Consider the following 105,370-nt stretch of genomic DNA (forward strand, 5'->3'; position numbering starts at 1 on the left):
TGTACAAATCGGAGATCTCACCGAATGAGTTCTGGAATGCGTGTTTGGGATAGCGCGGGACGACTCCAGCTTGATGAAACGTCTTTCACAATGCGAGTTGTGTATTCGGCCGTTATATCGCCATCAACTTGGGGTGCTGCTAAATATCTTGATATAGCGGTTGCTGGTATCACGCCTCAAAATGCAGCGGCTTTCCCTACGCCAATCGGCGCGGTCGGCACATTCAATAACGCTCAAGTTGAGCCCGAGATCTTGAATGGAGTGGTAAGGGTGTGGAGAACTATTCGTGGAGACCCTTATGGAAACTCAGCGCTTACAAGCTTTCAGCAGCGACTGGTAGTCGTGAGGTTCAAGTAAATGGCAGACTCGTACGGCTTACTTTTTACTGCTGGCGACGATAATAGGGTGGTGGTTGATTCGGAGTTCTCTCGGATGTCCACCCTATACAAAGGAACCTACGTCGCCAATGAATCAAGTGGCTCATCATCGCTTACGTTGTTTCCAGCCGCAATAACTACGCAAGAACAGCCACTCGTATTCATCCGCCCGAACAGCGTTAACGGCATCATAGGCATGAGCAACCTAGAAATCTTGGGGTCTCCAGGAAATTGGACTGGCTTTAGGGTTAGGCAATTCAACTTGCACACGATCCAGCCGAACGGGCGCTGGTTTGTCGCCAACTTTGTGACGCAGCCGATTGCCTCGTATGGCGCGCGATTTTGGAATTCCTCAGGGACTCCAATATTTGACTCTGCATCCCCGCCCGCTATTTTTGTTAGGTCAAGCAATAACTGGACGTACACGGGGAATGGTCAGGACGGACAGGGGCAGTCGATTAGCTATTTCAGCGCACCTTTCAATATGGCGGAAGATGAATACTTCATGATCAACAATTTCGTCATGTCTGCCGTTGCCGGATCATCTGGCATAGGAACGAGGCAAATAGCAGCTATGTGGGATTACCCATCAAGGCTGATCAGGATCGGTCTTATAACGAATTCTGGTAACACCGTTTCGACCGGATTAACAGTTATGGTTGGAAAAACCATCCAATAAGGAATGTTTTTATGGCACGGCAAGAAATCAATATCGGTACAGCGCCTACAGGTGCTGGAGGCGATACCACGCGTAGTGGCGCGGTAAAGATCAACGCCATGACGTCAGAACTATATGCACGCACCAATAACATGGGTACTGCGGCCTATTTAAATGCTGGTTCGGCTGTTGGCAATGTAATGCTAACTGGCGATAGGGCTTCACCCCTCACCAGCACCATTAACACATGGGGTAATTCATTTCAGATATGGAACAACACTACAGCAGGTTTCCCTGAAGCGAATCAATCAGGAACGATAATTAACACTGCCTGGCCGGATGGAAATTACGGCGCTCAAATCTTGATGTCGTTTAGTGGGAAAATGTTTTTCCGGTCTGGCAGTTACGCCACCGCGCTTATGCGTGAGGTCTACCACACGGGAAACACGATCAGAGGATCTGGCGGTGCGCTTTCAGCAGCGTCCCCAATCGTGCGCATTGCGAACGTTGCCGCCACCGAACGACGAGACCTCCAAGAGCAAACATTTGAGCCAGCTGGTGATTGGGGCGTTGCTAACGATCAAGCCCAGGGTGTTGTCGTTGAACGACTGAGCGTAGGGGTCTATAGCCTGACAGGCAGTCTCGGGCTTGCTCTAGAGGGGTGGCGTACGCACGACCCAAGCTCGCCTGATGGTGGGCGCACGCTCGGAGTAACCGACAGCGCCCAAGCTGAGGACGGGTCTGTCGTGATTCGTCTCTTCAAGCAACGCTGGACGCTTTCCGAAGATGGCGAGATGGTGCCAGGTCGCGGCGCGCCAATGGATGTTCCCCTGAACAGCTGGATCGACGTCCGTCTTGAAATGCCGAATATTGAAACGCCACCACCAATGGCCGTAACCGAAGAATAGCAGCCCGCCACCGAGCGGGCTTTTTTACGCCTGGAGAAAAGTATGCCGACTACCGAAACCCGCGGGGTACGCAACAACAACCCCGGCAACATCGATTACAACTCGGCAAACCAGTGGCAGGGCCAGCTCAAGCCTGACCCTGCAATCGAAAAACGCTTTGCTAGGTTCGACACCCCGGAGAATGGCATCCGCGCCCTGGGCAAGCTGTTACTGACCTACCAGCGCAAGCACGGCCTGAAGACCGTGAAGGCAATCATCAACCGCTGGGCGCCGTCGGTGGAGAATGACACCGCCGCGTACGTGCGCGCAGTTGAGGCGAACACCGGTACCCGGCCTGGCGCCGAGGTCGATCTGAACCGCCCCGCAGTAATGTCTGGCTTCGTCAAGGCGATCATCCACCACGAGAACGCAGGCTATGCCTACCCTGATGCGGTGCTGGCCGAAGGCGTGCGGCGGGCACTGGCATGACGCCGGTTCAGAGGCTGGCCGGACTGGTCGTGCTGATCCTGGCGCTGATGGCGTCTTCCGCCGGCGCGGCCTGGCAGATTCAGGACTGGCGAATGGGCGAAAAGCTGGCTGAGCAGGCCGGCTTGCACAAGGATGACCTGAACAGGATCAGCATGGCCGCCGCCGCCCAGGCAAGCGCCGAGCAGGACAAGCGCCTGGCCACCGAGCAGCAGCTCGCCATCCTGGACCAACAACACACCAAGGAATTGACCGATGCTCAACGCAACCAGGCTCGCCTGCGTGACCAGCTTGCTACTGCTGATGTCCGGCTGTCAGTCCTCCTTGCCGAGGATCCAGCCAGTGGCTGCAACATGCCTTCCGCCACCGGCGCCGCCGGCGTGGTTCATGCAGCCCGTCGAGCCCAACTTGACCCAGCGCATGCTCAACGAATTATTGCCATCACCGACGACGGGGACAACGCAATAATCGCCTTGCGCGCGTGCCAGGCTTACGTCAGAGCAGTGGCGCGCTGATCGGCCGGATTAGCTCAGGGCCTTTGTTCCGCACGTTGCCCACGGCCGTGTCGACCTTAAACCACTCAAATACTTCTGACGGCTCGCCCTGGTGCAGCACCATCTGCTCGGCGCGCTCCTTTGGCGTTGCCGGATCCAACCATTCTTTGGCCAGGTCCGGCGGCAGCACTACGGGCCGCCGATCGTGAATGTCCACCATGCCGCCGGCACTGTCGGCGGTGATGATCACAAAACCGTCATGCTCGCCTGGGCCTTCATCGACATCCGGTAGTTGGCCGATGGCAGCACAGAATATCGGTGCACCATCCCGCCGGCGGATCAGGTAGGGCTGCTTCTTGGTGCCGCCTTCATCCACCCACTCAAACCAATTGTCGACAGGCGTGATTGCCCGGTGCGGCCAGATTGCCCGGAAGAAGGGGCCGTGGGCGACTTTCTCCACGCGTGCATTGATCGGCGCGGCGCGGTCCTTGGCCCAGTGTGGTCGCCATCCCCAACGCACGGGATCAGCGTGTAGCAGATCTTCCTGTAGGTGGAGCAGGGCGACTTGGGTTGTCGGGGCGACGTTGTAGCGCCCGATCGGCGAATCACCCACGGAGTTCGCCAATGCATTGGGCATGCTCAGCGCCGCTACAAAGTCGTGGATGCCGCTGTATTGAGAAAGTCTGCCGCACATACGCATCTCCGCTTGTCAAATTCTGTGAGCAGCCGAGCCCTGGCCACTGTCTAGCTTCTAGACACCGGAAAGGGAGATCCGTCATGACTATACAAAAAGCGAGGGATGTGGACGCTGGTGCCGGGCTCCGCAAATCGACCTCATTCTTTTCGGCGACGCCCGAAGAAAGATACGAATTCCGTATCCTTATTGCTGAGTACTTAACACAGCGCCGCCTTATCAACGAAGGCGAGCGGCGCGAATTGGTTGAGGAAGCGGCTGCAGCCTACGCCGATGAGCTTGGCTGACCTGAGTACCTCGGTAGAAAGCCGCAGCCTATACAGGCGTGGCAGCCTTCCCGAAGTTTGAAGTTATCCAGACAGGCGCCACACTTGACGAAGTGAGCGGACAATATCAATAGACGGGCTTTTCGATAGGTATCGAAGTCGTGATTCTCCAAGGCTACCTGGGCGCGATCCACCAGCGCCCGGTAGCAATCAGGGTCTCCAATGCTTGGATAAACCGCCCCGTTAATGTTTTGTGCGAACTGCACCAGGTCGTAAGCTTCTCCACGTGCAGAATTCAGGACTAATCCATCCAAGGGCCATGGCTTGCCACCGTGACGAAACTCTAACCTTGCGCCGGCGCCATCGAAAAATACCTTGCCGTCGAACCCGTCCGCTCCTGGGCCCTCCGCGGAATAGTAGGTATTGGCAATAATCTGACCGACACATGATCCATCGCTCCGCATCACCCGGTAGTGCCCGCCATACAGGTAGCCGACATCCCCCGTTACCAGTTCCTCCACGGCGTGCCAATAGGCGGCATTGGCCAGCTCATCCATCTCCATTTTTTCTGCCTGATCAATGACGCCCTCGGCAAGCATGTCGCGTGTTTCCCAGTGGCACAGAACCCTATACGCCTCAGGATGCGCCATGCGGTGATCATGATCATCGAGCATCTTTTGCCACTTGGCGGTCCAGGCTGTTTTGAGTTCTGCAGGAGACATAAGTGTGATTCGCGCGATTACTGTATGTGCGTACAGTAATCGAGGTTCGCTTGAGACGCGATTTAGGGCGACGAGCTGCAGGAGCGCCGACTATTCCGACTCCATCAGAACGGCGAGAGTCATTTTGATGAACTCTTCGTTGTGACCGATTGTGAAGAGCGCGCCGCGCACGTTATCCGCCACTTCAGCGGAGCCTCGCTGCTCCACCCAATTCGACAGTTCCATGATTGAGGCCTCGAGGGCGAGTTGGTTTTCGTAGAGTTTGGCTAGTAGGGAAGGGATCAGGTCAGAATTCGGCATCGTTGTTCCTCCGTGGAGTGGACAGCGTAGCAGGCAAATTATGGAGTTGGGAGATAGGTTGGCAGAACGCCGGCGGAGGGGAATTGCGGAGCGGGGTCTAGAATTGCGGAGCAAAAAAAGTAAGGGCCTGCTCAGGTTTCCCCGGCAAGCCCTTGATATCTATGGTGCCCGAACCCGGAATCGAACCGGGACGCCCTTACGAGCGGGGGATTTTAAGTCCCATGCGTCTACCAGTTTCGCCATTCGGGCGGTAGCGCGGTGCAGCAGGGTTGCGAATATATAGACCCGGGCGCTCGCGCGCAACCTCAATGCACGCTTTCGTGCACAAACAAGCCTATGAAAAAACCTGCAAGATCAGTGATCTACACGGCCTTCCAGATTGATCCAAAGGTATCGACCCGGCCCCGGAACAAGTTCTCCGAATCAGAGTCATAGCGATATGCCATCCCGGCAGTTCGTTAAGGAATCAGTTGATGCTCAAGGTCCGTATGCATTCTTGGATGATGGCTGCAGGCATGGTGGGGTTGTTGAGTGCTGCGGTGGTCGGCCCCGCGCAGGCCGCAAGCGCGGCGCGGTGGGGGGATTTCAATGCGTCGGGCGCAGATGTGTTGGCCGGCGCCTCGATGGATGCGGGCCTTGGGTATGTGTTGAAACCGACGAAGATTTCAATCAGGGATATAGAGGCGCTTCAAGAGCGGCAAAAAAGTAGCGACAGCGAACTGCAGAATCTCAAGAGCAAGGTGGAGGGCCAGGACCGCGCTTTCGACGAGTTCAAGCGCAAGGACGGTTCCAGCACCAGCAGCAGCGACAGCCAGATTACCAGCCTGAAACGTGCGCTGGATGAGCAGAAAAACACGATAGACCGGCAGAAGGGCGAGATCGACGGTTTGAAGCGCAGCCTGGATGATTTGAAGCGCAGTGTGGAGACGTTGAGCAGCAAGGTGAAGTGATGCGTCGTCGCGACACACGGTCGGTCGCTGCGCCGGCGGCGGGTGTAAGGTTGGGGCGCAACGCTTGGAAATCTCAGGAAACGGAGGTGACTATGAGCGCTTCATTACTGAAAAAGCTGCATCTGAACGGGTATGACATCGTGCAGGTCAATTACGGACCGTGGCGGGTGTGTACCCGGAAGAACCGGTTGGCGTCCTTCAATTCCCGCGAGCAGGCGCTGGCCTATGCCGCCACACTGCCGACGCATAGGGCGCGCGCCAGGCCGGTGTCCAACGATGCATGAATGAGGGTGGCGAGAGCCAGTGTGGGAGGGCGTTAGCGCCCTCCCTATTTATTTTGGGCCGCCTGAAAGGTTGATGCTGTATCTAGTCAATCAGCATCACCAGGTCGGTATCGCCCACGTCCACACCGGCTTGACTCAACAGTGTGGTCACTTGTCCGCGATGGTGAGTCTGGTGGTTGAAGAAATGCACCAGCAGGCCGAAGAACGGTTTTTCAGCGGCCGCGCCGCGCATGTTGTGGTAGCGCAAATGCTGGTCCAAATCCGGCTCCTGCAGGCTGTCGGCCCAGTTGAGGATAAGTTGATCCAACCAGGCGCGATGGGCCGAGAGTTCACGGATGTCTGCAAAAGCCAATTGCTTGAGGTCGCCGGGTGTGGTGATGGCGCTTAAGGGGGCCAGCGCGGAAAAACCTGCCGGGTGCTCGGCAAAGCGCTTGAGCCAGACCGTGTCGCCCAGCGCCAAGTGATTCAGGGTGCCGAGGATCGAACCGAAAAACGCTCGCCGGTCGGCAACCAACGCCGCGTCTGTCAGCGTGCCGGCGGCTTCGTAAACTTTGCGATTCATCCACTGGTTGTAGTTGGCCATCAACGCAATCTGCTCAATGCGGTTCACCGATGCATCCTCCCAAATGGCGTGATCACGCCGTCATAAAGCTTGCCCGCCCGGCGGTCGTGGTGTTCCATCACGGGCGGACTAAAGTTGAATTAACGCCACTATGCGCCTTGGAGGGCGACATCATGACTACCAGCGATCTACTGGAACAACTGTTGCGCGGCGCAGGGCAAGGCGGCGCTTCCTCGGGTGGCGGTTTGGGCGGCCTGCTTGGTGGGCTGCTCAAAGGCACCAGCGCCGGCAATGCTTCGGCCGGTGGCGGCCTGGGCGGTCTATTAGGTGGCCTGGGTGGCATGTTGAGCGGTGGCGCGGCAACGCGTCCGGCGCAAGGGCGCGCCGGTGGTATGAACTATGCCGCGTTGGCTTCTCTCGGGATGATGGCTTACAAGGCGTATCAGGCCTGGCAGAGCCAGCAGGCGAGCCAGCCGCAGCAAGCTTTCCAGACGGCGGACCAGCTCTCTGGGGCGCAAATCGAAGCGCACAGCCATGCCGTATTGTGCGCGCTGATCGCTGCCGCCAAGGCCGATGGCCGGATTGATGAGAAAGAGCAGCAGCTGATTTCCAATGAGCTGGGCAAGCATACTGACGACCCGCAATTGCAGCAGTGGCTCGACGCTGAAGTCGCCAAGCCTCTGGATGCTGCGGATTTCGCTGAGTTGGCTTCCGACCCGGCGTTGGCCGCCGAGGTGTATCTGGCCAGCGTCATGGTGGTCGATGACCAGCAGGATGCCGAGCGCAATTACCTGGACGATCTGGCGGGTCAGTTGCAAATCGATCCGCAGTTGCAACTGCACCTTGAGCAGCAGACCAAGGCCTGAAGCCTCAGGCGCGGCCTTCCTGGCTGTAGCGCTCGGCGATCAGCGTGAGTAGCAAAGCGTCCGGCCGGATAAGGGATAGCCGATATGACTTCAAATACCCTGCGCCGCGAGAATGGCCAAATAAATCAATACCACGCCGCAGACGCCATAGCTGATGCGTTGCCACATCGGCGAAGCATTCTTGCGCAGCACGTTGACCAGCGCGGCCGTTAGAAAGCAGGACAGTACCGACGCCAGCATGAAGCCGGCAAAAAACATCAGGGTTTGCCCATGGCTCGGGGTGCTGCCGACGATGCCCGACAACGCGCTGCCCAGGGCGCCCCAATAAACGATGTTCTTCGGGTTGGCCAGGGAGATCGCCGCGCCCACCGCGAGTGCGTTTTTAGCGGAGCTGGCGGGGGCGCTGTCGATTTGCGGTAACTGCCAGGCATCGATCAAGCTGCGGATGCCGAGCCAGGCCAGGTACAGCGCGCAGATCACCGTCAACGGCACGCGCACCGCGTCATGCTGGATCAACAGCGCGATGCCTGTCAGCCCGATCACCGCCCAGACCGCGTCGCCAACCAGCGAGCCAACCTGCACCAGCAGAGCCGGAGTGAAACCGTGGAGCAAGCCTCGGCGCAGGGTCTCGGCGAGCACTGCGCCGGGAGAGAGGCAAAACACAAAACCGAAAACCAGCGCGTAGAAGAAAATTGTCAGCATGCCCGCATCCTTCCGAGAAAGTGCGCGAGCATACGTCAGTGCCCGGATGGGTATCCAGAGGGATATAACGCTGGGACGGGTTCGCCTTGCGGACCCGAGCGGCTAGCAGGCGATGCGGTCAAGTTCAGCCTTTAATTGAGCAGGGCTGAGGCGGACAAAGGACAGGGCGAAGAATGCCTGGCACCGGTGCGTAATGATGTCCAGCGTCGCACTGAACGCGGCGTCCACGCGGGCTTCATCGCCGTGGACATCCGACGGGTCCTCCAGGCCCCAGTGGGATTTTACGCACGGTCCGAAATACACCGGGCAGGCTTCACCCGCAGCGTTGTCGCACACGGTGATCACCACGTCCGGCGGGCTACCTTCAAAAGCATTATTGCCCTTGCTGTACAAGCCTTCGGTGCTGATGCCCGCCGCTTGCAGCGTACTCAGGCTACGCGGCAGCACCTGGCCTTTGGGGAAACTGCCGGAGCTGATCGCCTCAAAGCCTGGCGGGGCGAGGTGATTGAACACCGCTTCGGACAAAATGCTGCGGCAGCTGTTGGCGGTACACATGAACATCACTTTCATGACGGCATTCCTTTAGAGGCTCAGGCGCAAGGCGAGGGCGGCGAGGGTGACCAACAGCACCGGCACGGTCAGCACGATCCCGACCTTGAAGTAGTAACCCCAGGTGATGGTGATGCCTTTGCGTGCAAGGATATGCAGCCACAGCAAGGTGGCCAGGCTGCCGATCGGGGTGATTTTCGGGCCCAGGTCGCTGCCGATCACGTTGGCGTAGATCATCGCGTCCCTGACCACCCCCACGGCATGGCTGGACTCGATGGAGAGCGCGCCGATCAACACCGTCGGCAAGTTATTCATCGCCGAGGACAACAGCGCGGTCAGTACGCCTGTGCCCATGGCCGCGCCCCATACGCCATAGCCGGCGAAGGTGTCGAGCCAGGTGGCCAGGTAGTCGGTCAGGCCGGCATTGCGCAAGCCGTACACCACCAGGTACATGCCCAGGGAAAAGACCACGATCTGCCACGGTGCGTCTTTCAGTACTTTGCGCGTGGAGATCTTGTGGCCCTTCGCGGCAATCACCAGCAACAGCACGGCGCATACCGCGGAAATCGCACTGATGGGAATGCCCAGCGGTTCCAGCGCGAAGCAGCCCACCAGCAAAATACCCAGTACCCACCAGCCGGCGCGAAAAGTCGCACGGTCGTGGATGGCATTGGCGGGTTGTTCCAGGTCGGCGGGGTCGTAGGCCTGCGGAATATCGCGGCGGAAAAACCAGAGCAGCACCGCCAGGGTCGCGGCGACGCTGACCAGGTTCACCGGCACCATCACCGCGGCGTATTCGTTGAAGCCGATCTTGAAATAGTCCGCCGAGACGATGTTCACCAGGTTCGACACCACCAGCGGCAGGCTCGCTGTGTCGGCGATGAAACCTGCGCCCATGACGAAAGCCAGCGTCGCCGCCGGTGAAAAGCGCAGCGCCAGCAGCATCGACATCACGATGGGGGTGAGGATCAAGGCCGCGCCGTCATTGGCGAACAATGCCGACACCAGCGCGCCCAGCAGCACCATATAGGCAAACAATCGACGGCCCCGGCCACGGCCCCAGCGCGCTACATGCAACGCGGTCCAGGCGAAGAACCCGGCTTCATCCAGCAACAGGCTGATGATGATCAACGCGACAAAGGTGCCGGTGGCGTTCCAGATGATGTGCCACACCACCGGAATATCCGCCAGGCTGATCACCCCGCAAGCCAGGGCCAGGATCGCGCCCAGTGTGGCGCTCCAGCCGACGCCCAGGCCCTTGGGCTGCCAGATCACCAGCACGATTGTAACGAGGAAAATCGCAATTGCGACAAGCATGAATTAACGCTCCGATGGCTCAGCCGGTGCTGGCCCGTTGTGGTGTGTCGCCCATTGCATCCCGACGCAGCGCACCGTGTTGCAAGCAGGGCCGGCTTTCATCCAAGGCATGGATCAGTTCGCCTGAGTAAAGTTCGCGCTCGCGCTGGATTAATAGCGTCAGTCGCGCTTGAACGGCATCGGCCAGGCATTTGATCAGCACAGCCACGTAAGTCAAATCCTGATTTGGTTTGACGTGGATCAACTGCCCCACGCTCAACCACAAGTGATTGAAATTAAACTGAAACATGAATGTCCTAAAGTGCCTGCCCATTGCTGATGAAGGAAGATCCCGCGTGACCCGAGCCACTCGTAACCTGCGCAAGACCCTGGATTCCGTCGCGGAAAATAACGAAACCGCGGCGTTCGATCTGATGCGCGCCGTCGAAAAGCTCGGCGATGAGGTGCTGCGCCAGCGCCTGCTCAACACCATTCACCGGTTGAACCAGGACGCCTACGAATTGCGCGAAGCACGCGACTCGGTGGAGTTGGTTTCGGTAAAGCTGGCCTGAGCAAGATCGTTCAAGACACGCGCCCGAGTGCGCCGGCATGCTTGTCGACTGTCTGTCGATGAGCCCAGTCCATGTCTATTGCCCTACCTCATGACGCGTTCACGCGTGGCGCAATCGCTGTCATTCCGTTATCCCTGGCTTGTGCCCCCTGGGGGTTGCTCGCCGGTTCAATGGCCATCGATGCGCAGTTCACCCCGCTGCAAGCCCAGGGGTTGTCCGCCATCGTATTTGCCGGTGCCGCTCAATTGGTGGCGATCGGCATGGTCAAAAGTGGCGCCAGCCTGATCTCCATTGTGCTGACCACCTTGTTGCTGACCTCCCAACATTTGCTTTACGGCATGCACATGCGCCCGACGCTGTCCTCGCTCAACGCCCGCTGGCGCATAAGCCTGGGCTTTCTGTTGACCGACGAGTTCTTCGCCCTGGTCAACCACTATGACCGCCAAACCTTCAACCGCTGGTATGCCCTGGGCGTCGGGCTGACGTTTTATATCATCTGGAACCTGTTCACCCTGGCTGGCATTGTGCTGGGCAAAAGCATTCCCGGGCTGGACCAGTTGGGGCTGGAGTTTTCGATTGCCGCGACCTTTATCGCTCTGATCACGCCGGTGGTGCGCGACGTGCCGACGGTGGTATGCGTCGCCGTCTCGTTGTTGTGCTCGGTGTGGCTGAGTTACCTGCACTGGGAATCGGCGGTGGTGGTTTCCGGCGTGTTGGGGATGAGCGCCGGGTTTGCCTGCAAGCGCCTGGGGGCAGGGCTGCGATGATCTACCTGATGATTGTGGCCATGGCACTGGTGGTATTTTTCAATCGCTACCTGTTTATCGAACCGCGCCTGCCGGTGCGGCTCAGTCGTGGTGTGCGTGAGTTCCTCGGGTTCGCGGTGCCGGGCATGCTCACCGCTATTTGCGGGCCGATTATTTTCCTCGCCGACCACCAGCTCAACCTGAGCCCGAGCAACCCCTATTTGCTGGCCGGGATCTGCGCCGTGGCGCTGATGGCTTACACGCGCAGCGTGCTGGTCACTGTGCTGTCGAGCATGGCGTTGTTCTATCTGCTGCGCTGGTGGTTCTGAGCCGCAGGCGAAAAAAAGCCCGCGGGAGGGCGGGCAGAAGGGAGACTTCTAAAAATGAGCCCGGCCACTATAGGCGGCCGGTTTTGCCTTCACAGTGAAACAAAGTTCATGGGCACGTCAGTTGGCGGCGGCGCAATGGTAGAGTCACGTTTTTCCAAGGAAGTACAGGCATGCACAAAGTGTTTATAGGCGCATTGATACTGGCAACACTGGCCGGTTGCGCGGGTTCGAAGATGAAAGAGGCGCGCGCGGGCAGCCCCTACAAGACCATGGCGTCGGACAAGGCTACTCTGGTGGTTGCCCAATGCATCCAGTACGGCTGGCAGGATGAAAGCGTGTTTGGCGTTGATGCCGGCGGGTTCAAGGAGGCCACCGAGGCAGGTGGCTTCACGGTGTACACCACGGGTGGGGACTACTTTGTGGATGTGCTGAGTACGGGCGCCGGTTCTACCGTCAAGTATTACGCCGCACAAGACACGATGCCCGCCAAGCGCCGTTTGGCTGCACTTGCCACTTGTCTGTAATACCTTGCCTTAGTTCTATTCGCAGTTGCCCGGTGGGACAGCCGTCGGGCATTGGCTTATTATTCACCCGCTCGCCCGACGTGATGGCTCTTTACCGGTACACGGATGTCGAGGCCGAAACGTCGGGCGGGCACCTTTTTAAAGCCACGGTGTTCAACGTGGCATGAAGCCTAACTGCCAGCGCCGGGGAATCGCCAGGGTCGCCAGCCCCAACAACCCCGCCAGCGCACCGCTGACCCACAGGGCGCGCAGGCCGATCTGCTGCTCCAGCAGCGCCCCAATCACCGCACCCACAAACATCCCTGCCCACGGTATCAGCTGCATGCGCCAGCCATTGCGGCGCTCGCCCAACAACCAGCGGCCCAGCCCGCGACCAAAACGCGAGAGCGCCCCAGTCACATAGGTGAGGCCCACCGGTACCCCGTTCACTTGCTCGACGGCTGCGTTGAGCATGCCCATCGCGACAATCGCCGCCAACAGGGCGGGCAATGTATCGGCCCATGGCAGCAAGGCTGCGCCGCAGAGCAGGGCGCCGATGCTCAGTAACAAGGGCAGCGCATGCCGCCTGCTCACGCGGCTGACAATCACGCCCAACGCGTTGCCGACAATGAAGGTGGCGACAAGCAATACCAAGCGCCCGGTCAGGCCGAGGTCGCCCGCACTGATCGCGACCGCCAGGCGCGTGGTGTTGCCGCTCATGAACGAGACAAAGTCGCCGCTGGCCATGAAACCGATTGCATCGGTCATGCCCGCCAGCACCGACAACCCGGCCACCAGCATCAAGCCCACGCGTCCACGCCAGCGCTGACGATGGGCGAGCGCCGCATTGGCGTAAGGTTTGGCGGGCGAAGGCAGCATGGGGCCGGTTTCCAGTGAGGTTATCCGGCCACTACCCTAGGGCGCTTTGCGAGTGCGCGCAATCACCTCACACAGATGTCAGGCGCCAACCCGTGCTGTGCCAGCTCAGATAATGGCTTGGCTCGATTGCCTGCAAGAACGCCTCATCGTGGGACACCGTCACCATCGCTCCGGTAAATCCCTTCAAGGCCTGCTCAAAGGCAATCACCGTTTCCAGGTCCAGGTGGTTGGTCGGCTCATCCAACAGCAACAGTTGTGCCGGTGCCCCGCGCCACAAAGCGAGCGCCATCGCCGCTTTCAGACGCTCGCCACCGCTGAGCTGCCCCACTGGTTGGGTCACCCGCATGGCGTCCAGTTGCAGCAAGGCCAGGCGCGTGCGCAGTTCGGCTTCGGCCAGCGGTGTGTCGAGCAGGTTGAGCTGTTCCACAATGCTGCGCCGGTCGTCGAGTAGCGTCAGATGCTGGTCGATATACGCGCAGGACACCGGTACCGCGCACGTGCCACTCACGGCTTGCGATTGCCCGGCCAGCAGCTTGAGCAAAGTGGATTTGCCGCAGCCGTTCGGCCCGCGCACCGCCACCCGCAGAGGGCCGGTCAGGTCAAGGGTCAGGTAGGTTGAAGGTGCAAGGGGGTCCAGCCAGGGCAACTGCGCCTGTTGCAGGCTCACGACCTGGCGCCCGTTGGACACCGCCGAACCCGGTAAGGCCAAAAAGGTTGGCGTGTCGTCCACCACACGCTCGTAGGCCTGGCGCACCTGCGCCTCGAGTTTGTCTTTGTGATCGCGATGGGCGCTGCCCAGCGTACTGACGATTTGCGTGGCCGCACCTTTCCATCGCGCTCGGGTGAACCGATCGACGTTGGCGGTCTCGGCATATTTGCGTGAGCGCGCCGCGTTGTGCTGCAGGCTGTCATGCGCCTTTTGCAAGCGTCGACGTTCGCGGCGGCGTTGCTCACGGGCGAACTCCCACGCTGCGATGGCCGCTTGCTGGTGCGTGTCGCGTTGCTGAAGATAGGCATCGTAGTTGCCGCCATAAACCTGCGCACCCAACGGCGAAAGTTCGATAATCCGGCCCATGGCATTAAGCAACTGCCGATCATGGCTGACCACCACCAGGCCACCGCGCCAATTGCCCAATTGCTCCAGCAGCCAAGCGCGCCCGAGGCTGTCGAGGTGGTTGCTGGGCTCGTCGAGGATCAGTAGTTGCGGCGCCGCCAGCAATGCGCCGATCAGCGCGACCCTGGCCAATTGACCACCGCTGAGCTGATCAGCCCGAGAAGCCGCGCCGAGTGCTGCCAGCCCCGCCGCATCCAGGGCCGCGCGCAGGCGTTCGGCAAGATCCCAGCGATCATCGATCAGTTCCAGGTCACCGGCCAAGCCTGCGCCCTGAGCCATGCGTTCAAGGGCGTCCAGGCACTGGGCGGTGCCGGTGAGGTCGGCGACGGTTGCACTCGGCCGAACCACCACGGCCTGGGGAACGTAGGCCACATGGGCGGGTGCCTTCAGCGCACCGGAGGAGGGAAGCAGGATACCGGCCATCAATTGCGCCAGGACACTTTTGCCGCGCCCGTTGCGGCCGACGATGCCGGTAGGCGTCTGGTCGATGGAGAAATTGAGGTCTTCCAGCAAGGTTTCGCCATTGGCGAACTGGAAACACAGGTGTTGCAGGGAAACAAGCGCGGGCAGCCGGTTGACGTGAGTCATCAGCACCTCCAGGAAAATGTCGAACAGGCCAACAAGCGCGCCAGGCGGCTCGTTGCAGATACATTTTGGAAGGCTTAGTTGTTCACGTCGGCAATCGTCCCGTGAGTCAGAAGGGAGGCAGAGGCTAACCCACCTTGGCCTGCTCGGGCAAGCGTGCGACCAGTTGCTCAAGGAACATGGCCAGGGCGACTTCTTCGGCTTTCAGGCCCTTGCGCACCCGTGGCTTGGGCAGCTTCGACAACTCGCCCAGGCTGAAATGCTCAAGCACGGCCGGGTGGATGTAGCACTTGCGGCACACCGCCGGCGTATTGCCCAGTTGCCGGGCGACGTCCTTGACCATCGCCACGACATGCCGTTTGGCGTCGGACTCCGGTTGCCATTCCAATTCGCGCAACACCGCCAACGCCATCGCCGTGCCGGCCCAGGTGCGGTAGTCCTTGGCGGTGAAATCCTCGCCGGTCAGGCTATGCAGGTAAGCGTTGACGTCCTGGGAGCTGATGGTATGGCGCTCACCGTTTTCGTCCAGGTACTGGAACAGGTTCTGTCCGGGCAGCTCCATGCAGCGCTTGACCACATTGGCCAGGCGCCGATCCTTGACGCTGATTTGATGCTCCACGCCGCTCTTGCCACGAAACTGGAATTTTATTTCGCTGCCCTTGATGTCCACGTGTCGGGTGCGCAGGGTGGTCAGGCCGTAGGATTTATTATCGCGAGCGTACTGAGTATTGCCGACGCGGATCAGCGTGGCATCGAGCAACATCACTACCGTGGCCAGCACCTTTTCGCGGGTGAACCCGGGCTCGGCGATCTGCGCTTCCAGTTGTCTGCGCAACTTGGGCAAGGCATTGCCGAACGCTTGCAGCCGTGCGTACTTGTCGCTGTCGCGCACTTCGCGCCAGCGCGTGTGGTAGCGGTACTGCTTGCGGCCACGGGCATCGCGGCCGGTGGCTTGCAAGTGGCCGCGCGGGTCGGCGCAAATCCACACATCGGTGTAGGCGGGCGGTACCGCCAGGGCATTCAGGCGCTTGATTTCATCGGCATCGGTGATGCGCTCGCCGTCGGGGCCGAAATACTGAAACTTGCCGCGTAGCTTTTTGCGGCGGATTCCGGGTTGGGTGTCGTCAACATAATGCAGGTCGCGGGGCAAATCGGCGGGCAGCGAAGAGTCGGGCATTTGCAGGTTCCTTGGCAACGGATCAGGCCGGTATCTCTGATTGACCGCGTCGCCATGCGGTGGTGCCAAATGGTTTAGGCCAGCACCGCCACCGCCTTGATTTGCGCCCACACTACCTGCCCAGGCTGCACGTTCAGTTGGTCCCGCGAGAACCGTGTGATGCGTGCCAGCAACGGCGTGCCACCGGCATCCAGGCGCACCAGCGCGTGGGCGCTGTTATCCGCCGCGACGTCCTGGATGACCGTCACCGGCAAGCGATTAAGGATGCTGCTGTGCTCTTGCGCCTGGCGGCTGAGGCTTACGTCCCGTGCCTGAATCTTCACCCGCAGCTGTTTGCCCAAGGCCATCGGCGTGTGGGCAACGCGTATTTGCAGCGGGCAACCCGGCAGTTGCAGGGTGAGCAACTGGTAGTGATCATCGTAGGCAACCACGCTGCCAGTGACGACCACACCGGCATCGTCGCCCCGCGCCAGGGGCAAATCGAGCCGCGCCAGGGTTTCACCGATTGGCCCGCTCGCCAGGGCCTGGCCCTCGCTGAGCAAGACGAGGTGGTCGGCCAGCCGCGCCACTTCGTCCTGGGCGTGGCTGACGTACAGCACCGGGATATCCAGCTCGTCGTGCAGGCGTTCAAGGTAAGGCAGGATCTCGTTCTTGCGCTGGCTGTCGAGGGCCGCCAGAGGCTCATCCATCAGCAGTAATTGAGGGCTGGTGAGCAATGCGCGGGCGATGCCGACGCGCTGGCGCTCCCCACCGGACAGGTGTTGCGGATAGCGCTCCAGCAGGTGAGCGATACCCAGCAACTCAGTGGCGTGGGCCATCTCCACGCGCCGCTGCATGCGCGGAATGCGCTTGAGGCCGAACGCCAGATTGGCGCGCACCGACAGATGCGCAAACAGGCTCGCCTCCTGGAATACGTAGCCCAAGGCGCGTTTATGCGGCGGCACGAACAGCCTGTTACGGCTGTCTTGCCAGACTTCATCGTTGATCTGCACAAAGCCGTCATCGGCGCGCTCCAAACCGGCGATACAGCGCAGGCAGGTGGTCTTGCCGGAGCCGGATGGGCCGTAAAGCGCGGTGACGCCGCGGCCGGGCAATTGCAGCTCAACGTCCAATGCAAAGCCTGGGTACTTCAGGTGCAGGCGTACTTCCATCATCGCGATCAGCTCCAGCCCATTTTGGTTTTACGGCTGGAATAGAGCGCCAGCAACACGAGGAACGCGAACACCACCATCGCGCCGGCAAGCCAGTGGGCCTGAGCATATTCCATGGCTTCGACGTGGTCGTAGATTTGCACCGAAACCACCCGGGTCTTGTCCGGGATATTGCCGCCGATCATCAGCACCACGCCGAACTCGCCGACGGTGTGGGCGAAACCCAGGATCGACGCGGTAACAAAGCCTGGGCGAGCGAGGGGCAGGATCACCGTGAAAAACGTGTCCCAGGGACTGGCGCGCAAGGTCGCGGCCACTTCCAGCGGGCGCGTGCCGATGGCGGAGAACGCATTCTGCAAGGGCTGTACGACGAAGGGCATGGAGTAGATCACCGAGCCGATCACCAGCCCGGCGAAGCTGAAGGTGAGGGTGCCCAGGCCCAACCACTGGGTGAACTGGCCGAAATAGCCATTGGGGCCCATGGCCAACAGCAGGTAAAAACCGATGACCGTCGGCGGCAACACCAAGGGCAACGCGACGATTGCGCCTAGGGGGCCGCGCCACCACGAACGGGTGCGCGACAGCCACAGGGCGATTGGCGTACCGATCACCAACAGGATCACCGTGGTCAGCGACGCCAGCTTGACCGTCAACCAGATTGCGGCGAGATCGTCGCTCGTCAGAGGCATTTACAACTCATAACCGTAGGATTTGATAACCGCAGCAGCCTTCGGCCCTTTCAGGTAGTCCATGAGGGCCTTGGCGGCGGCGCTGTCTTTGCCTTTATTGAGGATCACGGCGTCTTGTTTGATCGGGTCGTGCATGGAAGACGGCACGATCCACGCCGAACCGCTGGACACTTTGCCGTCCTTGTAGATCTGTGACAACGCCACAAAGCCCAACTCGGCGTTACCGGTGGACACGAACTGATACGCCTGGGTGATGTTCTGGCCCTCGACGATCTTGGCCTTGACCTTGTCGGTCAGGCCTTCCCTGGCCAGCACTTGAGTGGCGGCCAGGCCGTAGGGCGCGGCTTTCGGGTTGGCGATGGACAGGTGCCGGAATGCATTGCGCTTGAGCACATCACCATTGGCATCCACGTAGCCTTCTTTTGCCGACCACAGGGCCAGGGTGCCAACCGCGTAGGTGAAGCGCGAACCTTTGACGGTCTCGCCTTCGGCCTCAAGTTTTTGCACGGTGCTGTCATCGGCACTGAGGAACACCTGGAACGGCGCGCCATTCCTGATCTGGGTATAGAACTGACCGGTGGCGCCGTAGGCCGCCACCAGCGTGTGACCGGTGTCTTTCTCGAAATCGGCGGCAATCGCCTGGATCGGCGCGGTAAAGTTGGCGGCGACGGCCACTTGCACCTCATCGGCATGCACTGAGCCCAAGGCAAAGACGGCAAACAGGGGGGCCAGACGCGAGGCGCGGATCATCATGAAGCAACTCCTGAAGGGTGTACGGCTTATTACCGCTATGTACGGGAATATATAGCGGTTGCCTGCTGCCGGTACAGTGCGAAGTTGCTCAAGGTGCTGATTCGCTTAGCGCAATTTGGCCAACGTCTGCTCAGCCAGATCACGGGTCAGGTCATACGTTGAACGTTCGCACCCCAAACGCAAGGCCTGGCCTGCCCACAGGTTGCTGAAACCCGCTTCGTCCTTGGCCTTGAGCGGCATCAGCGCACCACCGGCCCTTGGAAACGCCGGTGCAGCGGGGTTGATCGCGCCCAGCTCACGCATCACGCGATTAACAATGCCCCGCGCCGGGCGACCGGTGAACAGGTTGGTGAGGGCCGTTTCGCTGGCCTGGGCATGTCGCAAGGCCTGGTGATGGGAGGCGCTGACGCTGGCTTCGGGGGTGAACAGATACGCCGTGCCGATCTGCACCGCCGAGGCGCCCAAGGCAAACGCCGCGACCATCCCGCGCGAATCTGCGATACCGCCGGCCGCGATCACCGGCACGCTGACGGCGTCAACGATTTGCGGCAGCAGCGCCAGCAGTCCGATCTGGCTGTTGAGGTCGTCGCTGAGAAACATACCGCGATGCCCACCCGCTTCAATGCCCATTGCAATAATGGCGTCGCAGCCATTTTCTTCCAGCCAGACCGCTTCCTCGACCGTCGTGGCCGATGACAGCACTTTGGCGCCGGTGGCTTTTACCCGGTCCAGCAAGGTTTTTTCCGGCAGCCCAAAGTGAAAACTCACCACTTCAGGGCGGTAGGTTTCAATCACTTCACACGCCGCTTCATTGAAGGGAGCACGGTTCGATACCGGGGTCGGCGCCTCAAAATTGGCACCCAATTCACGGTAGTAGGGTTCCAGCAACGCTTTCCAATGGCGGTCGCGGCCCTCATCGTCTTCAGGCGCCTGATGACAGAAAAAGTTGACATTGAGGGGGCGGGCATCGGCTTGGCGAATGACGGTGAGCGCCTCGCGCAGTTGCTCGATGCTCAGCGCCGCTGCGGGCATGGAGCCTAGCGCGCCGGCCCGGCAGGCGGCAATCACCATGGCGGTGGTGGTCGCGCCCGCCATAGGGGCCTGGATGATGGGCAGGCCGATGCCCAGCAGGTCAAGAATGCGTGTGTCTGGCCAGGTGCTCATGGGAGGCGTCTCCAGCGTCAGTGAGGCTTTTCGCTGTTTTAGCAGGGGCCTTGGCGCCCGGCCAGTCTGTTTTATTCACTGGACGAGGGGAGTGCTTTGTGCGACGCGTTCAGCCCGGCGTTTCCCGCTCCAGCAATGTGCGCTTGCGTTCCACGCCCCAGCGGTAGCCGGACATGGCGCCATCGCTGCGCACAACGCGATGGCAGGGGATCGCCACCGCCAGGTGGTTGGCGCCACAGGCCTGGGCCACGGCGCGAAAGGCGGTAGGCGCGCCAATGCGTTGGGCAATCTGCGCGTAGCTGGCCGTGCTGCCCACCGGAATGTCCCGCAGCGCCTGCCATACCCGCTCCTGGAAGGCCGTGCCGCGTAAATCCAGCGGCAGATCCAGGCCCAGGGCAGGGGCTTCGATAAAGCCCACGACTTGGGCGACCAACTGTTCGAAATCCCGATCCGCGCCAACCAGTTCAGCGTTGGGAAATTGGTCCTGCAGGTCCCGCACCAATGTGTCCGGATCGTCGCCCAGCAAAATCGCGCACACACCGCGCTGGCTCTGCGCCACCAGAATCGCCCCCAGCGAGCATTGGCCCACGGCGAAACGAATCAGGTTATTGGCACCGCCGGCCTTGTAATCCTGCGGCTTCATGCCAAGCAATTGATCCGCAGCCTCATAAAAACGGCTGTTGGAATTGAAGCCGGCGTCGTACAGCGCATCGGTCACCGACTGCTGCGCCTTAAGGCCGTCACGTACCTTGCGCGAGCGCAGGGCGCTGGCGTAACCCTTGGGCGTGAGGCCGGTGATGGTTTTGAACACGCGGTGGAAATGGAACGAACTCAAGCCGGCCCGGCGGGCGAGGGCCTCCAGGCTTGGTGGCGTTTCGGCCTGTTCTATCTGGCGACACGCGTCCGCGACCAATTGGCCATGGTGGGCGGCCAACTGGGTCTGGTCTCCGGCGGCGCGTCGGCTGGGGCGATAACCCGCAGCTTCGGCTTGCGCCGGGGTGTCGAAGAATTCGATATTTTCAGGGCGCGGCAAACGTGAGGCGCTGCTGGGGCGGCAGTACACACCGGTGGTTTTCACGCCGTACACAAACAGTCCATCGGCCGTGGCGTCACGGGCGATGATAGCGGCCCAGCGTGGGTCTAGCGGGTTGTTCATGGCCAACACTCTTGGACGGTCATCGGCAGATTAACCCTGCGAGCCACGCCCGGCACTCCGAAGCTTGCGGTCAAATCAGCCGGCGGTGCGAAAGGTCAGGTTGATGCGCTGCGGTCCCATGATTGGGTGCACGCCTTCCTTGATGGGCATCACCCCGTGGTAGCGCAAACGATCCACGCCTCCCCAAACCACCACATCACCGTGGAACAGCGAAACCTTTTGCGCTTTGTCGTTGCGCTGATGGCCGCCGAACAGAAAAATCGCCGGCAGGCCGAAGGACACAGAAACTACCGGCGCGTCATAGCGCCGCTCGTTTTTGTCCTGATGCAGAGACATTTTCGCGCCGGGCACATAACGGTTGATCAGACAGGCATCTGGCGAGAAGTCGCTGAACCCTGCGGCGTTTGCCGCCGACACGGCCAGTTCGCGCAAGGCGTCAGGCATCGCCGGCCAAGGTTGCTGGCTACGCGGGTCGACAGGGCTGTAGCGATAGCCGGTCGTGTCGGTAGTCCAGCCCAGCTCGCCGCAACTGCTCAGCGCGGCCGACATGGTAAAGCCACCGGGCGTGACCATCTGCCGAAACGGCGATTGGGCCAGGACACGCCGCAACTCAGGCAATAAACGTTCAACCCAGGGGAGGGCGTAGCTCCTTAGAACGTAGGAATCTTCGCCAATCTGTTCGCGCCTTGCAGGTTGCTGCAGGGCGTCATCGGCGAACAGGTCAACGGTAGGCCCTGGCATGGCTTACAACGCCTTGCTCACGTTGATGATGGTAATTTCGTCGCCTGATTCGTGGGTTTTCGCCAGGGATTGCTTGGCTTCCTCGACGCTATTGCTGGTCAGTTGGGCAAATTCGAAGCGAAGTTCGCCGTTGAGCTTGTATTTGATGACGTATTTGGTCGTGGTGTTCACAGCTTTTTTCCTTGCGATGTTCGAGTCAGCTCAGCTTGGTGCTGGTGCGACGAACGATACGAATTTTGTGGGACAACGCTGGTTTGCGGGTAACGCTGATGGCGCGGCGCGTAACCACATCGAGGGTAATGTTCCAGAAACCGGTGCTGGGCGCGGTGATTTTCGCCGGGAATTTGTCGAATGCGCCGCCGTGGTAGGTATGGCGACCACCGTTCTTGAAGCTGCGGAAATTCGCATCGCTCATCAGACGAATATTACAGGTCTGCGAGCATTCGATGACGACAATGTCCCCCTCGTTAAGGTGCTCACGCTGATGGATAAATTTCATGGGGTGTCTCCAGAAGGGCTTTTTCTGAAAAATCAGAACGATACGTAGGTTAAGATGGAGTTTATCAGCCCCAGCGCGTTTATTATCGCGTCGTCGTCGACGACTTCGACAATTTAAAACAGTTATTTACCCAGTTTTCAGAGATAAATCCTACATTGGAGGGAGAAATTTCCTGTGCCCGCTGTCGTAGGGTCTTTATCGGAGGTTTTAGTATGAAGTGGAGTGTGTTGGTGCTGGCCTTGGCGATAGGTGGGTGTGCTTCGGTTGCAGATATCAAGCAGACCCCACCCACATTGGTGGTCATTTCCGGGAAGAAGCCGCAGGAATATGCGGCGTGTGTAGTGCGCAAGTTGGAGGCGACACGTCGTCCACCACAAATCGAACGTCATAAAGAGGGTTTTCAAGTGATCGTGCCGCAGAAGTTCTCGGCCGATCCGTCGGCGATCTTCGAAATCGAAGACCGCTCCAGCGGTAGCAGCATCAAACTCTATGAGAGCATGTCCAACGTGCCAATTCGGCCGGGCGATGTGAAGAAAGCCGGGGAAGATTGCATTTCGGGTTAAGCCAACGCGAAAGCCCACGCACTGAATCCGATAAAAGCCCCACCCAGTAGAAACGAGCGCGCTCGCTTCTACTGGGTGGGGCTTTTTTGCGCGTTGTCGAAAGTTGTAGCGAGTGCCCAATTCCCATACCATCTGCATGGTTATATATTTATTGCCTAAGCTTATAACTATAAAGATGGAGCTGTGATGATGTCTCTGGAACGAGCACGAGCACGAGCACTGGTGGGAGGCGCGTTGTTGCTGCTGGTGGGTGACGCCTACGCGCTTGACGGCAACAAGATTTTTACCCAAGGCGGTTCGCAGCCGGGTGCGATGGCCTGTGTCGCGTGCCATGGCGCCGACGGGCTGGGAGTTGCCGCGGCTGGCTTCCCCAGGCTGGCCGGTTTGCCAGCGCAATACGTGCGCAGGCAATTGGCGGACTTCGCCAGCGGAGCGCGAAGTAATCCGGTGATGCAGCCATTGGCAAGCGCGCTCACCGATGCGGAAATCGTGGCGCTAAGCGATGCCGTGGCAGCGATGCCGGCTCCGGTAACCGCTGTGGTGCCCCGTAGTGAAATGCCTGCCAATCCGATACAGAAGCTGGCCCTGCAAGGCGCGTGGGAGCGGCAGATCCCCGCTTGCGTCAGTTGTCACGGCCCTGCTGGTATCGGCGTAGGGGACGCGTTCCCACCGTTGGCCGGCCAGCCCGCTGCTTATCTGGCAGCGCAATTGAGCGCCTGGCAGAGCGGCACGCGGCGCAATGATCCAAACGACCTGATGGGGCACATCGCCAAAGCGCTGACCCCGGATGAGGTGCAGGGCGTGGCTCACTACTTCGCCTCATTGCCCTTGGAGGCCAAGCCATGAAAACGATCATGTTTATGGGAATGCTGATTGCGTTGCCCGTCCATGCCGCAACGATCGCCATGGAAGACCAATCGCAATTGCAGGCCGCAAAGCATTCCGATGCCGTTGCCTTCCAACCCCCTCAGGAAAGCGAATTGCCCGACAATGCCTACGGCAAGCTGGTCAGGCAGGGTTACGGCTTGTTCGTGGACACCAAGCGCCTGGCGCCGCAATTTGTCGGTAACGGGCTCAACTGCAGCAACTGCCACCTCGATCAAGGCCGCATGGCTAACTCGGCGCCATTGTGGGGCGCGTACCCCATGTACCCGGCCTATCGAAAGAAGAACGACAAGGTCAATACCTTTGCCGAGCGCTTGCAGGGCTGTTTTCAGTTCAGCATGAACGGCGGTACCCCTCCGGCGGCGGACAGCCCAGAAATCACCGCGTTGTCGGTTTATGCCTACTGGCTCTCCAGCAAAGCACCCTTGGGGGTTGAATTACCGGGGCGCGGCTATCCCGATGTGGCGCAGCCGGCCAACGGCTACGACCTGGCCCAAGGTGCACAGGTATACAAAGGGCAGTGCGCCGTCTGCCATGGCGCCGAAGGGCAAGGGCAGAAAGCTGGCGAGGGGTATGTCATGCCGCCCTTGTGGGGTAAGGATTCCTACAATTGGGGGGCAGGCATGCATCGGATCAACACGGCAGCGTCCTTCATTAAACACAACATGCCGTTGGGCAAGGTCGGCAGCTTGAGCGATCAGCAGGCATGGGATGTCGCGGCGTACATCAACAGCCACGAGCGCCCCCAGGATCCGAGGCTGATTGAAGGGTCGGTAGAGAAGACCCGCATCAAGTTTCACGCCAATGATGGGGTCAATCTCTATGGTCAAACGGTGGACGGCGTGTTGATCGGGCAAGGCATCCGTTAAACTGGCGGCCACTGTATACGACAATGCCGCTCAAACACTGGGTCTGAGCGGCATTGTCCTGCCTGGAATGCCCCCATTATGAAGCAAGAACACGTCAGAGCCCGCCACGCCGAAGGTCAGATCACGGCAACCCACGTCATTCAGAACCCCGCCGACCTGGGTGAGTGGATCGTCTTTTTCAAGAAGAGTGACGGCCGCAGCTACTTCCTCGTGGACGATCAGGACGAGGTCGAATCATTCCCGCGTCTGGATGACTTGATCGAGATCCTGCGCAGCCTGGGAATCAAGTTCGCCGAAGTTCATCTATAGAGCAAAGGCTTACTTGCACACCACCAAGACGCTGCGGCTTTTGAAGTTGCCCACGTCCTTGCCCAGCGTCTGTTCGCTTTCCTTGAGTGCCGGCGTTCCGTCAGTGCCGACGATGCGGTAGCCGGTGCCCGCGCAGGAGGCGTCGGCTTTCTCGTAGCAACTGGCCCATGAGTTGGCTTCGCCCGAGCAGTCGATGGTCAAACCTTGCTCACCATTTTTCAGGTAAGTGTCCGACGTGGTGGTGCAGCCGGCCAGCGCCAATACCGCAGTGAGTGCCAGGATCTTGTTCATAAAAGTCATCTTCGAAGGTGTTGAGGGGAGCGCTGACACTGTCGTGGGGCGTTGGAGGAAGATTATAGCGAACTGCCATCAAGGTACAGCCAAACACAAAAAAGCCCCGCTTGACGGGGCTTTTTGATGCAATGCAGGGCGGTTTACTTGCCTTTCGGCCGCTTGCTCGACGCGTGGCCTGCTTCGTCCACAAACACTTCGGCTACCGCAGTCGCCATGCTTTCGCTCTGGAAAACGCCCGCGACGCTGTCGCCATGGAAGTTGATCAGGTGCCAGCCGTCCGCACGTTTGGTGATCAGGTAGCCGTTTACGCCTTTTGGTTCTGACATCTAATTAGCAATCTCGTAAGCTGATTCAAGGGTGCAATGATAGCGCCAAATACCAGGGGCTTGCCCAAGTAATTCAGGCCCGGTGCCAGGCGTCGAAAAGCATGCTACAAGGATCAGGCGCTTTGAAACATCAACACTCAAGTGCCGTTCAGCCTGCCTGTTGAAAGATCAGCGGAACTTACGCCGACATTTTTTCTCTATGATGACATCGCGGCGCCAGCAGCACCCATTGTAAGGTGACTGCGGCCTGATTAGACTGCGCCGAATTCCGTACGCATAGCCCTCTGTAAGGACTCATATGATCAAGAAATGCTTGTTCCCAGCAGCCGGTTACGGCACTCGCTTCCTCCCAGCGACCAAAGCCATGCCCAAAGAGATGCTGCCGGTGGTGAACAAGCCACTGATTCAGTACGGCGTCGAAGAGGCACTGGATGCCGGTTTGAATGAAATCTCCATCGTGACCGGCCGTGGCAAGCGCGCGCTGGAAGACCACTTCGATATCAGCTATGAGTTGGAAAACCAGATCAAGGGCACCGACAAGGAAAAATACCTGGTCGGTATTCGTAAACTGCTCGACGAATGCTCGTTCTCCTACACCCGTCAGACCCAGATGAAAGGCCTCGGCCACGCCATCCTCACCGGTCGCCCGCTGATCGGTGACGAACCGTTCGCCGTGGTACTGGCCGATGACCTGTGCGTAAACCTGGAAGGCGACGGTGTGCTGACCCAGATGGTCAAGCTCTACCAGAAATACCGTTGCACCATCGTCGCGGTGATGGAAGTCAACCCGACAGAAACCAACAAGTACGGCGTGATCGCCGGCGACGACATTGGTGATGGCCTGATCCGCGTACGTGACATGGTCGAGAAACCAGCGCCGGAAGATGCGCCATCGAACCTGGCGATCATCGGCCGCTACATCCTGACTCCGGACATCTTCAAGCTGATCGAAGAAACCGAGCCAGGCAAAGGCGGCGAGATCCAGATCACCGACGCCCTGCTCAAGCAAGCCAAAGATGGTTGCGTGATTGCCTACAAGTTCAAGGGCCAGCGTTTCGACTGCGGTGGCGCTGAAGGCTATATCGAGGCCACCAACTTCTGCTACGAGCACTTCTACAAGACTGGCAAGGCTTACTGATTTATATAAGCTATTGCAACGGCGGGCCGTTTCAGCGGCCCGATAAAATGCCCCGACATGTTCGGGGCATTTTGCTTTTGTCTAAGAATAACGCCTCGCTTCTAAACAAGGTTTGTTGAAGGAGCGGATCCGTTAAGAATCAATTTATCGCTGTTTTGATTGTCAGTTCCTTGCTGACGATCAAGGATCTATTGCCTGCCTCGTCTGTGCCATAAGCGCAATAATGCCAATCCCGTTCTTTGGGAAGTGTCAGCGGTTCCTCGACCAGGGAGTAGCCGCTTTCACTCGCGCAGTCGATGGATTTAAGCGCTCCGTATTTGTGATGCACCTCCACAATTTCGTTAATGTGGGATGCGGTGATAATTTGCCAATTGTCATCACCATGATCAAAAATTTGGACGTTCGGTTCGATCTGCGGGCCTGTATTGTCCAGTTGGCGTAATTTCGCGGTCGCAAATTTCATAGATTGCCATGACGTTTGCCCAAAGCGTTTACCAATGACGCAGATCGCCAGAATTCCCTCTCGTTGACCGACGCCCAGTTTCAACAGAGGCTGCTCATCCGCTTTGACCGGCGCTCCATACCCCTTTGGCAGTGCGCATCGAATTGAACTGGCCAAGCCGGTCTTATAGCGAATCCACTCAACGTTGTTACTGATCTTCAGACCCCACGACGCAGGTTGCAACTGGCCTTTTTCATTGGGGATCTCGGAGCGCGTCGACCAGGCGCCCATTCGTTCGATAACTACCCCGGTACCGGGATCAAGTTTGCTCAGATCCAACGTGTTGTCTGCACGAAATGCTGCAAGAATATGATCAACCGCGTTGGTGTAAACCGCTTCAGGCCGGCTTACAGGCCCGTTAGCAGTCAATTCGCAGGGGCGAGCGAAGCCGCAACCATTCAGATGGGAATCGGTCCCTGTCGATAGCACGCCGATTACCTGTTTGCCCTCTTTTGCAAAGACCGGGGCGCCCGAAGACCCGCCGTATACACCGACGCAGTCATTGGCGCGTGAGTCTGACCAATACCAGGGAAGGTCTCGCCGAATCGGCCAAGCGCTTTCAAAAACAGGCATGGGCGGCTGCGATTGGCACATCGAATGGCGTAAAAAGAACCCGCCGGGGAAAGCCCCCTGAGGTATATGTGCCAACTCAATATTTTGATCGGTCGCCTCAAAATTCTTTAACCGCACTGGCTTCACGCCTCTTGAGCGCAGTTCGCCGTAGGTTGCGGCCAGCTCCAGCAATCCGATTTCCGACCCCTTCATGCTTGAATAAACAATGCGCTTAATAGCGTATTCGTGGTGCTCATCGATATTGTCAAAAAAATAGGCAGGTATAAAAACAAAGCCAACTGCCATGGGCTTATCAATAATGACGTCATTATCAGCATTATCAATGGCGACAAGAGGATCAACGCTGCAGTGTCCTGCCGTGAGAATAAGCGCGGCCTGATCGTCATTCGGCGTCTCACTGTTGGCAACTAATGTCGCAGTACACTCCCAGGCCAGGCCCCGAGTCTTCCTCATTAACCCGACAGCAAAGAACCGCTCGGACCCCGGTGCTGTGGCCGATAACAGCGGCGCTACTCCGGCTGTCGCTGCGGCATAAGGGTTTGGAGTGGAGGCAACCATGCTGTTGGCATGACTCACATTGCTCCATGCACCCAGCGCGACGATAAGTGTTAATAGGCGGGTAAAACTTGAACTGAAAGGTAAGCGACAGTTGTAAATCATAACGATGTTCCGTGATCACGGTAGGGTAGGCAAATGCCTGTGTCATCCAAGTTGCATTACGAGGCGCGTCACTCAGCCTTGTCTACTGTCAACGATTACAGTTGACGTCTGCAGTTTTTGAGCTTGTCGCGAACGCACGCACAGACAAGACGCTATCTGGCGCCTGGCAGGTGGACCGATACACCGCGCCGCTTGGCTTTTTCGTTTCTCGCCCTCACCTAAGTCGGTATGCTGGTGTCCTGCCGAGGAGAATGAAATGGCCTACGATTTTGACCTGTATGTAATTGGCGCCGGTTCCGGCGGTGTTCGCGCGGCGCGCTTTGCCGCGGGCTTTGGCGCCAAGGTGGCCGTGGCGGAAAGCCGTTACCTGGGCGGTACCTGTGTGAATGTCGGCTGCGTGCCGAAGAAACTGTTGGTATATGGCGCGCACTTTGCCGAAGACTTCGAACAGGCCAGCGGTTTTGGCTGGTCGTTGGGCGAGGCGAACTTTGATTGGGCAACCCTGATCGCCAACAAAGACCGTGAGATCAACCGTCTCAACGGTATCTATCGCAACCTGCTGGTCAACAGCGGCGTAACTTTGCACGAAGGGCATGCGCGCCTGGTTGATCCGCATCAGGTGGAAATCAATGGCGAGCGCTTCACCGCCAAACATATCCTGATCGCCACGGGCGGCTGGCCGCAAATCCCGGAAATACCCGGTCGTGAGCACGCCATTGGCTCCAACGAAGCGTTCTTTCTCAAAGCGCTGCCAAAGCGCGTACTGGTGGTGGGCGGTGGCTATATCGCCGTTGAGTTTGCGGGCATTTTCCATGGTTTGGGCGCGCAGACTTCGTTGCTGTATCGCGGCGATCTGTTCCTGCGCGGCTTCGATGGCGCAGTGCGCAAGCATTTGCAGGAAGAGCTGACCAAGCGCGGCCTGGACCTGCAATTCAATGCCGATATCGAGCGGATCGACAAGCAAGCCGATGGCAGCCTCAAGGCCACGCTGAAAGACGGCCGTGTGCTGGAAGCCGATTGCGTGTTCTATGCTACGGGCCGGCGTCCGATGCTGGACAACCTGGGCCTGGAAAATACCGGCGTCACCCTCGATGAGCGTGGCTTCGTCAGTGTGGATGAGCTGTATCAAACCGCCGAGCCGTCGATCCTGGCCATCGGTGACGTGATCGGCCGAGTGCAATTGACCCCGGTCGCCCTGGCCGAAGGCATGGCTGTGGCGCGTCGCCTGTTCAAGCCTGAGCAATACCGTCCGGTGGATTACGCGATGATCCCGACGGCCGTGTTCAGCCTGCCGAATATCGGTACGGTGGGCCTTACGGAAGAAGAGGCGAAGAAGAACGGACACAAGGTGCAGATCTTCGAAAGCCGTTTCCGGCCTATGAAGCTGACCCTGACGGACTGCCAGGAAAAGACCCTGATGAAACTGGTGGTCGACGCCGACACCGACAAGGTGCTGGGCTGCCACATGGTCGGGCCCGACGCCGGCGAAATCGTGCAGGGCCTGGCGATCGCGCTCAAGGCGGGCGCGACCAAGCAGCATTTCGACGAAACCATTGGCGTGCATCCGACGGCGGCTGAAGAGTTCGTCACCATGCGCACGCCCGTGACGGGCTGATCAGGACTGAGGTGTTACCTCTGGCGTCGTTGCAACGACGGCGGCCAGACGCAACGCTTCGATGCTGGCCTGGGCCTTGATCAGGTCCAGTTCCAGCGCCTTGTTGACCTGCCGATGTTCAGTCAGCGCTTCCTGGCGTGACTGGTTTTCCAGCAGCGCAACCCGCAGGCGCTCCTGAAGTAGTGTGCGTTCGCTGTCGACCTGGCTGATCTTCTCGTTCAACTCGAGCTGGGAGGCCTGGTCTCTGCGCACTTGCTCCTGCAGTGCATTCAGCTCCTTCGCGGTCACCCGATGCTCAATCAACAGGCGTTCGTTGTCTCGATGCAGCTGGGTGATTTCATCCTGACGGACCAGCGCACTCTGCTGGGCCTGGCGCAGTTCGGCCTGCACCTGCTGCAACTGGCCTTCATGGCGACGCTGCTCCTGCTCACGCTGCTCCTTGATGGCATTGCGGTAGTGCTCAAGTGCATCGCGGGCGTGCAGGTGCTTGTCTTCCAGGGAGCGAATCTGCTCGTCCTTGTCGTTGATCCTCAATTCGTAATCGCTGCACGCCTGGCTTAGCCCGGCATTGCGCGTTTGTTCGGTCTGCAGGCTGGTGCTGGCGGTTTGCAGGGCGGCGCTTTCCTCGGCGAGGGCGGCGGCCTGGATATCGAACGCCTGTTGCAGCTGATCATGAGCTTCTTGCAGCGTCTCAAGCTGCGAGAGCAGGGCGCTTTTCTGCTGCTCAAACTTGGCCTGAGCGAGGTCGATGGGCTCTTGGGCCTTGTCTTTCAGGCGCTGGGCGAGCCGTGCCACCAATTCACCTAGCTCATCGTCGATGGGGGCTTCGGTGATGGTCTGCCGGGTTTCGCTTTCGTCCAGCTCCTTTAAATAGCGATGAATCGTGGTTTTCGAACCGGTATTACCCATCTCGATGCGTACCGCATCGATGCTGGGGTTTTCGCCACGGGCAAGGATTGCCAAGCGTGCCGTCTGAACTACTGCTTTGTTTATGCCGCCGCGAGCCATGGAGTCTCCGTCGATTTTGTACTGTGGTACGTAGTATGTAGATACGTACTATACCACGATCAAAATATCCTTTAAATTCATTATTTAACGGACGGGATATTGGCGTATTATCCCGTGTTATAAGCATTTTTAACCGCGACATAGGCGTTCGCAGTACGAATAGGCCCCGCCATGAGTGATCTTGATCGTTATCTCAACGCCGCAACCCGTGACAACACGCGCCGCAGCTACCGCGCGGCTATCGAGCATTTCGAAGTCAGTTGGGGTGGGTTCCTGCCTGCCACCAGCGATAGCGTGGCGCGCTATCTGGTCGCGCATGCGGGCGTGCTGGCGGTGAATACCTTGAAGTTGCGCCTCTCAGCATTGGCGCAATGGCACACCAGCCAGGGGTTTGCCGACCCGACCAAGGCTCCGGTGGTACGCAAGGTGCTCAAAGGCATACGTGCCGTGCATCCGGCGCGGGAGCGGCAGGCCGAGCCGCTACAGCTCACGCACCTGGAGCAGGTGGTGGCGTCGCTTGAGGTTGAGGCCCGGCAAGCCAGCGACAGTCAGGATCAGCCCCGATTGCTACGCGCCAAGCGCGACACTGCGCTGATCCTGCTGGGGTTCTGGCGCGGCTTTCGCAGCGATGAGCTGTGCCGCTTGAGCATCGAGCATGTCCAGGCAGTGCCTGGGGCCGGCATCAGCTTGTACCTGCCACGCAGCAAAAGTGACCGCGATAACCTCGGCAAAACCTACCAGACCCCCGCACTGCTGCGCTTATGCCCGGTGCAGGCCTATAGCGAGTGGCTCAGTGCCTCGGCATTGGTGCGCGGCCCGGTATTTCGCGGGATCGATCGCTGGGGCAACCTGGGGGAGGAGGGGCTGCACCCCAACAGCGTGATTCCACTGTTGCGCCAGGCACTGGAGCGCGCGGGCATCCCGGCCGAGCAGTACACCAGCCATTCCCTGCGGCGCGGCTTCGCTACCTGGGCCCATCGCAGTGGCTGGGATTTGAAATCGTTGATGAGTTACGTCGGGTGGAGCGACATGAAATCGGCCATGCGCTATGTTGAAGCGACGCCCTTTCTCGGCATGACCTTGGCTTCCCAAGCGCTGCTATGAGTTTTCTTCTATTAATACAGTCTCCTGATAGTGAAAACCAATCGTCAGCATCAGGTTTGCCAATGAGCCATCGCCGCAAAGAGTGGGTAGGATTCACCCCATCAACTTCTTAACCCCTGACGGAGAGTCAACGATGCCTATCATCAACAGCCAAGTAAAACCGTTTAAAGCTACCGCTTTCAAAAACGGCAGCTTCGTCGATGTGACCGACGCTGACCTGAAAGGCAAGTGGTCGGTCGTGTTCTTCTACCCAGCCGACTTCACCTTCGTTTGCCCGACCGAACTGGAAGACCTGGCTGACAACTACGCCGAATTCCAGAAGCTGGGCGTAGAAATCTACAGCGTGTCCACCGACACCCACTTTGCCCACGCTGCCTGGCACAACACGTCGCCAGCCATCGGCAAGATCCAGTACACCATGATCGGCGACCCAACCCTGACCATTTCCCGCAACTTCGACGTACTGATCGAAGAAGCCGGCCTGGCAGACCGCGGTACTTTCGTAATCAACCCGGAAGGCCAGATCAAGATCGTTGAACTGAACGACGGCGGTGTTGGCCGTGACGCTTCCGAGCTGCTGCGCAAAATCAAGGCCGCTCAGTACGTTGCTGCCCACCCAGGCGAAGTGTGCCCAGCCAAGTGGAAAGAAGGCGAGGCTACCCTGGCTCCGTCCCTGGACCTGGTCGGCAAGATCTAAGTCTGTGAAGTCTCAAGGGCGGGTATCCGCACCTACTCAGTAAGCCGCAACCGCCCTCAAAAACGCCCGGGCGAGATTCGCTCGGGCGTTTTTTTATACCCAGAATTAAAGGAAATCGCCCGTATGTTGGACGCCAATCTTAAAGCCCAGTTGAAGTCATACCTGGAACGGGTCACCCAGCCGATCGAGATCGTAGCCTCCCTCGACGACGGTGCGAAATCCCAGGAAATGCTCGCTCTTTTGCAGGACGTAGTCAGCCTCACGAGCCTGATTACCCTGAACACCGATGGCAATGATGCGCGTAAGCCGTCGTTCTCCATCAACCGCCCGGGTGCCGATATCAGCCTGCGTTTCGCCGGTATCCCCATGGGCCATGAGTTCACTTCGCTGGTGTTGGCCCTGCTGCAAGTCGGTGGCCACCCGTCGAAGGCCAGTGTCGAAGTGATTGAACAGATCCGAGCCTTGAAGGGCGAGTTCAGCTTCGAGACCTACTTTTCGCTGTCGTGCCAGAACTGCCCGGATGTAGTCCAGGCGCTGAACCTGATGGCCGTGCTTAACCCCAACATCCGCCACGTGGCAATCGATGGCGCGCTGTTCCAGGCCGAAGTCGATGAGCGTCAGATCATGGCGGTGCCAAGTGTCTACCTTAACGGTGTGAACTTCGGCCAGGGCCGCATGGGCCTGGAAGAAATCCTCGCCAAGCTCGACACCAGCGGCATTGAAAAAGCGGCTGAGAAAATCAGTGCCAAAGAGGCCTTTGATGTACTGGTTGTCGGCGGTGGCCCGGCAGGTTCGTCGGCTGCGATTTACGCAGCACGCAAAGGCATTCGTACCGGCGTGGCTGCCGAGCGTTTCGGTGGCCAGGTCCTGGACACCATGTCCATCGAGAACTTTATCTCGGTACAGGAAACCGAAGGCCCGAAGCTGGCCAGCGCCCTGGAAGCCCATGTACGTCAGTACGATGTAGACATCATGAACCTGCAGCGCGCCAGTAGCCTGGTGCCGGCGAAAAATGCCGGCGAGTTGCACGAAATTCGCTTCGAAAGCGGTGCGACGCTCAAGTCCAAGACCGTGATCCTGGCCACCGGCGCGCGCTGGCGTGAAATGGGTGTGCCGGGCGAGCAGGAATACAAGGCCAAGGGCGTGTGCTTCTGCCCGCATTGCGATGGTCCGTTGTTCAAGGGCAAACGCGTGGCGGTGATCGGTGGTGGTAACTCCGGCGTCGAGGCCGCCATCGACCTGGCCGGGATTGTCAGCCACGTCACGTTGCTGGAGTTCGACAGCAAACTGCGCGCCGACGCTGTGTTGCAGCGCAAGCTGTACAGCCTGCCGAACGTTGATGTGATCACCAGCGCGTTGACCAGTGAAGTCAAAGGCGATGGTCAGAAAGTTACCGGCCTGGCGTACAAGGATCGCGACAGCGGCGAGTTCAAGACCATCGACCTGGAAGGTATCTTTGTGCAGATCGGTTTGCTGCCTAACACCGACTGGCTCAAAGGCACCGTGGAGCTGACGCCTCGCGGGGAGATCATCGTCGATGCACGTGGCGAGACCTCATTGCCGGGTGTATTCGCCGCCGGTGACGTGACGACTGTGCCGTACAAGCAGATCGTGATTGCAGTGGGCGAGGGCGCCAAAGCTTCATTGAGCGCATTCGACCACCTGATCCGCAGTTCCGCGCCCGCGTAAACCTGCCGCGCAAATGAAAAACCCCATGAGTGATCATGGGGTTTTTTGTTTTACAGCGGTGCTGGCTGAATGATCTCAACCCAGTACGCGTCCGGGTCCTTGATGAAGGCCAGGCTTTTCATGCGGCCATCGCTCAGGCGCTTCTGGAAATCGCAGCCCAGAGCCTCGAAGCGTTCGCATGCCGTGACGATATCCGGCACCGAGATGCAGATATGGCCAAAGCCACGCGGGTCGGTGTTGCCGTTGTGGTAGGCGAAGTCGGCATCGTTTTCGGTGCCGTGGTTGTGAGTCAGCTCCAGAATGCCTGGGATCGACTTCATCCACTGAGTGCGCTCAGCAGCGTCCGCCGGAATCTGTGCCTTGTCCACCAGGGCCAGGAAATACAGGCTGAATTCGGCTTCCGGGAAATCGCGTTTTTCAACCAGGGAAAAACCCAGTACGCGGGTGTAGAAATCCAGCGACTTGGTGATGTCCTTGACGCGCAGCATGGTGTGGTTGAACACGAAGTTCGTGGTGGCGGTATCAGGTTGGGCTGTGACGCCGGGGAAGGTGTTCAGTTCGTGCAGGCTCATGGGCCCTCCAGAAAAAATGGGGCAAGGCGGTTAATGCCAGTCAGTCAAGAAGGAACGCTCGCTGTCCGCTCTGGCTCTTGACTGATCAGCATTAGGCAAAGCGGTCCCTTGGCTTGCGGCAAGCATCCATGCAATCGAGCCATGATACGCAAGGCCTGCTGATCACGCCAAATGAAAAAGCTGACGCGGCCCTTGCGGGCTGTGGGTCTCGGGCCGCAAACTTTGGCGCTGGAACCTTGGATGCTTTTTGCAATGATCGAGTTTCGTAAACCGCTGTTGGGTACGTTGTGCTTACTGTTGGTCAGCCCGTTCGCACTGGCGGCCGACCCGGAGATTCATTGGCCCAGTGGCTGGCAGGTCGAAGAAGTGGAGCCCGATGGCGACGCACCGGTAAAGACCCAAACCGTGTCTCGGCAGCGCGCGATCAAGAATGATGAAAACGGCAAGACCTTGATGGTGATGGAGTTGACCGGTACGCCTATCGAGGCCGGGCACAAGGTTAATCTTCAAGGCGTGTTGCTGGAAATGCGTAAATCCATTCAGAAGGATTTCGCCCAGGGCGGTTATCAAAGCGTGTGCACCAAGATGCACGCCGCTACATTGAGCCGTCTTGAAGCGCTGGAAACTACATGTGTGATTACCGAGAACGGCCGACATGTGCTATCGCAGACACTAGTGGGGGCGGTGGATACGGATAAAGCCTACGTGTTTTCATATGCTGGCCAGGCACAAGCGTACGAGGCTAGCAAGGATGAAGTCACTTCAGTGCGCGACAGCCTCAAACTCTGAAGGGATATATGTGAACGAATGTGAATTTCAAATTAAGTTCGTTTGCGAACCTATAAACGAAAAAAAGCCCCGCCTAAGCGGGGCTTTCTGTTAGTGCATGTTAATCAGCCGCGAAGCCAGGAATCTACAGTGGCTGCGCCATGCTCTTCTTTCCAGGCTTTCAGGCCGCGGTGGTTGCCGCCTTTGGTCTCGATCAGCTCGCCGGTATGCGGGTTGTGGTAGACCTTGACCACGCGTGCGCGGCGCTGTTTCGGAGCGGCGACGGTTGCTGCGCCCGCTTTGCCTGGGTTTGGATCGAGGATGGAGATCACATCGCGCAGGCTTTTGTCATAGCTGCCCATCAGCTTTTTAAGTTTTTCTTCGAATTCAATTTCTTTCTTAAGCCCGGCGTCGTTTTTCAGTGATTCCAGCTGGGCCAGCTGCTCTTGAAGGGCTTTTTCTGCTGCGCGAAATTCGGCGAGTCTGGACAAAATCTGTACTCCAATAGTGTAGTTGGCTGATATCTACTGCGGAGAAAGCCTTAAGCCAAGAGGATTAAGCTAACTCAACGAAAACGCCGGTCTGTGAATGTATCGCCAGCACGAAAAATTGTAGTAGTTAATCCACTTCGAGTAAATCATGGGTTTTGTCCAAATAACATTCTTCATCTGAAGCAGTCGATAGCGGTTCAATCGCGGGTCAACGACTTAATGAATTCATCGCAGGGTAAAGGACGGCCGAACAGGTAGCCTTGCAGAAAATCCACGCCTTTTGCGACGAGGTAATCACACTGTTGCGCTGTTTCCACGCCCTCTGCCACGATGCCCAGGTCCAGCTTGGCGGACAGTTCTATGATGCTGTCGAGAATATGCCGTGAGAGCGCATCGGCACCGATCATGGCGACGAAGCTTTGATCGATCTTCAAGTAGTCCACATTGAAGTTGCGCAAGTAACCCAGGCTGGAATGCCCCGTGCCGAAGTCATCTATTGCGATCATCACGCCCAACTGGTGCAGAGCATCGAACAAACGCCGAGTGATGTCGGTGGGTTCGATCAACTCACGCTCGGTCAATTCCAGTACGAGGGTGACCTGGCCGGGCGGGAAGGCCGCAAGGAACTCCCGGCAGTCGTCCACCAGGTCCAGATCCTGGCAATGGCGCGCGGTGATGTTCACGCCGATATGAAAACCCGCGCAGAAGCGCTCGGCATGCGGCGCCAACTGCGCGGCGGTCTGGCGGAGCAGGGCGCGCGTCATGGGCACGATCAGGCCGGAGTGTTCGGCCAGGGGAATAAACAGATCCGGTCGCACCAAGCCCTCTTTTGGGTGTTTCCAGCGCATAAGCACTTCGCAACCGGCCCATTGGCGCGTGTCGCCGCGCACCACCGGCTGAAAATACGGAATGAATTCGTCGGCGCCCAGGGCTCGTTGCAACTCGTGGGTAGGGGCTGAGGAGCGTTTCTGCAACCAATGGGCAAGAATCCCGGCCAGCACACCAAAAAACACAACCAAACTGAACACTGCCGGATAACGCGCCTGCATGTAACGCCAGACCTCACCTTCGGGCATGCCCACGTCGACGCTGTACTGATAGCGGCTGGATGCCAAGAAGTGAGGGGCTACGGCAAACGTCGGCAGCGCATCGGTGTGGACCTTGCCATCGGCATCCAGCCAATTGGGACCTACCTTCAATACCAGGAATGCGTAGCGGCTGATCAGGCGCAAGGCATTGGCGAGGTGGTAGCCGTCAATGGAGGCAAACGCACCTCTATCGCCGTCGACCAACCGGTAAACCAGCAGTGCGGTGTCCGGCGTTACCGGGTTGCCGTCCATCAACCACAGACTGCCGTCGACGTAGTCGCTCGGGTTGACCGGCGACGCAGCGCTGACGCCAAACAACGAACTGCAATAAATGTTTTTCTGCCAGGACAAGGTAGTCGCGCGCACGAACGGCCGGCGGGTGACCTGCTCACGCAATGCCAGCGTCGCGGCCTTATCACATGGCAGGCCGGCCAGCGGTAACAGGGCTTGGGCGGCGGCGGCGGTGTTGTCGAGCATCAGGTCGAACTGCCGCACCGCTTCCTGGGCCGTTTGAGCGGTGCTCTGCTCAAGCGTGCGCTCGGCTTGCCAATAAAGAATGACAACCCCGAGCAAAACGGGCAGCACGCCGCAGACTGCACTGACGAAATAGCGCGCGGCTCGGCTTCGTGGAACTTTGGAAGTCAGAGGCATAGAGGGACAGGCCATGCAAAAGAGGGGCTTTGCCGAATGCCGATCAGTCAAGCGCTAGAGCGGAGCTGTGGCGAGGGAGCTTGCTCCCGCCGGGTCGCGAAGCGGCCTGGGAAAATGGGACTGCTATGCAGTCCAGCGGGAGCAAGCTCCCGCGCCACGGTAAAGCGTTCCTTCTTAACTGATCCGCATTAGGGACTATGCCGATGATAGATGGCATTGCCACACGACGCTCAGCAAAACGTAACAGCGCTTGCCTTATGGACGTTTGAGTTCAAACCGGAGCGGGATAGAGCGTTTGCGCCAGTGCAATGAACGCCAGTGTCGCGGGTGACGACTGTCGGCGGTCGAGCACCGCCAGGCCGATCTGGCGCGGCACGTGGGGGGCCAGCGGCCGCACCACATAGCGCGGGTCTGCGGCTGCCGGCAGCGAAGCCTGCGCGACAATGCTCAGACCGTCGCCACGGCTGACCGCCTCCAGCGTGCTGAGCAACTGCGCGCAGCGGTAACGCACCTTCGGCTGTAATCGGGCCTGGCTGAACAGGCCCATGACCAGCTCCGAAGACCCGGCCTCAGTCAGGATAAACGCGTCATCACACAATGCGTGCAAGGGCAGCGCTGCGTGGCCGGCCAACCCATGGCCGGCCGGTAACAGCGCTACCCATTGGTCCTGCAGCAGCGCCACCGTGTCGAAACGGTCCTGTTCCAGAACGACGAATCCGACATCCACCCGTCGCTCATCCAGCCACTGCATGACCTGCCGGTCTGGGCCTTCGTCGATATGTACTTCAATGCCGGGGTAAGCCTGGCGAAAGTGGCTGAGAATGTTGGGCAGCAAGCGGATTGATGCGGTGGGTCCGAACGACCCGATACGCAGCGTGCCACGCTTCATGCCGCGGGCGTCGGCGGCTTCCTGCTGCAGCGTACTGGCCAGGCCGAGCATGGCGCGGGCGCGACCCAGCAATTGCGTGCCGATTTCGCTCGGTTCCACCAGGGTCTGGTGGCGGCGGAACAATTCCACACCCAGCTCCTGTTCCAGCGCCTTGATCGCATGGGAAACCGCCGACTGGCTGATGCCCAGGCGGTGAGCGGCGCTGGTAAAGCCTCGCAGTTCAGCGACCAAGGAAAAGATTTCCAGCTGCGTCAGGGTCATGAGGAAACGCTCATTTTACGATGATGGAACATTACTTGAAGAATAGGCCCTCCTTTATTCTGCGAGCAACTTTATGCGCCGCATCACCGATGGCCTCACTTACCTCAAACTTGCCGCTGTCAGTGCGATCTGGGGCGGCACCTTCGTTGCCGGGCGTTACCTGGCCGATCAGGTCGACCCGCTGCTGGCCGCGAGCTTGCGCTTTGTGCTGGCCAGCTTGGCATTGTCGTTGTACATGGTGTTCGCTCGGGTCCGCTTGAAATGCCCGAACCCACGAGAGTTGGCGCAACTGACGGCGCTCGGATTCTTCGGAATTTTTTTCTATAACCTGTGTTTCTTTTATGGATTGCACTACATCAATGCATCGCGGGCTTCACTGATTGTGGCGTTGAACCCGGCCATGATTGGCCTGGCGGGCTGGTGGTTGTTCAACGAGCGCCTGGAGCGCATCAGATGCCTGGGTATCGCGTTGTGCCTGGGCGGTGCGGCGGCGGTCATTGTCAGTCGCAACCCGCATGTGTTGCAGGGTAGCCTGGGTGCCTGGCGCGGCGATCTGTTGATACTCGGTTGCGTGCTGGGGTGGGGCGTCTATTCCCTGGGTTCGCGGCAGTTGAATCAAAGCCTCGGGCCGTTGCAAACCGTCACGTGGTCAATTCTGCTGGGCACATTGATGCTTCTGACCACAACCCTTGTCACCGGGCGCATGACCCTGGCGAGCCTGAGCGTGCTGCAGGTGTCGCAATGGGCCAGCCTGGGCTATCTGGGCGTAATGGGGTCGGCCCTGGCCTATATCGGCTATTACGACGGCATTCGACGCATAGGCGCGACGCGTTCCGGGGTATTTATTGCCCTCAACCCGCTGACGGCAGTCATGTGCGCGGCGTTGTTGCTCGACGAACACCTGACGCCAGCCATGCTGCTTGGCGGCGGTGTGATTCTGGCCGGCATCTACTTGTGCAATAAACCCCTTGCGCGCGGCAAGGCAATGGGGATTTGATAAGCGCACGGAAAAACAGAGTACGGAAAAACAGAGTACGGAAAAACAGAGTACGGACAAACCCTGTTACGCTGTGTAGAATCGATTTACGCATACAAGAATATGGACTTGCGCTCACGCAAGCCTCGGCCGTCAGAGACTGATGACACCATGAAGCAACTCGGTTCCCCCCTTATCTTTGGTGACTTCCTCGCCCGCAGCGTGCGAGGCCTTTCCTGCGCGCCACCCGCTGACCTCATCCTTGCTCGCAAATAACTATTTGTTACTCCAAAGCATGATGAGGCACCGAACATGACCGACCAATACGAAAACCCGATGGGCCTGATGGGCTTTGAATTCATTGAGTTCGCATCGCCGACCCCAGGCACGCTGGAGCCGATCTTCGAAATCATGGGCTTCACCAAGGTGGCTAGCCATCGTTCCAAGAATGTGCACTTGTATCGCCAGGGCGAGATCAACCTGATCCTCAATAATGAGCCCAACAGCCTGGCCTCGTACTTCGCCGCCGAACACGGGCCATCGGTCTGCGGCATGGCGTTTCGTGTGAAAAACTCCCAGGAAGCCTACAAGCGCGCCCTGGAACTGGGGGCCCAGCCGATTCATATCGAAACCGGCCCGATGGAGCTGAACCTGCCGGCGATCAAAGGTATCGGCGGAGCGCCGCTGTACCTGATCGACCGTTTTGGCGAAGGCAGCTCGATCTATGACATCGACTTCGTCTACCTCGAAGGCGTAGACCGTAACCCGCAAGGCGCAGGTCTGAAGGTCATCGACCACCTGACCCACAACGTCTATCGCGGCCGCATGGCCTACTGGGCCAACTTCTACGAGAAGTTGTTCAACTTCCGTGAAGCGCGCTACTTCGATATCAAGGGCGAGTACACCGGCCTCACGTCCAAGGCCATGAGCGCCCCGGATGGCATGATCCGCATCCCGTTGAATGAAGAGTCATCCAAGGGCGCAGGCCAGATCGAAGAGTTCCTGATGCAGTTCAACGGCGAGGGCATCCAGCACGTGGCGTTCCTCACCGACGATTTGGTCAGCACCTGGGACGCGTTGAAGAAGATCGGAATGCGCTTCATGACCGCGCCGCCGGACACCTACTACGAGATGCTCGAAGGCCGCCTGCCGAACCACGGCGAACCGGTGGACCAATTGCAGGCACGCGGCATTTTGCTGGATGGCTCGTCGATCGAGGGCGACAAGCGCCTGTTGCTGCAGATCTTCTCGGAAACCCTGATGGGCCCGGTGTTTTTCGAATTCATTCAGCGCAAAGGCGACGATGGGTTCGGCGAAGGCAACTTCAAGGCCTTGTTCGAGTCGATCGAGCGCGATCAGGTCCGTCGCGGTGTGTTGACCGCCGACTAAGCAAAAGAAAGCCCGGCTTCGGCCGGGCTTCTTTTTGCCTGCGATTCAGGCTTTGCGCTGACGCACCAAGTGCTTGAACCCTTCATATACCAGCACCATCACTGCCAGCCAGATCGGGATGTAGGTCAACCATTGCCCGCCCTTGATGCCTTCGCCCAGCAATAGCGCCACTGCGAGCAACAATACCGGCTCAACATAACTGAGCAGGCCGAACAGGCTGAAGGCCAGCAAACGGCTGGCGATGATATAGCTCACCAGCGCCGACGCACTGATCAAGCCCAGCATTGGAATCAACGCGTACAGCTTCGGCTGCGCATCCAGTACCGCGAAGCCCTGTTCGCCGCTTTGCACAAACCACCAGGCCACCGGCAACATCAACGCCATGTCCAGCCACAGGCCACCCAAATGGTCGGTGGTCAGGTATTTACGGACCACGAAATACACCGGGTAACCGATGATCACTACCAGCGTCGCCCATGAGAAACCGCCGGCCTGGTACAACTCGTTAAGCACACCCAGCGTGGCAAACGCCACGGCGATCTGCTGCAAGCGCGACAGCTGCTCGCCATAGACCAGGCGCCCGGTCAGCACCATGGTCAGCGGCAACAGGAAATACCCCACCGACACGTCCAGGCTGCGCCCATTCAGCGGTGCCCACATGAACAGCCATAACTGCACGCCGAGCAGCGCAGACGATACCAGCACGCCGCCTATCAAGCGCGGCCTGGCCACCAGCATGCGCAGCAACTCCCACACCCGGCGCCATTCGCCGCTAACCAACATGAATACGGTCATGCAGGGTACGGTCAGCAACATACGCCAGCCGAAAATTTCAAGGCCACTCAGCGGCGTGAGCAGAGACGTGAAGTAATACATCACGGCAAACAACACCGAGGCCGAGACCGATAACACAACACCTTTAGACACGCTGTCCTCGCGAAAGCCGATTTGAGATAAACAAGAAGAGGATTATGGTGCTTTTGGCCGCGCAGGTGCGCTGTTTTGGGGCAAGAGACGGGAAATGGATCAAAATGGTCGGTTTACACTTATTACTCTGGACGCTGTCCAGCTTCAGCGAGGCCGCGATGGCGGTGGGTCAGCCGCCACAAATGCCAGCAGGACAGCCACCCGCGCAGCCTCGCCAATGAGTACAAGAAAAAATGTCCCGGTGCTCCAGGTTCACCCGAGACGCTTACGCACGCACCGTCCGGCCCGAGACGAAGTGACTCACATCATTGAACCCCGGTGTGGACGAATGCCCCGGCGTCACCAGTGAATTTATGAACGCCTCATCCTGCACAGTGAGTTCTACGGCCAATGCCCCGGTATACGCATCCCATTGCGCCTCGGTGCGCGGGCCGACAATGGCCGAACTCACCGCTGCGTTGTTCAGCACCCAGGCAATCGCGAACTCAACCATTCCCACGCCACGGCCCTGGGTGTATTGCTGGATCTGCTGGGCGATGCGCAGCGATTCCACGCGCCACTCGGTTTCCAGGATGCGTTTGTCCTGGCGTGCCGCGCGGCTGCCAGGCTCAGGTGTGAGGTCGGGGGCGTACTTGCCGCTGAGCACGCCACGCGCCAGTGGGCTGTACGGCACCACGCCGAGCCCATAGGCGGCAGCGGCGGTGATCTGCTCGACTTCGGCCTGGCGATTGACGATGTTGTACAACGGCTGACTGATGATGGGCTTATCAACACCCAGGCGCTCGGCCACGCGGATGACTTCGGCGATACGCCAGCCGCGATAGTTGGATAACCCCCAGTAGCGGACTTTGCCCTGGCGAATCAGGTCGCCGATCGCCGATACCGTGACCTCCAGCGGCGTGTCGTGGTCCTCGCGGTGCAGGTAGTAAATGTCCAGGTAGTCGGTGTCCAGGCGGGCCAGGCTGGCATCCAGTGCGTTGAACAGACGCTTGCGGCTCAGCCCATTGCGGTTGGGCACGCCATCCGCCGGGCCGAACCCCACCTTCGAAGCCACCACCCAGTCCTGGCGGTTGCGCGCGATGGCCTCGCCGACGATCTCCTCGGAGCGCCCGCCGGTGTAGACGTCGGCGGTGTCGATAAAATTGATGCCTTGGCCCCAGGCCTTGTCGATGATGCGCAGCGAGTCTTCGGTGCTGGTCTGTTCGCCGAACATCATGGTGCCCAGCGTGAGTGCGCTGACCTTCAATCCGGACTGGCCCAACGTGCGGTAAATCATGCAAAGCTCCTTAATGGCAGGCAAACGTGTGTCATGCAATACCAGACACGAGTGCTCTGGAACAAGCCCTGTGCGCGTTTGTTCATGCACCCAGCAATGTCTGGCAGCGATCCTGTAGAAAACGCTGCAGCACTTTCACCCGTTCCGATACTTGCAGGCGGTGGGGGCACATCAGGTTGAACGGCGCCGGTTCGCCTTGCCACTGATCAAACAAGGCCACCAGCCGGCCGGCGGCAAGGTCGCCCACCACATCGAGTCGGGCTTTATAGGCGATGCCGTGCCCGGCCAATGCCCAACGGCGCACAACTTCGCCGTCGTCGCTAAGAAAGTCACCGCTGACCTCGACCGCTTCAATCTGCGCACCCTGATGAAAGCGCCAGGTCTTGCTGACTTGGCCTTGGCGCATGTAACGCAACGCACTGTGCCCTGACAACTGCGCTGGATGCTCCGGTGTGCCGTGGCGCGCCAGGTAGGCGGGGCTCGCGCAGGCAACGCGATGGTGGTCGGGTGCGATGGGCAGGGCGACCAGGCTGGAGTCCTGGGGCACACCAAAACGCAGGGCGATGTCGACGGTTTCCCGAAACAAATCGGCGTTGCTGTCGTTGAGCATCAATTGCAGGCGGATGTTCGGGTGCTCGGCCTTGAATTCGTCCAGCCAGCCCAGCACCACATTGCGCCCGAAATCCGAGGGTGCCGCCACTTGCAGCAAACCGCTCAAGCCCTGGCTTTGCTGCTTGAGCGCCTGTTCACCCTCGTTCAATGCGGCCAGCGCAACGCGCACGCTGTCCAGATAACGCCGGCCTTCCTCCGTCAGGCGCATGCTGCGGGTGGACCGGGCGAACAAGCGCAGGCCGAGGCGGGTTTCCAAGCGCTTGAGGGCGATACTCGCCGCTGCCGGGGTCAAGCCAAGCCCACGCGCGGCGGCAGACAGGCTGCCCGTGTCGGCGGTGCGCACGAACACTTCCAGATCCAGGATCGAGCTCATTTGTAAAATTCCTTTAAAGATCTTGTCGTTTTACCCGGATTTTTCTTCGATTACCAAGCGTGGAAGATGAACGCTCACTTTCTCTACCAGGGCAATTCCATGACGACGTCTCTGAGCGGCAAAACCATTATCGTGATCGGTGGCAGCAGCGGCATCGGCGCAGCCGTCGCCCAGGCGGTGGCCGAGCGCGGTGCAAACGTGGTGGTGGCGGGGCGCCGCTTGACCTCGGCGCAGCACAACGGCATTCGCAGCGAGCCGGTGGATGTCAGCGACAGCGCATCGTTGCAGCGCCTGTTCGAAACAGTGGGGCGTTTCGATCATCTGGTATTCACCTCGGGCCCTTCAGTCAACGCCAAACCCTTGGTCGACACCGACCTTGACGACGCCCAGGACAACTTCAACGTGAAACTCTGGGGGGCGTTGCGCGCTATTCAACAGGCATTGCCGTTTTTGCATGAGCGCGGCAGCATCAGCCTGACCTCCGGCCAGTTGGGGCGCAAACTGGCGCCGGGGCAGTTCATCAAGACCGGCATCAACGCAGCCACCGAAGCGTTGGCCAAGCAGTTGGCCAAGGAACTGGCGCCGCGTCGCGTCAACGTGGTCAGCCCCGGCGTGATCGACACACCGGCGTACGCCGGGCTTGGCGAAGAGCAGCGTGTGGCAATGTTTGCCAAGGCGGGCGGGGCTCTGCCGGTCGGGCGCATCGGGCAGGCGCAGGAAGTGGCGGCGGGGTATGTGTTGGCGATGGAAAACGGCTTCATGACCGGCGCCGTGATTGATATCGACGGCGGCGGCTTGTTGTAACAATGTAGGAGAGAGCTTGCTCGCGAAAAACTCACAGGCACCGCGTGCATCCAGGGGAACACGCGATATCGTTGACGTTTTTCGCGAGCTCGCTCGCTCCTACATGGGATGTTTTACACCTTCAAGGTGCGCGTCATCCGCAACGCCAGCACACTGCCGCCGATAATCACCGCCGCCAGCAGGTACAGCGCCACATCCGTGGACCCCGTCGCGTCTTTCACGAACCCGACGATGTACGGGCTGAGAAACCCGGCCATCTGGCCCATGGAGTTGATCAACGCCAGCCCGCCGGCTGCGGCGCCCGCGCTGAGCATGGCGGTGGGCACCGGCCAGAACATCGGCAGGCCGGTGAGGGCGCCCATGGTGGCGATGGTCAGGCCGAGGATGGCGATAGCCGGGGTGGTGGCGAAATTCACGGCGATGACCAGGCCAATCGCGCCCATCAGCATCGGCACCACCAGGTGCCAACGACGCTCCTTGCGCAAATCGGCGGAGCGGCCCACCAGCAACATGAACACCGCGGCCAGCAGGTACGGGATCGCACTCAGCCAGCCAATCACCAGGTTATCGCTGAAACCCAGGTTTTTGATGATCGACGGCAGCCAGAAGTTGATCGCGTAGACGCCGCTCTGGATACAGAAGTAGATCAGCCCGAACGCCCAGATCGCCGGGTTCTTGAAGACCTCGGCCAGGGAGTCGGTGGTGGTCTTCGGTTTGTTCGCAAGGTCGGCGGCCTGGTCAGCTTCCAGCAGCGTGCGTTCGTGGGGCTTGAGCCACTTGGCGTTGGCGAAGCTGTCGCTGAGCAGGAAGTAGGCGAGGGCGCCGAGGATCACGGTGGGGATGCCTTGCAACAGGAACATCCACTGCCACCCGGCGAGGCCGCCCTGGCCGGCCGCGAAGTGGTTGAGAATCCAGCCGGAGAACGGGCTGCCGAGCAAGCCGGATACCGGAATCGCCGACATGAACAGCGCCATGATCCGGCCACGACGAAACGTCGGAAACCACTGCGAGAGGTACAGCACCACGCCGGGAAAGAAGCCCGCCTCGGCGGCGCCGGTAAACAGGCGCAAGGTGTAGAAATGCGTCGGCGTGGTCACAAACAGCAGGCACGTGGAAAGGGTACCCCACACGATCATCATCAGCGCAATCCAGCGCCTTGGCCCGAACCGGGTCAGCGCCAGGTTGCTCGGCACGCCACACAGCACGTAGCCGATAAAGAAGATTCCGGCACCCAGGCCGTACACGGTTTCACTGAACTTCAACGCATCGAGCATCTGCAACTTGGCAAAGCCAACGTTCACCCGGTCAAGGTAGTTGAACAGATAGCAGATAAAAATGAAGGGGATCAGGCGCAGGGTAACGCGCTTGTAGATGGCGTTTTTATCGTCATCGGTGGCCAGTGCTGCAGCGGCGCTCTGTGACATGGGGAGTCTCTCTTTATTATGATTTTTCGCGGTGCAAGGGTAACGTTGACCGCCCAAACAGTCTCTGCGACGCGATGGGCGACTGTCTTTGTGCTCGCGCACAGCCAAGCCTGCTTTGCGCTGTGCCGGTGACCAACCCGCTTTCGAAGGAAATTAGCCCCATGTTCGAGCTGGATCATGAGCTGGCGCAGGATATTGTCGATCGCACCATGGCGATCCTGCCCTACAACGTCAACGTCATGGACAGTCAGGGCCTGATCCTCGGCAGCGGCGAGCCGGAACGCATCAACACCCGCCACGAAGGCGCGCAGTTAGTGCTGGCGAACGGGCGCGTGGTGGAAATCGATGGGCAGACCGCCAAGCACCTCAAGGGCGTGTTGCCTGGCATCAACTTGCCGCTGATGCATGACCAACGCCTGATCGGCGTATTGGGTATCACCGGTGAACCGGAAGGGCTGCGCACCTATGCCGAACTGGTGCGCATGACCGCCGAGATGCTGGTCAGCCACCGCCACCAGCAGGTCGAGCAGCAATGGCGGCGCCAGCGCTGTGACGACCTGTTGGCATTGCTGCTGGCCGACAGCGGCGACTCGCCGCGCCTGGTCGACGAGGCGCAACAACTGGGCCTCAAGCCGCAACTGGCGCGCACGCCGTACCTGTTCGAACTGGGCGCGGGGCAGTCGGCCGAAACCTTGAGCGCCTGGCTGATGTCGCGTTACCCGGACAGCTGGTGCGTGAGTTCAGCGCAGTTTTCCCTGCTGTGGTGTCGCCCCGCCGCCGTGCAGGTCGACAATCCGCGCCTGCTGGAAAAGCTCGATGGCCTGGGCTGGAATATCCTGCGGGTCGCTGTCGGCGGGCAGGCGCAGGGGTTGGCCGGCTTGCGCCGTTGCTATCGCCGCGTCGGTGACTTGCTGGCCTACGGTCGCGATATCCTGCCGCACTCGCGCCTGTTGGTCCTCAACCGCTATCGTCTGCCGGTCATGCTCTGGCGCCATCGCAACGACGATGCCTTGGACGAGCTGCTCAACCCCTTGCGTAAAGTGCTGGCCAAGGACAGCAACGGCCAATTACTGGCCACGCTGCGCGGTTGGTGCGAGCACGACGGCCAAAGCCAGGCCTGTGCCGATGCACTGGGCATTCACCGCAACAGCCTGCGCTACCGCATGGACAGGATTGCCGAATTGAGCGGCGTCGACCCGCTGACCCTGGACGGCATGCTTGCGCTGTACCTGGGCGTACAGCTGTTGCCCCAGGTGTTGTAAAAATGAACAACAAACCTCACCCGCACTTGTGCATCGGACCGGCGTCATCAGCGGTGCCAACTGGCAGCATGGGCGTTATAAAAACCGGAGAACGCCCATGAAAATCATCATCGCCCCCGACTCGTTCAAGGACAGCCTGAGTGCCGAAGGGGTCGCTCGGGCCATCGCGCAAGGGCTGGCTCAGGTCTGGCCGGACGCACAGCTGGTGCAGTGCCCGATGGCGGACGGCGGTGAAGGTACGGTCGAGGCAGTGCTCGCCGCGTGTAATGGCCAATTGCGCAGCCAAACCGTGCAGGGGCCGCTGGGCGGTGCGGTGCAGGCCCATTGGGGGTGGTTGGCCGACAGCCACACCGCGATCATTGAAATGGCCGAGGCCAGTGGCCTGCAACTGATCGCACCGGGCCAGCGCGATGCCTGCTCCAGCAGCACTTTCGGCACCGGGGAGCTGATCCGCGCCGCCCTGGATCTAGGCGCCCGGCGGATTATCCTGGCGATTGGCGGCAGCGCCACCAACGATGGCGGCGCGGGCGCGATGCAAGCGCTCGGTGTGCAGCTGTTCGATGCCCAGGACCAGCTGTTGGTACCCGGAGGTCTGGCCCTGAGCGGCCTGGCGCGTATCAGCCTGGAACACCTCGACCCTCGACTGGCGCGGGTCTGCTTTGAAATCGCGGCGGATGTGAATAACCCGCTGTGCGGTCCCCATGGCGCCTCGGCGATTTTCGGCCCGCAAAAAGGCGCCAGCCCCGAACAGGTTCAACAGCTGGACGCCGCCCTCGGCCACTTTGCCGACCACTGCGCCAAGGTACTGCCCAGGGACGTGCGTGACGAACCCGGCAGCGGCGCCGCCGGCGGCTTGGGGTTCGCCGCCAAGGCATTCCTCGGCGCACAGTTTCGCGCCGGTGTTGACGTGGTGGCCGAACTGGTCGGCCTTGACGCCGCCGTGCGCGGCGCCGACCTGGTCATCACCGGCGAAGGCCGCTTCGACGCCCAGACGTTGCGCGGTAAAACCCCATTTGGCGTGGCACGTATCGCCCGCCACCACAACGTCCCGGTGGTCGTGATCGCCGGCACCCTGGGCGACGGCTATGAGCAGATGTACGCCCACGGCGTGGATGCAGCGTTCGCGTTGCCATCGGGGCCGATGAGCCTGGAACAGGCGTGCAGCGAGGCGCCGCGATTGTTGCGTGAGCGGGCGGCGGATATCGCCCGCCTGTGGCAGGCAGCGCTCAGCGGCTGACCACGTGATCAGGGCGATTCATAACAGATCGTGAAGCGCTCTGGTGTGCGGCCAAACGCCAGGTAGTTCCCCACATTTTGGTTCACGCAGGCATTGAATCCGGCAAAGGAAACGCCATGTTGATAGGCGCCCTTGAGCAGTGTCATATGCGCGGTCGGCAAACTTTTCAGCGCCTTGAGCGCGCCTGCCGCCGGCGTTTGGTCGTCATACTCGGCCTGAACCATCACGAGACTGTTCACCAGCGCCAGCTTGCGCTGCGGTACGCCGTCAAGCTGTTTGCCGCTCCAACCCGCGCAATGCCTCGCCGGGAAGAAACTGCCGCCCACCGGAAACTCAATGGCGTACTGGTTTTCCATTTCGGTCCAGAATGCTTCGTCCGCAGCCGCTGTGTCGTTGCATAACACGGTGCTGCGCACCGACTCCCGAGGCGTTAGCTTCAAGGGGCCGAGTGCCAATCCATTCCACGGGGCCGGGTGACGCATGGCGCTGAGGAGGTGCGTAAAAGCGTTTTTCGTCGAGGCGTCTACGCCCGCGTTGGGGCTGAATTGGTAGGCTTGGGCCTTGGCCAGCAACGCGGCGTCATGCAGGTCGGGCGATTCACTCAGCCACGCGCTGAGCGCGCGTGCCGCCATCAAGTAGTGAACATTGCTGTAAAACTCGTTATCCGAGCGCAAAGCCACCCGGACCTGAGGCAGCAGGCCGAGAAAAATCGCGCCTATGGCCTTCGGGTCGCTGCCCATTTGATAAGCCTGCGGATCGCTGGCGGCGTGCCGGGCAACGAAGCGCGCGAAGACGCGTTCCTTTTCAGGCGCTTGAACCAGGGAGGCGTCCTGGAATGTAGCGGTCCAGTCTGTGCTCGAGTCCAGCACCATGCGCCCGACCTGCTTTGGAAACAACCCGGCGTACCAGGCACCCAGCCATGTGCCGTACGAGTTGCCGAAATAATTGAGCGTGCTTTCATTGAGCTGTACACGCACCCACTCCATGTCCCGCGCCGTTTGCTCGGTATTGATATAAGGCGCCAGGCGCTGGCTGGCACAGGCTCGGGCCAGTACGCCGGCGTTATTCCGGATAGCCTGAAGGTTGGCCGGGCTGCGATCTTCCGTAATATCGTTTTGCGCAATAATCGTTTCTTCGGATTGGCAAACCAGTTGCGATTCCGGCGAGCTGCCCATCCCTCGCGGTGTAATACCGATCACATCATAGCGGTTGACCAGGTGCCGGTAGGCCTCGCCTTGCGGCTGCTCAGCGTAGCCCTTCCAAATGGACGCCAGGAGTACGGTGAACCCGTCGGCCTCGGCGCCGGGCCCGCCCGGATTGGTAAAGAGCGCACCCTCACGCTCATCGGGAAGCCGCGCGGAAACCCGGGTGATATCCAGCTTGAGACTACCGAGCCTGGGGTTCATGTGGTCCATCGGCACGGTGACGATGCCGCATTGAGTTCTGGCGACGACCTCCGGATCCAGGCCGTCGAAGGGCCGACTCTCGCAATTGGGCAGCCAGCGGATACCCCACTGCGGCGCTTGCTGCGTAGCGCAAGCGCTCCCCACCAATAACACCGCGACATAAAAGCAGACTGATAGCGTTCGTTGTTTTATCAATTGACAGACACCCGGTGCATGGTTGGACGCACCAGAGTTTTGCAAGTAAACCGCGCCTTGGATGTAGGACCGTATAGGTTATTCGGTCGGCAACTTCTGACAGAGCTGATGGAGCCTGCGATTCGATCAATAAAGCCTCGCGCCCGGCTCAACCCAGCCGCTTGGCATGCGGGAAAGTTACGGGCTCGTCAGAACGACGCCTTTGCTCCTACACTGGGCGGTCACTTGTCTTTCAAAGGATGAAGCACAATGCACACACCCGAACCCCATATCGTGATCCAGCGCTTCACCGAGGCCCACCTTGAGGGCGTCACGGCGCTCTATAACGAGCCAGCGGTGTGCCGACAGGTGCTGCAGATGCCTTTCCAGTCGGTGGAAGCGTGGCGCAAGCGCCTGGTGATGGATAACGAACGCCGACTGCAACTGGTGGCGCTGCACGGCGGCGAAGTGGTGGGCCAATTGGGGCTGGAGCAGTACATGCGTGTGCGCCAGGCGCATGTGGGATCGTTCGGCATGGGGGTGGCGACGGCGTGGCAAGGCAAGGGCATCGGTTCGAAGCTGCTGACGGCCGCGCTGGACGTGGCCGACAACTGGATGAACCTGCGCCGGGTGGAACTCACGGTGTTCGCCGACAACGAGGCGGCGCACAACCTGTATCGTAAATTCGGCTTCGAAGTCGAAGGCCGCTTGCGCGATTACGCCCTGCGTGACGGTGTGTTCGTCGACACCCTGAGCATGGCGCGCCTGCGCAAGCCGGTTTAATCCTCCAGCGCAAACGCCACCGCAGCCCGCGCATGCAGCTCGGTGGTGTCCAGCAGCGGCAGGCCGCTGTGCTCGGGTTTTATCAGCAGGCTGATTTCCGTACAACCAAGGATCACCGCCTGGGCGCCGCGCGCGGCCAGGGACTCGATCACCCGTTGGTAAATGGCGCGTGATTCGGCGCTGATCACCCCCACACACAACTCCTCATAAATGATCCGGTGCACCTCCTTGCGTTCATCCGCGTTCGGTACCAGCACGGTAAGGCCCTGAGCAACCAGACGGGACGTGAGGAAATCCTGTTCCATGGTGAATGCAGTGCCCAGTAAACCCACGGTGAGCGTGCCAGCCTGCAGGGCGGCAGCCGCAGCCGCATCGGCGATATGCAGGAAGGGAATCGCCACCGCCGCCTCAATCTGCGGCGCCACCCGATGCATGGTGTTGGTACACAACACCACACACTCGGCGCCGCCGGCCTGCAAACGGCGCGCGGCGTCTTCCAGGATCAGCGCGGCATCGTCCCAACGCCCGGCGTGCTGGGCTTGTTCCACCGGGCCGAAGTCCACGCTGTACATCAACAGCGGCGCCGAACGCAGCGGGCCGAGCTGGTCGCGTACGCACTGGTTGATGATGCGGTAATACTCGCTACTGGACTCCCAGCTCATGCCGCCGATAAGGCCGATGGTGCGCATGCGATGCTCCGGACAAAGGAATATGGCTTCACCTTAACCACCCAAAGCACGTTAGTCACAAGCAGTTGCCGGCCAATTCACCGGAGCAGTTCAGCCCGGGGGGCTTGGGTTGATCCGCCGACAGGTGCCGCGCTGATTCGCAATCACCTTTAACCCGTACGCCAAACCGCCGCATCTGCCATGATCGGGGTTCGCAACCTGGCTCACTCAAGGAATTCCGCATGGACGATGTACAGCAACTGGGCGAGATGCTTCGTCATTACGCCGAGAGCGAAGCGCATAAAAAACAGCAATTCGATGTGCAGTCCACGCGTTGGGCACGCAAGCTTGGCGAGTTGTTCGATCAGATCGAGCAGTGGCTGGAGCCGGTCAAGAGCGCCGGTTTGCTGGAGGTGCGCCGGCAAGCCTATGTCGCCAGTGGCCCAAGCGTGCCGGTGGAAACCTCGACCTTCAAGACCGAAAAGTTGACGGTGCTGATCACCGGTAAAAACGTGGAGTTCGTACCGGACGTGATGGGGGCGGACGGTTATATTTGCGTGGCGGTAATGGGCTTGACCGCGGCCCGGCACGGCAGCGTATCGCTGGTACTGCCCGCGGACAATAACGATTGGCGCTGGAAGAAGACCAATGGCCTGAAGGACCCTGACACCTTCGGCTTCGACGCCAATTTCCTGGCTGCGCAGTTGCAGAGCCTGATCCCCCGCGAACGCGGCTGAGAACTCGACACAGCGCATTACTGATCATCTATCCACCCGTGAATCCTGACAGTATTCGCCGATTCCATTCTGATATTTACTCCTCGGACTTATTTCGCCGAGGAGACCGCCATGAAACCGTTCAAATTCCCCGCACCAAAGTCGCCGCGAGACGATGCATCCTTGATGCCGAGTATCGAGGGCAAGAGGATTTTAATGGGTTTCTGGCACAACTGGCCGTCTGAGCCCGGCAACGGATATCAATTCGGCCAGTCGACCAATATGCCATTGGAGGCGGTGCCGAAGGAGTACAACGTAGTGGCCGTGGCATTTATGAAGGGCCATGGAATTCCTACCTTCTCGCCTGCAGGCTACAGCGATGCGGAGTTCCGGCGGCAGGTGGGTGTGCTCAACAAAGAGGGGCGGGCGGTCCTGATCTCCTTAGGTGGAGCGGACGCCGAAATTGTGTTGTATGCGGGCCAGGAACACGCGCTGGCGAACGAAATCATTCGCCTGGTCGAGTCATATGGGTTCGATGGATTGGACATCGACCTTGAGCAGGCGGCCATTACTGCGGGGGACAATCGGACAGTGATCCCCTTGGCGCTCAAGCTGGTGCGCGAGCATTATGAAAAATCAGGCCTGCATTTCATCATCAGCATGGCGCCGGAGTTTCCCTACTTGAACCTGGGCCGCGAATACGCGCCCTATATCGTCGGGCTGGAGGGCGTCTATGACTTTATCGCGCCCCAATACTATAACCAGGGCGGCGATGGAGTCTCTGTACCGGAACTGGACCCCTCCTGGCTGGGGCAGAATGATGACGCGCGCAAGGAAGACTTCCTCTACTACCTGACGCACTCGATCGTAACGGGGTCGCGTGGATTCATTCATATCCCGCCGCAAAAGTTCGTGATTGGCCTTCCTGCCAACACCAATGCGGCCGCCACCGGATTTGTCATTTCCCCCCAGGACACCTATAACGCCTTCAAACGTCTGGACGACGAGGGCCTATCCATCAAGGGGCTGATGACCTGGTCCGTAGACTGGGACGCCGGGAAAGACAAGCACGGGGTTGACTACAACTGGGGGTTCCTGACCTCCTACAAGAGCTTGATCCATGGCGGTGGCGGTGTACCTGGACCTTCGGCACCCCGGCAACTACATGCGCTGGAGGTGACCAAAACCTCCATCGCGCTGAGTTGGTTGCAGCCTGGAACGGGAGGCGCTGACCTCAACTATGAGTTATTTCGCGCAACAGAGAGGATCACACGCACGACAGCGTTGAGTTTTGTCGATGAGGGTCTTCAGGAGGGCACACTCTATAGCTACACCGTGGTGGCTGTGGATGCCGAAGGCCGCAGGTCATCTGCCAGTAATCGGCTGGATCAACGTACTGAAGGGGAGATCATCGTACCGCCCGAGCCCGAGTACCCGGCCTGGAGCCCCAACAGCCACTCTTATGAAGTGGGTGATGGGGTGGAATACGAGAATAAGCAGTACATCTGTCTTCAAAAACACACCTCGAACGCCGGATGGAGCCCCGTTGTCGCCATCACGCTATGGCGCCTGCGCTCGCTGTAGAACACGCTAAGTCATCGCCGGGTCGACGTCGCAGGTAAAGTCTGTTTCAACGCAGCACGACAACCTGAGGCTTCGGCTCCCGATGGCTCAAGGCTAAATAGGCGCCCTGGTTTCCCAGGATTGGCTATACCTACAGCTCAATCTATCGATGGGGAGCTGCAATGATGAAAATCAGGCTTATGGTCAGCACGCTGTGCATTGCCTCGATCGGCATGGCGGCGGGTTGCGCCAGCAAGGTCACGCAACCGGATGAATATTCGGGCTTTCTGTCGGACTACAGCCGCCTTAAGGAAGCCAGGTCACCTTCCGGGGCCGAAGTGATGCGCTGGATCGATCCCAAACTGAACCTTGACCGCTACCGCGCGGTGTACATCGAACCCACGCAGTTCTACCCCAAGCCTCAAGCCACCTCCCGGATTCCAGACAACACCCTGCGCGGCATCAACGACTATTACCACCAGGCGCTCAAGCGCGAAATGGGCAAATCACTGCCGCTGGCCAATGGTCCGGGCCCTGGGGTGATGGTGGTGCGCGCGGCGATTACGGCCGTCGGCAGCAGAACCCAAGGTCTCAAGCCTTACGAATTCATTCCTGTTGCGTTGGTCGCGGCGGCGGTGAGTACCGGCACCGGAATTCGTGACCAGGACACCACCTTGGCCACGGAGGCGCAGTTCCTCGATGGCGCCAACGGACAAGTGATTGCCCAAGTGGTGCGCAAAGGCACCGGAAAGTCGTTGGCAAACGACACCCAGGTCATGAAGGCTGATGATGTAAAAAGCGTCATCGATGGGTGGGCGTCCGACCTGCATCAGTCGTACCTGAAGCTCAAATAGCACAGGCGCCTGCAAGGCGCGGCGGGAGGCCGATGTCAGCCTTCACCCGCCGCGCATTCATTCCCGGCGGTATTACTTGAGCGGCGTCAGGGGTGGCAACGTCCATTGGCCGTTAGTGACTTCAGGCTTGGGCAAGTAAATACGCAACACTGCGAAGAACGGCCCGGTCGGAGCGGGCAGCCAGTTGCTCTGTTCGGCCTTGGGCGGCTCATGGTGCTGCAGCGCCAGGGTCAGGCCACCGTCGGCGTCCCGCTTGAGGCCAGGCAACATGCGCGAGCTGATCAGGTAGCGTTTCTTGTGGTTGGGCACCAGCAGTTTGGTCTTGGCGTCGTACATCGTCAGCGACCAGAACGCATCGGCCGGCGGCAGCTGGTCCTTGGCAAAGTGTACGGTGTAGCTGCGGCGTGCGCCGTTGGCCGGTTTGCCTTCGCTGTCATCGAAGTAGGTGAAGTAGGCGGCTTCGTCGGTAGAGTTGCCGAAAATACCCACGTTGGCGCCGGCATACCGATACAGGTAATTGTTTTTCAGGCGGTCACGGCTACCGTACAGCTCCCCGCTGGAGACTTGATGGGTGTCGATCTTGTCTTTCTTGAAGGTGGCGAATTCAGCCTTGCCGTCGGCAATCCCATCTTCCAACGCTTTGCGCTGTTCGGCGCTCAGCTGGTTCAGCTTGAAGGGCGCGCCGGGGGCGATGCCGATTTTGGCGAAGCGTGCCAGAAGGTCTTTTTCACTGTCCTGCGGCGCAGCAAAGGCCAGCATGAAGTTCAAGTAGCGGAACACTTGCGGGCTGTCGCTCATGTTCGCCGTCGGCTTGGGCCATTCGATCTTCGGCACGTTGGCCGGTGCCGCTTGTTTCACGTAGCTGCTCAGCGGCTGCACCTTGTAGCCGCTCTGGATTTGCTTGACCTTGCCCAGGTCTTTTTCATCGAACAGCTGTGTGCGGTACAGCGCATAGGCGATATTGCTTTCGCTGTAGACCACGCGGTCGATGTCGACCGGCTGCTGACCCTTCCAGTCGGGACCTGCAATCATGTAGTGACCGCCGTTATTGCCGGTGCTGCGCGTGCCCAGGTAGGCGATGTTCTGGGTATAGAGGTCGATCAACTGCACCGAGTAGTAGCGGTTGTCTTCGATCCTGGGCAGGGTCAGTACCAGGGGTTCCTTGCGCAGGTCCATCCAGACAAAGGAGTAGGGCGTGTCCGAGTTCGGTGTGGCGAACGCAGTGTCCTTGGGGGTGAAGACCTGCGCGGTGTTGCCCAGGTGATTGAACGCGGCCTTGTAGTTGGCACCGCCTTTATCAACGGCCTGGGTGTAGAGCGTCTTGTACATCTGCACCACGGGGTAGCCGTATAGATAGGCTTCCTTGGCGATAGCGCGGGCTTCAGTCGGGGTTGCCGTGAAGTCGGCCCAGGCGCCGGTGCTCAGGAGTATCGAGAGGCTCGCCAACACCAGGCGCGCAGGTTGTCCAATCATGTTGTTGCGTCCTTCCAGAGTTCTTTGACTGACGGGGGGAGATTAAGGCGATGAGTTTCCTGTTTTATTTCCCGAACGTCACGTTAAAACCCGCGAAAGGACAATGGATTACTTGGGCAACATCGATTTGACTTTATCGCGCAGCTGATCGATCGAGAATGGCTTGCCAATCACCTGCATACCGGCGGGCACGTCCATGTTCTCGGCATAGCCGCTGGCGAACAGGATGGGCAAGGCAGGGCGCAACTCGCGCACTTTGGCGGCCAGTTGCTTACCGTCCATATCAGGCAGGCCGACGTCGGTCATCAACAGGTCGATCACCGTGTCTTCGGTTTTGACGAATCTCAGCGCCTCTTCGGCATCTGCGGCCTCGAGTACATTGAACTCCAACTCCTCAAGCACATCGACGATCAGCATGCGCACGATAGCGTCGTCTTCGACAACAAGGATGGTGGAGGTAACTGCGGGCATAGAAGGCTTTCCTGAAAAAGACGAGGTTTTAGCGCTGGCGATTCTGACAGGCATCTACTTGAGTAAGCAGCGGCCGTCCACAAGTTCCCATTGCCTTAAAACAATGCGATGCAAACATCCAGGCAGAATAGCCTGTTCTGTTGTAGGAATCTGTACAAAACGATTGCAGAAAAATGGTTTTGGTCGTCACTTTGGGGCAAACTCCCGGTTTTTCCGCACTTGGCCAAGGCATGCCCATGACTCCCGCGTCGTCAGTTGATGAAAAGAGCTTCCGTAAACTCCTGAGCCGTAACGTGGCCCTGCCATTGGGCGTGGGTGTGCTCAGCGCGGTATTTTTCGTTGTGCTGATCACCTACCTGCTGTCGGTGATCCGGTGGGTGGAGCACACCGACCGGGTGCTCAACAACCTCAATGAGTCGTCCAAACTGACGGTCGACCTGGAAACCGGCATGCGCGGCTTCCTGATTACCGGCGACGAACATTTCCTCGACCCTTATGAAGTGGCCAAGCCGCGCATCATTGCCGACCTGCGCAACTTGCAGGAACTGGTGGCCGACAACCCACAGCAGGTCGACCGCCTCAAGCGCCTCGAAGCGCTGCAGGTGGAATGGAACAAGTACTCGCAGTCGATGATTGAGCTGCAGCGCAGCAGCGGCGATTACCGTGGCGCCGTCAAAGCGGGCCGAGGCAAGCGCCTGACCGACGAGATCCGCAAGGAATACGACGACGCGGTCGCGATGGAGCAGCAGTTCCGCATTGCCCGCAATGACGAAGTGACCCGCACCACGGTGATCAGCGTTTCGCTGTACCTGGCGTTCGTACTCGGGCTCAGTGGCTTTCTGGCCTATGTGGGAAGAAAAAATTTACTCGCACTTTCAAGCAGCTACAGCGCAAACCTCGCGTCACAACAGAAGATCGCGCAACGCCTGGAGCGCCAGGCCTGGCTGCGCAACGGCCAAACTGAACTGGCCGAACAAGTGCTGGGCCAACTGACCTTGAACCTGTTGGGCCGCAACATCCTGCAATTCTTTGCTCAATACATGGGGTCCGCTGTTGCGGCGTTGTATGTGCGCGAAGAACACGGCGGCCTGCGCCGGGTGGCCACGTATGGCTTCTCCCGCGAACAGGCGCAGCTGGAACAAGCGATCTACAGCGACGAAGGCATTGTGGGGCAGGCCGCCCAACTCGACCGCCTGATCCGTCTGGACGACGTGCCGGTGGATTACTTCAAGGTCAGCTCGGGGCTCGGCGAGGGCGCCCCCCGCAGCGTACTGGTGGTGCCGACCAGCGACGACGACCGTGTCAATGGCGTGATCGAACTGGGTTTCCTGCGCCCGCTGGAAGAGCGCGATGTCGAGCTGCTGGAGTTGATCGCCGGCAACATCGGCACCTCCATAGAGGCCGCGCGTTATCGTCAGCGTCTGCAGGAAGTACTGGCCGAGACCCAGCAGCTCAACGAAGAGCTGCAAGTGCAGCAGGAAGAACTCAAGACCGCCAACGAAGAGCTGGAGGAACAGTCACGTATCCTCAAGGAGTCCCAGGCGCACCTGGAAACCCAGCAGGCCGAGCTTGAGCAGACCAACGAGCAACTGGCCGAACAGACCCAGACCCTGGCCGAACAGCGCGACGCCATGGACCGCAAGAATGTCGAACTCAACAAGGTTCAGCTGGAACTGGAAGACCGCGCCGATGAGCTGCAGCGCTCCAGCAAGTACAAATCCGAATTCCTCGCCAACATGTCCCACGAGCTGCGCACGCCGCTGAACAGTTCGCTGATTCTGGCCAAATTGTTGGCCGAGAACCCCCAGGAAAACCTCAGTGCCGAACAAGTCAAATTTGCCGAGTCGATCTATTCGGCCGGCAATGACCTGCTCAACCTGATCAACGACATCCTGGATATTTCCAAGGTAGAAGCCGGCAAGTTGGAAGTACGCCCGGAAAATTCCAGCGTCGAGCGCCTGGTGGATGGCCTGCGCGGCATGTTCGAGCCGCTGGCCAAGGATCGCAATCTGGGCTTCCAGATCGAGATGCTGGAAGGCTCACCGTCACTGCTGTTCACCGATCGCCAGCGTCTGGAGCAGATCCTCAAGAACCTGCTGTCCAACGCCATCAAGTTCACCGAACAGGGCCAAGTCAGCCTGTCGGTGTCCCGCGCGCCGGGGGAGGGCATTGCCTTTACCGTGCGCGACTCGGGCATCGGTATCGCACAGGATCAACAGGAAAGCATCTTCGAAGCCTTCCGCCAGGCGGATGGCACCACCAATCGCCGTTACGGCGGTACCGGTCTGGGCCTGTCGATTTCCCGTGACCTGGCGACCTTGCTGGGTGGCTACATCAGCGTGACCAGTGAACCGGGCAAGGGCAGCGTTTTCACCCTGGTATTGCCGGAACAGTACGTCGAACGTGCCGAAGATGCCGCGCCGATCGAGCCGCCACGCCAAGCCGTGGCGGTACCGGCGCCCGAGCCAGTCAAGGCTTTGCCGCTGCCGGTGGCCGACGCCGAGCAGATCCCACGCTTTGCCGATGACCGTGACAAAGCGCCATTCGCCACGCGCTGCATCCTGGTGGTGGAAGATGAACCGAATTTTGCCCGCATCCTCTTCGACCTGGCCCATGAGCTGGGCTACAACTGCCTGGTCGCCCACGGTGCCGACGAAGGCTACAGCCTCGCCGAAGCGTTCATCCCTGATGCGATCCTGCTGGACATGCGCCTGCCGGATCATTCCGGGCTGACGGTGCTGCAGCGTCTCAAAGCGCACGCCAGTACCCGGCACATCCCGGTGCATGTGATTTCCGTGGAAGACCGCGTCGAAGCCGCCATGCACATGGGCGCCATCGGTTACGCGGTAAAACCCACCACCCGTGAAGAGCTCAAGGACGTGTTCGCGCGCCTGGAAGCCAAGCTGACGCAAAAGGTCAAACGCGTGCTGCTGGTGGAAGATGACGACCTGCAGCGCGACAGCATTGCCCGCCTGATCGGTGACGATGACATCGAAATCACAGACGTCGGCTACGCCCAGGCTGCGCTGGACCTGCTGCGCACCAACGTCTACGACTGCATGATCATCGACCTCAAGCTGCCGGACATGCTCGGCAACGAGCTGCTCAAGCGCATGGCCACCGAGGATATCTGCTCGTTCCCGCCGGTGATCGTCTACACCGGGCGCAACCTCACACGGGACGAAGAGGCCGAACTGCGCAAGTATTCGCGCTCGATCATCATCAAGGGCGCCCGCTCTCCGGAGCGCCTGCTCGATGAAGTCACACTCTTTCTGCACAAAGTCGAATCCCAGCTGTCCCATGACCGCCAGAAGATGCTCAAGACCGCGCGCAGCCGTGACAAGGTGTTCGAAGGGCGCAAGATCCTGTTGGTGGATGACGATGTACGCAACATTTTTGCCCTGACCAGTGCCCTGGAACATAAAGGCGCCGTGGTGGTGATCGGGCGCAACGGCCGTGAAGCCATCGACAAGCTCAATGAGGTCGACGATATCGATCTGGTGCTGATGGACGTGATGATGCCGGAGATGGACGGCTACGAAGCGACCGCCCTGATCCGTCAGGACCCGCGCTGGAAAAAGCTGCCGATCATCGCCGTCACGGCCAAGGCCATGAAAGATGACCAGGAGCGTTGCCTGGCGGCAGGCTCCAACGATTACCTGGCCAAACCCATTGATCTGGACCGTCTGTTCTCGTTGATTCGCGTATGGTTACCCAAGATGGAACGCATTTAAGTGGAGCGAAGTTTCTTGGATAAAAGCAGCGACATTGAGCTGCGCCTGTTGATCGAGGCGATTTACCTCAAGTACAGCTACGACTTTCGCGACTACTCCGGTGCGTCGGTCAAACGGCGCGTGGCCCATGCCTTGCGCCAGTTCGACTGCGCGACCATTTCCGCGTTGCAGGAGCGGGTGCTGCACGACCCGGCCGCGTTCATGCAATTGCTGCAGTTCCTGACCATCCCGGTGAGCGAGATGTTTCGCGACCCGTCGCACTTTCTCGCGATTCGCCGGGAAGTGGTGCCGCTGCTCAAGACCTACCCGTCGATCAAGATCTGGATCGCCGGATGCAGCACCGGCGAGGAGGTGTACTCCATGGCGATCCTGCTGCGCGAAGAAGGCTTGCTCGAACGCACCATCATCTACGCCACCGACATCAACCCAGCCTCGCTGGACAAAGCCAAGCAGGGCATCTTCTCTCTGGAAAACGTGCGCGCCTACACGGCCAACTATCAGCAGGCCGGTGGCCAGCGTTCATTTGCCGACTACTACACGGCGGCTTACGATAATGCGATCTTCGACAAGACGCTGCGCGAGAACGTGACGTTCGCCGACCATAGCCTGGCGACCGATAGCGTATTCTCGGAAACTCAATTAATTTCATGTCGTAACGTATTGATTTACTTCAATAAAAACTTGCAGGACAGGGCGTTCGGGTTGTTTCATGAGTCGCTGTGTCATCGCGGCTTCCTCGTGCTGGGCAGCAAGGAAACCCTGGATTTTTCGGCTTACAGCAAGCAGTTCGAACCCTTGGTCAAACAGGAACGGATCTACCGCAAATTATGAGCGACGCTGCAATCACCCCGATTGTCGGGATTGAAGCCATCGTCGTCGGCGCCTCCGCCGGCGGCGTAGAGGCGTTGCTGAGCATTTTTGGCGGTTTGCCGGAGACGTTCGCGCTGCCGATCATTGCCGTGCTGCACCTGCCGGATGAACGTCGCAGCCAGTTGGCCGAGGTCTTCGCGCGGCGCTTGCGCATTCCGGTGAAGGAAGCGCGGGACAAGGAGTCGATCGAGGCGGGTACCTTGTATTTCGCAGGCCCCGGCTATCATCTCTCGGTGGAACACGACCGCAGCCTGTCCCTGAGCCAGGAGGACCGCGTGCACCATTCCCGGCCGGCCATCGATTTTCTTTTCGCTTCGGCTGCCGATGCCTACGGGCGAGGCCTGCTGGCGATCCTGCTGACCGGCGCCAACCAGGACGGCGCGCGCGGGCTGGCCCACGTCAAGCAATCAGGCGGCACCACCCTGGTACAAGACCCCGCCGAGGCCCGAATTGCGGTAATGCCCCTGGCAGCCCTGGCGCTGCACACACCCGACCATATTCTTTCCTTGAGCCAGATTGGCTCATTGCTGGCTTCCCTGGAACCCTCCCCATGTTAAGTACTGTCCAGGCCAAACTGCTGATCGTCGACGATCTGCCGGAAAACCTGCTGGCCCTCGAGGCGCTGATCAAGCGCGAAGACCGCCAGGTATACAAAGCATTGAGTGCCGACGAGGCGTTGTCCCTGTTGCTGGAACATGAATTCGCGATGGCGATCCTCGACGTGCAGATGCCTGGCATGAACGGTTTCGAACTGGCCGAACTGATGCGCGGCACCGAAAAGACCAAGAACATCCCGATCGTGTTCGTCAGCGCCGCCGGCCGCGAACTCAATTACGCCTTCAAGGGTTATGAAAGCGGCGCGGTGGACTTCCTGCACAAGCCGCTGGATATCCACGCGGTGAAGAGCAAGGTCAATGTATTCGTAGACCTGTATCGCCAGAGCAAGGCGATGAAGCAGCAGGTCGAAGCCCTGGAGCGCAGCCGCCGCGAGCAAGAACTGCTGCTGACGCGTCTGCAGGCTACCCAGGCCGAGCTGGAGCAGGCTGTGCGCATGCGCGATGACTTCATGTCGATCGTCGCCCACGAAGTGCGCACCCCGCTCAACGGGCTGATCCTGGAAACCCAGCTGCGCAAGATGCACCTGGCCCGAGACAACGCTGCGGCGTTTACCCTGGACAAGATGCACGCGATGGTCGACCGCGACGAGCGCCAGATCAAGAGCCTGATCCGTCTGATCGAGGACATGCTCGACGTGTCGCGTATCCGCACCGGCAAGCTGTCGATACGCCCGGCGCGCTTCGATCTGACCCAACTGGTGCGCAACCTGGTGCATAACTTCGAGCCGCAGGTGGCCGCCGCCGAATCATCGATGCACCTGGTAGCCGACGAATCGGTGGAAGGCCATTGGGATGAGTTTCGTATCGAGCAGGTGGTCACCAACCTGCTGACCAACGCTTTGCGCTACGGCGCCAAGAGCCCGGTTGAAGTGCGGGTGTATGCAAAACATGGCGAGGCCTGCGTGGAAGTGCGCGACCACGGCATTGGCATCAGCGAGGAGAACCAGAAGCGCATTTTCCAGCAGTTCGAGCGGGTTTCCGTCAACCATGCGGCAGCCGGCCTGGGCCTGGGGCTGTTCATCTCCGAACAGATCGTCGCAGCCCATGGCGGTACCATTGAAGTTGAAAGCCGGATAGGCGAGGGCGCGCTGTTTCGGGTCTGTCTGCCGCTTCAGGCGACGGCATGAAATCAATCGTCACCTGGACGCAACCTCTACGTGACCCGATGGTCGTAACACCAGCTACTGACTGGACGAAGGCTTCCCATGAGTGAAGATGCACAAGATGTCGTACTGATCGTCGAGGACGACGAATCCATTATGTTTGTGCTGGGTGAATACCTGGCTGGCCTGGGTTATCGGGTGTTAAAGGCGGTCAATGGAAAAGAGGCCTTTGAAATCCTCGCGACCAAGCCGCATCTGGACTTGATGGTCACGGATTACCGCCTGCCCGGCGGCATTTCCGGCGTGCAAATCGCCGAGCCGGCGCTCAAAGTGAGGCCGGAATTGAAAGTGATCTTTATCAGTGGATACCCGCAGGAAATCCTCGACTGCAACAGCCCTATCACGCGCAATGCACCGATTCTGGCCAAGCCGTTCGATCTGGATACGCTGCAGGAGCATATCCAGCGGTTGTTGGCCTGAGGTAGCGCCGCCCGGAGTGGGGGCGCCACGTATCTCATCCGATCAGGTCGTAAGTTTCTTTATATTAGCGTTGAGTGTGCTGGCGGGGGTGAAGGCAAATTCCCAAGGCGTATCACCGCCAAAGCCATTCAGGAAATCTTGAAGGCCTTTATGTTTATCACCGGTGATATTGTAGACGGTCAGTCCGCCGTGGATTTGAAAAGGGTTGTTGTTACTCAGCATCGCTGCATCCAGCGAGTAACTATTGGTATTGAACAGGTATAACTCATTGTTGTTGGTTTTTTGAATATAAACCGTATGGCCAAACTCGCCGTCCTTGTGCGCATGCTTGAAATTGAGAAATCCGGATTCAGTAATATCTTCAGGGTTGAAAAGGGCTTTCTGGCTACCGGGCTTGATGTCCATGAGTTCCAGGTAACGGGATGAATAATTGCTGGTCCCTTTCAAGTCTATGGCAGCCATGACAACGTCGAATGCCTTGGGTGAGATAGTTTTCTCTGCTTGCGCCACACGCAGGGATGCGTCGTAGCAGAGGAACGCTTGGTTATCAGGGTTCAGGTGCAGCTTTTCCCACGTCTGCGCCAGCTCTCGGTGGGAAATGCTGATGGGTTGTCCTGAAGGCGTTAGCGGGGTTTTGTATAGATCATTGAATTCTGAGTCGAACACGCTGTTTACTTTCCTCCATTCATTGTCGTGATCGAAGACTTTGAACTCCAACTTGGTGCGGTCCGTGCCGTGAGTCTTATACTGAACATCCAACTTTTTATCGCGGAAGTGCTTGTCGAGGCCGCGCGTCATTAAGTCCGCATCGTCAAATGTCGCCAGACCGTAATTGGGCTCGTTAAACCAGAATGTTTTTTTGCCGTCTTCTATTTTCACGCCAGCCGCAATCGCATGGCCTGGCGAGTCGATCATGATTGAGCGCGTGGACGTGAAACCGTCCAGTTTTTTTACTATGTCTTGATAAGAGAGCAGCTCAGCTTTTTTTGTAGCGTAGAACGCGGTAGGCGTTTGAATCTTGAGTTGGAGTTTATTCAGCTTTTCGATGAATCGCCTACAGGCAGGATCTGCCGGAAAGGCCGCTGCGGTGTACATGTTCCGGATGAGCGTGAGGTCCTTTCCTTCTTCCATCGCCGTGGCCATGAGTCGAGAAATGGCGGCACACTGTCCATCAGAGAGTTGCGATGTCATGCCAATGTAAGAGACTTGCGGCATCGGCACCACGCTGCCGAAGCGAGGTTCTATGTTATCAACGAACCTGAACGCACTGCGCTTACCAAACGTGTAGGCATACTCATCAAATTTTCTGACAATGACACCCAGTTGCTCACTGCTGAGGCCGGGCTTGGCAGCCAACTTCATAAAGTCTGCGCGCTTTTTGGCACTCGATAATCTAGGAACGGTGTCGACGTCGCCAATACGATAACCGTTGTCAAATTCGATTTTGCTTCGATGATGGGTGATGATTTTGTTCCACTTGTTAATAACGTCGTCGCTGATTTTGCTCACAGGATCACTGGCGGTGTTCCATTTTCCGAGGGCCTCTGCCTCTAATCGAGGCGAAGGCAGGAAGTCGTTCAGAGGCAAACCGTGGGGCTTCATGGTGAATGGGTCCAAGGCGTACCATTTTGCATTCCATGTGACGGCGGCAACTTCCGCGATTTCTCCGTTGATTTTGGCGGTGCCTATTGCTCCGGCATCAAAGTTACCGAAGACCTTTTTCAGCAAATCATACTTATAGGCTCCCGCCATGGCCCATTCGGTGAACTGTCTGGCGCCGTGGGAAGCGAGTTGTTTACCGCCGGCTCCCACGGCACCCAACAGCGCACCGACGCCGTCCAAGGGATTGACTGCGCTGAGGGTTGCACGCCCCAGGATCTTCACGCCACGTGCCGCATGCCTGAACGTGGATGCGCCTGCCTTAAGGGCTTTGGCGCCTTTGGCTGCAGCGCCAAAGCCAACGAAAAAGCCCAGCCCATCCAGCGCCAAGTCAACGATACCGGCGCCGATATTGCCCTTCGTAAAGTGAGTGACGGCGGAGTAAAGGGGGACCAGATTTAGAAAGAACTCACCGACTTTTTTATTGATAGAGACTTCCGTATCGAATGTCGTCAGGCCCTCAGCCATTTTTTTGTACGATCCCATATCGGCTATTTTCAATTTGGCGTCAGCGATATAGCGTGTTCTTTCGCTGAAATAGCTTTCAGGGATTCGCTTTTTCCCGTGTTCATTGAGCAGATTTTCTGTATAGGTACCTGCGGGCGTGACCGGTAAAAGCTGAAGGGCCTGTTTACCGAACTTCACTTTTTGGGAACCCGGTGTGAGGCCACTTAAATCTTCACGCTTTCGGACCGTGTTGTTGTAATAATCCACCTCATAAACGTGCACTTTGTCGTTATGCACGCTATGCAAAATCAACTTTGATTCACTCCTTGGGTAATTCGTTATTACCCCTGTAAAGGAGTGGCTGACAACCAGGACTTCCTTGGCAACGGCCAACGCTCCGTATTCAATGATTTCTCGATCAGCGAGCGGCAGGGATGAAATTAAGTTTTTGGTTTGCGTGGCGATGGCCGTCTCATAGTTATCGACAAACGTATGAAACGCGCGCTCGAAATCAGCTTTCAGTTCGGACAGTGACGATTGCTGTGTGCTCAATGTCGCGCGAATAGCGGGCAAACTTATTTTGTGATGGCTGGCTCTCCATTCCAGGTCGGTCGGGCGAAGCCTGTTGGTCAGGTATAGATCCAATACCGAATAAGGACCGGGCGAGTCGTGGTGGGCCGTATCACGGGTTATATATTTTTCTTGAAGGTCTTCCAGCGATAAGTGCGGCATCATCTGCTGTAATTTTTTCAGCCCCATTTTTTGAAACTCGGGCATTTGCGTCGCGAAGGCAGTGGAGGCCGCATTCAACTCAGTCACTTGCTCGTTGAATGCACCGCGCACCTTCGTCATCTGCGCATCGGTATACGTGTCTTCGCGGTTCCACTCGATGATGCCGTTAGCGACACCCCAATCTTTCAGGGCCTCATCGTGCGCGTGCCGGGCAGCGTGCCGTTCTTCAGGAAACACCGGCATCTGATCGGCGCGCTGCATGACCTGCGCAAACGTCATCTTGCTGGTTGAACCGGGCGCCTGCGCCTCAATGCGCGCCACCGCCGTGCTGAAGCTCACCCATGTGTGGGAGCCAAATTTAACTTGTTCCGGTATGTCCCTGACCAACAGGTGGGGGGCCTTGCGCGACAACAGGATCGCCACGGCAAGAGGCGCGGTGCGCGGCGTGGCCTTTTTGACAAGCACTAAATGGTCCGCCATCAGACTTTTTATGCTTGATGCGCTCTGCCCCGATAGCTGCGCGTGGGCGAAGTCGAAGCCCGCGGACTCTGTTCTTTTCGAGTTTGGCGAAAACAGGGATGGGCTCTGCTCCAGTGAAAGTTGAAGTGCCGCCAGCATCCAGTCCTGTAGAGATTCACGCGAAGGTAGCTTGCCCAAATGTTCCTCGGCGATATGCCCCATCCATCGCGCCTGGCTGGTACCGAGAATTTCGGCGAGCAAACGGTGAGGGTCGCCATCGACGGTGCTCAGATTGCGGGTCCAGCACTTAAACAAGTTATCGTCTAACGAGTCTTTGAGGTAATGACGAATCGCCGAGTGCAGCTTGCGCTGGTCCTCGGTGCTCAGCGGTGCAGACGATGACAGCGCGCCGCCGAGATCGCCGAGGGGAGGCTTCACCGGCGGTGCGCCACGCAAGGCTTCGGCCACACTCATCAATTCATCATGATTGCTGGGAACCGGTATTCCCTTATCAAGCAGGTAGCGGTGCAGGCTGACGTTCGCGCCATCGCTCAGGCCGTGCTCTCGAACATAGGATGAACCGCGTTCAACAGAGAACGGAGTCTCTTTAAATACTTCCAATTGGGCAGAGGTAAACAAGGCGGCGCGTTGCTCGGCAGTGCTGAACGCGTTGGGCCCCGATAAAGCTGCCAACTGCCTCGCCACACTTCCTTCTAATTGCATACCCAAGGCGAACCGTTCTTCCATATCGGCCAACTGCAGCTTTTGAAAACTCAAGTCTTGCTTGGACGGATTGTGCGAATCCACGTAACTAAGTGCCGGCCCCTCCAGGATTTTATCGGCATACGCTCGAATGGTTGCTTCCTGGCTGGACGTGCTCTTGGAAGCATCGAAGGGAACAGGCGTGCCGTAGAACATGCTGATGTCCAGCAGCTGCGCAGCGTTTTTTTCACCACTTGTGACGACGCCGCCATTGGGCGTAAGCATTCGGGCAGCGTTGATGAGCAAGGGCCAACCTGGAAAGTCATCAATGCCTGACGTCCTGAGTTGGTTCTCCGACCTGGAAGTGAGGGTGCCCATAGAGGCGTTAATCATGAGGTTTGCGGGGAGGGCAATGTTTTTCTCGGCTGCCCAATGCCTCATCGCTCGCCCGCCCAGAATGTTGTGAAGGTGCGTTCGCCACTGGCCGAAGTGGGAGTCGGGCGGGATCGAATTGAGGGTCAGCTTGTTGGGATTCAAGTTGTGTTTGTACAACACTGGCGTTTGTAAGGCGCTGGCGTACTGCCGGGTCAACTGTGCGTCCCCTGCAGACTGGGTGCTGTCATCTGCAACAGGCTCCAGCGAGGGGTCAGCCGTTGGGGAAGGAGAAGGAGAGAGCGCTTGCGCGACCTGCTCCAGGAACGTTGCTGTCATGGGAGCAGAGAATGGCAACGTCGTGCGGGGCACATTAATCATTGATGGAGTTTTCCTAGCCGATGCTCTTGAATTTTTTCCGTTGAGCGCAAGCTTTTCGTGGAAAAAAAAAGACACCGATTCCATCTTTTTTGTCGGGGGCTGGTAACAGTTGGTTGCAGCGTGGGGCGTATCGCCCGCACAGGAAGGCGTCTTTTTCAGAGCGCATCCCCACGGTCGATTACGCCAGAATCATTTCCCGTACCTTTTCCGTCAATAAATCAAACGTAAACGGCTTGGTGATCAACTGCATCCCGGGGTCCAGGAAGCCACCGCGCACTGCCGCGTGTTCGGCATAACCGGTGATAAACAGCACCTTGAGGCCGGGGCGGATCTGCCGCCCGATTTCCGCCAGTTGCCGGCCGTTCATGCCGGGCAGGCCGACGTCGCTGATCATCAGGTCGATGCGTTGTTCGGACTCGATGATGGGCACTGCTGTGTTGGCGTCGCCGGCCACGACAAAGGCATAGCCCAACTCTTTGAGCACCGCGCTCACCAGTACGCGTACAGCCGGGTCGTCTTCAACGATCAGCACCGTTTCGCCCTCATTGGCGAACGGCAACATGGCGGGGTTAACCACGGCGTCAGCGATGACTTCTCCCACAAAGCGCGGCAGGAACAAACTGACGGTCGTGCCCTTGCCGACTTCGCTGTGCAGGGTTACATGCCCACGGGATTGGCGGGCAAACCCGTAGATCATCGACAAGCCCAGGCCGGTGCCCTGGCCGATCGGCTTGGTGGTGAAGAACGGGTCGAACACCCGTCCCATGACGCTTTCCGGAATGCCGCAGCCGGTGTCGCTGACGCTCAGCTCGACGTAATCGCCGGGGCTCAAGGTGCCATAAGCGGCGGTGAATACGCTGTCGAGGTGGCGGTTGGTGGTCTCCACGGTGAGGCTGCCGCCGCTGGGCATCGCATCACGCGCGTTGATCACCAGGTTGAGCAGGGCGCTTTCCAGTTGATTCGGGTCGGCTTCGGCCGTCCACAGGGAGTCGCTGAGGCGCATTTGCAGGCAGATGCTTTCGTTGATGCTGCGCTGCAGCAATTCGCCCATGGAGGTGACCAGTTGATTGATCTCCACGGGTTTGGGGTCCAGCGACTGTCTGCGCGAGAACGCCAGCAGACGGTGGGTGAGGCCGGCGGCACGGTTGGCCGAGGTCACACCCAGGTCAATCAGGCTGTCGAGATCGTCCAGCTTGCCCCGCGCCACTCGCCGGCGCAGCAATTCGAGGCTACCGATGATCCCGGTCAGCATATTGTTGAAGTCATGGGCAATGCCGCCGGTCAGTTGGCCGACGGCTTCCATTTTTTGCGACTGGCGCAGGGCGTCTTCGTTGCTGCGCAATTGCGCGGTACGTTCCTCCACCTGCTGCTCGAGGGTTTCCAGGGTGCGTTGCAGCCGCAGTTCACTGGCACTCAGATCAATCAGGCGGTCCCGCGCCTCATATTGCCGTCGTCGCCCGCGCAGGGCGGTACTCACCAGGCTGATCAGGGTCACGGGGTGGAACGGGCGCTCAAGGAAAGTAACGTTGCCCAATAGCCCGCTCAGGTGCGATGAGACGTTTTGCTCGCTGCCGCCGTGATGGGTCATCAGTACGATGGGCAGGTCAGACCAGGCCGGTTGCTGGTGCAGATACTCCAGCAACGGCTCCATGTCTACGCCGCGCAAAGCTTCAGCCGCGATGATAAGCAGGCCAGCGCCCTCGTCCAGCGCTTCGCACAAGCCGGGCAGGCTGGCGGCAACCATGCCATGGTAGCCGGCCTCATTAAGCATCATCAGCGCCAACGAGCTGTCGCGCCCCAACGGCGCGAGGATGATGGCGCGTTCAAAGACTAAAGAAACGGGGGTCACACTTCCTCTTCCTTGAGCAAAGGCGAACCGGCGCCCATGTAAATCGGAATGCCGCGCAGCACGCCCTGGAAATTATCCAGAGGTTCGCCGACGGTCATGCCGCGACTGCTGATGCGGTACTCACGAATCGTCGATTCATGGGTGCCGGTGCGTTTTTTGATCACCGAAATGGCCCGGCGCACCTTGCCCAGTGCTTCGAAGTAACGCAGCAGGATCACGGTATCGGCCAGGTAGGTAATATCCACCGGGGTCTGCATGTCGCCAACCAGGCCATGCTGGGCGACGGTCATGAATGTCGCAGCGCCACGCCGGTTGAGATACAGCAGCAGTTCGTGCATATGCAGGATCAGCGCGTTCTCTTCCGGCATGGACGCCTGATAGCCGTTGATACTGTCGATCACCACGGTTTTGATGCCGCCTTCGTCAACGCAGCGGCGTACCCGGTGTGAGAATTCGCCAGGGGACAGTTCGGCCGCGTCGACCTGTTCGATCAACAGGTTGCCGGTGGCTTGCAGCGCAGCCAAGTCGATGCCCATGTTTTTCATGCGCTCGAACAGCAGGCCCATCTCTTCGTCAAAAATAAACAGCGCGGCTTTTTCGCCACGTTCTACGGCAGCGGCGGCGAAGACCATTGAGATCAGCGATTTGCCGGTGCCGGCGGGGCCAAGGATCAAGCTGCTGGAGCCGGTCTCGACGCCGCCGCCCATCAGGGCATCAAGTTCGTTGATGCCGCTGCTCATGGTCTGGCGCGTGTAACGGCCCCGATGTTCGGCCGCCACCAGGCGCGGGAACACATGCACACCGTCGGCCATGATAGTGAAGTCATGAAAACCACCACGGTACTTCTGGCCCCGGTACTTCACCACCCGCACCCGGCGACGTTCGGCACCATAGTTGGGCGTCAGCTCTTCAAGGCGAATCACACCATGGGCCACGCTGTGAACGGTTTTATCGAGGGATTCGGTGGTCAGGTCGTCGAGCAGCAGCACAGTGGCGTCATACCGCACAAAGTAGTGCTTGATCGCCAGGATCTGGCGGCGATAGCGCAAGGAGCTTTGCGCCAGCAGGCGGATTTCCGACAAACTGTCGACCACCACGCGCGTGGGCTTGACCCGTTCCACCACTTCAAAAATCTGCCGCGTGGCTTCGCCCAGTTCCAAGTCGGAGGAGTACAGCAGGCTCTGCTGATGCTCGGCGTTGAGCAGGCTTTCCGGCGGCGTCAGTTCGAAAATATGAATATTGTCGTCCAGGTCCCAGCCATGAGACTTCGCGCCTTGGCGCAGTTCATGCTCGGTTTCGGACAAGGTGATATACAACGATTTCTCACCGTTTTTCGCTCCCGCCTGCAAGAAGTGCAGGGCGACGGTGGTTTTACCCGTGCCAGGCTCGCCTTCCAGAAGAAACAAGTGGCTGCGTGATAGCCCCCCGGAAAGAATGTCATCAAGACCTTCGATGCCGGTGGCTGCCTTTTCACTCAAAAGCGAATTTGATGTAGACAAGAAGTGCCCTCAGGTCACGTACAAGTTCAGGGCACGCCGTTGGGCGCGCCATATTCACTTGACCCTATCGCTTTGTAGCGGTTCAACGTTTTGAATGATTTGTAGAAAACCTGGCGACTTTTACAAGTTTTTGGAGCGTGGTCACAACCCCTGCTGCAACGCCGGGTCGTCCGGATTCTGTTGCTCCAGCTGCGCCAGCAGCACCTGGACGTTTTGCAATTGACCGCTCTCTTTCCAGTAATTGACCAGCAGCACGCGCGCTTTGCGGTTGGCCGGGTGGCGCTGGACGATGTCTTCCAACTGCCGCTGAGCGGCCTCCAGTTCCTCCTGGTCGTGCAGCGTGGTGGCCAGGTCGAAACGGTAATCCTGGTTGTCCGGCTCAAGCTCCACCGCTTTGGACAGGCCAAGCAGGGCATAGGCGCGCTCGCCATGGTGCAGCAGCCACATGCCCAGGGCGTGTTGCAGGTAGGCCGATTCCGGGTGCGCCGCCAATTGCTGCGCCAGCAGTTGGCGCGACTCGTCGGTCTTGCCCTGTTTATCCAGCAGCTCGATCTGCGCCACCACCGCCTGCAGGTTGTCCGGTTGCAGCCGCATGGCCTGCTGCAGCGCATTTTGCGCATCCGGCAGCAGGGCGCTGTGGATATACAGGCGCGCCAGTTGAATCCAGCCTTCGGCGGTTTCGGGCTGGGCCTTGAGGGTTTTCGCGAATTCGTCGAGCACTTGCTGCAGCGGGCCGAAATACAGGCCCAGGGTATCCGGCGACAGGCCGAGCAGGGCGTTGGCGGCGGTAAAGCGCACTTCCTGCTCGGGGTCATCGAGTACCGGGCCGAGCAGCAAGGTGCGCTGGCCGGTCGGCACCAGGCCGACAATGCTGTGGATCGCCGCTTCACGCACGAGGGGCGATTCATTGGCCAAGTCTTTATCCGCCAGTTTCAGCGCTTGGGGGCTGGGATAGTTAGGCAACTCGGCATGCAGCGTAGCGCGCCGCTCAGGTGAAAGGTCCGGCCGCCCCAGCTGTTGATACAACACCCGCGCCGCGCCCGGCTCACCATTGCGTGCCTGCTTCAAGGCCTTGGAATAACCATGGGCAATCGCCGGGGGCGCCGCCACCGGCGTGGAGCGGGAGAACAACCAGGTGATCAACACGATCGACAGCAGGGCGCACAGGCCGATGATGGAGTAACGGCGTGACTTTGACATGCGGGTGTCCGAAGGCAGGGTACGGGTACAAAGCCTCAAGCTTCGGCCAGTGCAGGGCGAGTGTCAAACCTGATTGGCCAAACCAGTCAGCCATGTTGGCGGCTTTGACCATTGCTGGTGGCAATGCTCCAGAGCGACTATTTGAGGGCGATTGACCTCCTGGAAAGTGTCCTTAAAACAAAAACACACAAGGAACTGAAGCGATGCGTGATTATCTGGCCGCCACCACCGAGTTCGATTACCAGCACACCGTCGACGCCACCCTGGCCGGCAACCTGCAGGCGCTCAACGCCTGCGTGGAGTGCTGTGACCGGCACGCGCTGCCCGGGCGTATCGCGCTGTTCTGGGAAAGCAAGGACGGGCGCAGCGCCACGGCAACCTTTACCGAGTTGCAAGACCAGGCCTCACGCTTTGCCAATTTCCTGCTGGCTCAGGGCGTCAAGCGCGGTGACAAAGTCGCCGGCCTGTTGCCGCGTACGGCCGAGTTGCTGGTGGTGGTGTTCGCCACCTGGCGTATCGGCGCAGTCTATCAACCATTGTTTACGGCATTCGGGCCCAAGGCCATTGAGCATCGCCTGAACAGTTCCGGCGCCGCCCTGGTCGTCACCGATGCAGTGAACCGGCCCAAGCTCGCCGAGGTGGATGGCTGCCCAACCATCGTGACGGTTACCGGGGCCAAAGGCGAAGGCCTGGTGCGCGGCGATTTCAGCTTCTGGGCCGAACTGCCCCATTATTCCAACGTCTGCGAGCCCGTGCTGCTGGGCGCTGATGAACCCTTCCTGTTGATGTTCACCTCCGGCACCACCGGGCCGTCCAAAGCCTTGTCGGTGCCGCTCAAGGCGATTGTCGCGTTCCAGCGCTACACCCGCGACGCGGTGGACCTGCGCCCGGAAGACGCGTTCTGGAACGTGGCTGATCCGGGCTGGGCCTATGGCATCTATTTCGGCGTGACCGGGCCTTTGTCCATGGGCCATCCGATCACCTTCTACGATGGCCCGTTCACCCTGGAAAGCACGTGCCGGGTGATCAACAAATATGGCATCACCAACCTGACCGGTTCGCCCACCGCGTACCGACTGTTGATTGCCGGTGGCGAGCAGTTCGCCCGCTCGATCAAGGGCAAGTTGCGCATCGTCAGCAGCGCCGGCGAACCGTTGAACCCCGAGGTGATTCGCTGGTTCGCCGAAAATCTCGGCGTGACTATCCACGACCACTACGGGCAGACCGAACTGGGCATGGTGCTGTGCAATCACCATGGCCTGGAACATCCAGTGCATGTCGGCTCGGCGGGGTTCGCCTCGCCCGGGCATCGCATCGTGGTACTGGATGACAACCACCAGGAATTGCCCGCCGGCCAGCCCGGCATTCTCGCCATCGACCGCGAGCAATCACCGATGTGCTGGTTCGCCGGGTATGACGGCGTGAAAACCAAAGCCTTTGTCGGCAAGTACTACCTCAGTGGCGACACCGTGGAGCTCAACGTGGACGGCAGCATCAGTTTTGTCGGGCGCAGTGATGACGTGATTACCACTTCCGGCTACCGCGTGGGGCCGTTCGACGTGGAAAGCGCGTTGGTCGAACACCCGGCCGTGATCGAAGCCGCCGTGGTCGGCAAGCCCTGCCCGGAGCGCACCGAACTGGTGAAAGCCTTTGTGGTGATCAACGAGCAATACCGCGCCACCCCGGAACTGGCCGAAGAGTTGCGTCTGCATGTGCGCCAGCGCCTGGCGGCCCATGCGTATCCGCGAGAAATCGAATTCGTCAGCGACTTGCCCAAGACCCCCAGCGGCAAGCTGCAACGCTTTATTTTGCGTAATCAGGAAATCGCCAAGGCCCAAGCGGCGGTGGCGTGATCCGTATAAAAGGAAACAGTGATGCAGATTGAAAACAAGGTATTCCTGGTCAGCGGCGGCGCTTCGGGCCTCGGTGCGGCGACTGCCGAGATGCTGGTCGCGGCGGGTGCCAAGGTCATGCTGGTGGACCTCAACGCCGAGGCCGTCGCCGCCAAAGCCAGCCAGCTTGGCGACAACGCCCGCAGCGCCGTGGCGGATATCAGCCAGGAAGCGGCGGCCGAAGCCGCTGTGCAAGCCGCCGTTGCCGCTTTTGGCGGTTTGCATGGGTTGGTCAACTGCGCCGGTGTGGTGCGTGGCGAAAAAATCCTCGGCAAGAATGGCCCGCATGCCCTGGCCAGCTTCGCTCAGGTGATCAACGTCAACCTGATCGGCAGCTTCAACCTGTTGCGCCTGGCCGCTGCGGCCATCGCTGAAACACAAGCGAATGCCGATGGCGAACGCGGTGTCATCATCAATACCGCCTCGGTGGCGGCGTTCGACGGGCAGATCGGCCAAGCCGCGTATGCCGCGTCCAAGGGCGCGATTGCCAGCCTCACCTTGCCGGCCGCACGTGAATTGGCACGTTTCGGTATTCGGGTGATGACCATCGCCCCCGGCATTTTCGAAACCCCGATGATGGCCGGCATGACCCCGGAAGTACGCGACTCCCTCGCCGCCGGCGTGCCATTCCCGCCGCGCCTGGGCAAACCCGCCGAATATGCGGCCCTGGTGCGGCATATCATTGAAAACAGCATGCTCAATGGCGAGGTGATCCGTCTAGACGGCGCCTTGCGCATGGCTGCCAAGTAAGGAGGCATCTTCATGAACGATCCTATCGTTATCGTCAGCGCTGTGCGCACGCCCATGGGCGGGTTCCAGGGCGACCTCAAAGGCCTGACCGCACCGCAACTGGGCGCCGCCGCGATTCGTGCGGCCGTCGAGCGAGCGGGTATCGCCAACGACGCCGTCGATGAAGTGTTGTTTGGCTGCGTACTGCCCGCAGGCCTTGGCCAGGCACCGGCTCGGCAAGCGGCGTTGGGCGCCGGGCTGGACAAATCCACCCGCTGCACCACGCTCAACAAGATGTGCGGCTCCGGCATGCAAGCGACGATTCTGGCCCACGATGCGTTGCGCGCCGGCAGCGTCGATGTGGTGATTGCCGGCGGCATGGAGAGCATGTCCAACGCGCCGTACCTGCTCGACCGCGCCCGCAGCGGCTATCGCATGGGCCATGGCCGGGTACTCGATCACATGTTCCTTGACGGTCTGGAAGACGCCTACGACAAAGGCCGCCTGATGGGCACCTTTGCCGAAGACTGCGCCGAGCACAACGGCTTTACCCGCCAAGCCCAGGACGCCTTTGCGATTGCCTCCCTGACACGTGCGCAGGAAGCCATCACCCACGGCAGTTTTGCCGCCGAAATCGTCCCGGTACAGGTCACCGTCGGCAAAGAGCTGAAAACCGTGTTGCATGACGAACAGCCGCCCAAGGCCAAGCTGGACAAGATCGCCAGCCTGAAACCGGCCTTCCGCGAAGGCGGCACGGTGACCGCCGCCAACTCCAGCTCGATCTCCGATGGCGCGGCGGCGTTGCTCTTGATGCGTGAGTCCGATGCGCGGCAGCGCGGCCTCAAACCCCTGGCAGTGATCCATGGGCATGCGGCGTATGCCGACGAGCCGGGGCTGTTTCCGGTGGCGCCGGTAGGGGCGATCCGTCAGTTGATGAGCAAAACCGGCTGGAGCGTCGATGACGTCGACCTGTTCGAAATCAACGAAGCGTTTGCGGTGGTCAGCCTGGTCACCATGAGCAAACTGGAGATTCCCCACAGCAAGGTCAACGTGCACGGCGGTGCCTGTGCCCTGGGCCATCCGATCGGCGCTTCGGGTGCGCGCATTCTGGTGACCCTGCTCTCGGCCCTGCGCCAGAAAGGCCTCAAGCGCGGCGTCGCCGCAATCTGCATCGGCGGTGGTGAAGCCACGGCCATGGCCGTTGAATGCCTGTATTAAGGACTGACCATGCTGCCCAATGACGAACACCTGCAAATCAGCGACGCGGCCCGGCAGTTTGCCCAGGAACGTTTGAAACCGTTCGCCGCCGAATGGGACCGCGACCATCGCTTTCCCAAGGAGGCCATCGGTGAGATGGCCGAGCTGGGCTTTTTCGGCATGTTGGTGCCGGAACAATGGGATGGCTGCGACACCGGTTACCTGGCCTACGCCATGGCCCTGGAAGAAATCGCCGCCGGCGATGGGGCCTGCTCCACCATCATGAGCGTGCACAACTCGGTGGGCTGCGTGCCGATCCTCACATTCGGCAATGATCAGCAGAAAGAACAGTTCCTCAAGCCCCTGGCCCGGGGCGCGATGCTCGGCGCTTTTGCGCTGACCGAACCCCAGGCCGGTTCCGACGCCAGCAGCCTTAAAACCCGCGCACGCCTTGAAGGTGATCATTACGTGCTGAACGGCTGTAAACAGTTCATCACCTCCGGGCGAAACGCCGGCGTCGTGATTGTGTTTGCGGTCACTGACCCGGCGGCGGGCAAGCGCGGCATCAGTGCGTTTATCGTCCCCACCGACTCGCCGGGCTACACCGTCGCGCGCGTCGAAGACAAGCTGGGGCAACACGCGTCGGATACCTGCCAAATCCTGTTTGAAGACCTGAAAGTACCGGTTGCCAACCGTTTGGGCGAGGAGGGCGAGGGCTACAGGATCGCCCTGGCCAACCTTGAAGGCGGGCGCGTGGGCATTGCCGCGCAATCGGTGGGCATGGCGCGCGCGGCCTTCGAAGCGGCCCGCGACTACGCCCGCGAACGTGAAAGCTTCGGCAAGGCCCTGATCGAACACCAGGCCGTCGCCTTTCGCCTGGCGGACATGGCCACGCAAATTGCCGTCGCCCGGCAAATGGTGCATTACGCGGCAGCCCTGCGCGACAGCGGCAAACCGGCCTTGGTCGAAGCGTCCATGGCCAAGCTGTTCGCCTCGGAGATGGCCGAGAAAGTCTGCTCGGCCGCCTTGCAAACCCTGGGCGGTTACGGTTACCTGAGCGACTTCCCGTTGGAGCGGATCTACCGCGATGTGCGGGTCTGCCAGATTTACGAAGGCACCAGCGATATCCAGCGCATGGTCATCTCACGCAATCTTTAAGGAGCCGATACATGAGTTACGAAACCCTTTTGCTCGAAGTCCAGGGCCGCGTCGGGCTGATTACCCTCAACCGCCCGCAGGCGCTGAACGCCTTGAACGCCCAACTGGTCAGCGAGTTGAACCAGGCGCTGGATGGTCTGGAAGCCGACCCACAGATCGGCTGCATCGTGCTGACCGGCTCGAAGAAAGCATTCGCCGCCGGCGCTGACATCAAGGAAATGGCCGAGCTGAGCTACCCGCAGATCTACCTGGACGACCTGTTCAGCGACAGCGACCGCGTGGCCAACCGCCGCAAGCCGATCATTGCCGCAGTGAACGGTTTTGCCCTCGGTGGCGGCTGTGAACTGGCCTTGATGTGCGACTTTATCCTGGCCGGTGACAGCGCCAAGTTCGGCCAGCCGGAGATCAACCTCGGCGTCCTGCCTGGCATGGGCGGCACTCAGCGCCTGACGCGTGCGGTGGGCAAGGCCAAGGCCATGGAAATGTGCCTGACCGGGCGTTTTATCGACGCGGTAGAAGCCGAACGCTGCGGGATCGTTGCGCGTATCGTGCCTGCCGACGAACTGCTGGACGAGGCGTTGAAAGTTGCCACCCTGATCGCCGGCAAATCGGTGCCGATCAGCATGATGGTCAAGGAAAGCGTCAACCGCGCGTTTGAAGTGAGCCTGTCCGAAGGCGTACGTTTCGAGCGCCGTGTGTTCCATGCCGCGTTCGCGACCCAGGATCAGAAGGAAGGGATGGCAGCGTTCGTGGCCAAGCGAGCGCCGGCGTTTAAGGATAAGTAAAAGCTGCACGCTGCAAGTTTCAAGTAACAGACGGTGCGCCTTTACTTGAAGCTTGCAGCTGACTGCTTGCAGCGGTTACAGCTGATAGTTTTTCAGTTCCCTGGCAATCACCAGCCGCTGGATCTCGCTGGTGCCCTCGTAGATCTGCGTGATCCGCGCATCCCGGTAGTAACGCTCCACCGGATAGTCTTCCAGGTACCCATACCCGCCATGAATCTGCATTGCCTTTGAGCAAACCTTTTCGGCCATCTCCGACGCGAACAACTTGGCCTGGGAGGCTTCCGACAGGCACGGCTTGCCAGCGCTGCGCAGGCGCGCCGCGTGCAGGATCAGCAGGCGTGCGGCGTTCAGTTGGGTTTGCATATCGGCCAGCAGATTGGCCACGCTCTGGTGTTCGATGATTGCTTTGTCGAACTGCACCCGATCACGGGCATAGGCCAGCGCCGCTTCAAAGGCGGCACGCGCGATGCCCAGGGCCTGAGCGGCAATACCGATGCGCCCACCCTCCAGGTTGGACAGGGCGATGGCCAGGCCTTTGCCGCGCTCGCCGAGCAGGTTGGCTTCAGGTACCGCGCATTGGTTGAAGGTGACGGCGCAGGTGTCCGACGCCCGAATGCCCATCTTGTGTTCGGTGCGATCGACCACAAAGCCTGGGGTGTCAGTGGGTACCAGGAACGCCGAAATGCCTTTTTTGCCCAGCTCCGGGTCGGTCACGGCAAACACAATGGCCAACTGGGCGCGCTTGCCATTGCTGACAAACTGCTTGGCACCGTTGATGACCCACTGACCGTTGCGCAACTCGGCACGGGTGCGCAGGTTGTGGGCTTCGGAGCCGGCCTGGGGCTCGGTGAGGCAGAAACAGCCGATGGCCTGGCCGCTGGCGAGGGCGGCCAGCCAGGTTTGCTTCTGCGCTTGTGTGCCGTAGTTGAGGACCGGGCCGCAACCCACTGAATTATGGATACTCATCAATGCGCCTGTGGCACCGTCGCCTGCGGAAATTTCCTCCACGGCCAGGGCGTAGGCCACGTAATCCACGTACGTACCGCCCCATTCTTCCGGTACAACCATGCCAAGCAGGCCCAGTTCGCCCATCTTGGCCACCAGCGCGTCGTCGATCCAGCCGCCCTTTTCCCAAGCCTGGGCATGAGGCGCGATTTCACCACGGGCAAAGTCACGCGCCATGTCGCGGATCATTACTTGTTCTTCTGTGTATTCAAGATCTTGCATGGCTTATTTCTCAATCTGCACGAAGTCGCGGAAGAAGCTTTCGATGTGGTCGGCGTCCAGCCCTTGCAGGGTGGGCGGATTCCACTGCGGGTTTTTATCCTTATCAATGATCAGCGCGCGAACGCCTTCGATCAGGTCGCCGCGAGCGAACCATTGCCGATCCAAGTGCAGCTCCAGGGCAAAGCACTGCTCCAGCGGCAGGTGGCGCCCACGGCGCAGCATGTGCAGCGTGACGGCCATGGCCAGGGGCGAGCGGGTTTGCATCAGGTTGGCGGTGGTCAGGGCCCATTCGTGGCTGTCGGCAACGGTGACTTGCTGCATCTGCTCGACGATGCTCGGCACGTCCGGCAAGGCGAAGAAATGGTCGATGGCCGGGCGCAAGGCTGCCAGCGGGGCATCGGGCAATTGCTGTACGGCCAGCTTGGCGAGCACGCCTTGCAGGTCCTTGAGCGGAGAGTCGCGCCACTGCAGGTTATCGAGAGTGTGCGCAAGCTCCGTCAGTTTGCCGCTGTCCAGGTACCAATCCGCCAAGCCGCAGTACAGGGCATCCGCTGCACGGATCTGCACCCCGGTAACGCCAAGGTAAATCCCCAGCTCCCCAGGGATGCGCGGCAGAAAGTAGCTGCCACCCACGTCCGGAAAATACCCGATGGCCACTTCCGGCATCGCCAGGCGGCTGCGCTCGGTCACCACGCGCAGGTCGGCGCCTTGCACCAGGCCCATGCCGCCGCCGAGGACGAAGCCGTCCATCAATGCCAATACGGGTTTGGGGTAATGATGAATTGCCAGATCAAGTGCATATTCCTCGACGAAGAAGTCTTCATGCAAGGTGTCGCCACGCTTGAAACTGTCATACAACGAACGGATATCGCCGCCGGCGCAAAAGGCCTTGTCGCCGGCACCGCGCAGCGCAATGGCGTATACCTGCGGGTCATCGGCCCAGGCCTGCAACTGCGTCTTCATCAGACGCACCATGTCCAGGGTGATGGCATTCAAACCGGCGGGGCGGTTAAGGGTCAGGTAACCGATATGGTTACGCACCTCACTCAGTACTTCCTGTTGCTGAATATCGGTGTGGCTTGCTTCGGAGGATACCTGAGCAGTCATCACTAACTCCCTGCTTTTATTATTCTTTGTCAAAATGTTCAGAGGCGAACGATCGCGTGATCGTACCAGTGCAAATTTGCCGCGTACAACCCGGAATCATGCAGGTCGTTGTTGCATTTATGCAGAGCCCGTCAAACCACGCGGCTGGCCAGGACCTCGCCGATGCTGCGGCGTCGCGCATGGCCTTCGGCTGCATGAATCAGCTGCTCCAACGCCGTGGGCTCGACGTCGAAGAACTGCTCCATATCGGCCAGTGCCAGCTTGAGGTCGGCCGCGGTGATGGCGGGGTCGGTCACCGGTGCGCTGCCGATCACCACCGGCACCGGCGCCGGTTCGCCAAGCCCCTTGGGATAACGGGTGCGGGTGGCGTTGTTATAGGCCAACGCGCAGGTCAGCAGGGCACCGGCGCCGAGCATGACCGGTGCCAGCTCGTGCCAGCCGAGGGCGATGGAGGCCGGGTCGGCCAATACCAGGGTCATGGCCAGGCCTCCGGCCGGCGGGTGCAGGCAGCGTAGCCAGCAGATCAGCACCACCGTCATGCCCGCCGCCAGGCAAGCGCTGCCCAGGGTGCGTCCCAATACCCGCGCCACCAGCAATGCAACTATGCCCGCGCACAGGTAACTGCCCATGATCGACCACGGTTGCGCCAGTGCGCCCGATGACACGGCGAATAACAACACCGCCGACGCCCCCAGTGGCCCGAGCAGATGCAGGGCGACTTCCATGCCAAACACTTGGGCACACACCCAGACACTGAGCATTGTGCCTAGAGCCATGCCGATGGCGGCGCGGCTCCATTCAGAGGGGCGGGTATTGATGGCAGCAGGTAACCAGCGAGCGAGCATTGAAAAGAGGTCCTGAAACGGAGGGCGAAAAAAAGGCCTGCCTGGTTTCCCGGGAAAGCCCTTTGAAAGTTCCAACATTGGGGGAAGGAACGCGTGCAGTGTGCCAACTGAGTTGCAGCGACGCCAATGCATATTAATGAAGGTTAAATGCAGAAATTATGTATTTAATGGGACTTCGCCAAAAAATATCTGACCGGCGCTCTGGCATTCCGGCGTGCTGATCTTGCCCAGTACACGACTGTCGACTTCCTCGTTGAACAAGCGTTTTTGCAAATTCTCCTGCATGCCCGGCTCGTTGGCCAATGGCCCCTTCAACGCCACCAATGCGTCGCGTAACCCCCTCAACCGATCCAGCCTCGGCGCAGCTACAGGTAATCCATTTTCTCGCACGGCATTGCCCTCCTTGTTGTTATGCAGGGTCGCTAACCAGAGCTGTTTAAACAGACCCTGATACGGGTGGTAAATAAATAATGCACTTGGCAAGCGAGTCTACATTTGGGTTAAAGGCGCCGGAAGGCACAGAGGACCGGCCCTTACGTAAAGGGCTGTAGGTATTTTCTGGGTAATTCAAATGAAAAACGCCCACTGTTTACAAGTGGGCGTTTTTTCTTACGTGTTTGCTGGAAACACCATCAAGGAGGCGGGGTTTTCTCCAGATGCAGCAACACATAAGGGGTCTTGTCGAACGCCCCGGTGAGCGTTGGCGTGAGCGAACGCAAGCGCGGGTCAGGCAGGCTTTCGAAGTCGGCCTGGCTCATCACCAGCCAGGCCGGGGCCTGAACAGGCTTGAGCTCGGCGGGCAGTTGGGTAAACAGCGGGACCTTGTCGCAATCGAAGTTGACCATGAACTTGATGGCCTTGGCGTCTTTGCCTAACGCATGCAGTACCAACGGCGCCGGTTGTTGCAGGATCTGCGCTTTGGCCGCCAGGGTGAACGTGCGGGTGTCGTATAGGCTGCGCTCCAGGGGTTCGACCACCATGATGTAAGTCATCCAGATCGCTACCACCGCGACGAAGGCCGGGCCCACCGAGTTTAGTCGAGCCTTGAACAGGGCCAGCAGCGCCAGCCCTTGAAGCAGCGCCAGCGCGCCGAAGATCGGCCCCAGATCGGCCAGCAGGTCCGGGTAACGCCGTCGCGCAGCAATCAGGCCCACCGCCAACAGCGCCGGTAGCAGCGTCCACAAACCCCGTATCAAGCCGCGCAACCCGCTGAATAGACGGCCTTGGGCGACCTGAAACGGATACGCGGCGATGATTGCGGCCATCGGCAGCATCGGCAGGATATAACGCGCCTTTTTTGCCTGAGGCACCGACAAGCCCAGCATCACCAGCGCACCCGCCGCCGCGCAGTACAGCACCAGCTTCAATGCCGGGTCCGGCGCTCGGCGGCCGCCGACCAGCACGGCCAGCAACACCAGCAGCGCCACCGGGTAGGCCAGCGCGTAGTTACCGATGGAGCTGGTGAAGTAATACAGCACGCCGCCGGAGCCTTCACTGCCATCCATGCGCCCCAGAAACTGCATGCGAACCACGTCATGCATAAAATCTTCGCCACCGCTGAGCTTGGCCAGCAGCAACAACAGGCCGATACACGCCGCCAGCAATGCCAACGCCAGCAGCCCGAAGCTGAACAACGAACGCCATTGACGGCTGACCAGGTAGTAGCTGCACAGCACCCCGGCAGGAATGACCAGACCGATCGGCCCGCGAATCGCAAAGCCGAGTATCAGCAGCGCAAATACCCAATGCAGGCGCTTGGCCGCGGAGAAATGATCATAGGCATAACCCAGGTAGAACACCGCCAGGGTCACCGCTGCCAGCATCTGGTCCAGGGAGACGGCGCGGGTTTCGCTGATAAAGGTACTGCTGAGCAGCAACATTGCGATGCTCAGCAGGCCCCAGCGCACGGAGTAGGGCGCGGTGAGCCGATAGACCAACACCACGATTGACGCCGCCGCGACAGCGCTGGGCAACCAGGCCGTGAGGCTGGTGACCTGGCCCAATGGCAAGGACAACAGCCAGGTCAGCAGGGTCGATGTGGCCAGGTAGTCAGCATAGGGCTGGCCGTATGTGGTGGGAAAGAAGCTCGGCCCATGGCGCAGCATCTCCTGGGCGAACACCACGAAGCGCGAGTCGAAGCCGATAATCGCCTGGTGCCAGTTGCCGGCGATGAACAGCAGCAGTGCCAAGAGCCCCAAACCCAGTGACTGTAAACGGATCGTTGGACTGAGCAGGGGCGGAAGCGCTTTGTTCACCTATCAGCCTGCCTTGGCCTGTTGCACCCAGTTTTGCTGGGGGATCGGCAGCTCGCAGGAGTCACCGCGACCGATCGGGAAGTATTTAAAGCCTTTGCGCGTCAGGCGTTCGCCGTCGTACAGGTTGCGGCCGTCAAAGATCACCGGGGTTTTCAGACGCTGGTGGATCAGGTCGAAGTCCGGCGCCTTGAATTGCTGCCACTCGGTGCAGACGATCAGCGCATCGGCGCCGCCCAGGGTGGATTCCGGAGTGCCCATCAGCATCAACCTAGGGTCGTCGCCATAGATGCGCTGGGTTTCCTGCATGGCTTCGGGGTCGAACGCGCGTACGTTGGCGCCGGCGGCCCAGAGTGCTTCCATCAGTACGCGGCTCGGCGCGTCACGCATGTCGTCGGTATTGGGTTTGAAGGCCAGGCCCCACAAGGCGAACGTCTTGCCGCGCAGGTCGCCTTTGAAAAACGCATTGATGCGCTCGAACAGTTTGCTTTTTTGACGCTGGTTGATCGCTTCCACCGCTTCCAGCAGGTCGCTGGAGCAGTTGGCTTGCTTGGCGCTGTGGATCAGCGCGCGCATGTCTTTGGGGAAGCATGAGCCGCCATAGCCACAACCCGGATAAATGAAGTGGTAGCCGATACGCGAGTCGGCGCCAATCCCCAGGCGTACGGCTTCGATGTCGGCGCCCAGGTGTTCGGCCAGCTCGGCGATCTGATTGATAAAGCTGATCTTAGTGGCGAGCATGCAGTTGGCGGCGTACTTGGTCAGTTCGGCGCTGCGCACGTCCATGAAGATGATGCGGTCATGGTTGCGGTTGAACGGCGCGTACAGGTCGCGCATCACTTCGCGCACTTCTTCGCGTTCGCAGCCGATGATGATGCGGTCCGGACGGCGGCAGTCGGCCACGGCCGAGCCTTCCTTGAGAAATTCCGGGTTGGAGACGATATCGAACTGCAGCTCACGGCCGGCGGCGCGCAGGTTCTTGTGCATGTGGTCGCGCAGGGTGTCGCCGGTGCCCACGGGCACGGTGGACTTCTCCACCAGGATCACCGGCGCCACGCGATGGCGGGCGACCGCATCGCCTACCGACAGCACATATTTGAGATCGGCCGAACCGTCCTCGTCCGACGGCGTGCCCACCGCGATGAACAACACTTCACCATGCTCGACGGCCAGTTTTTCGTCGTGGGTGAAATGCAGGCGTCCGCTTTCCAGGTTTTCCTTGACCATGGTCGCCAGGCCCGGCTCGAAGATGGTCACATGCCCCTTCTGCAGCGACTCGACTTTGCGTTGGTCAACGTCCATGCAAATAACATCGTGACCGACTTCGGCTAATACGGTGGCCTGTACCAGACCGACGTAACCACTACCAAATACACTGATTTTCATGGGGTATTCCTGGGACTTGAGGTGCTAGCACGACGAGAGTTGATAACCAGTACTCCGAGGACGACCAAGGCCACCCCCAGGGTTTTTGAAAACGAAAAGTGTTCGTTGAACACCGGCAGGCAGGCGGCCAGCAGGTACACCAGCGCATAGCTGATGCTGAGCAGCGAGTAAGCGCGCCCGAGGGGCAAATGCTTCAGCGCGCCGAGCCAGCAAAGCATGGACAGCGCATAGGCAATGATCGCCACGGCCACCACGCCCAGGGCGCTCAGGTCGATGCTGCCGGCGTTCAAGGCGCTCAGCCACTCATCGGGCAGCGGCAGACGCGTCATGCTCCAGCGCATGCCCAGTTGGGCCGCGCTGACCAGGCCGACACTGCCCAGGGCCAGGGCGAAACCGCGCATCCGGCTCATACCTGGCGCCCCAGCAGAACAACACCTGCAATGACCAGCAGCACGCCCAACCAGTGACGCCCATCAATCGGTTCAGCAAAGACAAAGCGCGCCACCAGCGTGACCAATACAAAGTTGAGGCTGAGCATGGGGTAGGCAATGCCCACTTCCAGGCGCTGCAACACCAGCAGCCACACCAGCAAGCCCAGGCCCAGGCACATCAGCGCCGACCACAACCACGGCGAGCGCAGCTTCAGCGCCCAGCCGGCGGGCAATTCGCGCCAGCTTTCCACGGCAAATTTCTGCGAAACCTGGCCCATGCAGGTGAGCAGGCAGGCCGTGAGTAATAGGAGCAGGGTGATCATTGCGCGACCTGCGGGAAAATCAGGATCACGATGTTGCCCTGCGCATACCGCTTGCCGTCCGGGGGCAGCAGTGCGAGTTCTTCCTTTTCGCCTTGGCTATTGACCCGCATCACAACGCCCACGGCACCGCTGAGGCGGGTTTGCGCCATCCAGGCCTGGATTTGGTTGCGGTCGACCAGACGATGGGCGGTATCTGCGTAAGCCAGGCCGTATTTCACCTCGCCGGACGTGTTGTACAGGGTGATGTCGGGCCGTTTCAGTCGCCATGACAGCGCCGCCGATGCGCCCAGGTCGTTGCTCAACAGAGCAATGGAGGGCTTGAGTTCTTCGGCATGATCGATGATGAACTGGTCCGGAGTTTTGTTATAAACCACCGAATGGGGCAGGGCGGCGGGCAGCAGGGTGACCAGCAAACCGCTGCCGATCAGCGGAGCGGCCCACGCTTTCAACGGGCGTGCCGCTTGCAGCAGATTGGCCAGTATCCAGCCGAACAAGCAGGTAAATACCAGCACCAGACTGAGAGTTTCCTCGCCGGGTTCGTACACAGGCTTTTTCAACTGGAACCCGATGAGTGCCAACAGGACGAGCGCGCCGATCGCCACGTTCAGCCAACCGTTGATGCGCATTACACGGCCACGGCCCTGAGCGAGCTTGTCACTCAGGGTCGAGCCCATCAACAATGCCAGAGGCAACAGGCACGGCATGATGTACGAGGGCAGTTTGCCTTTGGCCAGGCTGAAAAATGCCAGCGGCATCAGCAGCCACAGCAGCAGGAACGCGGTTTTCGGCAGGCGCTTGTCCAGCCACGCCTGCTTGAGGCTGGACGGCAACAGGGCCACCCAGGGCAGCGCGAACGCCACCAGCAGCGGCAGGTAATACCAGAACGGCTCGGCGTGCTGGGCGTCTTCACCGGCGAAGCGCTGGATATGCTCATGCCAGAAGAAGAAGTGCCAGTAATCCGGTTCCTGCAGGTGCACGGACAATGCCCAGGGCAGGCTGACCAGGACCGCCGCAGCCACTGCCACAGGGCCGAACTTGAACACTTCGACCGAACGTTTCTGCCAGAGGGCATAGGGCAGGGCGATCAACACCGGCAGCAACCACGCCAGGAACCCTTTGGTCATGAACCCCATGCCGCAGGCCAGGCCCAGCAAGGCCCAGGACCACAACCGAGCACGCTGCGTGCGGCTGTCGAAGCAGAACCACAACGCGACGCCTGTCAGGTTGACCCAGAAGGTGAACTGGGGGTCCAGGTTGGCATAGCCGCCGAGCATCGCCACGCTGACGAAACTCATGTACAGCACGCTGCTGACCAGGCTCTTGCGTGGGTCGTTCCACAACCGGCGGGACATCAGGTAAACCAGCAGAATGCTCAAGCCGGTGCTCAAGGCCGAAGCAAAGCGCACGCCGAACAGGTTCTGGCCGAAAATCGCCTGGCCCAGCGCGATCATCCAGTAGCCCGCTGCGGGTTTTTCGAAGTAGCGAATGCCCATGAAGTGCGGCGAGGCCCACTTGCCGGTCAGCAGCATTTCCTGGCTGATTTGCGCGTAACGGGTTTCATCGGGAATCCACAGGCCGTGAGTTGCCAGCGGTAACAGATAAAACACGCCAAACGCCAACAGGAGCAGGGGCAATGCCCAGCGGCGGATCATGCTTGCTGCACTCCGAGCCAACCTTCGCGGCCGTCCAATGCGCCGCGCACCAGCTGTTGCTGGGGCAGGGTGGCCACGTCGGCGGGCAACAGGTCGCCCAGGGGGTTGAAATCAATGCCGCGCTTGCCTGCCTGGGCGAGCAATTGGCGAAAATCATTGGCCATCAGAATCCCTTCGACTTCTGCGTGGATCGTGTAGACGTTGAGCTTCGACGCGCTAAACCGATCAAGGATGAAAGCGTTGTAGTCTTTGGCAGCCACTACCGGGCCGACGACTTCGTCGAAGGTCGGCAGGTCTACCGGAATTTGTGGGGTGCCCGCGCTGCCATCGGCCAGGGTCGGTCGAAACAGGCTGGTGCCCCGGCAATCACTGTTGTAGCGAAAGTTAAAGGCTTGTTTGGCTTGCACCACGCGTTCGTCGGCACGCCAACCGGCAGCCGCTGAACAGTCGATACGTTCACCGAGGATGTCGCTGAGGGTGTCTACGCCGCGTCGGATCTGCTCCACCAGCTGCACGTCGCTCCAGCGCCCGGTATTCGCCTGCCAGCCGTGGTGATCCCACGCGTGCAGGCCGACTTCATGCCCTGCGGCCTTGGCCTGGCGCATCAAGTGCCCCAGGTCGCGGCCAATCGGCTTGCCCGGCCAGGCGGTGCCGGCCAACAAGATGTCCCAGCCATACAGGCCGGCAGCATTGGAACGCAGCATTTTCCACAGAAACTGCGGGCGGATCAGGCGCCACAAGTGGCGCCCCATGTTGTCCGGCCCGACGCTGAAGAAAAACGTCGCCTTGACCCCGGCTTCGTCCAGGGACTCGAGCAGCCGCGGCACACCATCACGGGTGCCACGGTAGGTGTCGACGTCGATGCGAAGGCCTGCCTTCATTACTTTTTGTCCGCGATTTCAAGCATTGCTTCACGCAGGAAGAAATCCAGCGTGTTACCGATGGTCTCGCTCATCTCAACGGTCGGCTCCCAGTTCAGCAGGCGCTTGGCGTTTTCGATGCTCGGCTTGCGGTGCGCCACGTCCTGGTAACCGGTGCCGTAGAACGCCTTGCTCTCTACGTCGCGGAAACCCGCGAACGGCGGGAAGTTGTGGCGCAACGGGTGAGCTTCGAACTGACGCAGCAGCTCTTCGCCCAACTGGCGGATGCTGGCTTCGTTTTCAGGGTTGCCGATGTTGATGATCTGGCCGTCGCAGACGCCCTTGTCGTTATCGATGATGCGCGCCAGGGCTTCGATGCCGTCGGCGATGTCGGTGAAGCAACGCTTTTGCTCGCCGCCGTCGAACAAGCGGATCGGCGTGCCTTCCACCAGGTTGAGGATCAACTGGGTGATTGCACGGGAGCTGCCGATACGCGCCGAGTCCAGGCGGTCCAGGCGCGGGCCCATCCAGTTGAACGGACGGAACAGGGTGAATTTCAGGCCCTTGTCGCCGTAGGCCCAGATCACGCGGTCGAGCAGTTGCTTGGACACCGAGTAGATCCAGCGTTGCTTGTTGACCGGGCCCACCACCAGGTTGGAGGTGTCTTCGTCGAAGTACTGGTCCTGGCACATGCCATAGACTTCGGAGGTCGACGGGAAGATCACGCGCTTGTTGTACTTGACGCAGTAGCGCACCAGCTTGAGGTTTTCTTCGAAATCCAGCTCGAACACGCGCAGCGGGTTGCGGGTGTATTCGATCGGCGTGGCGATGGCCACCAGCGGCAGCACCACGTCGCACTTCTTGATGTGGTACTCGATCCACTCGGTGTGAATGCTGATATCGCCTTCCACATAATGGAAGTTGGGGTGGCTGCGCAGGCGCTCGATGGCGTCGGAGCCGATGTCCAGGCCGTAGACCTCGTAGCGGTCGTCGCGCAGCAGGCGTTCGGACAGGTGGTTACCGATAAAGCCGTTCACCCCCAGGATGAGTACGCGGGTACGGCGTGGCGTGCGGCCCGACTCGGCGCCGCGCAGCACGGAGCCATCCACCAGGCCCAGTTCATCGGCCAGGGAAGGGCCCGCCAGGTACAGGCCGTTGTCGTTGCGCTGGCCGAACTTGACCACCAGAGAGCCTTCGCCACAGGCGATGCGCAGCGGGTTGACGCTGATCACGCGGCCGGGCGCCAGGCCTTCGTTGCCCTTGACCACGTCCGCCTGCCAAACGATGAGCTTGTGCTCGCCCACGGCGCAAAAGGCGCCAGGGTAAGGCTGAGTCACGGCACGGACCAGGTTGAACAGTTCCTCGGCGGGCTTTTTCCAGTCGATCTTGCCATCGGCGGCGGTACGGCGGCCGAAGCAGGTAGCCTGGCTTTCATCCTGGGCGGTTTCAGCCAGCTTGCCCTGGGCCAGTTGCGGCAGGGCGTCGCGCAGCAGGGTGCTGGCGGCATCACGAAGTTTGGCGTGCAGGCTCAGGCCGGTGTCGCTGCGCTCGATATTGACTTTTTGTTGAGCCAGGATCGCGCCGGCGTCGGCACGCTTGACCATGCGGTGCAGGGTCACGCCGGTCTCGGTTTCACCGTTGACCAGCACCCAGTTGGCTGGCGCGCGGCCACGGTATTTGGGCAGCAGCGAACCATGCAGGTTGAATGCGCCTTGGCGGGCGATGGCCAGCAGGGGTTCGCTCAGCAGGTTGCGGTAGTAGAACGAAAAGATGAAATCCGGGTTCAGCTTGGCGATGCGCTCGACCCACAGCGGGTGATTGGCGTCTTCCGGGGCGTGCACCGGAATACCGTTGCGGGCGCACAACTGAGCGACGGAGCCGTAGAAGTTGTTCTCCTTGGGGTCATCGGCATGAGTGAACACTGCAGCGATTTCGTAACCCGCGCCGAGCAGGGCTTCAATGCCTGCACAGCCAATATCGTGGTAGGCGAATACAACGGCTTTTGAACTCATGACTGGACCTGATCGGAAGAAGAAGTAGAAGTATGGGAAGACACCAGGCCATCAACGACGACCACGGGAGCCGGTGCTGCCGGTTGGTTGCGCAGCACTTTTTCAATAAAGAAACGCGGGCGGGCGCGTACATCGCTGTACATGCGGCCCAGGTACTCGCCCAGCAGGCCCATGCCGATGAACTGGCCACCGGTGAACACGAACAGCACGGCAAACAGCACGAACAGGCCGTCGCCCGCCCAATCGGCACCGAAGACCAGGCGCATGACGATCAGCGCAAAGGCAAACAGCACACCCAGCGCCGCCAGGCTGAAACCGACGATGGACAGCAGGCGCAACGGCGTGGTGGTCATGCAGGTGAGCAGGTCGAACATCAAGCTGATCAGGCGCATGGCGCTGTATTTGGATTCGCCGTGTTCACGCTCGGCGTGGTGCACCAGAATTTCCGTGGTGTGACGGGCGAAGCCGTTGGCCAGGATCGGGATAAAAGTGCTGCGCTCGCGGCAGGCAAGCATGGCGTCGACGATGGTGCGGCGGTAGGCGCGCAGCATGCAGCCGTAATCGGTCATGGCCACGCCGGTGGAACGCTGCACGGCCAGGTTGATCAGACGCGAAGGCCAGCGGCGGAATGCGGAATCCTGGCGATTGTTACGCACCGTGGCGACCACGTCGTAGCCCAACGCAGCTTGCTCCACCAGGCGCGGGATTTCTTCCGGAGGGTTTTGCAGGTCGGCGTCGAGGGTAATTACCACCTCGCCCCGGCACTGTTCGAAACCGGCCATGATTGCGGCATGCTGGCCATAGTTACGGTTGAGAATCACCGCCACCACGTTACTGCCATCTTCAGCGGCGGCGTCTTCCAGCAATTGCGCCGAATTGTCGCGGCTACCGTCATCCACCAGGATAATTTCGTATTCGTAGGCCAACTGGTTGCAGGCTTCGGTGGTGCGACGCAGCAATTCGGGCAGGCTCTCTTGTTCGTTGTAGACCGGGATAACGATCGATACGCAATGAATAGGATAGGGTTTCAAAGATTCATGACCTCAGGCTGGAGCAACTTGGAGCGCGAAAACTGCAGCGATTATTGGGCAAAATTACAGCCCGCAGATGACAAAGCGGCGCTAAAGATAAAGCGTAATCAATAGCTTAGTCGACAAACCCCGGATTGCTCTGAAGTGTTGCATACAAGGTTAAGCGTAAAAATGTTCAACGAATATGAAAGGCGGATGAAAAACTCGTTTATTTGACAGGTAGACAGCTAGGGTTCAGCTATGTCGCCAAGGTGTTAAAACCTGTGATTTTCCACCGAAATAGGGCCCGGCCGCCGGACGTTTGGTTCACTTGATCAGCACGCGCGCCGGCCCCCATGCAGGTATTCAACAAACTTCTCTGCATTGCCCTTCAAGTGCCGGTAAAGTAAGCCATCTCTTGCCAGGGTACTCGGATGAATAGCGTGCAGCTTTTACGCGGCCAGTTGCGGCCGGTGTTGATGGGGTTGTTGGTGTGTGTTGCCTGTGTCACAGCGGCGCAAGCCGATGAGGGCGTGGCCCTGGCCAGCATCGACCAGGTACCCGATGGCATCGAAGTACGCGGCAAGCAGATCGCCGCTTATACCTGGGACGACCGCCAAGGCAAGAACCTGCTGGTGCTGGCCGAACAGGTCAGCGAGCGGGACGACGATGGCACCCAGTCGGCCTTTGTCTATGCGGCCCAGTATCTGCTGGCAGGCGAACATCCCAAACGCGTGTGGATGCTGTACGACGACGTGCGCCAGTGCGAATTCGACGCCGGGCTGCACTTTGACACGGCGGCCACTCAGGTCACCGACCTGCTGGGGGATGGCAATACCCAGGCGACTGTCGGCTACTCGCGCACCTGTACCAGCGATGTCAGCCCAAATGAATTCAAGTTGATCATGCATGTGGGCAAGTCAGAGAAGTATCGCCTGCGCGGCGTCGACCGTTACGGCGCCGCCTGGTGGGACGAGGACGCGGGCGCCCTGCGGGGCATGCCGTTGCCGACCGATTGCAGCGTTGCCGCGCAACAGGCGTTGGTCAGCCAGTACAAGGAGCAGGGCACGGAGCTGCCGCTGCCAGGCTGCTACCGTGACGAAAAGGATTTTGCCGGCGCGCCGGACAGCTACCTGACGTTTATGCGCCGACATTGGTTTACGCTGATGCAAAAACAGGACGCCGATTGGAGCCAGTCCCAGAGCCAACCTCAACAGCCCACGGAGGAAGAAGGCGCGGCGCCGTGATTTGATGGCAGGGCCGCTACTGCGATAGACTCGGCCCTCGCCAATTCAATAAATATCGCGATTAATCAACGGATTACTTAAGATATTTAATCCAAAGGCTGATCTACCTTGAATGAGTCCATCCGCAACCCGCTGACCCTCTACCTCACCCGCCTTGCGCCCTCCAGCCAACTGACCATGCGTTATGTGCTGCAGGACGCTGCCGACCGCCTGGGCTTCGAAGACGTCAACCTCGAAGACATCGACTGGCACCTGCTGCAACCCGAACAAGTGATTGCCCTGGTCGCCGCGCTGCGCGAGGACGGCTATGCGCCGAACACCTCATCGCTGTATGTGAATGCCGTGCGCGGCGTAATGAATGAAGCGTGGCGACTGAGCCTGATCAGCCAGGAGCATCTGTTGAAGATGCGTTCGGTCAAGGCTGCGTCCGGTACGCGTCTGGGGCAGGGACGTAACCTGCGCCGTACGTTGATCCGCGAAATGATGGACGTCTGCGCCGCCGACCCTCGCCCTCAAGGCCTGCGCGATGCCGCTGTCATCGGCATCCTGTACGGCTCGGGCATGCGCAAGTCGGAGTCGGTCAACCTTGACCTGGCGCAGATCGATTTTGAGCAACGCAGCTTGCGCGTGATCGGCAAAGGCAACAAGGAACTGATCAAGTACGCACCGGAATGGGCATTCGCCAAGCTGCAGGCATGGCTGGACTATCGTCGCGAACACCTTAAGGAAGGCGAGCAGGACGACACATTCCTGTTCAACCGCATTCGCCGCGGTAGCCATATCACTCGGGAACGCATCACCAAGCACGCGATTTACTACATCGCTCGCCAGCGCGGCGACCAGGTGGGGGTGAAGATCATGCCCCATGACTTCCGCCGCTCGTTCATCACGCGGGTGATCGAGGAGCATGACCTGTCGATTGCGCAAAAGCTGGCCCACCACACCAATATCCAGACCACCGCCAGCTATGACGTGCGTGACGACAACGAGCGGCGGCGGGCGGTGGATCGGTTTGACTTGTAGGCGTTACGCGATGATCAGGCGTTCGCCAGGTGCGGTGGCAAGCGGCGCAGCGTCCACAGCACCGTGAGCATGGCAGCGGCCGCGCACAGCGCGATGCCTACCAGCATCGGCGCGGGCGTATGGTCGGCGAACAGCCCCACGAGCGTCATGGCCACAGCGGCGGTGACCATCTGAATTGCGCCAAGCAGGGCAGACGCAGAACCTGCCACCGCACCGTGATCTTCCAGCGACAACACGCCGGCGGCCGGTAACAACAGGCCGAGAAAGCCGAAGCCGATAAACAGCAGGGTCATCATCAAGGCCAGGTGATTGCCCCACAGCGTAGTGGCCGCCAGCAACGCCATCACGGCTGCCACGGCAATCACCGACCAGCGAATCAGCGCCGGCAGGCCAAAGCGGGCGCTCAGGCGCGCCGTCAGCTGGCTCATGGCAAAAAACGAGGCCGCATTCAGTGCGAAGCACAGGCTGAATTGCGTCGGCGTCAGGCCGAAGTATTCGATGTACACGAAGGGCGCGCTGCCGATAAACACGAAGAACGTGGCGATGCCGAAACCGCACACCACCGACAACCCGGTGAACACCGGGTCGCGGAGGAGGGCGCCGTAGCTGCCGATTGCGTTGCCCAGGGTCTTGCCCAGTCGACGCTCTGCCGGGTGGGTTTCCGGCAATTGCACGATCGTCATCACCAGGCACAGCAGCGCCACCACCGCCAATGCCGCAAACACTTCACGCCAGCTCCAGATCGAAATCACCAGGCTGCCGGCCAATGGCGCAAGGATCGGGGAGACGCTCATCACCAGCATCAACAACGCCATCAAACGCGCGGCTTCATGGCCGGTGTACAGGTCGCGGACAATCGCCCGTGGAATTACCATTCCGGCGCAGGCCCCAAATGCCTGCACCGCGCGAAAGCCAATCAGCACCTCGATCGTCGGCGCTAATGCACAACCAATGCTACCGACGGTAAAGATCACCAACCCCACATAAATCGGCAATTTACGTCCGAATACATCGCTGATCGGGCCGTAGAACAGCTGGCACACGCCGATGATCATGAAAAACACCGTCAGGCTCATCTGCACGGCGGCCGGCGAAGCGTGAAGACTGGCGCCAAGGGTTGGCAACGCTGGCAAATAGCTGTCGATGGCAAACGGGCCGACGGCGGTGATCAAGCCCAGCAGCAGGGCGAGGTGGGCGATGCTTCGAGGCATTGGCAGGTCCGGGCAGAGCAAAAGACGCTCAGCTTAAGGGATTCGCGCAGATCCGCAAACTTAGGCTTCACTAACGGGTACCGGTGCCGATAACGGTACTAATGACGCGCTCGAACGGTTGGTTTCCCAACCGGCGGTCCAGGTACGGGGATACTAGATGACGATCAAACTACGCTTGATGCTGTTGATTGCGACCGGGCTGCTCACCGCGTTGATCATGAGCCTGGCCGGCTACCTGGGAAACACCCGTATGGGCGCCGCGGTGCAGGACAATGAAGTAAGCATGACGGTGCTGCGCAATCATATGGAAGCCGACATGATGCACGACGCCCTGCGTGCCGATGTGTTGTCCGCCATGCTGGTTGGGCTGGGCAAAAGCACGAGCACCCAGGCTGAGGTCAATACTTCACTCAAAGAACATGCCGAACATTTTCGTCAGGTAGTGGCCGATAACTTCAATCTGCCAGTGGACGATGAAATCAAGGCCAGCCTGGAAAAAATCAAACCCAGCCTGGACACTTATATCAGCGCCGGGGAGCGCATCGTCGCGCTGGCCTTGACCAACCCCGACGCGGCGCGCGGGGAGCTGGAGACTTTCAATGCGGCGTTCCGTCAGTTGGAGAACCAAATGGCCGCGCTGAGTGAACGGATCGAAAGCCATACCCTGCACACCAGCACCGGCACTCGGCATGCCATCAGCAATGCCAACTGGATCCTGGGTGTGGTACTGGGCGCCAGCCTTTTGCTGCTGTTGGCACAAGGACGCTGGGTGATCCTGAGCATCATGGGGCCATTGCGCAGCGCCAGCCGCATCGCCGACAGCATCGCCCGTGGCAACTTGAGCGAGCCGATTGTCGAGCCCCGCAACCAGGACGAAGCCAGCACGCTGATTCGCAGCCTGGCCACCATGCAGCGGGATTTACGCAGCATGATCGACGTAGTGCGCAGCAATGCCCAGGGCGTCAATACCGTGAGCGAACGACTGAGCCGGGGCTGCCATGAAGTGGCGGGCAGCAGTCAACAGCAAAGCGCGGCCGCGAGTACCATGGCCGCCGCCGCAAGTGAAATGACCTCCAGTATCGAAGAAATCACACGCCATGCCGGACATGCGCTGGACATGGCCAACCAGGCTGAAACCCTGGCCAAGGACGGCGGCCGCATCATTCATCAAGTGGTCAGCGACATGGACGGCATCGCACGCTCGGCCCAACAATCGGCCCAGGTGATTCGCGCGCTGGACAAAGAGTCCGAGGCCATTTACAGCATTATCCAAGTGATCAAAGGCATCGCCGACCAGACCAACTTACTGGCTCTGAACGCCGCCATCGAAGCCGCCCGCGCCGGTGAGCAGGGCCGTGGTTTCGCGGTAGTTGCCGATGAAGTGCGCAGCCTGGCCGGACGCACCAGCGCCTCGACCCAGGAAATCGCCAGCATGGTCGGGCGTATCCAGCAGAACACTCGGGAAGCGGTGACCAGCATGGAGGAGGGCGTCGCTCAAGTGGATAAGGGCATGGCCGTCACGGCAGAAGTGGAGCGCGCGATCCGCGAGATCCTCCAGGCCACGCTCAACACCACGGAGCTGGTCAATGATATTTCCCGCACCATCAGCGAACAAAGCCTGGCCAGCAACGAGATTGCCCATCAAGTGGAGATGATCGCCGGTATGTCGCAAAGCAATAGCCGCGTCATCGGTGAAACAGCCGCGACCACCGATGAGCTGGCCGGCCTGGCCGGGAAGTTGTCGCAGTCGGTGGATCGGTTCAGCGTGTAACCCTGTTGATCAACAGCCGGCCCCTGAGGCCGGTTTTTTTTGTCCGCTGCATGGAGAACCGGTAAACCCATCCGGCAACGGCTCAAGGTCACGGCTCGACCCATGTTGCCTGGACGCCCTCTGTGTGAGCGCGTCCTTATGCGCCTGCCCATTCGCGGGTCTCATTGATCCGATCCCACAAAAAAAGATTGAATATTCACACCTAATGTTATTTAAATAACAAAACAAGAGCGGCACGCTTTGCCTCGTGCCGTAACAAGGTGGAATAGCAATGAGCAAGATCGCAGTCATCGGCAGCAATATGGTTGATCTGATTACCTACATCGACCGCATGCCGGCCCAGGGCGAGACCCTCGAAGCGCCGGGTTTTGCGCTCGGTTGCGGCGGCAAGGGGGCCAACCAGGCCGTCGCGGCCGCCAAGTTAGGGGCTGATGTCCTGATGCTGAGCAAGGTCGGCGACGACATGTTTGCCGACAACACGGTGGCCAACTTCCAACGCTTTGGCATCGACACCCGTTACGTGCAGCGCGTGCCGGGTGTTTCCAGTGGCGTCGCGCCGATCTTCGTGCGAACTGACTCGCACAACAGCATATTGATCGTCAAAGGCGCCAATGCGCATCTGTCGCCGGCGGACATCGATGCCGCTGCAGCCGACCTGCGTGAGTGCACGCTGATCGTGCTGCAGTTGGAGATCAACGTGGAGACGGTCTACCACGCCATCGAATTCGCTCACCGACACGCTATCGCGGTGCTGCTCAACCCGGCACCGGCGCTGACCGGGTTGAGCGCCGAGCATTTGGCGCGCCTGGACTTTCTGATCCCCAACGAATCGGAACTGGCGCTGATCACCGGTCACGTCGTGAACTCGCCGGCCTCGGCCCGGGCCGCCGCGCGCAGCCTGGTCACCAGCGGTATTCGCCACGTGATCGTCACCCTTGGCGAACACGGTGCGTTGTACGTGGGCGAAGAGGGCGAATTCCATGTGCCCGGCGTACAGGTGGTGGCCCGTGATACCACGGGGGCCGGCGATGCCTTTATCGGATGCTTCATTCACCACTGGAACCGCGACGGCCATATCCGCCAGGCCGTTGAACAGGCGGTGGCGTATTCCGCGTGCTCGGTCATGGCACTGGGTACGCAAACGTCTTATCCCGACCACGAAACGCTCACGCGCTTCCAGCAACAGCAGTAACACCCCACCCAGCCCGGAGAACAATAATGAACAAACCTGCGCTGCAACCGACTCCCGATGGCTTCTACCTGAACCGCACGCCCTGGTTCGCCTTTATCCTGCTGTGCAGCATCTTTGCGCTGTGGGCGGCGGCGGCGAGCATGAACGATGTGCTGATCGCCCACTTCAAGAAAGCGTTTCTGCTCAGTGATTTCCAGACCGCCTTTGTGCAGTCGGCGTTTTACCTGGGCTACTTTTTCGTGGCGATCCCGGCCGCGATGGTGGTGCGTCGCTTCAGCTACAAGAGCACGATCCTGATCGGCCTTCTGCTGTATATGTTCGGCTGCCTGTTGTTTTTTCCGGCGGCGTCCACGGCCAAGTACGGCATGTTCCTGTTGGCGCTGTTTGTGATAGCCGCCGGGCTGTCGTTCCTTGAAACCGCGTGCAACACCTATTCGACACTGATGGGGCCACGGGAAACCGGGACCCGACGCTTGAACATTTCGCAAACCTTCCACCCATTCGGCGCAATGGCCGGGGTGTACGTAGGCAGCTTTGTGATGTTCAAGGACACGGACGCCACCACGGAACAACTGACTCAGATGAGCGCTTCCGAGGCGGCGGTTGCGCAGTTGCAAATGATCCAGTCCACGCTCTTGCCCTACAAGGGGATGATTGCCGTGCTGGTGCTGATCTTTATCCTGATCGCCATTACGCGATTTCCCGCCTGCAAGGGCAATAAGCCCGCTGGCAGCAAGCCCGGCGGTCTGCGTCAGAGCCTGGGCCGGCTGTGGCGCAACCCACGCTTTACCTTTGGCGTATTGGCGCAGTTTCTTTACGTGGGCGCCCAGGTCGGCGTGTGGAGTTTCACCATTCGCCTGGCCATGCAAATGGGCGGTATGAACGAGCGCAGCGCCTCCTGGTTTTTGCTGACCACCTTTGCCGCGTATTTTGTCGGCAAGCTGATCGCCAACCTGTTGATGCGGCGGCTGCACCCCGCCAAGGTCCTGGCGATCTACGGCGTGCTGTGTATCGTGCTGCTGGCCTATACCATTCTGGTGCCGAACATTTCGGCGGTGTATGCAGCGGTCGGCGTGAGCATTTTCCTCGGCCCCTGCTGGCCGACCATCTACGGCCTGACCATCGATGGCCTGGGTGAAGACACCGGTGTCGGTGGCTCTTTGCTGGTGATGAGCATTGTAGGCGGCGGGGTGATCCCGATCTTCCAGGGCCTGCTGTCCGACGCCAGCGGCGGCAACATGCAGCTGGCTTACAGCGTGCCGTTACTGTGCTTTATCGTGATCGTGATGTATGCGCTCAAGTGCATGCGCCAACCCGGCACTGTACCGGCGGGCGCCACCGGGGCGGTGGCCTCATGAATACACGTATCCCACTGTACCGAGCGATGTTTGGCGAGCAGGAAAAGATCCTCCTGCAATCCCCTGCATTCAAGGTCAGCGCCTGGACCTATGCGTCCGGTGTGTTGGCCCTGGGATTGGAGAACAGCCGTGGCAAGCTGGTGGTACTGCCTTATCAGGGACAGATGATCTGGTCAGCCGAGTTCGACGGTTGCAACCTGACCATGAGCAACCTGTTCGAGCAACCTCGGCCCAGCCCGACGGTCATCGACACCTATGGCTGCTTCATGTTTCACAGTGGCCTGCTGCGCAATGGTTGCCCGACGCCGGACGACACGCACGCCTTGCACGGCGAAATGCCCTGCGCGCCCCTGGACACGGCCTGGCTGGAAGTGGGCGAGGGCTTTTTGCGACTGGGCGGCTCGTATGAGTATGCCAAAGGGTTCGGCGATCGGTACCTGGCTTGCCCCAGCGTCACATTGCGCGCTGATTCGGCCTTGTTCGATATCGACATGGACGTGACGAACCTGGCCGGAAAGCCCATGGACCTGATGTACATGGCCCACATGAACTACGCGTTTGTGACCGGTGCGCGGTTTGTCGAACCGTTGGGCGTGCAGCGCCTGCGCCTGCGTACCAGCGTGCCGGACCACGTCAAACCGACGCCAGCCTGGAGCGCCTACATGGCCCGACTGGCCGAGCACCCGACTCAGTTGGCCTGCCTTGAACAGCCGTCACTGTACGACCCCGAGATCGTGTTTTTCTTTGATGGTGTTGGCACTGACGCCGCGGGCCAGGCGCACTTTCTACTCGATCATCCCGATGGCGCGGCGTTTTACACCCGTTACCGTCCCGAACAGTTCGAGCACGCCGCGCGTTGGATTCTGTACACGCCGGATCAGCAAGTCGCGGCGTTCGTACTGCCGTCCACCTGTGAACCCGAGGGCTATAACGCCGAGAAAGCCAAAGGTCACGTGCGTGTGCTGGCGGCTGGAGCCAGCGCTTCGTTCAGTGTCACCACCGGTTACTTGAGTGCGCAGGAGCGGCAGAAGCTGTTGGGTTAGACCAGCAATTGCGCGCCGTTGGCCTGGATGACTTCTTTGTAGGCACGGGGGATTTTCTTGTCGCTGACCACGTACTGAAAGTCTTCCAGGGCGGCGAAGTGAGCGGTGCGCACCGTGTCGAACTTGCTGAAATCAGCGAGCAGCACGCGCTGCTGGGCCTGGCGTATGACTTTTTGCTTGACCTCGACTTCGTTGAAGTTGAAGCACGTCACGCCAAATTCCTGGCTGACGCCGGCAGCGGTCACAAAGGCCCATGTCAGGCGCACGCTGTCGAGGATGCTGCTTTCGGCGCGGCTTTCAAAAACCTGATTCTTGCGGTGAAAGGTGCCACCGCACAACACGATGTGGCAATTGGGCTTGTTCTGCAGTTTGAGCAGCACGTTCAGCGAGCTGCACACCGCCGTGAACTCCAGCGCATCGGGAATGAAATCAACCACAAAAGGCGAGGTGGTGCCGCAGTCAAAAAATACCGTGTCACCGGCCTGGATCAACTGGGCAGCGAGCTTTCCGATGCGGCGTTTTTCCTCAACGTGACGCGTGTCCTGCTCCGCCACGCGATAATCGCCGGCCTCGTTGCCGACTCGCGTGATATAGCCGCCCAGCAGGCGCAGATGATCGCTGAAATGGTTGAGATCGCGGCGCAGGGTCATTTCGGAGACCTCCAGCAGCGCGGCCATTTCCTTCAAGTGAATGGCATGCTGGTCCTGCAAGGCTTGTTGAATGAGCTTCAGTCGCTCGGCTTTTCTACTGTCCACGAGTATTCCAGAGGTTGATTGTTGTTAACTAAGTAACATCAAATGTTATTACTGTAACTATCTTATGTGCGCACTGTGACAAGCGCGCCACAATCATTGGCAACATACAGGCAAGGACTCGTTAAATGAACAATCTTCCATCCGCAGCATTGGCCAAGTACATCGATCACACCCTGCTGGCTCCTGACGCCTCCCGTGAGCAGATCCGAACCTTGTGCGAAGAAGCCCGCGAACACGGCTTTTATTCCGTGTGCCTGAACTCGGGCCAAGTACCTTACGCGGCGTCGTGCCTGACCGACAAAGCCGTAGTGATTTGTGCTGTTGTGGGCTTTCCATTAGGGGCCGGTCTGAGTGATACCAAGGCTTTCGAAGCCCAACGGGCAATTGCCGCCGGGGCAGGGGAGATCGATATGGTGCTCAATATCGGATGGTTGAAAGACGGGCTGCTGGACGCCGTGCGCGAAGACATCGCCCTGGTCCACGAGGCCTGCGGCGCCGTGCCGTTGAAGGTCATACTGGAAACCTGCCTGCTCGACGACAAGCAGAAGGTCCAGGCCTGCGAAATCTGCCGCGACTTGGGTGTGGCGTTCGTCAAGACCTCCACCGGCTTCAGCCGAAGCGGTGCTACGGTCGAAGATGTGGCACTGATGCGCCAGACCGTGGGCGCCGGGGTTGGTGTAAAGGCGTCCGGCGGTGTACGCGATTATCCGACGGCTTTAAAGATGATTGAAGCCGGGGCGACACGTTTGGGCAGTAGCTCAGGAATTGCGATCGTGGGCGGAGCGATGACGGCGGCGGGTGGGTATTAAGGATTTTCTTGCTGATAAGGGTGGATATAACTCAACTAAATGACTATTTAGTGTAGTTATTCATAAATTGCATAAGACTGGGGTAGGGTAGCTCATCTAATGAACTAGGGGCAGCTCATCTCTGATCGCTATCTTTCAAGTTTGCACGGTATCGTTCAAGAATGAGCTAGGGATAGCTCACCAAGTGAGCCAGGGTTAGCTCACGCATGACTGCAATCTTTCAATTTGAGGCAATGTCGGCCTTGCAGGATTTCTCGCATGCGAGAATTTTTACGAATGGCTACCCCGGAAGAATTTTATGACAGAGCCGATTTACGATTACGACCCAGCGGACTCGCTGGTTATGGAATATGTAGAGTATGAATATGCAGGGAACTGAAAAGCAGAAAGCGTTGGCCACCTTGATTAAGGCTGAAGCTGTTCAGTCAATCGCTGCTGCGGGGCTTTTGACTCCCCATTTCCGCGAGAAATGTACTGCCTTGTCGGAAGCGGTCGAGGCTATTACAGATTCATCCTGGATCATTTCAAACCGCTACAACCTTGGCCTTAAAACGGCTTCATTTATGGCACGATCGGCCCACGATCACCGCTCAGGAAGTCTCATATCATCAGTTGTTACGCAACGAGTATTGGCGAAATCCCTACCTGCGCAAAGGAACCTCCAGCTTCACCAAGGAGCATCAGATTGCGTTAAAAGCCATGTTTCAGGAAGCATGGCGACTTGAGCGGATTTCTCCCGAGGTGATCCAATGACAGAGCCAATTTATGATTATGACCCAGCTGACTCGCTGGTTGATGCCGAAGCCATGGCTTTCTTTTTGGCTGACGCTTACGACACCGGTGACGCTGCGTTTATTGCCGAAGCGATGGCCGTTGTTGCACGCGCTAAAATCCGTATTGATGCCGCGGCAGAAGCACAGCGGCCATCGTAATCTTCGTAGCGGTGTTTTTCTCGCATGCGAGAAATTCGGCCTGGCCAGCCGATCACCTGGTGAAAAGCAGCCTCCAGAGCCCCCTAGCTCCGTATAGGGTGGTTCGCATAATGTATATTATGTTAAATGTGATACCACAGACGTTATGACGCACCAGCACGATCGCCACAACCAACCGCTTCTCCATCGCAGCTTCGGTTCTTCCACACAGGCGATATCCGCCTCACTACTTCTGATAGGTTGAACCTCTGTTGCTTGGCGGGACTCCCAAACCTACATTCAGGAGAAACGTATGACCCAGACAGCTTTGGTCGTGGGCGCAAGCGGCATCGTCGGTAGCGCCATCACTCAGTTATTAGTCGACAACAACTGGCAGGTCGCCGCGCTGTCGAGGCACCCGTCGCAGGCGCAAGGCGTAATTCCTGTCGCGGCAGACCTTCAGGATCCTGCTTCGCTGGAACAGGCGCTGGCGAATTTGAAGCCTACTCACGTGTTCATTACCACATGGTCCCGGCAAGCCACGGAAGCCGAGAACATTCGCGTTAATGCCGCCATGGTGCGCAACGTGCTAAGCACCATTCGGCCGGCCAAAAGCGTCCAGCACGTAGCGTTGGTGACTGGCCTGAAACACTACCTCGGCCCATTCGAAGCCTATGGTAAAGGCAGTCTCCCGCACACACCATTTCGCGAAGAACAGGGTCGTTTGGATATCGAAAATTTCTACTACGCCCAAGAGGACGAACTCTTCGCCGCTGCTGAAAAGGACGGCTTCACTTGGAGCGTGCATCGCCCGCATACCGTTACCGGCGTTGCCGTCGGCAACGCGATGAACATGGCAACCACCCTCGCCGTCTATGCCTCGATTTGCAAACAAACTAACCGTCCCTTTGTGTTTCCAGGATCAAGAGTGCAGTGGGAAAGCCTCACCGATATGACGGATGCACGGCAGTTGGCGAAACAACAATTGTGGGCGGCCACCACGCCGGCTGCGGCCAATCAGGCATTCAATGTCACTAATGGCGATATATTCCGTTGGAAGTGGATGTGGAGCCGAATTGCCGAATACTTCGACTTGTCCGCTGCCGATTATCCCGCCTCACCCTCCCCACTTGAGAAACAGATGGCTGACGACCAGGCCATATGGACGCAAATAGTCACGGAACACGGCCTGAAAGAATCCGATATGGGTCGCTTGATATCGCCATGGCATACCGATGCAGACCTTGGTCGACCCATCGAAGTTGTCACGGACATGTCGAAAAGTCGTGCCATGGGCTTCACCGCCTACCAGGCGAGCGATCAAGCGTTTTTCGACGTGTTCGACAAACTACGCGAGATGCGCTTGATACCCTAGGTCGCTCCAGGGCAGATATTCTCATCAGCGAGTAATCGTCCCGGCAGGTAGCGAACCATTGAGTGGGCGCCGGACTGAACTGGTCAAGTAATTTTGGACACTGATTACGGTTCACGCCGCCAACCTTTCCTTCATGACCGGCGACCGGTAGTCGTTATAGCTGTGAGGCCTGCTGATGTTGTAGCGAGAGACATAGCGCTGTACGTCTGCTCGG

The 105,370-nt window shown here is 59.5% G+C and carries 104 protein-coding genes and 1 tRNA gene; 51 read left to right on the top strand and 54 right to left on the bottom strand.

The annotated features are described in order from the left end of the window. The first annotated feature begins 432 nt into the window (after positions 1–432). Genes Q1V60_RS14865 through Q1V60_RS14880 form a run of 4 tightly spaced genes read left to right on the top strand, consistent with a single transcriptional unit; the run spans position 433 to position 2,923 of the window. Positions 433–1,056: a hypothetical protein gene (locus Q1V60_RS14865; RefSeq protein ID WP_300631609.1), complete on the top strand. Its 624-nt coding sequence runs from the start codon at positions 433–435 to the stop codon at positions 1,054–1,056. A gap of 11 nt (positions 1,057–1,067) precedes the next feature. Then, positions 1,068–1,943, top strand: coding sequence for a hypothetical protein (locus tag Q1V60_RS14870; protein ID WP_300631611.1), 876 nt, complete (start codon positions 1,068–1,070; stop codon positions 1,941–1,943). Positions 1,944–1,985: 42 nt separating this feature from the next. Beyond that, on the top strand, positions 1,986–2,411 hold the full coding sequence (locus Q1V60_RS14875; protein WP_300631613.1) for a structural protein: 426 nt from the start codon (positions 1,986–1,988) through the stop codon (positions 2,409–2,411). Further along, on the top strand, positions 2,408–2,923 hold the full coding sequence (locus Q1V60_RS14880; RefSeq protein ID WP_300631615.1) for a lysis system i-spanin subunit Rz: 516 nt from the start codon (positions 2,408–2,410) through the stop codon (positions 2,921–2,923). Before Q1V60_RS14875 ends, Q1V60_RS14880 begins: the two co-directional genes overlap by 4 nt. Here the strand turns inward: Q1V60_RS14880 and Q1V60_RS14885 are convergent. Continuing rightward, positions 2,904–3,596, bottom strand: coding sequence for an SOS response-associated peptidase family protein (locus Q1V60_RS14885; protein WP_300631617.1), 693 nt, complete (start codon positions 3,594–3,596; stop codon positions 2,904–2,906). The two genes, Q1V60_RS14880 and Q1V60_RS14885, sit on opposite strands and share 20 nt — an antisense overlap. Positions 3,597–3,679: 83 nt before the next feature. Here Q1V60_RS14885 and Q1V60_RS14890 point away from each other — a divergent pair, with 83 nt between their 5' ends. Continuing rightward, the gene (locus tag Q1V60_RS14890; protein WP_300631619.1) at positions 3,680–3,883 is read left to right on the top strand and encodes a hypothetical protein; all 204 of its coding nucleotides are present in this window, start codon (positions 3,680–3,682) and stop codon (positions 3,881–3,883) included. On the opposite strand, the gene Q1V60_RS14895 is transcribed toward Q1V60_RS14890, so the two are convergent. From Q1V60_RS14895 to Q1V60_RS14905, 3 genes are all read right to left on the bottom strand, one after another. Continuing rightward, a complete protein-coding gene (locus Q1V60_RS14895) occupies positions 3,862–4,584 on the bottom strand; it encodes a hypothetical protein (protein WP_300631621.1) in 723 nt (240 codons plus the stop codon). The genes Q1V60_RS14890 and Q1V60_RS14895 overlap by 22 nt on opposite strands. A 90-nt stretch (positions 4,585–4,674) precedes the next feature. Continuing rightward, a complete protein-coding gene (locus Q1V60_RS14900) occupies positions 4,675–4,884 on the bottom strand; it encodes a hypothetical protein (protein WP_300631623.1) in 210 nt (69 codons plus the stop codon). A 162-nt stretch (positions 4,885–5,046) separates the two neighbouring features. Next, positions 5,047–5,133: transfer RNA gene (locus Q1V60_RS14905), tRNA-Leu, on the bottom strand. A 224-nt stretch (positions 5,134–5,357) separates the two neighbouring features. Here Q1V60_RS14905 and Q1V60_RS14910 point away from each other — a divergent pair. Next, positions 5,358–5,834: a hypothetical protein gene (locus Q1V60_RS14910; RefSeq protein ID WP_300631816.1), complete on the top strand. Its 477-nt coding sequence runs from the start codon at positions 5,358–5,360 to the stop codon at positions 5,832–5,834. A gap of 92 nt (positions 5,835–5,926) precedes the next feature. Beyond that, positions 5,927–6,118 carry a DUF2188 domain-containing protein gene (locus Q1V60_RS14915; RefSeq protein ID WP_300631625.1) on the top strand — a complete coding sequence of 64 codons (192 nt, stop codon included), beginning with the start codon at positions 5,927–5,929 and terminating at the stop codon, positions 6,116–6,118. A gap of 82 nt (positions 6,119–6,200) precedes the next feature. Here the strand turns inward: Q1V60_RS14915 and Q1V60_RS14920 are convergent, their stop codons facing one another. Continuing rightward, positions 6,201–6,728 (bottom strand): DinB family protein, encoded by a 528-nt coding sequence (locus tag Q1V60_RS14920; protein ID WP_300631627.1) that lies wholly within the window; start codon positions 6,726–6,728, stop codon positions 6,201–6,203. Positions 6,729–6,853: 125 nt separating this feature from the next. On the opposite strand from Q1V60_RS14920, the gene Q1V60_RS14925 reads away from it, so the two are divergent. Next, positions 6,854–7,546, top strand: a complete 693-nt coding sequence (locus Q1V60_RS14925) for a tellurite resistance TerB family protein (protein WP_300631629.1) — start codon at positions 6,854–6,856, stop codon at positions 7,544–7,546. A 90-nt stretch (positions 7,547–7,636) separates the two neighbouring features. On the opposite strand, the gene Q1V60_RS14930 is transcribed toward Q1V60_RS14925, so the two are convergent. The 4 genes from Q1V60_RS14930 to Q1V60_RS14945 form a co-directional block, all read right to left on the bottom strand. After that, positions 7,637–8,248 (bottom strand): LysE family transporter, encoded by a 612-nt coding sequence (locus Q1V60_RS14930; RefSeq protein ID WP_300631631.1) that lies wholly within the window; start codon positions 8,246–8,248, stop codon positions 7,637–7,639. Between the two features lie 102 nt (positions 8,249–8,350). Next, positions 8,351–8,818 carry an arsenate reductase ArsC gene (locus tag Q1V60_RS14935; protein ID WP_300631633.1) on the bottom strand — a complete coding sequence of 156 codons (468 nt, stop codon included), beginning with the start codon at positions 8,816–8,818 and terminating at the stop codon, positions 8,351–8,353. Positions 8,819–8,830: 12 nt separating this feature from the next. Beyond that, a complete protein-coding gene (locus Q1V60_RS14940; protein WP_300631635.1) occupies positions 8,831–10,114 on the bottom strand; it encodes an arsenic transporter in 1,284 nt (427 codons plus the stop codon). Between the two features lie 19 nt (positions 10,115–10,133). Next, positions 10,134–10,331: a hypothetical protein gene (locus Q1V60_RS14945; RefSeq protein ID WP_363321065.1), complete on the bottom strand. Its 198-nt coding sequence runs from the start codon at positions 10,329–10,331 to the stop codon at positions 10,134–10,136. A 118-nt stretch (positions 10,332–10,449) separates the two neighbouring features. Between Q1V60_RS14945 and Q1V60_RS14950 the strand changes: the two genes are divergently transcribed. The 4 genes from Q1V60_RS14950 (at position 10,450) to Q1V60_RS14965 (ending at position 12,264) form a co-directional block, all read left to right on the top strand. Then, positions 10,450–10,665, top strand: a complete 216-nt coding sequence (locus Q1V60_RS14950; protein ID WP_046068240.1) for a hypothetical protein — start codon at positions 10,450–10,452, stop codon at positions 10,663–10,665. A 71-nt stretch (positions 10,666–10,736) separates the two neighbouring features. Then, positions 10,737–11,432 carry an AzlC family ABC transporter permease gene (locus Q1V60_RS14955; protein WP_300631643.1) on the top strand — a complete coding sequence of 232 codons (696 nt, stop codon included), beginning with the start codon at positions 10,737–10,739 and terminating at the stop codon, positions 11,430–11,432. Further along, entirely contained in the window at positions 11,429–11,740 is a 312-nt protein-coding gene (locus tag Q1V60_RS14960; protein ID WP_300631645.1) for an AzlD domain-containing protein, read from the top strand. The genes Q1V60_RS14955 and Q1V60_RS14960 overlap by 4 nt, the downstream gene beginning before the upstream one ends. Before the next feature lie 170 nt (positions 11,741–11,910). Then, on the top strand, positions 11,911–12,264 hold the full coding sequence (locus Q1V60_RS14965) for a hypothetical protein (RefSeq protein ID WP_300631647.1): 354 nt from the start codon (positions 11,911–11,913) through the stop codon (positions 12,262–12,264). Positions 12,265–12,417: 153 nt separating this feature from the next. Here the strand turns inward: Q1V60_RS14965 and Q1V60_RS14970 are convergent, their stop codons facing one another. From Q1V60_RS14970 to Q1V60_RS15020, 11 genes are all read right to left on the bottom strand, one after another. Next, a complete protein-coding gene (locus Q1V60_RS14970; RefSeq protein WP_300631649.1) occupies positions 12,418–13,122 on the bottom strand; it encodes a YoaK family protein in 705 nt (234 codons plus the stop codon). Positions 13,123–13,189: 67 nt separating this feature from the next. Next, on the bottom strand, positions 13,190–14,824 hold the full coding sequence (locus Q1V60_RS14975) for an ATP-binding cassette domain-containing protein (RefSeq protein ID WP_300631651.1): 1,635 nt from the start codon (positions 14,822–14,824) through the stop codon (positions 13,190–13,192). A 124-nt stretch (positions 14,825–14,948) separates the two neighbouring features. After that, on the bottom strand, positions 14,949–15,998 hold the full coding sequence (locus tag Q1V60_RS14980) for a DNA topoisomerase IB (protein ID WP_300631653.1): 1,050 nt from the start codon (positions 15,996–15,998) through the stop codon (positions 14,949–14,951). Between the two features lie 74 nt (positions 15,999–16,072). Further along, entirely contained in the window at positions 16,073–17,152 is a 1,080-nt protein-coding gene (gene modC / locus Q1V60_RS14985; protein WP_300631655.1) for a molybdenum ABC transporter ATP-binding protein, read from the bottom strand. 5 nt (positions 17,153–17,157) lie between these two features. Beyond that, the gene (gene modB, locus Q1V60_RS14990; protein WP_300631657.1) at positions 17,158–17,838 is read right to left on the bottom strand and encodes a molybdate ABC transporter permease subunit; all 681 of its coding nucleotides are present in this window, start codon (positions 17,836–17,838) and stop codon (positions 17,158–17,160) included. Then, positions 17,839–18,588, bottom strand: coding sequence for a molybdate ABC transporter substrate-binding protein (gene modA, locus Q1V60_RS14995; RefSeq protein WP_300631818.1), 750 nt, complete (start codon positions 18,586–18,588; stop codon positions 17,839–17,841). A gap of 108 nt (positions 18,589–18,696) precedes the next feature. Further along, complete coding sequence (locus Q1V60_RS15000) at positions 18,697–19,755, bottom strand: nitronate monooxygenase (RefSeq protein ID WP_300631659.1); 1,059 nt, start codon at positions 19,753–19,755, stop codon at positions 18,697–18,699. A gap of 109 nt (positions 19,756–19,864) precedes the next feature. After that, complete coding sequence (ada, locus tag Q1V60_RS15005) at positions 19,865–20,911, bottom strand: bifunctional DNA-binding transcriptional regulator/O6-methylguanine-DNA methyltransferase Ada (protein WP_300631661.1); 1,047 nt, start codon at positions 20,909–20,911, stop codon at positions 19,865–19,867. Between the two features lie 75 nt (positions 20,912–20,986). Continuing rightward, positions 20,987–21,652 (bottom strand): DNA oxidative demethylase AlkB, encoded by a 666-nt coding sequence (gene alkB, locus Q1V60_RS15010; protein WP_300631662.1) that lies wholly within the window; start codon positions 21,650–21,652, stop codon positions 20,987–20,989. Positions 21,653–21,655: 3 nt separating this feature from the next. After that, a complete protein-coding gene (locus Q1V60_RS15015; protein ID WP_300631664.1) occupies positions 21,656–21,823 on the bottom strand; it encodes a hypothetical protein in 168 nt (55 codons plus the stop codon). A gap of 25 nt (positions 21,824–21,848) precedes the next feature. Then, entirely contained in the window at positions 21,849–22,151 is a 303-nt protein-coding gene (locus tag Q1V60_RS15020) for a DUF1883 domain-containing protein (protein ID WP_003173824.1), read from the bottom strand. A 212-nt stretch (positions 22,152–22,363) separates the two neighbouring features. Between Q1V60_RS15020 and Q1V60_RS15025 the strand changes: the two genes are divergently transcribed. From Q1V60_RS15025 to Q1V60_RS15040, 4 genes are all read left to right on the top strand, one after another. Beyond that, entirely contained in the window at positions 22,364–22,714 is a 351-nt protein-coding gene (locus Q1V60_RS15025) for a hypothetical protein (protein ID WP_124362974.1), read from the top strand. A gap of 186 nt (positions 22,715–22,900) precedes the next feature. After that, positions 22,901–23,560, top strand: coding sequence for a c-type cytochrome (locus Q1V60_RS15030; protein ID WP_300631680.1), 660 nt, complete (start codon positions 22,901–22,903; stop codon positions 23,558–23,560). After that, positions 23,557–24,468 carry a c-type cytochrome gene (locus Q1V60_RS15035; RefSeq protein WP_300631682.1) on the top strand — a complete coding sequence of 304 codons (912 nt, stop codon included), beginning with the start codon at positions 23,557–23,559 and terminating at the stop codon, positions 24,466–24,468. Before Q1V60_RS15030 ends, Q1V60_RS15035 begins: the two co-directional genes overlap by 4 nt. A gap of 78 nt (positions 24,469–24,546) precedes the next feature. Then, positions 24,547–24,777: a hypothetical protein gene (locus Q1V60_RS15040; protein WP_300631684.1), complete on the top strand. Its 231-nt coding sequence runs from the start codon at positions 24,547–24,549 to the stop codon at positions 24,775–24,777. Between the two features lie 9 nt (positions 24,778–24,786). Here Q1V60_RS15040 and Q1V60_RS15045 read toward each other — a convergent pair whose 3' ends face one another. Next, positions 24,787–25,068: a hypothetical protein gene (locus tag Q1V60_RS15045; protein WP_057722340.1), complete on the bottom strand. Its 282-nt coding sequence runs from the start codon at positions 25,066–25,068 to the stop codon at positions 24,787–24,789. Positions 25,069–25,211: 143 nt separating this feature from the next. Beyond that, positions 25,212–25,397, bottom strand: a complete 186-nt coding sequence (locus Q1V60_RS15050; protein WP_300631688.1) for a hypothetical protein — start codon at positions 25,395–25,397, stop codon at positions 25,212–25,214. A 298-nt stretch (positions 25,398–25,695) separates the two neighbouring features. Here Q1V60_RS15050 and galU point away from each other — a divergent pair, with 298 nt between their 5' ends. Continuing rightward, positions 25,696–26,535: a UTP--glucose-1-phosphate uridylyltransferase GalU gene (gene galU / locus Q1V60_RS15055; RefSeq protein ID WP_003173830.1), complete on the top strand. Its 840-nt coding sequence runs from the start codon at positions 25,696–25,698 to the stop codon at positions 26,533–26,535. Between the two features lie 139 nt (positions 26,536–26,674). On the opposite strand, the gene Q1V60_RS15060 is transcribed toward galU, so the two are convergent. Then, the gene (locus Q1V60_RS15060; protein WP_300631699.1) at positions 26,675–28,270 is read right to left on the bottom strand and encodes a hypothetical protein; all 1,596 of its coding nucleotides are present in this window, start codon (positions 28,268–28,270) and stop codon (positions 26,675–26,677) included. Positions 28,271–28,526: 256 nt separating this feature from the next. Here Q1V60_RS15060 and gorA point away from each other — a divergent pair, with 256 nt between their 5' ends. Continuing rightward, complete coding sequence (gorA, locus tag Q1V60_RS15065; RefSeq protein ID WP_300631701.1) at positions 28,527–29,885, top strand: glutathione-disulfide reductase; 1,359 nt, start codon at positions 28,527–28,529, stop codon at positions 29,883–29,885. Here gorA and Q1V60_RS15070 read toward each other — a convergent pair whose 3' ends face one another. After that, positions 29,886–30,893 (bottom strand): DNA-binding protein, encoded by a 1,008-nt coding sequence (locus tag Q1V60_RS15070; RefSeq protein ID WP_300631703.1) that lies wholly within the window; start codon positions 30,891–30,893, stop codon positions 29,886–29,888. A 171-nt stretch (positions 30,894–31,064) separates the two neighbouring features. On the opposite strand from Q1V60_RS15070, the gene Q1V60_RS15075 reads away from it, so the two are divergent. The 3 genes from Q1V60_RS15075 to ahpF all read left to right on the top strand — a co-directional run bounded on the left by Q1V60_RS15075 (position 31,065) and on the right by ahpF (position 34,383). After that, entirely contained in the window at positions 31,065–31,997 is a 933-nt protein-coding gene (locus tag Q1V60_RS15075) for a site-specific integrase (protein ID WP_300631705.1), read from the top strand. Between the two features lie 133 nt (positions 31,998–32,130). Further along, positions 32,131–32,694 carry an alkyl hydroperoxide reductase subunit C gene (ahpC, locus tag Q1V60_RS15080; RefSeq protein ID WP_003191303.1) on the top strand — a complete coding sequence of 188 codons (564 nt, stop codon included), beginning with the start codon at positions 32,131–32,133 and terminating at the stop codon, positions 32,692–32,694. Between the two features lie 123 nt (positions 32,695–32,817). Beyond that, positions 32,818–34,383: an alkyl hydroperoxide reductase subunit F gene (gene ahpF / locus Q1V60_RS15085; protein WP_300631709.1), complete on the top strand. Its 1,566-nt coding sequence runs from the start codon at positions 32,818–32,820 to the stop codon at positions 34,381–34,383. Between the two features lie 50 nt (positions 34,384–34,433). On the opposite strand, the gene gloA is transcribed toward ahpF, so the two are convergent. Further along, complete coding sequence (gene gloA / locus Q1V60_RS15090) at positions 34,434–34,955, bottom strand: lactoylglutathione lyase (RefSeq protein WP_300631711.1); 522 nt, start codon at positions 34,953–34,955, stop codon at positions 34,434–34,436. 252 nt (positions 34,956–35,207) lie between these two features. Here gloA and Q1V60_RS15095 point away from each other — a divergent pair, with 252 nt between their 5' ends. Further along, a complete protein-coding gene (locus Q1V60_RS15095; RefSeq protein WP_300631820.1) occupies positions 35,208–35,744 on the top strand; it encodes a DUF4946 domain-containing protein in 537 nt (178 codons plus the stop codon). Between the two features lie 104 nt (positions 35,745–35,848). Here Q1V60_RS15095 and Q1V60_RS15100 read toward each other — a convergent pair whose 3' ends face one another. The 3 genes from Q1V60_RS15100 to Q1V60_RS15110 all read right to left on the bottom strand — a co-directional run bounded on the left by Q1V60_RS15100 (position 35,849) and on the right by Q1V60_RS15110 (position 39,103). Further along, positions 35,849–36,214 (bottom strand): histone-like nucleoid-structuring protein, MvaT/MvaU family, encoded by a 366-nt coding sequence (locus tag Q1V60_RS15100; protein ID WP_300631713.1) that lies wholly within the window; start codon positions 36,212–36,214, stop codon positions 35,849–35,851. Between the two features lie 197 nt (positions 36,215–36,411). Further along, entirely contained in the window at positions 36,412–37,953 is a 1,542-nt protein-coding gene (locus tag Q1V60_RS15105) for an EAL domain-containing protein (RefSeq protein WP_300631715.1), read from the bottom strand. A 271-nt stretch (positions 37,954–38,224) separates the two neighbouring features. Next, on the bottom strand, positions 38,225–39,103 hold the full coding sequence (locus tag Q1V60_RS15110; protein ID WP_300631716.1) for a LysR substrate-binding domain-containing protein: 879 nt from the start codon (positions 39,101–39,103) through the stop codon (positions 38,225–38,227). A gap of 73 nt (positions 39,104–39,176) precedes the next feature. On the opposite strand from Q1V60_RS15110, the gene Q1V60_RS15115 reads away from it, so the two are divergent. Both Q1V60_RS15115 and hppD read left to right on the top strand, forming a co-directional pair. Beyond that, positions 39,177–40,100 carry a DMT family transporter gene (locus Q1V60_RS15115; RefSeq protein WP_300631717.1) on the top strand — a complete coding sequence of 308 codons (924 nt, stop codon included), beginning with the start codon at positions 39,177–39,179 and terminating at the stop codon, positions 40,098–40,100. Between the two features lie 291 nt (positions 40,101–40,391). After that, entirely contained in the window at positions 40,392–41,468 is a 1,077-nt protein-coding gene (hppD, locus tag Q1V60_RS15120; RefSeq protein WP_300631718.1) for a 4-hydroxyphenylpyruvate dioxygenase, read from the top strand. A 45-nt stretch (positions 41,469–41,513) separates the two neighbouring features. On the opposite strand, the gene rarD is transcribed toward hppD, so the two are convergent. The 3 genes from rarD to Q1V60_RS15135 all read right to left on the bottom strand — a co-directional run bounded on the left by rarD (position 41,514) and on the right by Q1V60_RS15135 (position 44,656). Then, a complete protein-coding gene (gene rarD, locus Q1V60_RS15125; protein ID WP_300631720.1) occupies positions 41,514–42,395 on the bottom strand; it encodes an EamA family transporter RarD in 882 nt (293 codons plus the stop codon). Positions 42,396–42,660: 265 nt separating this feature from the next. After that, on the bottom strand, positions 42,661–43,671 hold the full coding sequence (locus tag Q1V60_RS15130; protein ID WP_300631722.1) for an aldo/keto reductase: 1,011 nt from the start codon (positions 43,669–43,671) through the stop codon (positions 42,661–42,663). Positions 43,672–43,753: 82 nt separating this feature from the next. Next, the gene (locus Q1V60_RS15135; protein WP_300631724.1) at positions 43,754–44,656 is read right to left on the bottom strand and encodes a LysR family transcriptional regulator; all 903 of its coding nucleotides are present in this window, start codon (positions 44,654–44,656) and stop codon (positions 43,754–43,756) included. Between the two features lie 99 nt (positions 44,657–44,755). On the opposite strand from Q1V60_RS15135, the gene Q1V60_RS15140 reads away from it, so the two are divergent. Further along, positions 44,756–45,460 carry an SDR family oxidoreductase gene (locus tag Q1V60_RS15140; protein WP_300631726.1) on the top strand — a complete coding sequence of 235 codons (705 nt, stop codon included), beginning with the start codon at positions 44,756–44,758 and terminating at the stop codon, positions 45,458–45,460. A gap of 113 nt (positions 45,461–45,573) precedes the next feature. Here Q1V60_RS15140 and Q1V60_RS15145 read toward each other — a convergent pair whose 3' ends face one another. Then, a complete protein-coding gene (locus Q1V60_RS15145; protein WP_300631728.1) occupies positions 45,574–46,884 on the bottom strand; it encodes an MFS transporter in 1,311 nt (436 codons plus the stop codon). A 161-nt stretch (positions 46,885–47,045) separates the two neighbouring features. Here Q1V60_RS15145 and Q1V60_RS15150 point away from each other — a divergent pair, with 161 nt between their 5' ends. Both Q1V60_RS15150 and Q1V60_RS15155 read left to right on the top strand, forming a co-directional pair. Further along, complete coding sequence (locus tag Q1V60_RS15150) at positions 47,046–48,146, top strand: sugar diacid recognition domain-containing protein (protein ID WP_300631730.1); 1,101 nt, start codon at positions 47,046–47,048, stop codon at positions 48,144–48,146. A 97-nt stretch (positions 48,147–48,243) separates the two neighbouring features. Next, positions 48,244–49,383: a glycerate kinase gene (locus Q1V60_RS15155; protein WP_300631732.1), complete on the top strand. Its 1,140-nt coding sequence runs from the start codon at positions 48,244–48,246 to the stop codon at positions 49,381–49,383. An 8-nt stretch (positions 49,384–49,391) separates the two neighbouring features. Here the strand turns inward: Q1V60_RS15155 and Q1V60_RS15160 are convergent, their stop codons facing one another. Next, entirely contained in the window at positions 49,392–51,029 is a 1,638-nt protein-coding gene (locus Q1V60_RS15160; RefSeq protein ID WP_300631734.1) for an alpha/beta fold hydrolase, read from the bottom strand. 204 nt (positions 51,030–51,233) lie between these two features. Here Q1V60_RS15160 and Q1V60_RS15165 point away from each other — a divergent pair, with 204 nt between their 5' ends. Then, on the top strand, positions 51,234–51,746 hold the full coding sequence (locus Q1V60_RS15165) for a GNAT family N-acetyltransferase (RefSeq protein ID WP_300631736.1): 513 nt from the start codon (positions 51,234–51,236) through the stop codon (positions 51,744–51,746). Here Q1V60_RS15165 and Q1V60_RS15170 read toward each other — a convergent pair. Further along, the gene (locus Q1V60_RS15170; protein ID WP_300631738.1) at positions 51,743–52,435 is read right to left on the bottom strand and encodes an aspartate/glutamate racemase family protein; all 693 of its coding nucleotides are present in this window, start codon (positions 52,433–52,435) and stop codon (positions 51,743–51,745) included. The genes Q1V60_RS15165 and Q1V60_RS15170 overlap by 4 nt on opposite strands. A 221-nt stretch (positions 52,436–52,656) precedes the next feature. Here Q1V60_RS15170 and Q1V60_RS15175 point away from each other — a divergent pair, with 221 nt between their 5' ends. The 3 genes from Q1V60_RS15175 to Q1V60_RS15185 all read left to right on the top strand — a co-directional run bounded on the left by Q1V60_RS15175 (position 52,657) and on the right by Q1V60_RS15185 (position 55,547). Further along, positions 52,657–53,151, top strand: coding sequence for a hypothetical protein (locus Q1V60_RS15175; protein WP_300631739.1), 495 nt, complete (start codon positions 52,657–52,659; stop codon positions 53,149–53,151). A 111-nt stretch (positions 53,152–53,262) separates the two neighbouring features. Then, positions 53,263–54,714 (top strand): glycosyl hydrolase family 18 protein, encoded by a 1,452-nt coding sequence (locus Q1V60_RS15180; RefSeq protein ID WP_300631740.1) that lies wholly within the window; start codon positions 53,263–53,265, stop codon positions 54,712–54,714. Positions 54,715–54,878: 164 nt separating this feature from the next. Further along, positions 54,879–55,547, top strand: a complete 669-nt coding sequence (locus Q1V60_RS15185; RefSeq protein ID WP_300631742.1) for a DUF3313 domain-containing protein — start codon at positions 54,879–54,881, stop codon at positions 55,545–55,547. 72 nt (positions 55,548–55,619) lie between these two features. On the opposite strand, the gene Q1V60_RS15190 is transcribed toward Q1V60_RS15185, so the two are convergent. Beyond that, positions 55,620–57,020 carry a DUF1254 domain-containing protein gene (locus tag Q1V60_RS15190; RefSeq protein WP_300631744.1) on the bottom strand — a complete coding sequence of 467 codons (1,401 nt, stop codon included), beginning with the start codon at positions 57,018–57,020 and terminating at the stop codon, positions 55,620–55,622. Between the two features lie 108 nt (positions 57,021–57,128). Then, positions 57,129–57,491 carry a response regulator gene (locus Q1V60_RS15195; protein WP_300631746.1) on the bottom strand — a complete coding sequence of 121 codons (363 nt, stop codon included), beginning with the start codon at positions 57,489–57,491 and terminating at the stop codon, positions 57,129–57,131. Positions 57,492–57,727: 236 nt separating this feature from the next. Here Q1V60_RS15195 and Q1V60_RS15200 point away from each other — a divergent pair, with 236 nt between their 5' ends. From Q1V60_RS15200 to Q1V60_RS15220, 5 genes are all read left to right on the top strand, one after another. After that, positions 57,728–61,225 carry a response regulator gene (locus Q1V60_RS15200; RefSeq protein ID WP_300631748.1) on the top strand — a complete coding sequence of 1,166 codons (3,498 nt, stop codon included), beginning with the start codon at positions 57,728–57,730 and terminating at the stop codon, positions 61,223–61,225. Between the two features lie 15 nt (positions 61,226–61,240). Then, on the top strand, positions 61,241–62,056 hold the full coding sequence (locus Q1V60_RS15205; RefSeq protein WP_124429659.1) for a protein-glutamate O-methyltransferase CheR: 816 nt from the start codon (positions 61,241–61,243) through the stop codon (positions 62,054–62,056). After that, entirely contained in the window at positions 62,053–62,652 is a 600-nt protein-coding gene (locus Q1V60_RS15210; RefSeq protein ID WP_300631752.1) for a chemotaxis protein CheB, read from the top strand. The genes Q1V60_RS15205 and Q1V60_RS15210 overlap by 4 nt, the downstream gene beginning before the upstream one ends. Beyond that, entirely contained in the window at positions 62,646–63,839 is a 1,194-nt protein-coding gene (locus Q1V60_RS15215; RefSeq protein WP_300631754.1) for a hybrid sensor histidine kinase/response regulator, read from the top strand. Before Q1V60_RS15210 ends, Q1V60_RS15215 begins: the two co-directional genes overlap by 7 nt. Before the next feature lie 78 nt (positions 63,840–63,917). Continuing rightward, positions 63,918–64,295 carry a response regulator gene (locus Q1V60_RS15220; protein WP_017528049.1) on the top strand — a complete coding sequence of 126 codons (378 nt, stop codon included), beginning with the start codon at positions 63,918–63,920 and terminating at the stop codon, positions 64,293–64,295. Between the two features lie 42 nt (positions 64,296–64,337). Here Q1V60_RS15220 and Q1V60_RS15225 read toward each other — a convergent pair whose 3' ends face one another. The 4 genes from Q1V60_RS15225 to Q1V60_RS15240 all read right to left on the bottom strand — a co-directional run bounded on the left by Q1V60_RS15225 (position 64,338) and on the right by Q1V60_RS15240 (position 73,595). Continuing rightward, positions 64,338–69,047: a hypothetical protein gene (locus Q1V60_RS15225; protein ID WP_300631757.1), complete on the bottom strand. Its 4,710-nt coding sequence runs from the start codon at positions 69,045–69,047 to the stop codon at positions 64,338–64,340. A 178-nt stretch (positions 69,048–69,225) separates the two neighbouring features. After that, positions 69,226–70,896, bottom strand: a complete 1,671-nt coding sequence (locus Q1V60_RS15230) for an ATP-binding protein (RefSeq protein ID WP_300631759.1) — start codon at positions 70,894–70,896, stop codon at positions 69,226–69,228. Then, entirely contained in the window at positions 70,893–72,395 is a 1,503-nt protein-coding gene (locus Q1V60_RS15235; RefSeq protein ID WP_300631761.1) for an ATPase domain-containing protein, read from the bottom strand. Before Q1V60_RS15235 ends, Q1V60_RS15230 begins: the two co-directional genes overlap by 4 nt. Positions 72,396–72,536: 141 nt before the next feature. Beyond that, on the bottom strand, positions 72,537–73,595 hold the full coding sequence (locus Q1V60_RS15240) for a tetratricopeptide repeat protein (RefSeq protein ID WP_300631763.1): 1,059 nt from the start codon (positions 73,593–73,595) through the stop codon (positions 72,537–72,539). 203 nt (positions 73,596–73,798) lie between these two features. On the opposite strand from Q1V60_RS15240, the gene Q1V60_RS15245 reads away from it, so the two are divergent. From Q1V60_RS15245 to Q1V60_RS15265, 5 genes are read left to right on the top strand one after another with little or no spacing between them, the layout of a single operon-like run. Continuing rightward, the gene (locus Q1V60_RS15245; RefSeq protein ID WP_300631765.1) at positions 73,799–75,448 is read left to right on the top strand and encodes an AMP-binding protein; all 1,650 of its coding nucleotides are present in this window, start codon (positions 73,799–73,801) and stop codon (positions 75,446–75,448) included. 21 nt (positions 75,449–75,469) lie between these two features. Further along, positions 75,470–76,237, top strand: coding sequence for an SDR family NAD(P)-dependent oxidoreductase (locus Q1V60_RS15250; protein WP_300631767.1), 768 nt, complete (start codon positions 75,470–75,472; stop codon positions 76,235–76,237). Between the two features lie 12 nt (positions 76,238–76,249). Next, positions 76,250–77,434 carry an acetyl-CoA C-acyltransferase gene (locus Q1V60_RS15255; RefSeq protein WP_300631769.1) on the top strand — a complete coding sequence of 395 codons (1,185 nt, stop codon included), beginning with the start codon at positions 76,250–76,252 and terminating at the stop codon, positions 77,432–77,434. A gap of 9 nt (positions 77,435–77,443) precedes the next feature. Beyond that, positions 77,444–78,571, top strand: a complete 1,128-nt coding sequence (locus Q1V60_RS15260; RefSeq protein WP_300631771.1) for an acyl-CoA dehydrogenase — start codon at positions 77,444–77,446, stop codon at positions 78,569–78,571. Positions 78,572–78,582: 11 nt separating this feature from the next. Continuing rightward, positions 78,583–79,356, top strand: a complete 774-nt coding sequence (locus tag Q1V60_RS15265) for an enoyl-CoA hydratase (protein WP_300631773.1) — start codon at positions 78,583–78,585, stop codon at positions 79,354–79,356. A 75-nt stretch (positions 79,357–79,431) separates the two neighbouring features. On the opposite strand, the gene Q1V60_RS15270 is transcribed toward Q1V60_RS15265, so the two are convergent. The 12 genes from Q1V60_RS15270 to arnC form a co-directional block, all read right to left on the bottom strand. Then, the gene (locus tag Q1V60_RS15270) at positions 79,432–80,583 is read right to left on the bottom strand and encodes an acyl-CoA dehydrogenase family protein (protein WP_300631775.1); all 1,152 of its coding nucleotides are present in this window, start codon (positions 80,581–80,583) and stop codon (positions 79,432–79,434) included. Between the two features lie 3 nt (positions 80,584–80,586). Beyond that, on the bottom strand, positions 80,587–81,690 hold the full coding sequence (locus Q1V60_RS15275; RefSeq protein ID WP_300631776.1) for an enoyl-CoA hydratase/isomerase family protein: 1,104 nt from the start codon (positions 81,688–81,690) through the stop codon (positions 80,587–80,589). A gap of 131 nt (positions 81,691–81,821) precedes the next feature. Beyond that, on the bottom strand, positions 81,822–82,535 hold the full coding sequence (locus tag Q1V60_RS15280) for an HPP family protein (protein WP_300631777.1): 714 nt from the start codon (positions 82,533–82,535) through the stop codon (positions 81,822–81,824). A 156-nt stretch (positions 82,536–82,691) separates the two neighbouring features. Next, positions 82,692–82,880, bottom strand: coding sequence for a hypothetical protein (locus tag Q1V60_RS15285; protein ID WP_300631822.1), 189 nt, complete (start codon positions 82,878–82,880; stop codon positions 82,692–82,694). A 287-nt stretch (positions 82,881–83,167) separates the two neighbouring features. Continuing rightward, complete coding sequence (locus tag Q1V60_RS15290) at positions 83,168–84,790, bottom strand: phospholipid carrier-dependent glycosyltransferase (RefSeq protein WP_300631778.1); 1,623 nt, start codon at positions 84,788–84,790, stop codon at positions 83,168–83,170. Positions 84,791–84,793: 3 nt separating this feature from the next. After that, the gene (locus Q1V60_RS15295; protein ID WP_300631779.1) at positions 84,794–86,173 is read right to left on the bottom strand and encodes a UDP-glucose/GDP-mannose dehydrogenase family protein; all 1,380 of its coding nucleotides are present in this window, start codon (positions 86,171–86,173) and stop codon (positions 84,794–84,796) included. After that, positions 86,170–86,583 carry a 4-amino-4-deoxy-L-arabinose-phosphoundecaprenol flippase subunit ArnF gene (gene arnF / locus Q1V60_RS15300; RefSeq protein ID WP_300631781.1) on the bottom strand — a complete coding sequence of 138 codons (414 nt, stop codon included), beginning with the start codon at positions 86,581–86,583 and terminating at the stop codon, positions 86,170–86,172. Before arnF ends, Q1V60_RS15295 begins: the two co-directional genes overlap by 4 nt. Continuing rightward, positions 86,580–86,927 (bottom strand): 4-amino-4-deoxy-L-arabinose-phosphoundecaprenol flippase subunit ArnE, encoded by a 348-nt coding sequence (gene arnE, locus Q1V60_RS15305; RefSeq protein WP_300631783.1) that lies wholly within the window; start codon positions 86,925–86,927, stop codon positions 86,580–86,582. Before arnE ends, arnF begins: the two co-directional genes overlap by 4 nt. Continuing rightward, positions 86,924–88,579, bottom strand: coding sequence for a lipid IV(A) 4-amino-4-deoxy-L-arabinosyltransferase (arnT, locus tag Q1V60_RS15310; RefSeq protein ID WP_300631785.1), 1,656 nt, complete (start codon positions 88,577–88,579; stop codon positions 86,924–86,926). Before arnT ends, arnE begins: the two co-directional genes overlap by 4 nt. Next, positions 88,576–89,460 (bottom strand): 4-deoxy-4-formamido-L-arabinose-phosphoundecaprenol deformylase, encoded by an 885-nt coding sequence (gene arnD, locus Q1V60_RS15315; protein WP_300631787.1) that lies wholly within the window; start codon positions 89,458–89,460, stop codon positions 88,576–88,578. Before arnD ends, arnT begins: the two co-directional genes overlap by 4 nt. Further along, positions 89,460–91,451, bottom strand: a complete 1,992-nt coding sequence (gene arnA / locus Q1V60_RS15320; protein WP_300631789.1) for a bifunctional UDP-4-amino-4-deoxy-L-arabinose formyltransferase/UDP-glucuronic acid oxidase ArnA — start codon at positions 91,449–91,451, stop codon at positions 89,460–89,462. The genes arnD and arnA overlap by 1 nt, the downstream gene beginning before the upstream one ends. Beyond that, the gene (arnC, locus tag Q1V60_RS15325) at positions 91,448–92,482 is read right to left on the bottom strand and encodes an undecaprenyl-phosphate 4-deoxy-4-formamido-L-arabinose transferase (RefSeq protein ID WP_300631791.1); all 1,035 of its coding nucleotides are present in this window, start codon (positions 92,480–92,482) and stop codon (positions 91,448–91,450) included. Before arnC ends, arnA begins: the two co-directional genes overlap by 4 nt. 413 nt (positions 92,483–92,895) lie before the next feature. Between arnC and Q1V60_RS15330 the strand changes: the two genes are divergently transcribed. Together Q1V60_RS15330 and Q1V60_RS15335 are read left to right on the top strand one after the other, a co-directional pair. Beyond that, complete coding sequence (locus Q1V60_RS15330; RefSeq protein ID WP_300631793.1) at positions 92,896–93,708, top strand: M949_RS01915 family surface polysaccharide biosynthesis protein; 813 nt, start codon at positions 92,896–92,898, stop codon at positions 93,706–93,708. A gap of 108 nt (positions 93,709–93,816) precedes the next feature. Beyond that, positions 93,817–94,731, top strand: coding sequence for a tyrosine-type recombinase/integrase (locus Q1V60_RS15335; RefSeq protein ID WP_300631795.1), 915 nt, complete (start codon positions 93,817–93,819; stop codon positions 94,729–94,731). Between the two features lie 14 nt (positions 94,732–94,745). Here the strand turns inward: Q1V60_RS15335 and Q1V60_RS15340 are convergent, their stop codons facing one another. After that, on the bottom strand, positions 94,746–95,942 hold the full coding sequence (locus Q1V60_RS15340; protein WP_300631797.1) for a multidrug effflux MFS transporter: 1,197 nt from the start codon (positions 95,940–95,942) through the stop codon (positions 94,746–94,748). A 157-nt stretch (positions 95,943–96,099) separates the two neighbouring features. On the opposite strand from Q1V60_RS15340, the gene Q1V60_RS15345 reads away from it, so the two are divergent. The 4 genes from Q1V60_RS15345 to Q1V60_RS15360 all read left to right on the top strand — a co-directional run bounded on the left by Q1V60_RS15345 (position 96,100) and on the right by Q1V60_RS15360 (position 101,306). Then, on the top strand, positions 96,100–97,713 hold the full coding sequence (locus tag Q1V60_RS15345; protein ID WP_300631799.1) for a HAMP domain-containing methyl-accepting chemotaxis protein: 1,614 nt from the start codon (positions 96,100–96,102) through the stop codon (positions 97,711–97,713). Between the two features lie 271 nt (positions 97,714–97,984). Continuing rightward, positions 97,985–98,905, top strand: a complete 921-nt coding sequence (gene rbsK / locus Q1V60_RS15350; protein WP_300631801.1) for a ribokinase — start codon at positions 97,985–97,987, stop codon at positions 98,903–98,905. Between the two features lie 26 nt (positions 98,906–98,931). Continuing rightward, a complete protein-coding gene (fucP, locus tag Q1V60_RS15355) occupies positions 98,932–100,263 on the top strand; it encodes an L-fucose:H+ symporter permease (protein ID WP_300631803.1) in 1,332 nt (443 codons plus the stop codon). Further along, entirely contained in the window at positions 100,260–101,306 is a 1,047-nt protein-coding gene (locus tag Q1V60_RS15360) for an aldose 1-epimerase family protein (RefSeq protein ID WP_300631805.1), read from the top strand. The genes fucP and Q1V60_RS15360 overlap by 4 nt, the downstream gene beginning before the upstream one ends. Here the strand turns inward: Q1V60_RS15360 and deoR are convergent. After that, a complete protein-coding gene (gene deoR, locus Q1V60_RS15365; RefSeq protein WP_300631807.1) occupies positions 101,303–102,061 on the bottom strand; it encodes a DNA-binding transcriptional repressor DeoR in 759 nt (252 codons plus the stop codon). The genes Q1V60_RS15360 and deoR overlap by 4 nt on opposite strands. Before the next feature lie 125 nt (positions 102,062–102,186). Between deoR and deoC the strand changes: the two genes are divergently transcribed. The 4 genes from deoC (at position 102,187) to Q1V60_RS15385 (ending at position 105,156) form a co-directional block, all read left to right on the top strand. Then, the gene (gene deoC, locus Q1V60_RS15370) at positions 102,187–102,870 is read left to right on the top strand and encodes a deoxyribose-phosphate aldolase (RefSeq protein WP_300631808.1); all 684 of its coding nucleotides are present in this window, start codon (positions 102,187–102,189) and stop codon (positions 102,868–102,870) included. Positions 102,871–103,229: 359 nt separating this feature from the next. Beyond that, positions 103,230–103,595 (top strand): hypothetical protein, encoded by a 366-nt coding sequence (locus Q1V60_RS15375; protein WP_300631810.1) that lies wholly within the window; start codon positions 103,230–103,232, stop codon positions 103,593–103,595. Between the two features lie 24 nt (positions 103,596–103,619). Next, the gene (locus tag Q1V60_RS15380; RefSeq protein ID WP_300631812.1) at positions 103,620–103,802 is read left to right on the top strand and encodes a hypothetical protein; all 183 of its coding nucleotides are present in this window, start codon (positions 103,620–103,622) and stop codon (positions 103,800–103,802) included. A 292-nt stretch (positions 103,803–104,094) separates the two neighbouring features. Further along, the gene (locus Q1V60_RS15385; protein ID WP_300631814.1) at positions 104,095–105,156 is read left to right on the top strand and encodes an SDR family oxidoreductase; all 1,062 of its coding nucleotides are present in this window, start codon (positions 104,095–104,097) and stop codon (positions 105,154–105,156) included. Positions 105,157–105,370: the final 214 nt, after the last annotated feature.

The organism is Pseudomonas sp., from assembly GCF_030147005.1.
GTDB lineage: Bacteria > Pseudomonadota > Gammaproteobacteria > Pseudomonadales > Pseudomonadaceae > Aquipseudomonas.

Excerpts from the sequence above, each read along its gene's own strand:
- Q1V60_RS14865 (WP_300631609.1), top strand. The coding sequence starts at position 433 with ATGTCCACCCTATACAAAGGAACCTACGTCGCCAATGAATCAAGTGGC.
- Q1V60_RS14870 (WP_300631611.1), top strand. The coding sequence starts at position 1,068 with ATGGCACGGCAAGAAATCAATATCGGTACAGCGCCTACAGGTGCTGGA.
- Q1V60_RS14875 (WP_300631613.1), top strand. The coding sequence starts at position 1,986 with ATGCCGACTACCGAAACCCGCGGGGTACGCAACAACAACCCCGGCAAC.
- Q1V60_RS14880 (WP_300631615.1), top strand. The coding sequence starts at position 2,408 with ATGACGCCGGTTCAGAGGCTGGCCGGACTGGTCGTGCTGATCCTGGCG.
- Q1V60_RS14885 (WP_300631617.1), bottom strand. The coding sequence starts at position 3,596 with ATGTGCGGCAGACTTTCTCAATACAGCGGCATCCACGACTTTGTAGCG.
- Q1V60_RS14890 (WP_300631619.1), top strand. The coding sequence starts at position 3,680 with ATGACTATACAAAAAGCGAGGGATGTGGACGCTGGTGCCGGGCTCCGC.
- Q1V60_RS14895 (WP_300631621.1), bottom strand. The coding sequence starts at position 4,584 with ATGTCTCCTGCAGAACTCAAAACAGCCTGGACCGCCAAGTGGCAAAAG.
- Q1V60_RS14900 (WP_300631623.1), bottom strand. The coding sequence starts at position 4,884 with ATGCCGAATTCTGACCTGATCCCTTCCCTACTAGCCAAACTCTACGAA.
- Q1V60_RS14910 (WP_300631816.1), top strand. The coding sequence starts at position 5,358 with ATGCTCAAGGTCCGTATGCATTCTTGGATGATGGCTGCAGGCATGGTG.
- Q1V60_RS14915 (WP_300631625.1), top strand. The coding sequence starts at position 5,927 with ATGAGCGCTTCATTACTGAAAAAGCTGCATCTGAACGGGTATGACATC.
- Q1V60_RS14925 (WP_300631629.1), top strand. The coding sequence starts at position 6,854 with ATGACTACCAGCGATCTACTGGAACAACTGTTGCGCGGCGCAGGGCAA.
- Q1V60_RS14930 (WP_300631631.1), bottom strand. The coding sequence starts at position 8,248 with ATGCTGACAATTTTCTTCTACGCGCTGGTTTTCGGTTTTGTGTTTTGC.
- Q1V60_RS14935 (WP_300631633.1), bottom strand. The coding sequence starts at position 8,818 with ATGAAAGTGATGTTCATGTGTACCGCCAACAGCTGCCGCAGCATTTTG.
- Q1V60_RS14940 (WP_300631635.1), bottom strand. The coding sequence starts at position 10,114 with ATGCTTGTCGCAATTGCGATTTTCCTCGTTACAATCGTGCTGGTGATC.
- Q1V60_RS14955 (WP_300631643.1), top strand. The coding sequence starts at position 10,737 with ATGTCTATTGCCCTACCTCATGACGCGTTCACGCGTGGCGCAATCGCT.
- Q1V60_RS14960 (WP_300631645.1), top strand. The coding sequence starts at position 11,429 with ATGATCTACCTGATGATTGTGGCCATGGCACTGGTGGTATTTTTCAAT.
- Q1V60_RS14965 (WP_300631647.1), top strand. The coding sequence starts at position 11,911 with ATGCACAAAGTGTTTATAGGCGCATTGATACTGGCAACACTGGCCGGT.
- Q1V60_RS14970 (WP_300631649.1), bottom strand. The coding sequence starts at position 13,122 with ATGCTGCCTTCGCCCGCCAAACCTTACGCCAATGCGGCGCTCGCCCAT.
- Q1V60_RS14975 (WP_300631651.1), bottom strand. The coding sequence starts at position 14,824 with ATGACTCACGTCAACCGGCTGCCCGCGCTTGTTTCCCTGCAACACCTG.
- Q1V60_RS14980 (WP_300631653.1), bottom strand. The coding sequence starts at position 15,998 with ATGCCCGACTCTTCGCTGCCCGCCGATTTGCCCCGCGACCTGCATTAT.
- modC (WP_300631655.1), bottom strand. The coding sequence starts at position 17,152 with ATGATGGAAGTACGCCTGCACCTGAAGTACCCAGGCTTTGCATTGGAC.
- modB (WP_300631657.1), bottom strand. The coding sequence starts at position 17,838 with ATGCCTCTGACGAGCGACGATCTCGCCGCAATCTGGTTGACGGTCAAG.
- modA (WP_300631818.1), bottom strand. The coding sequence starts at position 18,588 with ATGATCCGCGCCTCGCGTCTGGCCCCCCTGTTTGCCGTCTTTGCCTTG.
- Q1V60_RS15000 (WP_300631659.1), bottom strand. The coding sequence starts at position 19,755 with ATGAGCACCTGGCCAGACACACGCATTCTTGACCTGCTGGGCATCGGC.
- ada (WP_300631661.1), bottom strand. The coding sequence starts at position 20,911 with ATGAACAACCCGCTAGACCCACGCTGGGCCGCTATCATCGCCCGTGAC.
- alkB (WP_300631662.1), bottom strand. The coding sequence starts at position 21,652 with ATGCCAGGGCCTACCGTTGACCTGTTCGCCGATGACGCCCTGCAGCAA.
- Q1V60_RS15020 (WP_003173824.1), bottom strand. The coding sequence starts at position 22,151 with ATGAAATTTATCCATCAGCGTGAGCACCTTAACGAGGGGGACATTGTC.
- Q1V60_RS15025 (WP_124362974.1), top strand. The coding sequence starts at position 22,364 with ATGAAGTGGAGTGTGTTGGTGCTGGCCTTGGCGATAGGTGGGTGTGCT.
- Q1V60_RS15030 (WP_300631680.1), top strand. The coding sequence starts at position 22,901 with ATGATGTCTCTGGAACGAGCACGAGCACGAGCACTGGTGGGAGGCGCG.
- Q1V60_RS15035 (WP_300631682.1), top strand. The coding sequence starts at position 23,557 with ATGAAAACGATCATGTTTATGGGAATGCTGATTGCGTTGCCCGTCCAT.
- Q1V60_RS15040 (WP_300631684.1), top strand. The coding sequence starts at position 24,547 with ATGAAGCAAGAACACGTCAGAGCCCGCCACGCCGAAGGTCAGATCACG.
- Q1V60_RS15045 (WP_057722340.1), bottom strand. The coding sequence starts at position 25,068 with ATGAACAAGATCCTGGCACTCACTGCGGTATTGGCGCTGGCCGGCTGC.
- Q1V60_RS15050 (WP_300631688.1), bottom strand. The coding sequence starts at position 25,397 with ATGTCAGAACCAAAAGGCGTAAACGGCTACCTGATCACCAAACGTGCG.
- galU (WP_003173830.1), top strand. The coding sequence starts at position 25,696 with ATGATCAAGAAATGCTTGTTCCCAGCAGCCGGTTACGGCACTCGCTTC.
- Q1V60_RS15060 (WP_300631699.1), bottom strand. The coding sequence starts at position 28,270 with ATGATTTACAACTGTCGCTTACCTTTCAGTTCAAGTTTTACCCGCCTA.
- gorA (WP_300631701.1), top strand. The coding sequence starts at position 28,527 with ATGGCCTACGATTTTGACCTGTATGTAATTGGCGCCGGTTCCGGCGGT.
- Q1V60_RS15070 (WP_300631703.1), bottom strand. The coding sequence starts at position 30,893 with ATGGCTCGCGGCGGCATAAACAAAGCAGTAGTTCAGACGGCACGCTTG.
- Q1V60_RS15075 (WP_300631705.1), top strand. The coding sequence starts at position 31,065 with ATGAGTGATCTTGATCGTTATCTCAACGCCGCAACCCGTGACAACACG.
- ahpC (WP_003191303.1), top strand. The coding sequence starts at position 32,131 with ATGCCTATCATCAACAGCCAAGTAAAACCGTTTAAAGCTACCGCTTTC.
- ahpF (WP_300631709.1), top strand. The coding sequence starts at position 32,818 with ATGTTGGACGCCAATCTTAAAGCCCAGTTGAAGTCATACCTGGAACGG.
- gloA (WP_300631711.1), bottom strand. The coding sequence starts at position 34,955 with ATGAGCCTGCACGAACTGAACACCTTCCCCGGCGTCACAGCCCAACCT.
- Q1V60_RS15095 (WP_300631820.1), top strand. The coding sequence starts at position 35,208 with ATGATCGAGTTTCGTAAACCGCTGTTGGGTACGTTGTGCTTACTGTTG.
- Q1V60_RS15105 (WP_300631715.1), bottom strand. The coding sequence starts at position 37,953 with ATGCCTCTGACTTCCAAAGTTCCACGAAGCCGAGCCGCGCGCTATTTC.
- Q1V60_RS15110 (WP_300631716.1), bottom strand. The coding sequence starts at position 39,103 with ATGACCCTGACGCAGCTGGAAATCTTTTCCTTGGTCGCTGAACTGCGA.
- Q1V60_RS15115 (WP_300631717.1), top strand. The coding sequence starts at position 39,177 with ATGCGCCGCATCACCGATGGCCTCACTTACCTCAAACTTGCCGCTGTC.
- hppD (WP_300631718.1), top strand. The coding sequence starts at position 40,392 with ATGACCGACCAATACGAAAACCCGATGGGCCTGATGGGCTTTGAATTC.
- Q1V60_RS15130 (WP_300631722.1), bottom strand. The coding sequence starts at position 43,671 with ATGATTTACCGCACGTTGGGCCAGTCCGGATTGAAGGTCAGCGCACTC.
- Q1V60_RS15135 (WP_300631724.1), bottom strand. The coding sequence starts at position 44,656 with ATGAGCTCGATCCTGGATCTGGAAGTGTTCGTGCGCACCGCCGACACG.
- Q1V60_RS15140 (WP_300631726.1), top strand. The coding sequence starts at position 44,756 with ATGACGACGTCTCTGAGCGGCAAAACCATTATCGTGATCGGTGGCAGC.
- Q1V60_RS15145 (WP_300631728.1), bottom strand. The coding sequence starts at position 46,884 with ATGTCACAGAGCGCCGCTGCAGCACTGGCCACCGATGACGATAAAAAC.
- Q1V60_RS15150 (WP_300631730.1), top strand. The coding sequence starts at position 47,046 with ATGTTCGAGCTGGATCATGAGCTGGCGCAGGATATTGTCGATCGCACC.
- Q1V60_RS15155 (WP_300631732.1), top strand. The coding sequence starts at position 48,244 with ATGAAAATCATCATCGCCCCCGACTCGTTCAAGGACAGCCTGAGTGCC.
- Q1V60_RS15165 (WP_300631736.1), top strand. The coding sequence starts at position 51,234 with ATGCACACACCCGAACCCCATATCGTGATCCAGCGCTTCACCGAGGCC.
- Q1V60_RS15170 (WP_300631738.1), bottom strand. The coding sequence starts at position 52,435 with ATGCGCACCATCGGCCTTATCGGCGGCATGAGCTGGGAGTCCAGTAGC.
- Q1V60_RS15175 (WP_300631739.1), top strand. The coding sequence starts at position 52,657 with ATGGACGATGTACAGCAACTGGGCGAGATGCTTCGTCATTACGCCGAG.
- Q1V60_RS15180 (WP_300631740.1), top strand. The coding sequence starts at position 53,263 with ATGAAACCGTTCAAATTCCCCGCACCAAAGTCGCCGCGAGACGATGCA.
- Q1V60_RS15185 (WP_300631742.1), top strand. The coding sequence starts at position 54,879 with ATGAAAATCAGGCTTATGGTCAGCACGCTGTGCATTGCCTCGATCGGC.
- Q1V60_RS15190 (WP_300631744.1), bottom strand. The coding sequence starts at position 57,020 with ATGATTGGACAACCTGCGCGCCTGGTGTTGGCGAGCCTCTCGATACTC.
- Q1V60_RS15195 (WP_300631746.1), bottom strand. The coding sequence starts at position 57,491 with ATGCCCGCAGTTACCTCCACCATCCTTGTTGTCGAAGACGACGCTATC.
- Q1V60_RS15200 (WP_300631748.1), top strand. The coding sequence starts at position 57,728 with ATGACTCCCGCGTCGTCAGTTGATGAAAAGAGCTTCCGTAAACTCCTG.
- Q1V60_RS15210 (WP_300631752.1), top strand. The coding sequence starts at position 62,053 with ATGAGCGACGCTGCAATCACCCCGATTGTCGGGATTGAAGCCATCGTC.
- Q1V60_RS15215 (WP_300631754.1), top strand. The coding sequence starts at position 62,646 with ATGTTAAGTACTGTCCAGGCCAAACTGCTGATCGTCGACGATCTGCCG.
- Q1V60_RS15220 (WP_017528049.1), top strand. The coding sequence starts at position 63,918 with ATGAGTGAAGATGCACAAGATGTCGTACTGATCGTCGAGGACGACGAA.
- Q1V60_RS15225 (WP_300631757.1), bottom strand. The coding sequence starts at position 69,047 with ATGATTAATGTGCCCCGCACGACGTTGCCATTCTCTGCTCCCATGACA.
- Q1V60_RS15240 (WP_300631763.1), bottom strand. The coding sequence starts at position 73,595 with ATGTCAAAGTCACGCCGTTACTCCATCATCGGCCTGTGCGCCCTGCTG.
- Q1V60_RS15245 (WP_300631765.1), top strand. The coding sequence starts at position 73,799 with ATGCGTGATTATCTGGCCGCCACCACCGAGTTCGATTACCAGCACACC.
- Q1V60_RS15250 (WP_300631767.1), top strand. The coding sequence starts at position 75,470 with ATGCAGATTGAAAACAAGGTATTCCTGGTCAGCGGCGGCGCTTCGGGC.
- Q1V60_RS15255 (WP_300631769.1), top strand. The coding sequence starts at position 76,250 with ATGAACGATCCTATCGTTATCGTCAGCGCTGTGCGCACGCCCATGGGC.
- Q1V60_RS15260 (WP_300631771.1), top strand. The coding sequence starts at position 77,444 with ATGCTGCCCAATGACGAACACCTGCAAATCAGCGACGCGGCCCGGCAG.
- Q1V60_RS15265 (WP_300631773.1), top strand. The coding sequence starts at position 78,583 with ATGAGTTACGAAACCCTTTTGCTCGAAGTCCAGGGCCGCGTCGGGCTG.
- Q1V60_RS15270 (WP_300631775.1), bottom strand. The coding sequence starts at position 80,583 with ATGCAAGATCTTGAATACACAGAAGAACAAGTAATGATCCGCGACATG.
- Q1V60_RS15275 (WP_300631776.1), bottom strand. The coding sequence starts at position 81,690 with ATGACTGCTCAGGTATCCTCCGAAGCAAGCCACACCGATATTCAGCAA.
- Q1V60_RS15280 (WP_300631777.1), bottom strand. The coding sequence starts at position 82,535 with ATGCTCGCTCGCTGGTTACCTGCTGCCATCAATACCCGCCCCTCTGAA.
- Q1V60_RS15295 (WP_300631779.1), bottom strand. The coding sequence starts at position 86,173 with ATGAAAATCAGTGTATTTGGTAGTGGTTACGTCGGTCTGGTACAGGCC.
- arnF (WP_300631781.1), bottom strand. The coding sequence starts at position 86,583 with ATGAGCCGGATGCGCGGTTTCGCCCTGGCCCTGGGCAGTGTCGGCCTG.
- arnE (WP_300631783.1), bottom strand. The coding sequence starts at position 86,927 with ATGATCACCCTGCTCCTATTACTCACGGCCTGCCTGCTCACCTGCATG.
- arnT (WP_300631785.1), bottom strand. The coding sequence starts at position 88,579 with ATGATCCGCCGCTGGGCATTGCCCCTGCTCCTGTTGGCGTTTGGCGTG.
- arnD (WP_300631787.1), bottom strand. The coding sequence starts at position 89,460 with ATGAAGGCAGGCCTTCGCATCGACGTCGACACCTACCGTGGCACCCGT.
- arnA (WP_300631789.1), bottom strand. The coding sequence starts at position 91,451 with ATGAGTTCAAAAGCCGTTGTATTCGCCTACCACGATATTGGCTGTGCA.
- Q1V60_RS15330 (WP_300631793.1), top strand. The coding sequence starts at position 92,896 with ATGAATAGCGTGCAGCTTTTACGCGGCCAGTTGCGGCCGGTGTTGATG.
- Q1V60_RS15340 (WP_300631797.1), bottom strand. The coding sequence starts at position 95,942 with ATGCCTCGAAGCATCGCCCACCTCGCCCTGCTGCTGGGCTTGATCACC.
- Q1V60_RS15345 (WP_300631799.1), top strand. The coding sequence starts at position 96,100 with ATGACGATCAAACTACGCTTGATGCTGTTGATTGCGACCGGGCTGCTC.
- rbsK (WP_300631801.1), top strand. The coding sequence starts at position 97,985 with ATGAGCAAGATCGCAGTCATCGGCAGCAATATGGTTGATCTGATTACC.
- fucP (WP_300631803.1), top strand. The coding sequence starts at position 98,932 with ATGAACAAACCTGCGCTGCAACCGACTCCCGATGGCTTCTACCTGAAC.
- Q1V60_RS15360 (WP_300631805.1), top strand. The coding sequence starts at position 100,260 with ATGAATACACGTATCCCACTGTACCGAGCGATGTTTGGCGAGCAGGAA.
- deoC (WP_300631808.1), top strand. The coding sequence starts at position 102,187 with ATGAACAATCTTCCATCCGCAGCATTGGCCAAGTACATCGATCACACC.
- Q1V60_RS15375 (WP_300631810.1), top strand. The coding sequence starts at position 103,230 with ATGAATATGCAGGGAACTGAAAAGCAGAAAGCGTTGGCCACCTTGATT.
- Q1V60_RS15380 (WP_300631812.1), top strand. The coding sequence starts at position 103,620 with ATGACAGAGCCAATTTATGATTATGACCCAGCTGACTCGCTGGTTGAT.
- Q1V60_RS15385 (WP_300631814.1), top strand. The coding sequence starts at position 104,095 with ATGACCCAGACAGCTTTGGTCGTGGGCGCAAGCGGCATCGTCGGTAGC.